Origin of the sequence: Larkinella sp. C7, assembly GCF_006149005.1 — a bacterium.
GTDB lineage: Bacteria > Bacteroidota > Bacteroidia > Cytophagales > Spirosomataceae > Larkinella.
Map to the genome: position 1 here is coordinate 575,561 of NZ_VBSL01000001.1, position 115,343 is coordinate 690,903.

The following is a 115,343-nucleotide window of genomic DNA, read 5'->3' on the forward strand; positions in this document are numbered from 1 at the left end:
AACAACGACGCCCAGAATCAACAGAATAACCGCCCCGACACTGAACACATAAATGGCCGTAATAACGGCCCTGTCGCTTTCTTTTTCACGGTTGGTCAGGAGTAATTCCTCCGCCTGAATCATCTCGTCCAGCGTTTTCCGAACCCGGTCCATCCGGGCTTTTTCGCCGTCGGTAACGCGCACAATATCGGCCCTGGTGTAGAGAGCCGCATCATCGCCCAATCCTTTCCAATAGTACAACAATTCCCGAATACGCCTTTCGGCTTCCACCGCCCGCCCCGTTTGTTCGGGACTGTCGATCACCAGCTTCCGAATGGCATCAGCCGATCCTTCGATTTTCCCGACGGCCTCATAATACGGTTTCAGAAACCGCTTTTCATTCGTACCCCGGAAGCCCCGCCGGCCGGTTTCCATGTCAACCAGCAACTGTTCCGTAATGGCTATACTTTTCAGAACCCGATAGCTGTGCCGAACCCACTGGGCTTCGTCAAACTGATTTCGAATGGTTCGAAACGCGATGATACCAAGCGCGACAAAGAGAAACAGAGCCAGGACAATCCCTAAATACAACCGATTGGTCGACGATAATTTCATACAGTTGAAGCGTCAAAACGGCGGGCAACAGAGGCAAAATAGGAGCGAAATAGTTTCACAAAATATGCGGCAAATACGGGATTTGGCAATCCCGGCTTATCCGTGACACGATCCAGTTGGCATACGACAAAACCCGATAATGAAGCCATTTAATAAATTACAAAAAGGCAAAAATCGTACCGCTATTGTTACTACATTTACAAAGCTGTAGATTTAATAGTATTTCCTAAAGCTAGTAAGGAATTCTATTTATCAGACAAAGAACCATAAAAAAATATCAGACTATTGTTCCTGAAAATAGTGTTGTGTATTTTGCCGGCATCCTGATTTTGAACATGAACCCTCCAAGTGTACTACAAACCAGAAAAACTGACTTGACCGTTCGGGTTCTGATCGTTGAAGACAATTTCATTAACCAGACATTTTTATCCACCCTCCTCCGCAAATACGGAATCCCCAGTGTGGTGGTCAATAATGGGCTGGAAGCCGTTAATTTCCTAAAAAAAGAAACCGTCGATCTGATTCTGATGGACATTCAGATGCCGGTGATGGACGGCCTGACGGCGACGCAACAGATTCGGGAAGAATTAGGCTTATCGATTCCGGTGGTGGCCGTTACATCCAATCCGGAGTTCGAGGTACGGCCCCGGTGTCAGGAAGCCGGCATGGATGATTTTCTGGCAAAACCAATTCAAAAAAAACAACTGGAGGCCATTCTGGAGCGGTTTTTACCCCGAAAAGACGAACAGACCCCGGTGGTCGATCAAACGTATTTACGGGAAATAACCGGTGGTGATCACGATTTAATCAACGACCTGATTGCCTTTTTTAAAGTAGAACTCCCGATCAACAAGCAGGCCCTGTTCGAGGCTCTGGACCAGAATAACCGCGATGAGTTCGACCACCTGGCCCACCGTTTCCGCTCGTCGCTCAACTCCGTCGCCATGCTCGACATTGCCGCCGGGCTAAAAAAGATTGAGAAAAATCCGGCCCTGACCGACCAGGAAGTTCGGGAAAACCTGACGGATTTATTCCGGCAAATTGCAGTTGGTCTCGAAACGCTGGAAGTGCTGATCAAGCGCTGACCCGGTTAAATCGATCCGCGAACGATCAGCTTACTCTCCAGAACCACCCGTTCGAAAGCAGTCCTTGAATTTTTTAACTCACTGAAAATCAACTCAACGGCCCGCACCCCCATTTCGAAAGCCGGTTGCGAAACCGAACTCAGGGGCGGATCGAGTAACTCGTTGGTCGGTTCATTGTAGAACCCGATAATCGCCAGTTCGTCCGGAATCCGGATGCCTTTCCGTTTTGCCATCACCAGCGCCCATTGGGCAATCTGATCGCTGTAGGCCAGAACCGCGTCGGGTCGTTCCGGCGAATCGAGCAGGTCGTTCAGCGATGCAATCATCGCTTCTTTGTCCAGACTCACCACCCGGATCAAACGTTCGTCGGGCGTCACCCCCGCATCGTTCAAAGCCTGCTGATAGCCTTCGAGTCGCTTCCGGCTAATCTGAAGATTCATTGGGCCGCCGAGGTAAGCAATCCGTTTCCGCCCCTGCTGAATCAAAACCGCAACGGCTTCACAGGCTGCTTTGTGGTTATCGATGGTCACTTTTGAACAATTGATTTCCTCACAATCGCGATTGAACAGCACCAGCGGGACGTTCTTGCTCTGAATCCTGCGTAGATGATCGAATTGCGTGGTGTTGGCCGAAACCGACAGAATAATGCCCGAAACCCGCGAACTCAACAAACTCTGCACCTGCCGCACTTCCTTCTCATAGCTGTCGTCAGTCTGACAGATCAGCAACTGATAGCCGTGCCGCTCCGATACGTCGACCATGCCCGGTATGGCCTGTGAATACAGCGAATACGTGATTTTTGGAACCACCACACCAATGGTGTTGCTCCGGCGGTTGAGGAGTTGAAAAGCCAGTTGGTTCGGCTCGTATTCCAGTTGCCCGGCCAGTTCAAAAACCGCCTGCTTGGTGCTGTCCTTGATATCCGGATGATTCCGGAGCGCCCGCGAAACCGTCGAAATCGAAATGCCGAGTTGGGTAGCAATGGTTTTCAGGGTGATCTCTTCCATGGTGTGGTTCTCCGAATAATCTAATCATTGCCGGTGCTGCTAAACTGCAAATTATCCCGGCAACATCAAATAAATTTCAAGCCTTCCGAAATCTAAAAAATATGCAAAGGTTTGCGGCAAGGATTGCAGAAATATTTTAGAAGTTTTTCTTGAAAAGACAGAATATTCACCAATGATTTGAGAAATAATACGAATATACTAGAATCCCAACCACTTAGTTCATCCCGATAAAATACAATACATTATGAACAGAAACAGCTACCCTCTGAGCCGGCTTTCGCTCTTCATTCTCCTTTTGGTTGTTATCAGCCGCGAGGGATATTCCCAGATCACGGCGTCGGCGGCCGGAACGAATCCCGGCAAAACAGGGATCACACAAACCGCTTTCGGCGTAAAAGGGCGTGTGACGTCCGAAAAAGGCGAAGCGCTGGTGGGCGTGAACGTCATCCTGAAAGGCACCAGCATCGGCATGACCACCGACGCCAACGGCGATTACGCCATCAACGTCCCCGACGGTTCTTCGACGCTGGTGTTCAGTTTTATCGGGTACAAAAAGCAGGAAATTCTGGTCGGTAACCAGAGTATTCTGAACGTCACCCTGGCTCCCGACGACCAGACGCTGAACGAGGTGGTGGTCACGGCGTATAGTTCGCAGCGCAAAAAAGACATTACCGGGGCCGTTTCGGTGGTAAACGTGAGCGACATGACAAAGCAGCCGACCGGTTTTCTGACCAACCAGTTGCAGGGACAGGCCGCCGGGGTGACAGTAATCTCGTCGGGGCAACCGGGCAGCGATCCGCAAATCCGGATTCGCGGCATCAACACGTTCGGGAACAATACTCCGCTGTACATCGTCGATGGGGTGCCGACCCAGAACATTACCAACCTGAATCCCAACGATGTCGGCTCCATCCAGGTCCTGAAAGATGCCGGAGCGGCTTCCATTTACGGGTCGCGGGCGTCTAACGGGGTGATTATCATTACGACCAAGAAAGGCCACGGCAAAGTCAATGTCCAGTACGATGGCTATTACGGCATTCAGCAACCCCGAAGCGGCAACGTCTGGAACCTGCTGAATCCGCAGGAAGAGGCCAATCTGCGCTGGGTAGCCAACAAAAATTCGGGCATTCCGATCAACGATCCGATGTATGGCAACGGCGCAACGCCGGTTTTACCGGATTACATTCTGCCATTGGGGAAAATGGAGGGTGATCCGGCGGTCGATCCGGCAAAATATTACGTCAATCCAAACTACACCAGCGCCGACGATTACAACTCGTTTTACCGCATCATCAAAGCCAACAAATCTGGTACCGACTGGTTTCACGAAGTGTTCAAACCGGCCACCAACGCCAGCCACAACATCACGGTCAATGGGGGAACCGAACGCGGAAGCTACTTATTTTCACTAAATTACCTCCACCAGGAAGGCACTTTGCTGAGTACGTACCTCAAACGGTATTCGCTCCGCTCCAACACCCAGTTCAACGTTTCCGACCACGTCCGCATCGGTGAAAACCTCACGTATACCATCAACCAGAACCCCAAAATCGACGAATTTGCCAATAATAATGTCATTTCGGTGACCTACGCGATGGCGCCCATCCTACCGGTTTACGACATCAAGGGCAATTACGCGGGGGCTTTCAACACGGGATATAACGGCAACAATCCAGTGGCCAACCTCCAGCGTCAGGCCCGCAGCAACCGCGACATGGGGCACCGGTTGTTCGGCAATATGTATGCCGAAGTCGATTTCCTGAAATACTTCACCCTGCGCACCAATTTCGGGGGCGAAACCTACTTCAACTCGGCCCGGTCATTCTGGTATCCGATGTACGAAAACCCGGAAAATTCCAACACCAATTCCTATTCCCAAAGCGCGAACAACGGGTATACCTGGACCTGGACCAACACGCTGACTTTTCAGAAACAATTTGGCACCGATCACGACCTGAAAACCGTCGTCGGGACGGAAGCGTACCAGAACATTTTCGAAAACCTCGGTGGAACCACCCTGAGTTATTTCACCTTCGACCCAAATTACACGACGCTTTCGACCGGTTCGGGCATCCAGACCAACTACAGCGGCCGCAGTCGGGAAACGCTGCGCTCCGAGTTCGGGCGGGTGGATTACAGTTTTCGGGATACGTATTTGCTGAGCGGAACCATCCGGCGCGACGGTTCTTCCAAATTCGTTCAATACCAATACGGCTGGTTCCCGGCGGTAAGCGCGGGTTGGCGGGTGTCGAAAGAGCGCTTCATGACGGGAATCAAATGGCTTTCCGACCTCAAACTCCGCGCAAGCTGGGGCATCATGGGTAATCAGTTGAACGTGAACGCCAACAACGGGTATTACACGTTTGTGATGGACAAAAGTGCTTCGTATTATGATCTGGGCCGCACGAACAACTCCAACATGGCCGGTTTTCAGGTGGGCCAGATTGGCAACCCGAACGCCAAATGGGAGAAAAACATCAACGCCAACCTCGGAATCGACGCGACCTTGCTGAACGGAGCCATCGACATTACGGCGGATTTTTTCCGGAAAGATATCAAGGATCTGCTCTACAATCCGGCCATTCCGGGAACGCAGGGCGTGGGGACGGTGCCATTTGTCAACATTGCGGGCGTAAAAAATATCGGACTTGACTTATCCATCAACGGGCATAAATCCTTCAGCAATGGCCTGAAAATGAACGTCGGACTGACCTTTACGACCTACAAAAATGAGGTGACGCAGGTGACCGACAACACCAATTTCTTCTACTCGACGGGTCGGCAGCACAATGGAATTGATTTTGTGCGCAACGAAGTCGGCCATCCGATCGGTTCGTTTTACGGCTACCAGATCGAAGGGTTCTGGAACTCGACGGAGGAGTTGAACAACGCCAACGCAAAGGCGCAACAGGCCACCGGCAACCCGACGGCGGTTTATCAGACCGATCAGGCCCTGGGTCGTTTCCGCTATGCCGACGCCAACGGCGATGGCCGGATTACACCCGAAGACCGGGTTTTTCTGGGCAATCCCAACCCGGATTTTAACTACGGTATCAACCTCGGCCTGACCTACAAACAATTCGACCTGAGCGCCTTTTTCTACGGTGTACAGGGCAACGACCTCTGGAACTACAACCTGTATTACACCGATTTCTACGCGTCGTTTTTACAGGCCAAGAGCAAAACCGCCTATTACGACGCCTGGACGCCCGAAAACCACAACGCGAAAGTAGCCATTCAGGAAACCAAAATGACCTTTAGCACCAACGGCGCCCCCAATTCGTATTACGTCGAAAACGGTTCCTATCTGAAACTTAAGAATCTTCAGATCGGGTATAATCTGCCGGCTTTTCTGTCTAAAAAAGTGGGGGTTGAGAAACTGCGGGTTTATGTGCAGACGGCCAACCTGTTCACACTTACCCAATACACCGGTCTTGATCCGGAAATCAGCGGTTCGGCGGTCAGTTTCGGCGTCGACCGGGGTGTTTATCCCAACGACCGCCAGTTTTTAATGGGACTTCAGCTTAGTTTTTAACGACAAAAAATCATCACGATGAAACCTATACGATTGATTCTGTTGCTGCTCACCGCTGTCGGTTTTTCCACGCAGTCGTGCAAAGAAGATTTTCTGGATTATACCCCACAGGGGGCGTTGAGTGAAGAGGTTCTGGCCACCAAAGCCGGGGTGACGTCTTTATTGATTGGTGCCTATGCCGCGCTGGATGGGCAAGGCGCCTACGGGGGAAACATCAGTGGCGGCACGGCCTGGGCTACGCCACCCGACAACTGGATTTACGGCAGCGAATACGGCGGTGAAGCCCACGCCAACGCGCTGGCCACCAGCATCGAAGCGACCAACGCGTTTTTCAACGAAAAATGGAAAGCCGATTACGCGGGGGTTAGCCGCTGCAATGCCGTGTTGCGGGTGGTGGTCAAAGCCAATGATATGACCGATGCGGAAAAGAACAACGTGATCGGGCAGGCCCGGTTCTTACGGGGCTACTTCTATTTTGACCTGAAGAAAATGTTTAACATGGTGCCGTGGATCGACGAAACGATGACGGAATACAAACAGCCCAACGACAAGGATATCTGGCCGAATGTCATGGCCGACTTCAAGTTCGGGATGGACAACATGCCCGAAATCCAGAAAGATGCGGCCAGTGCGAATAAATGGGCTGCGGCTGCGTTCCTGGCTAAATCCTATTTGTATCAGCATAAATACGCCGAAGCAAAAGCGTTGTTCGATCAGGTGATTACCAGCGGAAAAACCGCCAAAGGCCTTGCTTACGATTTGAATCCTGAATTTGAAGACAACTACCGCCCCGAGAAAGAATTGACCAGTCCCGAAGCGCTGTTCTCGGTGGAAATGTCGGCCAACGTCGGCAACGGAACCATCGCGACGGCCAATCAGGGCAGCATGCTCAACTTCCCGATCAACAGCCCCTTCCGGTGTTGCGGCAACTTCATGCCGTCGTTCGATCTGGTCAATTCATTCCGCACCAACCCGGCGACCGGTTTACCGTATCTGGATGAGTACAATGCGAACGCGATCAAAAGCGATCAGGGGATACTGTCTACACAACCGTTTACACCCGATGCCGGAACCGTCGATCCGCGTCTCGACTGGACAGCGGGCCGACGGGGGCTTCCGTTTAAAGACTGGGGCCTGATGCCGGGACAGGCCTGGATTCGGAACCAGTCGGCAACGGGTCCGTACGTCAACCTGAAGAACATTTACTGGAAAGCTACCAGCGACAAATATTACGATGGTATTTCGTGGGCACCCGGTTCGGCCATCAACTACATTGTCATCGGGTTTGCCGACGTGCTGTTGATGGCAGCCGAAACGGAAGTACAACTGGGTAATCTGGACAAAGCCCAAACCTACGTCAATCGGGTGCGCAACCGGGCGGCCAATCCGGCGGGATTCCTCTATAAATACCTGGATGACGCCAAGCCGGAAGCCGGTTTTTCGAAGACGCCAGCCGCCAACTACAAGGTTGCTCCCTATCCCACCGGAACGTTCGCGGCTGGCGGAAAAGACTTTGCGTTAAAGGCGGTTTATTTCGAGCGAAAACTGGAATTAGCCATGCAGGGCCACCGGTTTTTCGATCTGGTGCGCTGGGGCATTGCGGATAAAATGCTGAACAGTTATTATGCCTATGAATCGAAGCTGGTCACGGAAACCATCGGCATGAGTTTTATTCCGAATAAAAACGAATATTATCCGATTCCACAGGCCCAGATCGACATCAGTACCATCAACGGGAAGCCCACGTTGATCCAGAATCCGGGGTATAAATAAAATGCTTTAGCTCATTCCCGATTGTAAAATGATCCGGCGAAAGTACCCCGGAGGGGTGCAATGTCAATAGCCCATTACCCGGGCCACCCGTTTAGCTCCGGAGGAGCGTCCTGAATTAATGAGCTTTTTTAGGACGCTCCTCCGGAGCTTGGAAATAATGTTTATCAGACTTTTTCTATGAACATTGAGCCCCTCTGGAGTCGGTTTATCCAAAAGTAACACTTGATTAATGAAACAACCGTATCGGTATTTAATGCTCTTCTTATGGTTCGGGATACTGCATCCCTTCCAGATCCTGGCGCAGAAGGAACGCAATCTGTTAAGCCGATTTTCGACAGACGAAATCGCACGTTCGCTGCTGCCCCGGGAGCAATGGAAACCGTTTCCGAAAACCGGTGCTGAATGGCAAAAAATACTGCCCGATTCTGTCCGAAATTCCATCATTCTGGACGCTGAAAAATACCTTCAGGCTCCGTTCGAGTCCATTCCCGCGTCGCTGATGCTGGAATACCAGCGAACCGGCATTCGCATTCATTACGAAAACGTTTCGCTCAAAAAACGAGCGCAGGTATTTACGCTGCTGCTGGCCGAAGTGATGGACAATAAAGGCCGGTTCATGGATGCCATTACGGACGGAATCTGGTCAATTTGTGAAGAGAGTTTCTGGGGTGTTCCGGCGCATTTATACCAGCAGAAAGCCGGTCTGGGTTTGGTCGATATGGAAGACCCATCGGTCGATTTATTCGTCAGTGATACCGGAACCCTTTTAGCATTAGCCGATTACTTTTTAGGGCCGCAGTTGGACCGCATTTCACCACTCATTCGAAAACGGATTTACAACGAGGTGAACACCCGGATGTTTACGCCGTTCGAGAAAGACAGCGGGCGATATTGGTATCTGCAAAAAGGGCGGAAAGAAGCACCGGTTAACAACTGGAATCCGTGGGTAATCAGCAACTGGATGGCGAGTGTATTGCTGTTGGAAAAGGACGAAACGCGACGGGCAAAAGAGCTTCGTCATGCCTTAACCTTATTGGATCATTACCTCAACTGGCTGGGCGATGACGGTGCCATCGACGAAGGGCCGAGCTACTGGAACGGTGCCATCGGGCGGCTGTTCGACGCGCTGGTGGTGCTGGAAAGTGCCTCCGCCGGTCGCCTGACGATTTATCAGGAACCGCTCATCCAGAACGCCGGAACCTACCTTTACAAAATGCACATCGCCGGCAATTATTTCATCAATGTGGCCGACGCGTCGCCCGTAGTGAACACCGATGGGGTGCAGTTGTATCGGATCGGGAAAACCGTTCAGGATACGATCATGCGCGATTTTGGAACCTGGACGTTCCACAATAGCCTCGAGAAAAAAGCCCTTTCCAATGGGTCCACCCGCCTGTCTGTGCTCTGGAATTTGCTGGCTTTTCAGGAATGCGTGAGCCGGAAAGGGCGCCCACCGATGTTGTCGGATGTCTGGTTACCAGGCATTCAGCAGATGGCGGGCCGGACACCGGGCGGTTTATTCGTGGCTTCGCACGGCGGTCACAATGCCGAAAGTCACAACCACAACGACGTTGGCGATTTTATTGTTTACGCTAACGGACAACCGGTGATCATCGATGTCGGCTTCGGCACCTATACTGCCAAAACGTTTTCCAGAGAACGGTATTCGCTTTGGTACAACAGCTCGGCGTATCATAACCTGCCGGTAATCAACGGTTTTCAGCAGGCAGCGGGTGGGCAGTACGAAGCCCGAAATGTGACATACAACAAAACCACGGGCCGCTCTTCGCTACAGATGGACCTTGCGGCTGCGTACCCGGCCGAAGCGGGTGTTCAGAAATGGCAACGAACCGTGGCCCTGGAAAAAACCACGCAAACCGTCTCCATCACGGATGAGTATGTGCTTCAACAACCTGTCCGGGAATTAACCCAAACGTTCATGACGGTTTGCCCGGTGGATCTGAGCCAGCCCGGAAAAATTCGGTTTGACATACCGGGTTCCAAACCGGTTTCGCTAGACTACGATGCCTCCGCCTGGGCCGTTAACAAAGAGCCAATGCCGGGTGACGCGCCGGACGAAAAACGCCTGGTCGAAAACTGGGGCCGTCGCCCGATCTGGCGGATTTTACTGGTTGGAAAAACCGCTAAAAAAACGGGAAAATTTACGTATCGTATCAAGCAATAACCTGACTATTCCTAAACTCAATATGAATGTTTTTTTCAAAAAAAGAGCGGTCATAAGCCTTCTTTTGGCCGCTCTTTCCCTGCCTTTTTCGGCTTTCGCTCAGGATGATCGCGCGCAACAACCGTACAGCGATCTAACGCACGAAAGCCGGGTTTTCGGGCATTCAAAATACTACCGGCTGTATCTTCCAAAAAGCTATGAAAAATCGGCGAAACGCTATCCGGTCGTCTATTTTTTTCACGGTTGGGGTGGGCGACATTCCAGTGATGACAATGCCAAACTGGAGTATGCGAAACTGAAACAACTGGTGGATCAATACGACCTGATTCTGGTGATGTGGGATGGCAACATTGACGAAAAAGAACCGCGTCCCTACAACATTGGCAACCACGAAGACGTCAAGTTTTCGGTGCAGATGAAGGATTATTTCCCGGAACTGGTTTCGTACATCGACCAGACGTACCGTACGCTAACCGATCGGAACCACCGGGGCATCATCGGGTTTAGTATGGGCGGTTTCATGTCTTTATTTTTGTCCGGCAAATATTCCGATCAGGTGTGTGCGGGTGTCAGTATGATGGGCAGTCCCGAGTTCTTTGTCGGAACGCCCGAAAATCACACGCTTTACCCCGTTCGCTACACGTTTAAAAACCTGCAGGATGTAGATTTCCGGATTCATACCAGCGATACCGACATCTTATACAATCTGAATGAAGAAGTCAAACAAGGTGCGATCTGGGAAGGAAAACCGGTCGAATTTGAGCAGTTTCCCGGCGGGCATCGGGTCGACAACGCCGGTGAAACCGTCATCTTTGAAAAAGCCCTAAAATTCATTGCGGAATCGTTTAAAAAAGAACACAAAACCCCCGAACGCTGGTCGCATTATGACCTCTATCCGAGCTTCCGTTTGTGGGGCTATTCGGTGGAAAGTAATAAACAGCAAACCGGTTTTATTTTCCTGAAAAACGTGGATAAAAAAGGGTTTGGCGGGTATACGCACCAGTGGCTACCCGACGGCCCTCCCCTGGCCATCGGCCCATTGAAAGTAACGACGGCGCCGGTGTATACGCCCAATAAAACGTATCAGATGGCCCTCTATTCCGCTTCGTCCGGGAAAACCGTGTTGAGCGAAAAACAAAGTAATTCAAGTGGTCAGTTGACGGTCGAGGTGGATGCTCTGGGCGGTGAAGTGGGGATATTTGAAAAAACCGACGCGCCGGAATGGGTTTGCCTGGATTATAAAATAGACGGAAAAAGCCGGTTTTTGAACGTCAGTTCCACGAATAAACTGGCTCTTCGTTTGTTTAACCGGGGCGGTGAAAAAGGAATTTCACAACCGATTCGGGTGGTAGTCAGCACGATGGACGGCGAAGTCGTTGTCCAAGATTCCGTCATTCAGATCAAGCCTGTTGCCGAAAATCGAATCCTGCATTTGCCTCCTCTGCGCATTGCCTGCGCTAAAAAACCGCCCCTGCACGCGGAGCCGTCGGCGGTTAAATTCAAGGTAACGGTTTATGCAGGGAATCAGGTGTTTAACGACGAGATCAACGTGCCGGTCTGGTATGATGTGCCGGTTTTCAATGAAGTTAGTGTCGATGATGGGAAGACCATTCGCGGAAAAGCCCGGGGGAAAGGCAATGCCGACGGGATGGTCAACGCGGGCGAAAACGTGATGCTGTACGAAGGGAAAAACCGGCTCCGGCTCTACCCCGAAGATCCGTGGGTCCGGGAAGTATGGGCCGACGAAATGATTCCAGCCCGCTGGCCGGACGGTTTTACGCAAAATACCGTGCTGCAAATTGCCCCCGATTGCCCGGATGGTCACCAGATCGAGTGCCTGGCCAGTTACGAAACCAAGACGTTCAACCCCATCGAGCGGAAAGTGACCTGGGGAAAAGTAAAATTTATGGTTCGCCGGAAATAACCGTTCAAAAAAACAGGGCGTCATTCGAATGACGCCCTATCGTATTTTACAAACGAGCTTCGCCTACAGCAGAAATTTAAGCCGAATCACTTCCTTCTCGTTCAGATACCGCCAGGTTCCGCGCGGCAGTTCTTTTTTGTTCAAGCCAGCGTAAACCGTCCGGTCCAGTTTGGTAACGACGTAGTCGAAGTGCTCGAAAATCCGGCGGACAATGCGGTTGCGGCCACTGTGGATTTCGATGCCGATGACCTGGGCATCCGGCGTTACAATGCCCAGATCGTCGGGTTTGATGTAGCCGTCTTCCAGTTCAAAACCGTCCCGAATCGCTTCAAAATGCTCGTTGGTCAACGGTTTGTCGAGTTCAACCTGGTATACTTTCTTGATTTCGTTCGACGGATGGGTCAGTTTCTCAACCAGCTCGCCATCGTTGGTCAGCAGCAGCAAACCGGTGGTGTTGCGGTCCAGGCGGCCCACCGGATAAATCCGGTACGGCGTAGCACCCGCCACCAGATCCATCACCGTATTGCGGTCTTCCGGATCTTCCGTCGTCGTGATGTAATCTTTCGGTTTATTCAACAGCACGTAGGTCATTTTCTCCGGATTCAGCACCCGGGTTCCGTATTTGATCACATCCGTCGGCTGTACTTTGTAGCCCATTTCGGTCACCACTTTGCCGTTCACGCTGACATCGCCTTTGGCAATCAGTTCATCGGCATCCCGACGCGAGCAAATCCCGGCGTTGGCAACATACCGGTTCAGCCGAATCAAGCCCGAATCGGCATCGCGCGGTTTTTTATCACGGTCACCGCTGCCGGCCTGCTCACGAACTTTCTCGTGACCCACCCGCTTCGGGCGTTTGTCGCGCGAACTGCGACTTCCCAGCGCCTGCTCCTTCATCTTGTCGATGTCGTACTCCGGTGCCCGCGAACGGCCCACCTGACGACCCCGACTCTCCTCGATTTTGCGTTGTTTGGCATCATCGCTGTCATCCCGGCGCTCACGGTCATAACGCGAAGGTTGATCCTCCTGACGCGGACGGTCAAACTCCCGGCGTTCCCGATCGCCCGGACGACTGTCCCGGCCAAATCCTTTGTTTTCGTCACGCGGTCCACGCGGGCGGTCGAAATCACGGCGCTCGCGGTCGGCGGGGCGCTCATCGCGCGATCCGCGGTCATCCCGACGGGGCCGATCAAACTCCCGACGCTCACCGCTAAAGGGGCGGTCGTCCCGGCGGGGCCGATCAAACTCCCGGCGTTCACGCGGTTCAGCTCCGGGTTCGGTGTTGCGGTTCTCGCGCGGTTCTCCCTCGCGGCTCCGTTCAGGGCGCTCGCCATAGCTGCGTTCCGACCCAAACCGGCTTTCCCGGCGTTCGGGCCGGTCAGATTGGGGTCTTGCCTCATCATTCCGTGACCGGTCGCCGTGTGATTTTTCACTCCCAAAGCGGCTGTTGCGGGTTTCCGACTGACCACCATTGCGGCCATAGCGGGGTTTGTCATCCCGCGAACCCGAACCGCCAAACCGGCTGCTGCGGTTGTCAGAGCGGTCATCCCGGCGGAAATCTTTATTTTCATCCCGTGGTCCGCGCGGGCGGTCGAAATCCCGGCGGGGTCCACCGCCTTCAAACCGGCCACCACGCGGGCTATCACTGCGCGGCCGTTCATCCCGGTTCCGATCCGGGCGATCCGATGACGGACCGGACGACCGGCGATCATCATTCCGTTCAAAACGCGGACGATCCGGGCGCGAACCCGCGTAATTAGCGCCACCCGCCCGGGGCCGTTCCGACCGTTTATCGTCAAACCGGCGTTCACCGGATGCAGGACGTTCTCCCCGCGGTTTGTCGAAACCCGGTTTATCGAAACTGCGCTCTTTCCGCTCATCCTTACGGTCTCCGGAGTCCTTGCGTTTGACGACGTTGCTGTAGAATTTATTCGTCGTCTCCGTCTGACCGTAGCCTCCCGATCTGCCTTCCCGGCGGCTCTGGGGCTCTTCTCTTTTTTTGCTCATAAAAGTTGCAGTATCACTACTGTAGTTATTGTAGATTCTATTGATTATCAGCCAGTTCGAAAACGCATCCTGAAATGGGCTGCAAAGTTAGCGTATTTTAATGTAACTTCTGTCTTTGTTCTGAAACGGAACACCATTTCGTCCGGAAACAATTCCTAACCTCACAACAATTCTGATTCACCTTACCAATGGCTTCTGCAACGACTTCTATACAACCTGACTCCAAAGAACCCATCTGGAAACCCGACCGGCGGCTGATCGACCAATCGCAGATGAAAAAATACCTGGACTGGCTGTTTGTCAAGAAAGGGCTGTATTTCCGCGATTACCACGACCTGTGGGACTGGTCGACCACCGACCTCGAAGATTTCTGGCGCAGCATCTGGCAGTTTTTCAACGTCCAAAGCCACCGCGATTACCAGGACGTGATCGAAAAACCGGCTTCAGGCATGATCGGAACCCGCTGGTTTACCGGAGCCACCCTAAACTACGCCGAACATATTTTCCGCAACAAAACCAGCGAACGTCCGGCCATCCTTTTCCAGTCGGAACAACAGTCACTGACGTCGCTGAGCTGGTCGGAATTGGAACAGCAGGTGACGGCCATCGCCCATTTTCTGCGCGAAAACAACGTCCGGCCCGGCGACCGTGTCGTGTCGGTGCTGCCCAACACCCCGGAAGCCGTCGTGGCCTTTCTGGCCACCAACAGCGTAGGCGCCATCTGGTCAAGCTGTTCACCGGATTTTGGCACGCCCAGCATCATCGACCGCTTCCGGCAAATCGAGCCGAAAGTGCTCTTTGCCATCGATGGCTACCAATATAACGGAAAACCGATCGACAAAACCGACGCGCTGAGCGACTTGCAGACGGCCCTGCCCACGCTAAAGAAAGTGGTCTGGGTAGCCAATCTCGATCCTGATTTCGAACCGCCGACCGGCCCCCGCAGCAAGTCGGTTTTGTGGAACTCGGTCTTGCAAACCAACACGGCAATTCCCCTGGTTTTTGAACCGGTTCCGTTCGAACACCCAATCTGGATTCTGTTTTCGTCGGGAACAACCGGCAAACCAAAGGCCATCACCCACAGCGTCGGGGGCTGTTTGCTCGAACACCTGAAAGCGCTGGCCCTGCACCAGGACGTTCAGCCCGGCGACCGGTATTTCTGGTATTCCACAACGGGCTGGATGATGTGGAATTATTCGGTAGCATCGCTGCTGGTCGGGGCTACACTGGTCATTTACGACGGTTCGGCGGGATATCCGAACATGGACGTACTCTGGAATCTGGCCGAGCGCGCGCGGGTCAATCATTTCGGAGCGGGAGCCGCTTACCTGCTGGCCTGTATGCGGGCGGGGCTGTCCTACCTCGGAAGTTCAAAATTAGTTCACCTGAAAACCATCGGCTCCACGGGTTCGCCCCTGCCGCCCGAGGGTTTCCGCTGGGTGTATGAATCGGTCAAAAAAGACGTCTGGCTGGTGTCGCTCAGTGGTGGTACGGACATTTGCAGCGGTTTTGTCGGCGGCTGCCCGCTGCTACCGGTTTACGAAGGCGAAATTCAGTGCCGGATGCTGGGGTGTAAACTCGAATCGTTCGACGAAAACGCGAAACCGATCCGCAACGAGCTGGGCGAAATGGTGATTCTGGAACCCATGCCGTCGATGCCGATCTATTTCTGGAATGACAACCCCAATGATCCGGCGGGTAACCAGCGCTACAAATCCAGTTACTTTGACCAGTATGTGGGCATCTGGCGGCACGGCGACTGGATCAAAATTACCGACCGCAAAACCGTCGTCATCTACGGTCGCTCCGACGCCACGCTCAACCGCGACGGTGTTCGGATCGGCACGAGTGAGGTGTACAGCGCCGTCGAGAGCGTTCCCGATGTAGCCGACAGCCTTGTGGTTTGCCTCGAACTCCCCGGCGGACGGTATTTTATGCCGCTCTTTGTAGTGCTTAAAGGCCAGACCACCGATCCGGCGACCGAACTCAACGCGGAAATGGCGCAGCGAATCCGGTTGGCCCTCCGGACGCAATACAGCCCCCGGCACGTTCCCGATGCCATTTTTCAGGTACCGGAAATACCGTATACGATCAGCGGGAAAAAAGTGGAAGCCCCCGTTAAAAAGATTCTGATGGGCATCTCACCCGAACGGGTAACGAGCCGCGATACGCTCCGGAATCCGTCGGCGCTGGACACCTTCATTCTATTGGCGGACAGTATGAAATCCGATTTGTTGGTGAAATAGGAGAGTCGGAATAAATTCTATATCTTTCATTCAATTTCGGCAAACATTTTGCCCGTCTTTTATCGTTATGCAGTCAGTACTCACGGACTTCCGGGCGGTCCGGTTTTGTGCGTATAAGTCGAATAAATTAGTATCAACAACCTATAGAATGTTTTGCGGATGACAGTCCGTGGGTACGGCTATGAGAGAACCTGAACGCGAAAAAATTCAGAACGACAAGGCGACCGTCCGGTTGCCGATGCTCCTGGGCATCACACTGGCAGCCGGTGTATTGATCGGCGCTACGTTTTTTAGTGGTGGAAAAAGCCTCAACAACATCGGACGTGGGTATTCAAAATTCAAGGAAGTTCTTCAACTGATTGAGAATAACTATGTTGACTCGGTCAACACGGACGATCTGGTGGATTATTCCATCTCCAAAATGCTGGAGAAACTGGACCCGCACACCACCTACATGAACCCGACCGATGCCGTGGCCGCCCGCACCCAACTGGAAGGCGGTTTTGACGGGATCGGCGTCGAATTCAACATTTATAAAGACACGGTTTACGTCGTGACTCCCATGGCCGGTGGCCCGTCCGAAACCGCCGGCATTCTGAGTGGTGATAAAATCATCAAGGTCGACGAGACCGACATGACCGGCAGCAAACTGGACAATGCCTTGGTTTTCAAAAAACTGCGCGGCAAAAAGGGTTCATCCGTGAAGCTGTTCGTCCTGCGCAAAGGCGAGAAAAAACCGCTGACGTTCACGGTTCAGCGCGACCGGATTCCGACGTACTCGGTTGATGCGGCTTACATGATCGATGACAAAACCGGATATATCAAAGTAAACCGGTTCTCGGAAACGACCTACGACGAGTTCAAAAAAGCCCTGGGAACCCTGAAGCAAAAAGGCATGAGCCAGATGGTGCTCGACCTGCGCAACAACCCCGGCGGTTACATGGATCGGGCAACGAGCCTGGCCGACGAATTCATTTCCGGTGATAAACTGCTGGTGTATACGGATGGCAAGGATGATCGCTATGATCGCCAGACCAAAGCCCGCATTGCCGGTCAGTTTGAAGAAGGCCCGGTGATCGTGCTGATGGACGAAGGAAGCGCGTCGGCGTCGGAGATTGTGGCCGGTGCCTTGCAGGATCAGGACCGGGCGTTGATTGTCGGACGGCGGTCGTTTGGCAAAGGGCTGGTGCAAATGCCGGTGATGCTGTCCGACGGTTCCGAATTGCGGCTGACGATCTCCCGGTATTACACGCCAAGCGGCCGGAGCATTCAGAAACCGTATGTAGCCGGTCACGGTGAAGACTACGAGAAAGAGCTGGAAGCGCGGTCGAAGAGCGGGGAATATTACATCGCCGACAGCATCAAGAACAACGCGAAATATAAATTCAAAACATCGGGGGGCCGGACGGTTTTCGGAGCCGGTGGCATCACGCCCGATGTGTTCGTACCCCGCGATACGCTGTTCATGACCAAGTACCTGATTCAGTTGTTCAACAAAAACATTGTGCGGGAACAGGCGATGGAATACGCCAACGATCACCGCAAACAACTGGAAAAAGACGGTTTCAACAGCTACAAGAAGAATTTTGTAATCACGGACGCCATGCTGAAACGCCTGACCGATGACGCTACGGCGCAGGGCATCAAGTTTAACGAAGCCGAATACAAGCGGTCGAAGAAATACATCCAGACGCAGTTGAAAGCCTACATCGCGCAGTATGCGTGGCGGCAGGGCCACCGCGACGGTCTCAACAACGAGTTTTTCGAAATGCTGTCGGAAGGCGACGAAACGTACAAGAAGGCGCTCACGCTCTTTGCCCAGGCCCGAAGCCTGGAGCGAGGCAATTACACGTCGCAGAAATAAAAAAGTGGGCGGGATTCAAATCCCGCCCACTTTCATTTGTTCCCGGTGCCACCTGGTCCTGGTACCGCACCAGCCGAATTTCCCTAAAAGTCCGTTTTATCACATCAACACCTTCCTGAAAAAAGACGAATACCATAATATTACATTAAAGGTATACTTCTATGATGTGGTTGCTCAATCAAATTAATCAGTTTGCCCCCCTTAGTCTGGAAGGACAAGCGGCATTGGCCGGTATGTTAGTCCGAAAAGAAGTGCCGAAAGGGTATTTTCTGTTAGAACAGGGACAAATCTGCCGGTATCTGTATATACTGGAAAAAGGCTTTGCCAGAGGCTATTACAGGCAGGATGGCAAGGATATTAGCTTGTGGTTCGCTTTCGAAGGCGATATGCTAGCCTCGCTGTATTCCTTCGTGACCTTCAAGCCCAGTTATACGAATATTGAAATTCTGGAAGACAGCATTATCAGCGGAATCAGCTACGAGCAACTCAACGAACTCTATCAAAACTACCCGGAATTTAACCTCATCGGGCGGTTGATTACCCAGAAATACTTCATCGAACTGGAAGAACGTACGCTATCTTTCCAATTTCAGACAGCGTCGGAGCGATATCATCAGCTGATCGAAAAGCATCCTCAGCTCCTGCAAAAAGCATCACTAGGTCATATTGCTTCCTTCCTGGGCATTTCGCAGGAAACCCTAAGCCGAATTCGGGCAAAAAAATGAAGGAGACATGTCGATTTTGACTTTTGTCAAAAGAAGTCTGTGGATCAGCCTTGAACTTTGTCCCGCTATCGGCCCAGCTGATCGGACAATCCGCCCAACCTGATCAGCATACGTTGCAGGTATCCCGTTGCCTGTTGATAACCGGTAAATTCCAGCGGTTGGCCTACAATTCAGGCGAGCGGTTTTTAGCAGGTTGATCGATGGGTATACTGAATCTACGTTTGGGCTTTTCAGCGGCTGGTTCAAAAGGCAACCCTGTCTCGTAGTTATCAACATGAAATCGATCGACAATCACTTTATCTTAACCGGATCAACCGGCGTTTTAGGTTCACACCTTATGTATGAACTCATGTTACGCATTCACGAAAGTGGCTATACCGGGCAATTAATTTTATTGATACGCAGTAAGAGTACGAGATCGATTCAGGACCGGTTCGATGATTTGTTGATCCCTGATCTGATGCCCGACTATATGAAACAACTCGATATAGCGAGGCTAAAAAAAGACCATATTCAATTAATAAATTACGATATCACCAACGCTACGGATGTGACCCATTATCTGGAAAACAGACCGGAATCGTATCATCTGATTCATTGTGCAGCCTCGGTCAATTTAGGGACAACACCGGGTGCTTATGAAGAGATTAAACGGACGAATTATTATGGTACCATACAGTTAATCAAACAAGTAAGACCGTATATTTTTAAAGTAACCTACATCAGTACGGCCTTTGCCTTCAGGCCACCGTTTCTGAAAGAACAGGCCCGGGCTAATTATCGAAACCATTACGAAATATTTAAGGCTAAAATCGAGGAAGAAATCCCTGAATTAGCAGAACAATATGGATTGGAATGGCAAATCCTTCGACCCAGTATTATAGCTGGCCGATTGATTGATTCGCCCTATCATGTCATTTATCGATTTTTGGTTTTTTATCTGTTTGGCGCTTTTTTTTATCGTTCTAAGGACGCCTATGGGCACATGAAAATCCGGATTGCCCTGAATCCGAAAGCTGGCCTGAACATGGTTCCCGTCGATTATGCAGCGAAAGTAATTATGCGGGCTTTAAGCACGGATATCAACGATTTGAACATTGTCCACAGCCGCTATATGCCTAATGTGTTGGCGGTCCCTACGATGCTGAAAGCGGCTGACTGGACCAATTATGAGTTTGTTTCTGAAATACCGGACGATCAGAATGCCATTGAAAAACTCTATTATCGGACCGCAGGTGCCCAATTAAGCCAATACTTGCTGGCGGATGATTATTCATTCGACATGCAGGTGCTCAGAGAGCTAATGCACGATGTGGAAGAGCCCAATCTGGAAGAAAATTTCCCGGCGCTTTGCCGGTATGCAGCCGATCGAAAATTCAAGCACATGATGGATTAAGGATAAATTGCGCGGGTTCGTTACCTTTCCCGTCATAGCGTGGTTGGGGCACCGGCCTAAAAAAGCCTGACCGGCTGAAAACCGGTCAGGCTTTTTTAGGCAACCAGGAATGCATCCCGAAAACCCCATCCTGTTTTACGCAATGATAGGACCGTTTGCTTCGCCTGCTGGCTACGGCACCTACTTCATCATTTTACTGAGTTTGCCCGACGACTGCATCTGATTCATTTTCTTCATCATCTTCCGCATTTCGTCAAACTGTTTCAGCAGGTTGTTCACTTCCTGAATCGACGTACCGCTGCCGTTCGCAATGCGTTTTTTGCGGTTTCCGTCGATGATATCCGGCCGCTCGCGTTCGATCGGTGTCATGGAGCCAATGATCGCTTCAATGGGTTTGAACGAATCGTTATCGATGTCGACATCCTTCATCATCTTGCCCATGCCGGGAATCATGCCGATGAGGTCTTTGATGTTCCCCATCTTTTTGATTTGCTGCAACTGCCCCCGGAAATCGTTGAAATCGAACTTGTTCTGACGCATTTTTGAGCTAATGCGCTTGGCTTCGTCTTCATCGAATGCCTGTTGCGCCCGCTCAACGAGTGAAATCACGTCACCCATGCCCAGAATCCGGCTGGCCATCCGGTCGGGGTAGAAGATGTCAAGGGCTTCCATCTTCTCGCCCGTACTCATGAACTTGATCGGTTTCTGGACGACGCCCCGAATCGAGAGCGCGGCCCCACCGCGGGCGTCACCGTCGAGTTTGGTCAGCACCACGCCGTCGAAGTTCAGTCGGTCGTTGAAGGTCTTGGCCGTGTTGACCGCATCCTGCCCCGTCATCGAATCCACCACGAACAGCGTTTCCGACGGATTCAGGGCTTTTTTGAGGTTTTCCACCTCTTTCATCATCACCTCATCCACGGCCAGACGACCGGCGGTATCGACAATGACAACTTTCTTGCCGGTTTTGCGGGCGTGCGCCAGGGCATTCTGGGCAATCTCGACGGCATTTTTGTTTTCCGGTTCGGCATAGACCTCCACACCCACCTGTTCGCCCAGCACTTTCAACTGGTCGATGGCCGCCGGGCGGTAAATGTCGCAGGCCGTTAGCAGCACGTTGCGGCCCTGTTTTTTCAGGAAAGCTGCCAGTTTACCCGAGAACGTCGTTTTACCGGAACCCTGTAAACCCGCAATCAGAATGATGGCCGGATCGCCTTTGAGGTTGATGCCTTCGGCTTCGCCCCCCATCAGTTCGGTCAGTTCTTCCTGAACGATCTTGACGAACAGTTGCCCCGGCTCAACGGCGATCAGCACCTTGCGGTCGAGGGCTTTCTCCTTGACGCGGTCGGTAACCTCTTTGGCAACTTTGTAGTTTACGTCGGCGTCGGTCAAGGCCCGGCGCACTTCCTTAACGGTCGCGGCAACGTTGATTTCGGTAATCCGACCCTGTCCTTTTAAGGTCTTGAAAGCCTGATTAAGCTTATCCTGAAGATTTTCAAACATGATTCGATGCTTATTTACCTCTGATTCCCTCTGATCTTCTCCGATCAACTCTGTGTAAAAATTGAGCGAACTATTACACAGAGTTGATCGGAGAAGATCAGAGGGAATCAGAGAATTGCAAAGTTAATGAATTTTAGGAGAGGGAGGAAATGCAAAAATTTCACAACAACAACCCATGCCAGCCTTCCCGCAACTTATTTACCGCGCGGTGCAGCAGATTGCCGACGGACTGGTAGCTGAGTCCCATTACTTCGGCAATTTTATCGTTCGGCAAAGCCGCAAAAAACTTCAGGTGAACGGCTTCCTGCTGGCGGTCAGTCAGGGTTTTCAGGAGTGTTTCCAGGCGGCTGCGCTGGTAGGCCGATAATTCCGTTCGGATCAGTTCGTCTTCGAAGCTCTCGGCGTGGAGAAAACCGTCGGCCATCCCGTCTTCAAACGGTTCCGTCTGTCCCCTTCGGACGGAATCTTTATACAATTTCCGGCGTAACGATTTGAAAAGATATACGCGCACATACTCCGTCTGCGCAATGTTTCGGCGATACGTCCAGAGTTCTACAAACAGATCCTGAAGGCAATCTTTCAGCAAGTCAGCGTCGCGGGTGAACTTAAAACCGTAGTGATGCAGCGGGCGGTAGAAACGCCGGATCAGCTCTTCAAAAGCCATTTCGTCCCCCATTCGAACCTGATTCCACAGATCCGGGTCCGGTATCGTTTCTTTCATACGGACGGAAGATGAGCCATAAAAATCCAGCATTTCACGAAGATAAACCAAATGCCGTTCTTCTCAAAAAGTAGTAGTTTATCCGTAAAAATTTGCAGCGAGCTGCGAAATGTAGTCCGGATCGCCCCCAACAAAAATTTACCCGTCCGTGGGTATACAAATCCAAAACCGTTCTATCTACCTAGACAAGACCGGAGAACTCACCCCGTTACATGCAGGCGTATCATTCCTACAAAGCCGAAGACTTTCTGACCGACGATTCCTTCATCGCCTGGGTTTACAACCGCGACGCTGCGGCTTCGGCTTTCTGGTCCGGCTGGATGGCGCAACCGCAGCCCAACCGGGCGGAAGCGCTGCTCGCCAAAGACATTCTGGAAGCCCTGAACCTGCCGGAAACGGAGGTTACCGAAGCCACCCTCACGCACGAAACCGGGCAGATTTTACGGCGCGTAAGCCAGCACTCGGAAACGCGCAGCCTGCCGGGTATTCGACGATCCTGGTGGCTGGCGGCCGCAACCCTCATCCTGTTGCTGGGTGCGGGCTGGCTGGTGTGGCGGATTCCCCAAAAGTCGCATCTGCTGACAAGCCTGTTGCCGGATGCCCGGCCCAAGGACGGCGTGGTGGAGCAGGCCAATCGCACCAGCAAACCGGTTCGGGTGACATTGCCGGATGGCAGCACGGTTCGGCTCCAGCCCAACAGCCGGATTCAGCACGTCGCCGGTTTTGGGCAACAGGTCCGGGCCGTGGTGCTGACCGGGGAAGCGTTTTTCGACGTGGTTCCCAATCCGAAAGTGCCGTTTCTGGTCTACGCCCGCGATGTGGTGACGCGCGTAGTCGGAACCAGTTTCACGGTGAAAGCCTACGACGATCTGCCGCAGGTGACGGTGGCCGTGCGAACCGGACGCGTGACGGTGTATTCCCGAAAAGAACTGGAGCAACAGCGAAACGTCGAAAAACCGGAAGTCACCGGCGTGGTGCTAACGCCCAACCAACAGGTGGTTTTTAACGCGAAACAGGAGATCTTTCGCAAGGAACTGGTTGAAAATCCGGTTTTTATCGCCAAAAATGCCGCTTCGGTTTCCTTCGAATTTGACGACGTTCCACTCACCGAAGTGTTTCGGCGCATCGAGGAAACGTACGAAATCGACATCGTATACAACGAATCGCTCCTGCAAAAATGCAGCCTGACGGCGTCCCTGACCGGTTTGTCGCTGTATGAACAGCTTCGTTTGATCAGCAAATCGCTCCAGGGTTCCTACGAAGTAACCGATGGAAAAGTCCTCATTCTGGCAACCGGATGTGGCGAATGAACCTTAATCAGTACCAATGCGACACCTTTAGTTTATAAACCATGAAAAAACGACTACCAACCCGACCGCTCGTGTTTTACATCCGGCGAATGACGTACCTGCTCCTGCTGATCACGGTCAGCCACGCCGGTTTTTCGTTCAATCCGGATCAGGCCACGAAAGAATTGCTCAGCCAGCGCGTCAGTTTACAACTGAAAAACAAATCGCTGAAACAGGTTTTGGCCACGATTGAAAAGCAGGCCCAGGTCAAATTTGTTTACATCCCGCAAAACATCCGGGTCGACCGCGACCTTTCCGTGACGGCAACCAATGAACTGCTGTCCGGTGTGCTGGAACGCCTGTTTGCGCCCCTCGGCATCACGTATGAAGTAACCGAAAACCGCATCATTCTGACCAAAGGCAAGACCAGCGACCTGCAACCCATCGAACCCGCCACCACCCTATCGGCCGTCGATCAGGCGGTTTCGGGAACGGTTTCCGACGACAAAGGCGAGGGCTTACCCGGCGTCAGCATCACCGTTAAAGGCACCACGCAGGGAACGACCACCGACGCGCAGGGAGCCTTCAAACTCAACGTGGCCGATGGCAATGCGGTGCTGGTTTTCAGCTTCGTGGGCTATGCCAAACAGGAAATTACCGTAGGCACCCAGAGTGTGATTACGGTTCGACTGCTGCCCGGCGATCAGACGCTGAACGAAGTGGTCGTGACCGCCCTGGGGATCAAACGCGAGAAAAAAGCGCTGACTTATGCCGCCGGTGAAATCAAGGGAACCGATCTGGCGCAGGCAAATGTGACGAACCTGGGAACAGCTTTGTCCGGAAAAGTGTCGGGGGTTCAGGTCACTTCGTCGGCAGGCGGGATGGCCGGTTCGTCGCGGATCGTGATTCGGGGCAACTCGTCGCTGTCGGGCAACTCGCAGCCTTTATACGTGATCGACGGCGTTCCGATCGACAATTCCAACCGCCGGGCCATCAGCTCGTTTCAGTTGCAGGGCGGTCTGGACGGCGGTGACGGCATTTCCAATATCAACCCCAACGACATCGAATCCATGACCATCCTGAAAGGCCCCAACGGTGCGGCTTTATACGGACAGTTGGGCGCCAACGGGGTGGTGATCATCACAACCAAATCGGGTCGGCGCAACCGGCGGCCTTCCATTCAGTACAGCGGCAGTTATTCCGTCGGCAACGCGCTGGTCAAACCGGATTACCAGAACGAATACGGACAGGGCTACAACGGCCAGTTTACGTTTTACCGGCAGGCCAACGGCGTCGTTGTGCCTTTCAATGCAGCGCTGACGGGTGGTGTGCCCAAGCTCAGTGCGGGCCGGAACCCGACGACACGCGGAAGCTGGGGGCCTAAAATGCAGGGGCAAACCATCGAAGACATGTGGGGAGATACGGTGAGCTATTCGCCCATTACCGACCCCTACTCGGCTTTCTTCCGTCCGGAAAAACAGGCGATGAATACCGTGAGCGTTGATGGCGGGGGAGAGAAAGTGAACTACTATTTTTCGCTGACCAACCTGACCAACGACGGTTTTACGCCCACCAACAAGCTGAACCGCAACTCGGTGACGGTGAAACTCTCGGCGGATATTGCCAAAGGACTGAACCTGGACACAAAAGTCAATTACGTCAACCAGTTTGTCAACAACCGCCCGTATGTGGGCGACGACGGTCTGAACCCGGTTTACCGGTTTTTGTACGTTCCCCGCAGCCTGAACATGGACGGTTTGAAGCGGTATGCATATTCGGCCAAGGACATTCGCTATTCGCAGGACCTCGGCGGCAACGGTTATTTTGTCGGCGGTGAGAAAATCTTCGAAAGCAACTCCGTGACGTCCAACCCGTTCTGGACCATCAACAACACGCACAACGAAGACACCCGTGACCGCATTATTGCCTACGCCAAGCTCAATTACGAGTTGATGAAAGGCGTCAACGTGCAGGTGCGCTACGGAACCGATTTGTATTACGAACGCCAGTATGGCTGGAAAGCCGTCGGAACGCGGATCTCGCAAACCGGTGATGTGTTTGAGAATGTGGAATTTAGCAAAACCGAAAACGTGGACGCCTTGCTGATGATCAACAAAGAAGTCGGCGACTTTTCGATCAACGCCAACTTCGGAGCCAACCACCTGAGCAACAAATACCGGATTACGGGCAATACCGGCACGCAATTGAGCATTCCGGGCTTGTATGCCGTGGGCCGGACGGTGTTGAACACGCCCCGGCTGGGGGTTTCCGAATCCATCATCAACTCGGTGTATGGACAGGCCAGCGTCGGTTTCCGCAATTATCTGTTCCTCGACGTCTCGGCGCGAAACGACTGGTCATCGACGCTTCCCATTACCAACAGCTCGTTTTTCTACCCATCCGTGGGGTTGAGTTGGGCCGTTACCGACGCCATTCCGCTGAACATTCCGGCGCTGGATTACTTCAAACTCCGGGCTTCCTACGCGCAGGCCGGCCGTTCGGGCGATCCGTATTCGACCACCGGCTACTACGGTTTGAACGCCAACACATTCCTAAACCAGCCGCTGGCGACCTACACCAGCACGATTGTGGACCCGAACCTGAAAAACGAACTGAAAACCTCGTACGAAGCCGGGGCCGAGTTACGGTTTTTCAAAAACCGCCTGAACCTGGACTTTACGTATTATCATTCCGTAACGAGCAACCAGATTCTGCCAATTGTGATCTCGCAATCAACGGGTTACAGCAGCAAGCTGACCAACGCCGGACGGATCGAGAACAAGGGGATTGAATTCCTGATTGCAGGGACGCCCGTCAAACTGGCGAACGGGTTTACGTGGGATGCGGGTTTCAACTTCTCCGCCAACCGCAACAAAGTGCTCGAACTGATCGACGGCGTGAACGAAATCGTCGTTGGTTCCGACCGCAACATCCGGGTGGTCGCTGCGCCGGGACAACCCTACGGCCAGTTGAAAGCCGCCGATTATGCCTGGCTCAAAGACGCCAACGGCAACCGCCTGATCGACGACAAGGGCCTGCCCATCGTGCAAAGCATTGGAACCGTCGCCATCGGCAACGCTACGCCCAAATGGATCGGCGGTTTCACCAACACCTTCTCCTACAAAGGCTTATCGCTGAGCGGCTTGATCGACATCCGGCAGGGTGGCCAGATTTTCTCGCAGGGGCGCGTGCAGGAAGCGGCTTACGGTACGTCCAAACGGACGCTGGAAGGGCGCGAAGGTGGTTTGATCGCGTCCGGGGTGAAAGCGCGCCGGGAAGGCAACCAGTGGATCAGCACGGGCCAGGCCAACGACATTCCGGTGACGGCGCAGGCCTACTGGAACCGGGTGGCTTCGGACAAGGGTTTCGCCGTTGCCGAAGAATTTCTGTACGACGCCAGCTACATTGCCATCCGGGAATTGCGGCTTTCCTACCAGCTTCCGTCCGCTATTCTCAAAAACAACAAGGTGGTTCGGGGCGCTTCACTCGCTTTGTATGGCCGGAATCTGGGCTACATCGAGCGGCATACCGACGGTTTTTCACCGGAAAATTCATCCATCAACGTCAATTCCGGCACGATGGGCATGGAACAACATTCGCTCCCGCTGCTGCGAACCATTGGTGTAGACCTCAACCTGAACTTCTGATCGGAACCCAAACGGCATCACAATCATGAAACGATTCTCTAAAAAAATACGACTTTCAGTACTGGGTTTGCTCGTCACAGCATCGGCCTGTACCAACAACTTCGAGGAAATCAACATTTCCCCCACCCAGCCCCGCAGCGTTCCGGCCGAGTACCTGTATTCGCAGGCGCAACTCAGTGGTTTTCTGGCCGATGGCACCAACTGGTGGCAGGTCGGTTCGTGGGTGCAGCAGTGGGCCAGCGGCTCGTTGTCGGCCCCTTCGCAGTATCTCGAAGACCGCGATATTTACGAAACCAACAACTGGACCGCCCATTACGAACTGATCAAGAACCTGTCGCAGATTCGGAATCAACTCCTGAAAGGCGAGGAAGCCACGCCCACGGGACGGACCAAACTGGCCATTGCCAGGATCACGGAAATCTATTTCTGGCAACGCATGACCGATTTCTGGGGCGATATTCCGTACACCCAGGCCGGTTTGCCCGACAACAACCTGATTCTGCTGCCGAAATATGACAAGCAGGAAGACATTTACAAATCCCTCATCACGGAGCTGGATGCGGCTGTGGCCCAACTGACGGCCACGGATGTGTCGTATGGCAACGCGGATTTTGTGTACAAGGGCGATGTTACCAAATGGCGGAAGTTTGCCAACTCGCTGAAACTCCGGATGGGCATGCGGCTTCGTTTTGCCGATGCTGCTCTGGCCCGTAAAACCGTCGAAGAGGCCCTGAAAGCCCCGTTGATCGAAAGCAACGCCGACAATGGAGCCATGCCGACGGTGACGCAGGACGGCAATCCGTTTGGCTACCATCCGACCATCGGCGGTTACAACAGCAGTAAAGAGCTGAACCAGCTGGCCGCTCCGTTCATCGACGTTCTGCTCGCCAAAAATGACCCGCGTCTGCCCCGCATCGCCGAGCCGACAGAGAACTCCAAGAAAGCCGGAAAACCCATTTACCGGGGTCTGGGCGTTGCCTTGGGCGGCAGTGTCATCATCAACCGCGACGATTATTCGTACGGTACCATTGCGATTTACAACGACCGGAAAGCCACCTTTCCCTACGTTTTTCTGGCGTATTCCGACAACCTGTTTTTCAAGGCGGAAGCGGCTTTGCTGGGCTGGGGCGGTTTGACGCCGGCGCAGGCTGAAGGTTTTTATCAGGCCGGCATCCGGGCCACAATGCAGATTCAGCCGTATTCTATCGCCGAAACCGCCATTACGGAATACCTGAGCCGGGAAGGCAAACTGACGGGCACCGAGGAGCAGCAGTTGGAGCAGATCATGAACCAGAAGTGGATCAGCCTGTTCATGCGGCACTACGAAGCCTACGCCGAATGGCGACGCACGGGCTACCCCAAACTGAAACCCGGTCCGAACCCCGGCACGACCAACGGCCAGATTCCGCGCCGGGGGGTGTACTCCAGCACCGAGCGGCTCCGGAATGCCACGAACTACAACGAGGCTTCGTCGAGAATGGCCAACGGCGATACGTATTTGAGTAAGGTCTGGTGGGATAAGCGGTGATTTTTCTTTGAGACAAAAGAGAAGAGACAGGAGAGTAGAGACGTTTCGTGCAGTCTTTACTCTCCTGTTTCTTCTCTTTTGTCTCAAAAACCCTTTTTATCTTTGCGTTCAGGTTAACAGCTCCGGAATTTGAACGCGGTTTTTCACAGGAAACGATGGGTCTGGCTGGTGTATCTCCTCATCGCGTTGACCGTGGTGCTGGTGACGAACGATACGCCGTTCCGCGAACGCATCCGGCTGCCGAGTTTCTACACCGATGTGCTGTTCGCCCTGGGCTATACTTTTGCCATAGGCTGGTACCTGAACCGGGTTACGGAAAAACTGAATCAGAAATACCCCTGGACCAACGACCGCCAGAACCGCGTCCGGTGGCAGGTGCTTTGGGGCATTGCAATCCCCCTGCTCGTTCTGGTGGTTCTGGAGGTGGTTTACATCCGGTTTTTCCTGCAATTGCGCCCCAATTTTAGCTCCATTTTTCTGGCCGAACTGCCCCTCTCCGCCACGTTTTTGTTGCTGCTGAACATCCTGCATTCGCTGGTCTCGCTGCCCGCTCCCGCCCCGCCGATCCCGCTTCCGGTTTCTGACAAACCGCAGACAGCAGTGTCGTTTCTGGTCAGCACGGGACACACCCAAAAACCGGTGTTGATGGATGACATTGCCTACTTTATCATCCTCGACAAAGTGGTTTATCTGGTCAGCATCCGACAGGAAAAATTTGTGGTGTGGGAAACGCTGGACGAGGTCATGGAGAAGGTCGATCCCACCCGGTTTTTCAAGCTGAATCGCCAGGTCATCGCCCAGATCCGCAGCATCGAATCCGTCGAACAGACGCCCACCCGAAAACTCCTCGTGACGCTCTGCCCGCCCATTTCGGAAGCGGTATATGTCTCGAAAGACCGGGCCACGGTTTTTCTGAACTGGCTGGGGAAATAGCCGTCCGTTTCAGCGGCTATTTTGCCGGTTTGGGTTGCACTCCCCACCAAAACACCCGCTGTGCGCCGTCAGACCGGTATTTTTGCAGCGCACTTCAGACATCCCGTTCTGAACGGCCCGACTGTAAACAACACCCTCATTCGCACATGAAACAGTACCCGTCCTTCCTGAAGGCGCTTCTATGGGCTGGCTTTCTGGGAGCCGCCAGCCCGGTTTTGGCCCAGAAAACGAGCGGTTCGCTCCCCCTCCGCCTGACCCTTTTCTCCGAAAGCACGTCCATTCCGTTTGCCGACGGCCTGGTTACCCAACCGCTCCATCCGGGCGTATCGCTCGGGACCGAATGGGCGTTGAAACGACGGTCAACATCCCGTCTGGTTCAGGGTCTAACCGCCGGGTATTACCATCACAAAGAAGTAGCGCAGGGTATTTTTCTGGGCACGGATTTCCGCTACGAACGGCAATTGCCGCTTTCACTGTATGCCTCCATCGGGCTCGGCATCGGCTATCTGCATACGTTCCGAACGCAGGACGAATTCCGGCTGAAAGATGGGCGTTACGTCCTGAAAAAAGACCGGGGAACGCCCCACCTCCTGCTTTCCGTTCCGCTGGAAATCGGGTTGCGGTTTCGTCCTGACAGCCCCAAGTCTCCCCGGCTTTTTGTGCAGTATCAACCCTGGATCGAGTACCCGTTTTCCCCGGATTTCATCCCCCTCATGACGCACACCAATCTGGCCGTTGGGTATCAATTCTTCCCCTTTCGTTAGCCCCACTTCATTATTCAATATTCATTATTTAGTATTCGATATTTCAATTGACGCAATACATGAATAACGAATGGCGAATAATGAAATATACAACCATCACACCCCCATGAACACAACCACCCATTTACTCAGAACCTTCCCGCTTTTCCTGCTGGCCTTCCTGTTGAGTTGCACCCACTCGGAAGTCATTGCCCCGGCGACCTTCGCCTGTTCCGTCGATTTCAACGACCAGAGCGACACGCACCCCAAACGAAACCGTTTTCAGGCGCTGCTTGATCAGAAAGTCAGTCGGGGCGTACCGGGCATTATTTTGTCCGTTCAGGACCCGGTCAACGGCGAATGGCTGGGAGCCGCCGGGATGGCTGACCTCTACAACCAGATTCCCTTGCAGAAATGCAACATCACCCGCGTCGGCAGCACCGTGAAAACATTCACTGCCGTGACGGTTTTGATGCTTTATGACGAAGGACTTCTGTCACTGGATGATGCCGTCAGCAAATACCTGCCGAATTCAGTGCTCAGCAAGCTCGACAATGGTACGAAAGTGACCGTTCGCCAGCTCCTGAATCACTCAAGCGGACTGTATAATTACATCCAGAATCTGCAATTCCAGACAGCTTCGTTGAATGACTTGACGAAGGAATGGTCGCCCGACGAATTGCTGGCGTATGCAAACGGGAAGAAAGCCTATTTTGCACCGGGAACCGACATGCGGTATTCCAACACCAATTACATTTTGCTGGGAATGCTCATCGAGCAGATCACACAGAAGCCTTTTTATCAGGTTTTTGAAGAAAAAATCTTTCAACCGCTGCACCTGACCAGCACACAGTTTGCCGCCCGAAACCCGGTTCCAAAAACCATTATCCGGGGTTATGTCGATCTGTACAATGACCTGAATGTGGTCGAAAGCACGTATTACAGTGGTTGGGATTATTACACGGCCGACGGCGGGCTGATTTCCAATCCGCACGACATGGCGGTTTTTCTGCGCACCTTGTTCGACGGAAAGCTGCTCAAACCGGCCACGCTGTCCGAAGCCATGCAGTGGAAAGAACCGCTCAGACAGGAACCGGAAACCTACAGAACAGCCGCCGGTCTGGGATTTTTCAGGATTGAAACGCCCTACGGAATCGCGTATACCCACAGCGGAGATGCCATTGGCTATTACGCCAACATGCTCTATTTTCCCCAACAGAAAACGACGGTGGTCTACGGCGTCAACGGCAACTACGGGCAAATCGACGCGATGGTTTCGTCGCCGGAAGCCATCAACGGCATGCTGGAAACGGTGTTTCGGTAAGGTGTTCACGGGTTTTGGCGGAGGTTGTAAAAAAAGGAGTTGCCACGCCATCAATTCAGCAGGCAGTGGGAACATTACGGTTTAGGGTATCGTTAGAAAAAACCGTTAGTTTGTTCCGTGGAGCAGCCCGCAAACCGAAAAATCATCCACATCGACATGGATGCGTTTTACGCATCGGTGGAGCAGCGCGACAATCCGGCGTTGCGCCAGAAACCCGTGGCCGTCGGCGGATCGCGCCAGCGGGGCGTTGTGGCCGCAGCCAGTTATGAAGCCCGTCAATTTGGCGTTCGTTCCGCCATGGCGTCGTCGGTTGCCCTCCGCAAATGCCCCGACCTGATTTTTGTCAAACCCCGGTTCGATGTCTACAAGGCCGTTTCCAGCGAGATTCGCGCCATTTTTGCGGAATATACGCCCCTCATCGAACCCTTATCGCTGGACGAAGCCTATCTGGATGTAACGGATAACTTAAAAAACATGCCTTCTGCCACGCAGATTGCGGAGGAAATCCGGGCAAAAATCTTCCAAAAAACGCAACTGACGGCTTCCGCCGGGATTTCGTACAACAAGTTTCTGGCCAAACTGGCCTCCGATTATCGCAAACCCAATGGTCAGTATGTGATCAAACCGTCGCAGGGTCTGGCGTTTGTGGAAACCCTGACCGTTGGGCAATTCCACGGCATTGGCCGCGTAACGGCTGCCAGGCTCAACCAGCTTGGTATTTTTACCGGCTGGGACTTGCGGCAACAGTCCGAAGCCTTCCTGAAACAGCATTTTGGCAAAGCGGGCAGTTATTATTACACCATCGCCCGTGCCATCGACAACCGGCCCGTGACGCCCGACCGGCTTCGCAAATCGATTGGGTCGGAAACGACCTTCGACCGGGATTTAACCACCGAAGCCGACCTCCTGGCGGGTTTGCAACCCCTGCTCGATTCGGTCTGGCGGTTGTGCGAACGCATCCGGGTGGTGGGGCGCACGGTTACGCTGAAAGTAAAATTTGCCGATTTTGAGCAGATTACCCGCAGCCGGACCACGCTGGGGCCGGTTTCCCAGAAAGCTTTTCTGGATCGCATTGGCGTCGAATTGCTCACGTCACTTTTTCCCCTGCCCAAAGGCGTCCGGCTCCTGGGAATTTCACTCTCCAACCTCGATGCTTCCGACCAACCGTCCGGCCAGCAATTGGTGCTTCCTTTCTAGCGGTCGACGGGTCTGAAACCGGGCAAAAAGAGTCACCCCGCCGAATGACGGTACTTGTCCGCTTATTTTCGCCGTTCGATAAATAGATCGCTTCCGATACAGATTGTTTCGCCTAAATTATATTCGGTTTTGAACCGGCTGTAAAAGCGTACCTCATCTTCGATTTTTCCAAAAATCCGACCGGTCTTCCCGGCCCTTCTTCCTACCTCAACCATGAACACGACTCCTAAACCAAAACTCTACGCCCTGATCGTGGGCATCAACGACTACCGGGCTGATCTGATTTTGCAGGGGCAAATCCGGTTTCCGGCCCTCGGCGGCTGCGTCATGGATGCCCTCAAGGTGCAGCGCTACCTTAAAAACGATCCCGCTTTCGAACCACACGTTTTGCTATTGCAGGACAGGAAAGCCGACAAGGCCAGCGTGGTTCGTGCTTTTCGTGCGCATTTGGGACAGGCGAAAGAAGGCGATGTAGCCCTGTTCTATTTCTCCGGACACGGAACCCAGGAATGGGCCGATACGACCGTTTGGAAACACGAAACCGATGGCCGGCTGGAGTGTCTGGCCTGTCATTATGATGAGCAAACTGCTTCCGACTTTCTACTGGCAGACAAGGAATTACGCTATCTTATCCAGGAACTATCGGCCCAAAAACCGCACGTCGTTACCATTTTCGACTGCTGTCATTCGGGCGATAATACCCGCAACGGGGCGCTGGTGCAAACCGTGTTCAAAGACGAAGCCCCCCGCGAAAAACGCATTCCGTTTGCGTTCGCCCAACGCCCCTGGGAGCAGTTTATTTTCGGACAGACGATCGCTGCGAATACGATCCGGCAGCAGGGCGATGCGGTTGCCTTGCCCGAAGGAACGCACGTCCAATTGTCGGCCTGCGAATCCGACGAATCGGCGGTAGAGGTCAGTGGCGAAGGCGTTTTTACCAAAACACTGCTGACGGTTTTGCGAGCGTCGGCAGGCGACCTGAGCTACTACTCCCTGCGGAGTCGGGTCCGGCAATATCTGCGGAATGTGTACGAGCAAAAACCGCGCATTTACGTCGCCAACGGGGACGATTCGCTGCTGCACGGCACCTTTCTCAACCGGCCGGGCCAACGGGGGCAATCGGCCATTGGCGAGGTGACTTATAACCGGAAAACCGGCTGGCAGTTGAACCTGGGCGCGATTCACGGCATTACGACCGAAACCAAAACCATCACGGTTTTCAATCCCGACGACCCCGGCCAGAAATACACCGCCCAACCGGGCCTCATTCGGGTCGACTCGACCCAACTGCGGTTCGAGCCGTCGGTCAACCTGAACCAGAATGCGGTTTTTCAGGCCACCATCGACGGCCTGATGATGCTTCCGCTGCCCATCACCCTCAAAAACAGGGGCGGTTTGTTGGAAGACCAGCAGACGCTGCTCGACAAACTCTCCAGCGAAAGCGGAGGACTCATTGTGACCGAAGAGCGGGAAGAGCTGGCGAAGTATGTGGTTCACAGTCAGGACGGTCGCTATTACATCACCTACCCCAACGACCCCTACCGCCCGCTAACAAGCGTGATTGAAACCGCATCCGAAACGGCTATTCCGGAGTTGGTGGAACAGTTGAAACACCTGTCCCGCTGGGAATTCATGAACAGTCTGACCAATTCGGGCACCAACCAGCTACCGGGAAAACCGCTGACGGTAGAATTCGCCCGGATCGGAGCTGATGGGCAAACAACGGCGATTTTTCCGGCCAATGACCTCCTTCCGATCCACTATGAAAAAAAGGCCAATGGCCGTTGGCAAAGCAACCTTCAGGTCAAGATCACCAATCCGGTCGGCAACCAGCGTTCGCTGTACTGCTCGGCCCTGTATCTCTCGTCCACCTTCGAATCGTTTACCGGTTTTCTGAACCCCAAAGCGTATTTGCTGGAACCGGGCAATTCGGTTTATCTGGGTTTGAACAAACTGGACTACCTGCCCGCCACGTTGCAGGACACGATGCGGTTTTACAACTGGCCAACCCGTTTGGAACACATCAAACTGATTGTTAGCACCGATGAGTTCGATCCACAGGCACTGACGCTGGCCACCCTGCCCGACCCGCCCCTGCCCGGCGATGAAAACCGGGGCGGCAATCGGGGCAGTTTTGCAACCGATGATGTGTCGGACCGTTCGATTCAACTGACGGGCTGGACGACGCAGTCGTATACCCTGGAACTGGTCAATCCGGAGCCCAATGTGATTCTGGATACCGAACTCAACGCGATGCTCCACGATCCGGTTACAACGCCCTTTGCGTTGGGAATCTATTTCGATGCCCGGCCGGGGACGAACTGGGAAACCGATTACCAGCTTAAACCGGACATTAAAGTGCCGGATTCTGCGCACCTTGACGAACGCGGGCTGATCAGCGACTTGGGTCTGGCTGCGGCCAACGCGCTGGCCAACCGGTTGCGCAACCGGCAGTATGCGCAGGTAACCAAACGCTTCCCCAACCGCGTTCGGCTGGTTTCGGAGGGCGACTCGTGGTTTCAGCATCCGCTCGTGACCGACACCATCGACCACCTTTCCCGGGCGTTCGCCATCTATTGTGTGGCAGCCGCGGGCGATACGCTCCGGAATTACCAGAAAACCGGTGAATACCTCGACGCCATCGACGAACAAAACCCGGCCTTTTTTCTCATCAGCGGGGGCGGCAACGACATCCTCGGCGACCAGTTCCGCACGTTTCTGAAAGAAAATCCGGATATGAGCGAGCCGCCGGGCCAGAATCCGCGTCGGTTTCTGAATGACAAGGTATTCGCCGAACTGGATGCGCTGCGCGACCTGTACAAAGCGATGTTTGGTCACCTGAAAATCTATAAACCGAACCTCCAGATTCTGGTGCATGGCTACGACTACGTGATTCCGCTGCAAGTGACCAACAAAGGCTGGCTGGGACGCTATATGATCGAAAAAGGCATCAATCGGCAGGAGGACCGATTTGCCACGATCCAATTTATTCTGGACGAGTTCAACAGCCGGATCAGGACCGTGGCCGAAGCCTTCGAAAATGTTTCCTACCTCGACCTCCGCAAAACCGTCCGGCCCGACCAGTGGTACGATGAAATTCACCCGAACAGCGACGGTTATCAACAGGTGGCGATGAAGTTCATGGAGCGCATCAACGCCGTTCTCACCAAACAACCGGACCTTGCGCAGCCCCTAAACCAAAGCCGGGGCGAGGAGGTATTCCCCCTCCGCGGTCGGGGACAGGTAGTGGCACCAGAAAACCAAAAGCCCCAGTCACAACCTAGGACCGTAATGGGTTCGGCGGCACCGGAGAAAGTCCGCGGAGCAAACCGGATTACCATCAACCTGGAAAATGTCGAATATGAAACGGACCCTTCCAGGCCGTCGCACATTCCCCCACCCGCCTTCATGCCCGCGCCCGCTCCGCCGATCAACAGCCCGGCTGAAGCCCAACCAACGACTTCTCCGCTCCGCGAAGGCCAGCTTGACTACGACATTCCCGGTTCCATGAAAGTGGGTGAACAAACGACCTGTACGGTGCGGATTGCGGGCAAGGAAGTGGAATCTACCCTGTTGAAGATCAGCGATAGCAGTGTACATCAGGACATTACCATCGGCAACGAAATGAGTGTTCGGCTGGTCGATAGCTCGGGCGGGGAGTATTTCAAAATTACAACGATCAGCACCGAGCGGCAGGAAATCTGGACCGGCGACGACACCCAATGGAAGTTTTTTGTCCGTCCCCTCAAAGCCGGTCGGCATCCCTTATTACTTCAGATTACGGTTCACCTCGGAAACCGCTCCAGAGACCTGGATGTACTCGAAAAAGAAGTGCTGATCAGCAGTGACGATTCGGCCGATGCAACGCCAGCCACAAAAGCCTGGAAACGGATTTTGTTTCTGTCGGCCAACCCCCTCACCCACGAAACGCTGCGGCTGGGTGCCGAAGCCCGCGAGATTCAGGAAGAACTGCGGGGGAGCGACGGGATTCTGTTTTCCACCAGCCTGGCCGTCACCCCCCGCACGTTGACGCGCTCCATTTTGCAGGAAAAACCGACCATCGTGCATTTTTCCGGCCACGGCACCAGCGAAGGGCTGTGTCTGGAAACGGAAAGCGGGCAGTTGAAAACCGTCAGCGCTGAGGCTTTGGGACGGCTATTTGCGGTTTTCGATGACTCCGTGCAGTGCGTACTATTAAACGCCTGTTACTCCGAAACACAGGCCCGGGCCATCGGCGAACACATTCCGTACGTGATCGGGATGCAACGTTCGATTGGCGACGAAGCCGCCATTGCTTTTTCGGCGACGTTCTACCAGGCCCTGGGTTCGGGGCTGTCGATTGTGGATGCCTATGAACTGGCCGTTGCCGGGATGGGCCTGGATGACAACCGACAGGCCGCGATACCGGTTTTGCTAAAAAAGAACCCGGTCAGCGGTTAGCAGTGCTACCTTCCCGTCCATCGTCGTCACCAGCACCCGGCGGTTTTTCAACGGCCAGACGCGGTTGAGCATGGCGTTCGACAGTTTGTGCGACCAGAGCAGCTTGCGGTTCCGGCGGTCGATGACGTACAGCGCACCTTCGTCGGTCGGTACGTAAATCAGTCCGTCGCGTTCGGTCAGCGGCCCCGGACTGATTTCGTAGCCGTACCGGCAATTGACAAACCACGCCCCTTGCCCATTGGCCGAATTGCTGGGAATGGCCCAGACAGAATCCTGCATGCACTTGACGTAAATCAGCGAACGGTCTTCCGACACGCCCATCGACTCGAAGCCTTTGTGCTGGTTGGTTTTCCAGATTTCCTTGCCGGTTTCGGCGTCGATGGCCGTTACGGTGCGGTCGGGCGTCTGGATGAACAGGCGGTTTTTGACCAGAACCGGCACACAGGCTGCGGGCGAGAAATTGCGCATTTTCCCGTTGGTCCACCGCCAGACCGAATCGCCGGTTTTACGGTCCAGGGCATACAACGACGAGCCCCACGAACCAAAATAAACGCGCTTTTTGTCGACCACCGGAACCGATTCCACAAAGCCTTTGACGCCCGTGAACGTCCAGCGTACCGAGCCATCCGCCAGCGACAACGCCCGGAATTTACCTTCCGAACTGCCAATAAAAACCGTGTTCCGATCTATGACGGGCGACGCCACGATGGGTTGGCCGGTTTCCTGTTTCCAGAGCAGAGTGCCGCTGCGTTTGTCGAGGCAATACACGGTGCCGTCGGTCGAGGCCACCACAACCCGGTTTTTGCGAACCTCCGGGGTTGAATAGACTTTCCCGCCTGTGGCAAACCGCCAGCGCACCGCTCCGTTAGCCGTAGAGAGTGCCACGATCTGCCCGCCGGTGTTGGGATAGATGCAAAAACCGTCGCTTTCAACGATACCCGCACCGATGTCGCTGCTGTCCTGTTTGGCCCAGACCGGTTTCACCGTTGCGTATTGCTCGTTCATGCTATAGTCGGGACGCGGGTAGGCTTTGGCCGGTTGCTGGCTAAAATGATGATTTTCCAGTACGATGGTCCGCCAGGCGGCTTTTGTACCCACACCGGGATTTCGTTCAGCAAACGTCATGGTGTCGTTTTGCATCGTGACGATGTTGTATCCGCCCACTTGGTCCTTCGCCCGCAGGTTGGAACGGCCCATCGTTCCCGGAATGCCTTCAAAATTGAGTTCACGGTTGGCATGGCCGTGGCCGCAAAAAGCCGCCTGAATATTGGTTTTCTTGAGTTCGTCAATCAGCAAATACCAGTTTTCCAGCGACTCATCGAGCGGATAGTGGTTCATGAAAATAACCGGCTGGTCGGAACCCTTCAGTTTCCCGACCTCGGACCGGAGCCACAGCACGTCTTCGCGGGCCACCAGCCCCGGCGACATCCGCATGTTGGGGCCACTGCCACAGCCGATAAACCGGTACTTCCCGACGGTAAACGCAAACCGTTCTGCTCCGAATACCTTCCGGAAACTGTTGCAGCCGTTCTCCGACCATTTCGTGTCGTGATTGCCCGGAAAAATGTACCACTTCTTGTTCAGTCCGTCCAGAATCTGTTTGGCAATCCGAAACTCTTCATCCGAGCCAAAATCGGTGACATCGCCCGTAAAAACCGCAAAATCGAGGTCAGTTTGGGCATTGATGTCGTTGACGGTGCGCTGTAAATCTTCGGCAGCGGTGGCGGGTGCGCCGACGTGGGTGTCGGTTACAAACGCAAACCGGATGGGTTGGGCGGGTGCCGGTTTTAACCCGAACAGGGAAACCAGCAGGAGGGCGAGATACTTCATACCGCAAATTACAACCGACAAAACCAGAAACAAGCCGTGGATGAAACCGATCGGCGGGAAGATCAGTTATTGAAAATAACCGCCGATTGCCTATCTTTTGACTCCCAAACCACTTTTTCATGGATTGCCTGACTGAACTGAAAAACAATCCAAAATTTACGGGTGTGCCGGACGAACAGCTCCTTTGGCTGGTCGATCGCTCGGAATGCCGTGAGTATCCGGCTGATGCCACGATTTACAAGCCCGGCGACCCGACCGATCATTTTTTGATTGTCCTGAAAGGTCACATCCGGTTTTATCTCATCCAGCAAGGGCAGCAGCAGGAATTGCGGGTGTCGGAAAATGGCTCGCTGGAGGGCGTCCTGCCGTTTTCGCGCATGGTAGAATCGGTGGCCTTCTGGCAAACCATCGGCCCAACGGCGGTTTTGGCCCTGCACCGCGACCACTTTCGCGAAATGATCCAGACACAGTTTGAACTGACTGAAACGCTGGTGCATGTCATGACCACCCGGGTGCGGGAAACGACACGGCAGTTGCAGCAAAATGATAAAATGATGGCGTTGGGACGGATGTCGGCGGGGCTGGCCCACGAGCTGAACAACCCGGTTTCGGCCATCGTCCGGAGTTCCGACACGCTGAAATCGCATTTGCACAACACCCCGCAACGATTCAAGGACGTGATGGCGCTGCGGGTCACCGACGAGATGGTCGACCGGGTCAGCAACCTGCTGTTTCGCAAAACAAAAAGCCCGGCGGAGGGCAAGCGGTTATCGCTGATGGAGCGCAGCAGCCTGGAAGATGAACTGCTCGACTGGTTCGACGACAACGACGTGGCGGATGGCAGCGAGCTGACCGAATCGCTGGTTGATTTTGGCTTTACGACCGACGATCTGGACGCCCTGCTGGTAGACGTTGCACCGGATAACCGGGCCACGGTACTGAACTGGCTGGTCAACAATCTGGTGACGGAGCGGCTGGTCACCGACATTGAGGAGGCATCCAAACGCATTGCCATTCTGGTGGACGCCATCAAGTCGTATACGCACATGGATCGCGGAACCGGTCGGGAGTGCATTCACCTGCGCGAAGGCATCGACAGCACGCTTGTTTTGCTGAAACATAAACTGAAAGAAAAAAGTATTCAGGTTGCGGTTACGATCCCGGACGATTTGCCGCAGATCGAAGCCTATCCCAGTGAACTGAACCAGATCTGGACCAATCTGATCGACAATGCCATCGACGCCATGCCCAACGGTGGTCGGTTGCAGATTACCGGCGAAGTAGACCACGAATTTGAACTGATTCGCGTGATCGACGATGGCTCGGGGATTCCGGCCGAACACCTCGACCATATTTTCGATCCTTTTTATACCACCAAAGCCATTGGCAAAGGAACCGGGCTTGGCCTCGACATCGTCCAGGGCATCGTCCGTCACCACAATGGCCGGATTTACGTCAACTCCAAACCGGGAAGAACCGAATTCAAAGTCTGTCTGCCCATCACACCCTAACGCATGAAACTCCCCATCATCCTTGCCGTTGACGACGATCAGGCGGTTTTGCAGGCCATCCAACGGGATTTACGGCAGCAATACCGGAAAAATTACAAGATTCTGGCCACCACCTCCGCCAGCGAGGGGCTGGAGACGCTGGTTGAACTGAAGAAGAAAAACGAGGAAGTAGCCCTGTTTCTGTCCGATCAGCGGATGCCGGAAATGCTGGGCGTCGACTTTCTGCTTAAAGCCCGCAAGACGTTTCCCAACGCCAAAACCGTGTTGCTAACCGCCTATTCCGACATTGAAGCCGCCATTCGGGCTATCAACGACGTTCAACTGGATTACTACCTGAACAAACCCTGGGACCCGCCCACGGAAAAGCTGTATCCGATTCTGGACGAATTGCTGAGCGACTGGCAGTCGAACTACCGCCCGCCGTTTGAAGGGCTTAAGCTGATCGGGTATCAGTTTTCACCCCAGACGCACGAGTTAAAGGATTTTCTGGCGGGCAATCTGTTTCCGTATCAATGGCTTGATTTTGAGACGAATCCGGAAGCCAAACGGCTGGCCGAGTTACACGGTATTCAGCCGAACGATCTACCCGCAGTCTTGCTGGAAAACGGAGCGGTTTTGAAACAGCCGACGATGCCGGCCGTTGGTGAAAAGCTGGGGCTGAGCGCCAAAGCCACCCAATCGTTGTACGATCTGGCGATTATTGGTGCGGGGCCAGCCGGTTTGGCAGCCGCCGTTTACGCCGGATCGGAAGGGCTTCGGGCCATCCTGATCGACAAACGCGCGCCCGGCGGTCAGGCCGGAACCAGTTCACGGATCGAGAACTACCTCGGTTTTCCGTCGGGACTGAGCGGTTCCGAACTGGCGCGTCGGGCCATTACGCAGGCCACCCGTTTTGGCGTCGAGTTTCTGGCTCCGCACGAGGTGGTGGCCATCAAACCGAAAGGTCAGTACAAACACATCGAGCTGAGCGACGGAAGCGAGGTGGTAGCCCGGAGTATTGTGCTGAGCACGGGCGTTGCTTACCACAAACTGGACTGTCCGGGGCTGGATAAACTGACGGGCGCGGGGGTGTATTACGGTGCCGCCACCACGGAAGCCTATGCCTTCAAGGGTAAGCCGGTTTACGTCGTGGGCGGTGGCAATTCGGCCGGACAGGGTGCCATGTACCTCTCCCGGATGGCTTCCGACGTACACATCATCATCCGGCGTCCCGACCTGACGGCTACGATGTCGCAGTATCTGATCGACCAGATCGAAAAAACGCCGAATATTCACGTCCATCCCTGCACCGCAATTGCCGAAGGACTGGGAGAATCGCACCTGGAGTGTCTGATTCTTGAAGATATACAAACCAGTGAGCGAACGAAGGTTGCGGCCAGCGCCCTGTTCATTTTTATCGGGACCAAACCGTATACCGACTGGATTCAAATGAACATCATCAAGGATCCCAAAGGCTTTATTGAAACGGGCCGCGACCTGGCGCGGTATGACGACTATAAGGAATTCTGGAAATTAGACCGCGATCCGTTCCTGCTCGAAACGTGCAGCGTAGGCATTTTTGCTGCGGGCGACGTACGCGCCGGAGCCATGAACCGCGTGGCGTCGGCGGTGGGCGAAGGAGCGATGGCGGTCAGTTTTGTTCATAAATACTTAGCCGAAACCTAGTTCCGTTGTCGGAAGACTGATTTTTCTATACCATGAGACAAAAAGCCTGCTCCCATCTGAGTGCTGTTGAATCCGTTACGCTGCCGGACCGGCCGGCGGTTTGCGTGGAATGCGTTAAAACCGGTGATCGGTGGGTACATCTGCGCACCTGCCAGACCTGCGGGCAGACGCACTGCTGCGATTCGTCGCCCAACCAGCACGCGACCAAACACTTTTACGCCAGCAATCACCCGGTTATTGCCTCGGCCGAGCCCGGCGAGTCGTGGCTGTGGTGCTTTGCCGATGAGCAGATTATGCCGTATTCCTTACCCTCGGCCTAAGGGCTGCGGATACGGTTATTTCGGAACCGGCAGGGTCACGTCAAGCGCGAGTGGCTGGCCGAACTGCGGCATCCCGTCGGCTGTCCACGTGAATTTCTGCGCCCGGGGTGAGCGATTGGTGCCGCAACCCTGTCCCGGTTCTGGGTTGGCATGATACAGAATCCAGTCTTCCGTGCCGTCGGGTGATTTGAAGAAGGAGTTGTGCCCGGCGGCATTCGTTCCCGAAACGTTCACGGCTTTGAAAACCGGCTGATTTAGTTTGGTCCAGTTCCGGGTATCCATCAGATCTTTATCGCCGTCGATATACAGCATGCCCAGGGCGTAACTATCGGTCCAGCAGCCACTGGCCGAAAACACCACAAACAGGCGGTTGCCGTGCGCCAGGGGTTGCGGCCCTTCGTTGACGAGCACGACCGGCTTGTCGTCCGGCCCCGGTTTCGGAATCTTGCCGTCTACTTCCCAGGCGTAGGTCGGCGACGAAATGCGGACGCGCTGGCCCGTCGCCGTCCAGGGGTTTTCCATCTGGCAGAGGTAAATGTCCTGCTCTCCATTTTCATCCCCTTCCCAGCCCGACCAGGTCAGGTACAGCTTGCCTTTGTGCTCAAAAACCGACCCGTCGATCGCCCATTTGTCGTCGGGTGTTTTAATCTGGCCTTTCATCGTCCAGGTGCCCAGCAAGGGGTCGGCAGATTCGTTTTCCAGCACCCACAGGCGGTGGTTGCGGTTTTTGCCGTCATCGGCGGCAAAAATCAGGTACCATTTCCCCCGGATAAAATGCAGTTCGGGTGCCCAGATTTCTTTGGAATACATCCCCGTTGCAGGGGGTGTCCAGACGATTTTCTTCTCGGCGGTTTTTAAATCCGCCAGCGAACGCGTTTTCCAGAGTGTCAGGTTGCGCCCGGTGGTGTGCGTGTAGTAATAAAACCCGTCTTTGTGAATGCTCCACGGGTCGGCCCCCGATGGCAATAAGGGATTGGTCAGGGTTTGGCTAAAGCCAATTGACGCCCATAGAAGGAATACGAAAAGTAATGTTTTTTTCATCCATGCAAATGCCCAAAGGGGCAAAATGGTAGTAGTCCGTTAATTTTTTCAGGGCGGTGGAATGGTTGTAGTCACAAAACTACCCCGGAGGGGTAGCATATTAATAGTGACGCCAATAGGAAAGAAATTCAAGCTCCGGAGGAGCGTCCTAACGGGTCAGGACGCTCCTCCGGAGCTTGAAAAAACACGGAGCGCTGTTTCCTATTAACATTTTACCCCTCCGGGATCAATACCTACAATTGCTCTTCTTTCCAGAAATGCTTCAATACCCTTTCGACAACTCAACCTGGTTTTCCAGCGGTTTTCCGTTGGTAAACCGGTTCAGATTCTGAAAAAACAGGTCGACTTTCCCTTTGTCTTCCGTGGCCTGCCCTCCGCCCGTGTGCTGGGTCAGAATCACGTTGGGCATTTCCCACAGCGGATTGTCGAGCGGAAGCGGTTCCACTTCGGTGACATCCAGCACCGCACCCGCTAATTGTCCACTTTGCAGTGCGTCGATCAGCGCCTTTTCATCGGTCGTGCTGCCCCGGCCAATGTTGGCATAAACGCTCCCGGTTTTCATAGCCGCAATCAGCTCAGCCGAGAAAAACCCTTTGGCCGTTCCGGGTAAGCAGTTGATCACCAGATCGGTTTCGGGAAGAGCGGCTTTTAGTTCTTCGGGCGTGTGCAGTTCGGCTTCCGGATTGGTTCGGGCCAGGAATTTAACCTCGCACTGAAAACCGGTCAGCATTTGCCGGACGGCCTGCCCAATGGTTCCCGATCCCAGAATGACGACTTTCTTGTTTTTGAGTAAACACAGTTTAAACCGCAGCGGTACACCCACCCATTTCTTCTGCGTTTGCAGTACGGCCAGTCCGTGAATATCCCGGTAAAATGCAATGATCCCGGCCACAATCGTTTCGGCGCAGGGCCAGGCGAAATAATCGCCCATGTTGGTTACCAGCGCATTCAGTTGAATATGCTTGTAGCCGTCGAACCCGGCAGAGTCTAACTGCCACCATTTCAGATTGGTACCGCCCGAAAACCAGGCCGGGGGCGGGTTTCCCAGCACCAGGTCGGCGCGTTGAAAAGCCGCTGGCTGTTCGTTTTCGGGAAGGTCTTTTTTGAAGATTACTTCATAATTATCAGGCAGTTGCGCACGAAAATACGCTTTATCGGACTCGTTCAAGGGGGTGTTTACAAAAACAATCATGCCAGCGGTGTTAGGTGTATGATGGCAAAAGTAATCAATCCCCCTTTTTTACTTCGACAAAACTACCTTCTGGTGCTGAACGGGTTGCCCCTCGCGCATCAACCGGATCAAATAAACGCCAATCGGCAGGGTTCCCAAATCCAGCGTAGCCTCCGTATGCGCCTGCACCGCCTGCCGGGCTGTCACGGGTTGACCAAGCAGATTCAGCACCTGAACGATGCCGTTGTTGGGCGATTTGACCCGCAAAAACCGGTCGGTCGGACTTGGATACACCCACGGCAGCTTTGCTTCTTCGTCTTCGAGACCCGTAATGATCACTTTCTCCGACGTGTTGCGGAGATACCGAACCCCACCGGTACTGGTTCCTGCCAACACATCCGCCAGACCGTCGTCGTTCAGATCGGCAGCCGTCAGGGCCAGATTGGCACCGGGTGTAGCCTTGTCCGTGGTCTGGGTGATTTCGTTGATCACCAGCGTGGAGTCCAGCAATAACATTTTGTCGGTGGGTTTTTCCGGCAGTTGGTAGAGCCGCAGACTACCGTCGCGGGTGCCGGTCAGCAATTCGGGGCGCTGGTCGCCGTTAAGGTCGATGACGACAATAGAGGGGCTGGTGGCACCGGGCACCACGTTGATCTGTCCGTAATTCTGCTGCTGTAGTTCATACCTGGGAGCCGGTGCTGTCCCCGTATTGCGGTGATACTCAATCGTTCCGTTCTGTTTCCCGATCAGCAAGTCGGTTTTTCCGTCCCGATCCACGTCATACCAGGTCGGCAGATCGATCACGCCCAATCGGTCGGGCGTCGGGATTTGCTGCACTTTAGTCGGGTCAAGTTGAAAAGCCGCACCCCGTCCGGCCTGATTCAGAATATACCGGATTTCCGGTGCGCGATTGATCGAATTCCCGGTAAAAACCAGGTCGAAGCTGTTGTTGCCGTCGATGTCGGCCACGGCTACTTTCAGATCGGTTAACAAAAATTGCTCCGACAGTTTCAGGTAGTCCGTCGTTCGCAACTCAAAAACCGGTTTACTTCGGGTGCCGGTGTTCTCGAAATGGGCGATGCTGGCCCGGTAGCCATTCGCGGCCCGAACACCCGCGTTGCCCACCAGCAAATCCATGTCGCCATCGCCGTCGAGATCGGCAAGAACCGGAGTTGTCCCTTCGCCCAGATCAATCATGCCTTCCTGCAAAAAGCTCTTGCTGACATACTGAAAATTGGGTAGTTTATCCGTTCCGGCATTTTTATAAAACCAGTTGGAAGCCCGGTAATCGATCAGATTGCCTTCATTTCCGTACGTATTGGGCGACGCAACAAGGTCTTTAATCCCGTCAAAATCAAGATCTTCGGCGTAAAGGGCCGGAAAAATATCGAAAGAGATTGGAGTAACCGCCGGAAAGCGGCTGGTCGACGTGATGAAACGGGCCGAAGCGCCATTGCCGCCGACGTTGGTCAGCATCGAAACGTTGGGACAGGTAACGTGGGCCGTCAGCAAGTCTTTGTTGCCATCGCCGTCGAGATCAATGATGAGCATGGAATTTCCGTTGTGCTTCACCCGGGCACCCGAATTGTCGCCCCCGGTTTCGTTGCCGACGTAGACACAATCCAGTCCGAAAATGAATTCGTCGCAGTGATCGTCACTTTTAAAATTGCCCCAACAAAACCCGATTCGCTTGAAATCCAGACCATTGGGATCGTTTTTCCGCTCGACGCTCATGTTCTGGTACAGGTTCGCCGTCCCTCCGTTGATGTCGTAAGTCAGAATGTCGATGTCGCCGTCGTTGTCGACATCCAGAATCGCCGGTATGTCAACCGAGTTGATGTATAAATTCAGCGTACCGGAAAGGCCTTCGTGATAAACCGGGTCGGCAATGGTTTTCCACGACAATTGGCCGTTTGCCGACGTGTTTTGCAGAATCCGAAGCCCGCCGTTGGTGTGCGTAAAGAGGTCTTTTTTGCCGTCGTGGTCGTAGTCGGCCAACAGCATCCAGGTCCCGAACGTAATGGCCGGAAACTGTTCCTCGTACTGCGGACTATAACGCCAGACATAACTCACATCGGCCTGTTTTTCAGCCACAAAGGTCATAATTCGATTGGTTTGCCGGTCGTATACCACCAGGTCTTCAACGGAATCGGCGTTGAGGTGGAGGGTGGAATATTGCGCCCCGTTGATGCCACCCGCCCACGGATTAGCCAGGTTCCGGCCCACGATTTTGACGGTAGCCCCGGCGTCGTAGCGAAAGGAAAAAGAACCGCTGGTTTGAGCCCGCGCGATTTGAAGAATTAGAAAACAAAGTACGGTAAACAGCTTTTTCATGTAACTTTGGCTCATTAACCGCGTGAAAGCGGCCGACTAGGAGGTCGTGCGGTTAACTGATAACGAACAGACTCATAACGTTGGTTTACTTCTTTCCGGAAAATGGTTATATCCATTCCTGAATTGTACGATCGCTTCCGCGAATGCGCGGGCGTATCGACTGATACCCGTAAAATTACAGAAGGTTGTCTGTATGTCGCGCTCAAAGGCGAGAAGTTCGACGGAAATTTATTCGCGAATGACGCGCTGGAAAAGGGTGCGCGCTACGCCCTGGTCGACACGCCGGAACTGGCGACCGACAGCCGGTATTTGCTGGTCGACGATGGCCTGACGGCTTTGCAGGAACTGGCTCGCTACCACCGGAATACGCTGACCATTCCCGTTATCGGCCTGACCGGTTCGAACGGAAAAACGACCACCAAAGAACTGATCGCCAGCGTTGTGTCCCGCAAATACCGGACCTATGCGACGCAGGGAAATCTCAACAACCACATTGGTGTGCCGCTCACTTTGCTGGCCATCGATGCAGATTGTGAGCTGGCGGTTGTAGAAATGGGGGCCAATCACCAGGGCGAAATTCGACTTCTCTGCTCCATCGCCCGACCGACGCACGGGTTGATTACCAACGTCGGCAAAGCCCATCTGGAAGGATTCGGGGGCGTTGAGGGGGTACGAAAAGGCAAAGGCGAGCTGTTCGATTTTCTGGCCGAAACAGGAGGCACGGTTTTTATCAACGCCCACAGCCCGGTTTTGATGGAGATGGCGGCCGAACGGCTGTTCCGCGAAGCTGTTTTTTACCAGCTCACCGATCAGTACGAGATCCTCAGCGACAATCCGGTGGTTTTTAAAGACGAGGTCGGTCATGTCATCACCACGCATCTGCCGGGTCGTTACAACTTTGACAACATGGCGGCCGCGCTCTGCATCGGGAAGTTTTTTGGCGTTCCGGCGGAGGAAGCGAACGAAGCGGTGGCGAGCTATAATCCGACCAACAACCGCTCGCAGTTTATCCGGAAAGGCAGCAACACCATTTTGATGGATGCCTATAATGCCAATCCGAGTTCGATGGCTGCGGCCATTCAGCATTTCATGAAGCAGGATGCGGCTCATAAAGTCGTGATTCTGGGTGACATGTACGAACTTGGCCCCGAAAGCCCTGCCGAACACGCGGCTTTGGGTGAGTTGATTGCCCAAGGGAAGTTCGACACCGTGATTCTGGCCGGGCAGGACATGCGGTATGCGCTGGGGGCGTTGCCGAAAGCGTATTATTTCCCCGACAAATTTTCGTTACACAACTGGATTATGGACAATCCGTTTCAGGACACGGCCATCCTGATCAAAGGGTCGCGCGGCATGGGGTTGGAGTCGGTTGTGCAGTTTTTGTAAGGCACCAAAATTGACAAGGCATAAAAAAACGAATGCCATTTTTGATTTATTCCTAAACGATCCTTTATGAAAAAATACCCGCTCCTATTTCTGTTAACCGTTGTTATTCACTATGTTTCGTTCGCCCAGGAAGCCGTTCCCTTTGAAAACGAGATCAAGGCTTTTGAGGAACAGGACCGCAGCGCGTCGCCCCCCCAGGACGTGATTCTGTTTACCGGCAGTTCGTCCATCAAACTCTGGCAAACCCTTCAGGCCGATTTTCCGGATAAAAAAGTGCTCAACCGCGGTTTTGGCGGTTCCAAATTGACCGATGTCATTTACTTCGCCGACCGCGTGACGGTTCCCTACAAACCCAAACAGATTGTGATTTACGCCGGAGAAAACGACGTCGCCAGCGGCACCGTGACGGCACAGGAAGTGCGCGACCGGTTTGTTACGCTGTTTACGAAAATCCGGAAATCGTTGCCCCAAACACCCATCGTTTTCATTTCGATGAAGCCCAGTCCCTCGCGCCGGAAGTTTTTGCCGGTTACGATGGAAGCCAACGCCCTCATTAAGAACTACATTGCCAGACAAAAACAGGCGCAATACCTGGATATTTATACGCCCATGCTCGATGCCAACGGCCAGATTCGGGGCGAACTGTTCCGGGCCGACAGCCTGCACATGAGTCCGAAAGGCTACGAAATCTGGACGGCCAAACTGAAACCGCTCCTGAAGTAAGAAGGATTAAAACCAAACGCATTGACCAGTACCGCATTGATTAACACCGCATCCCTGGAAGAAATTTTTGAAGCGTTCAATTCGCTCCGCGTCCTGATCGTCGGCGACGTGATGCTCGACTCCTACGTCTGGGGTCGCGTGGATCGGATTTCGCCGGAAGCCCCCGTGCCGGTTGTGACCGTCCAACGGCGGGAATTGCGGTTGGGCGGGGCCGGAAATGTGATTCTGAACGTCCAGGCACTGGGGGCCGAACCCATCATTTGCTCGGTGATTGGAACCGACGAACCGGGCGACCGGCTGATCGGTCAACTCCAGGAAAGCGGCTTAAACTGCGACGGACTGATTCGGAGCGATTCCCGCATGACCACCATCAAGGAGCGGATCATGGCCGGTTCGCAGCAGGTGGTTCGGGTGGATACGGAAACCGATCAATACATCTCCGAATCGGAACGGAATCTTCTGATTGCGAAAGCAAAAGCGCTAATCCCGACGTGTCAGGTAGTTATTTTTCAGGATTACGACAAGGGCGTGCTGAGCCAGGAAGCCATTGCCGAGATTACAGATTTTGCCAACGAACAGGGCGTTCCGACCGTGGTGGACCCCAAGAAACGGAACTTTCTGGCCTACCACCACACCACGCTATTCAAGCCCAATCTGAAAGAGTTGAAGGAAGGTTTGAAAATCGACTTCGATGTAACGAAAACCGCTGAATTTCAAGCAGCTATCGACCAGTTGAAAGCCCGAATGAATTTGAAAGGCGCGTTGATTACCCTCTCGGAGCGGGGCGTTTTTATCGATTTTCAGGGGGAAATTCACCGGTTTCCGGCCCACATCCGCCAGATTTCGGATGTGTCGGGCGCGGGCGATACGGTCATCAGCGTAGCGGCCTGTTGCGTGGCCCTCGGATTGCCGCCCCGTTTCATCGCCGGTCTGTCGAACCTGGCCGGGGGGCTGGTCTGCGAATCGCTGGGCGTCGTACCCATCGACAAGCAACGGCTGAAAACGGAAGCCATCAAGGAAGCACTATTGTAAACCAATGGAAGTTCAGAAAGAAAACTACACCATTTCGACCGATCCGGCGCGGCTCCAATTTGAGGTCATTTACGATTTTCTGACCAACCGCTCCTATTGGGCCACCGGCATCAGCCGCGAAACGCTGCAAAAGCAACTAGACCACACGACCTTGCATTTTGGGCTCTATGATGGCGAAAACCAAATTGGTTATGCGCAGGTGCTGACTAATTTTACGTCCTTTGCCTACCTCGGCAACGTTTTCGTGCTGGAAGACTACCGTGGACAAGGGCTGTCGAAGTGGCTCATGGCGACCATTCTGGCCCATCCTGAGTTGCAAGTCATCCGGCGCTGGCTCCTGGCCACCCGCGACGCCCACGGTTTATACCGGCAATTCGGTTTCACGGAACTCACCAAACCGGAAACCATGATGGAGAAATTCGACGATTCGGCCATTCGGCGCTGAAACTGACGAATTTACTCCGCCTGCCTTCTGATTTCGTTGATGTAATCGTCGGTGTAGTCTTTGCCCCGGTTGTTGTGATAGCGCCAAACTACTTTGTAATTGGAAATCACGGCAACCGGCTGAATTTCTTTGTCTTTTACACCCTGTTCCAGGTACTGAATCGCTTCTTCTGTTGTTTCAAATTGCTGAATTTCCGCTTCGGAATGCCGGGTAAATACGGCATCGGCTTTCTTCTTCTCGCTCATGCGGTGAATTCTTTTACGGTTTCAATAAAATACTTGACCTTCTGCGGATCGGTATCGGGATAGACCCCGTGACCCAGATTGGCAATGTACCGCTGCGTTCCGAAGGTCTGCAGCATCTTCGTCACTTCCGTCTTGATCTGACCATAATCGGCATACAAAACACAGGGATCGAGATTGCCTTGCAGGGTTTTGTCCGGAATCAACTGCCGTGATTCGGCCGCGTCCATGTTCCAGTCCAGCCCCACCACCGAGCAATTCAACTGCCCGATTTCCTGCCGCGCGAAAAACGCGCCTTTCGCAAAAACCGTCACCGGAACGCTGGTGGTTTCGGTCAGGGCGTCGCAAATCTGTTTGATGTAAGGCAATGAAAACGTCCGGTATTGATCGGGCGACAAAATACCGGCCCAGGAATCGAAGATTTGCACCAGATCGGCACCCGCCCGGATTTGGGCTTTCAGGTAATCGATCGTGCTATCCGTAATTTTTTGCAGCAAGGTGTGCGAAAAGGCCGGATCGGTATACAGCAATTTCTTCGCTATCGAGAAGGTTTTGGAGCCTTTGCCTTCGGTCATGTAGCAAAATATCGTGAACGGCGCCCCCGCAAAACCGATCAGCGGAACGCGGCCATTCAGCTCTTTTTTAACGATTTTGATGGCATCCAGCACATAGGCCAGATCGCTTTCGGCATCCGCAACCTTGATGCGATCCAGCTCCTGCCGGTTGCGAACGGTCTGCGGAAAAACCGGGCCCCGTTGCTCGGCCATTTCGTATGGCAGCCCCATTGCTTCCGGGATTACAAGGATATCCGAGAAGATGATAGCAGCATCAACACCCAGAATATCAACGGGCTGAATGGTGACTTCGGCGGCTAACTCCGGCGTTGTTGCCAGTTTGATGAAGCTCCCGGCTTTCTCCCGAACCGCCCGGTATTCAGGCAGAATCCGGCCAGCTTGCCGCATCAGCCAGATGGGAACACGTTCTACGTTTTCGCCACGGGCGGCCCGTAGAAACAGGTCATTTTGTAAAATCATGTTGCAAAGATAGTCTGGTTAAAAGGTTATTTCGCAGAGTTTAGCGGAGTTTAAAGGAGTTTCGCAGAGAAAAACTTCGCTGAACTCTTCTGTACTCCGCTCGGCTCTGCAAAACAACAATTTCAAAACATCGCTATTTTTGTCAAACAAACGTTTGGTAAAAATATACCAATCCTTTACCTTTACACCATGCCAGTTCAGAAAGTCACGCGGGAGGAAATTTTGCAGAAAGCCATGCTGGTTTTCAAACGGCAGGGCTACCACCGAACCACGATGGAGGACCTGGCGCAAGCCTGCGGTTTGTTAAAAGGTAGTTTTTACCACTACTTTCGCAGCAAGGAAGTTCTGATGAAAGAAGTGCTGCTGTATTTCAATGCGGTTAACGAAAAGCAGCTTTTTTCAATTGCTTATGATGAGGATAAGCCTCCGAAAAAGCGGCTGGAACACCTGCTCGATGCCTTGTTCAACGGCATTGTGCGGTCGGAAGGGGGTTGCCTGATGGGTAATACGGCGCTGGAAACGTCTTTAGTCACCGAAGCGTTTACCGAACCGTTGCGCGTTCATTTTAACAATGCTCTGGCAGCACTCGCACACCTTTACCGGACGAACCATCCTCCGGAAAAAGCGCGTGAACTGGCCGAACAGGCTACTGCCGAAATCCAGGGCTCTCTGGTCTTGATGAAAGTGTTTGGGAATGAACAAGTGCTGACCGACTGCCGGAATCGCGCCGTCGAACGTCTGTAAAGTCACCTTATACCGTGACTGGCAGGCGGTTAAAAAAAACTATTATCTATTAAAAGACCGGATGAATGAATCCGGATGATCAAATGAAAAGAGTCGTCGTAACGGGATTAGGGGCTTTGACGCCCATTGGAAATACCGTAGAAGCATATTGGAACGGACTGGTTCAGGGGCGCAGTGGGGCGGCTTTGATCACCAAATTCGATACCACGTTGTTTAAAACCAAGTTTGCCTGCGAGGTGAAGGGCTTCGATCCCCTCCAGTTTCTGGATAAAAAAGAGGCCCGCAAAATGGACGAATACAGTCAGTATGCGCTGGTAGTAGCCGACGAAGCCGTCCGGGATGCACATCTGATTGAGGATAAAGTCGACCAAAACCGCGTGGGTGTTATCTGGGCGTCGGGCATTGGCGGGATGTACAGCTTTCAGGAGGAGGTCATTGCCTACGGCGCCAGTGGCCGGAATCCGCGCTTCAATCCGTTTTTTATCACCAAAATGATCGCCAACATGGCATCGGGCCTGATTTCGATCCGGTACGGTTTTCGGGGCGTCAACTTTGCACCGGTCTCGGCCTGTGCCTCTGCGACGCACGCCCTGATCGATGCCTTCAACTACATCCGGTTGGGCAAGGCCGAGGTGATCATCGCCGGTGGTTCGGAAGCGGTCGTTACGGAAGTCGCCGTCGGTGGGTTCAACGCCATGAAAGCCCTGTCGGAACGCAACGACGACCCAGCCACGGCGTCGCGCCCGTTTGATACCAACCGCGACGGTTTTGTGCTGGGCGAAGGAGCAGCCGCCATTGTTTTGGAAGAATATGAACACGCCAAAGCGCGGGGTGCCAAAATTTACGCCGAACTGGTGGGTACCGGTGCCACCGCCGATGCTTACCACATGACAGCCACCCACCCCGAAGGTCTGGGTGCCACGCTGGCGATGAATGAAGCCCTGCGGGAAGCTAATCTAAAACCGGAAGATGTTGACTATCTGAATGTTCATGCCACCTCAACGCCGGTCGGTGACCTCAGCGAAGCCCAGGCGATTCAGAAAGTGTTTGGGCAGAATCCGGCACGGCTGCACCTGAGCGCCACCAAATCGATGACGGGACACTTGCTCGGAGCCGCCGGAGCCATCGAAGCTGTTGCCGGTATTCTGGCGATCCGGCACAACACGATTCCGCCCACGATCAACTTGCAGGAGCGCGACGAACGCATCAGTTCGGACCTGAATCTGACGCCCAACGTGGCCGTTCAAACGCCGGTGAATGTGGTCATGAGCAACACCTTCGGCTTTGGCGGACACAACGCGATTGTGGCCTTTCAGCGGGTGTAAGATCACCATAACAACCAAACCACCACAACATAGGCAGAGTCTTTGAGACTTTGCAGGTTTTTATATCTCCTACTATTTCCTAATTTCACCCAAATTAGGAAATAGTAGGAGATGCCAGCCATCGAAAAAGACCTCAAAAAAGAAATTCTGAAACTGCCGCCGGGCGAGAAAGACAAGTTGTTGCTGCGGCTGATTGCCAAAGACAAGGACCTGGTCGAACGGCTGCATTTTGTGCTGATCGAGGGCGAAACCACAACCGAGGAACGGCGGCACAATCTGAAAGAGAAAATTGCCGAAACCGCCCACGGACACTACACCCACCCCGACGGCTGGATGTTGAAAGCCCTGCGGTCGCTCACGTCGGCGATTGCCCACCACGTCAAAATTACGAAGGACAAGTACGGCGAAGTTGAACTGAACATCTACATCCTGACGGCATTCTTCAACGTTCAGCCGAGCCTTTTTGCCCATCTGAACCACCACAACCAGAACTCCTGCGCCTTTGTGGCCAAAAAAGCGGAGACGATTTTGAAAAAACTCCAGAAGATCGATCCCGATTATTATATCGAATTTGAAACCGATGTCAACCAGGCACTCGATTTCATTTATACCCACGGGCCGGGGCTGTATGCCCGACAGCTTGGCCTGCCGAAACAGTGGAAACCCTAGCACCGAATACTAGCAGTTTACAGTCAAAACCGGTCGGTTTTGACGTCTGATAACCAACAAAATGATAACACCCACCAGAATGGCCGGGATACTCAGAATCTGACCCATGTTAAGCACCATAGAATTCTCAAAATCTTCCTGACTGGTTTTCAAAAATTCGACCAGAAACCGGAAGCCAAACAGGAGGATCAGAAAGATGCCGGTTATAAAACCGTTGGGAAGTCGATAGCGTTTCTGCTTCCACAAGGCGAAGGTCAACGCGAGCAAAAACAGGCAAAAAAGCGACTCGTAGAGTTGCGTGGGATGACGGGGCACCAGGGGCAGCAAGGCCGGGTCGGTTTCCCGAACAAACACAAAACCCCAGGGCAGTGTGGTCGGTTTTCCGTAAATCTCGGAGTTCAATAAATTCCCCAGCCGAATCAGCGCTCCACCCAGGCTGACGGCAATTACCAACCGATCGACGACCCAAAGAAAAGGTTGATCGCTTCGCTTTCGGCTGTAGAGATACAATGCCACAGGAATAACGATTGTCGCTCCGTGGCTCGCCAGTCCTTCAAACGGTAAGCTTAGCATGGATGTTAGCCATCGACCGGGCTGAGCAACGAGTAACTCCCACTCGTAGAACAGGTAATGGCCCAGTCGCGCACCAATCACCGTTGCCAGCACGACATACAGCATCAGAATTTCCAGGTCTGCAACCGGTTTCCGGTCCCGTTTATAGATATAACGCATCACCAGTTGACCACCTAAAAAACTGGCAGCAAACAACAACCCGTACCAGGCAATCGGCCATTCTCCCCCAAAAATAGCCAGGGTATAAATGCGGGGATCAAAGTCCCAAATGATAAACACCAATGATTGAGAAAGCATAGAAATCAGGAGATTAGCAGCCCGTGGTGATGCCCAATAAAAAAAGGCTGACACAAAAATTAAGGGCCGCGTGTTGATATGGTTTATACCACGGATAGACGACGGTTTTCAATTGAATCAGGCGCAGAAGTTCATCCTCACTCCACTGGGATTGTTTGCCCACCTGATCTTTGTAGGCATTCCAGATCGGTTTCAAGTCGTCAGTATTCATAGCAATTGTTTTTTTAATAGCTGACCCAACCGGGTTTTAATCCGATTGATTTTCGTACTAACATTTGTCCGGCTCATCGCCAGAATTGCCGCCATTTCTTCGTAACTGTGTTCGTCCAGGTAGAGCATAATTATGGCTTTATCGACGTCTGACAACTGGCTAATGGCCTGATACAATGCCTGCGTTAATTCATTGTCAGCTTCCGACATCGGAAGTTGAAAGTCCTGCTCCGAAAAAGGCACACGCTCGGGTTGCGCTTTATCCTTCCGGATTCGGGCAAAAACCGTGTTGAGTGCTACGCGGTAAATCCAGGTGGAGACTTTGGACTGGTGATTAAAGGAAGGATAGGACTTCCAGAGTTGCAGTACGATTTCCTGAAAAAGATCCTTTCGGTCTTCCGGCAACCGATAGTACAGGCTGCAAAGGCTGTGGATCAGCTTCTGGTGTTGTGCCATGAGCTGCACAAATTCCTGTTGTATGGATGCTTTGGCCACAGACGAAGTCAACGAATGGATTCAGGGGTATTGGTTGCCGAAAGTCTGAAAAAGTCACACACAGCTTGACTTTTTTTAATTGACGCCTTCCAAACCCGACAAGACCTTCGCAACAACATCTCCTTCTGCACTGATTTCCAGCCGTTTGTGAGGATTTGTAAAACCGGAAATTATTTCAACCGAAGATTTAGATATTCCGAACTGACGCGCCAGAAATTCGACCAGATACGCATTGGCCTTGCCGTCCTGCGCCGGAGCTTTGATTTTGGCGTTCAACTGCCCGGCCGCGTCGAAAAAAAGTTTGTCGATTTTGCTGCCGGGTTTCACTTTCAGATGCAGCACCATAGACGGTTACACGTTGATTTCATAATTGATCGCTGCTTCATCACCGGTTTTCCCCCGAAAGCCCCAGTTAGTTGCGGGACTTTCCAGAATGCAAATTTCGATGTCGGCCAGGGCCAAGCCAATTTGCTGGCTGATACGCTCAAAAAGCAGGTTGATCAGCTTCTTTTTCGTCTCCATCGTCCGGCCTTCAATCATCAGAATTTCGATGATGATGTACTTTTCCGAGCGACCTTCCGGCATGAAAAAATCCTCCGGTTCAAGATACAAAAACCGGTGGGCGCGTTTGTTTAGTGGAAATTGCAGCGCATCGACCACACAGGAATGAATCACATCCGACAAGGGATTTCGGATGGCCCGCAACGGTTCCTGAAGCCCGTAAATCTTGACCTGGCTCATGGTGAGGGACAAGAGAAGTTAGACAAGAGACAAAAGAAGTATTCTTCTAATAGACAAACGTTCCGACTTCGCTCTGCACCGTCACGCGTTTTCCTTCAAATGCGTCAACGCGACCAATGATCCGGCCTTCGATGCCGAACTGGGCGGCAATGTCGATCACGCGCTGGGCGTTCGCTTCGGATAGGTAGATTTCCAGCCGGTGACCCATGTTGAACACCTTGTACATTTCCTGCCAATCCGTGCCGCTTTCCTGCTGAATCAATGCAAACAAAGGCGGTATCGGAAAGAGATTATCCTTTATAACATGCAGGTTATCAACAAAATGCAGCACTTTGGTCTGGGCTCCCCCGCTGCAGTGCACCATGCCGTGTATCTGCGGACGCAGCTCATCCAGCAGGGCTTTCGCAACGGGCGCATACGTCCGCGTTGGCGACAGAATCAACTGCCCGACATTCAGACCGGTTTCATCAACCGGGTCGGTTAACTGCTTCGAACCGCTGTAGACCAGGCTCCGGTCCACGGCGGGATCGAAACTTTCGGCGTATTTGTCGGCCAGATAATGCCCCAGCACATCGTGCCGCGCGGAGGTCAGGCCGTTGCTGCCCATCCCGCCGTTGTAGGTGTTTTCGTAGGTCGCCTGCCCGAACGACGCCAGGCCGACCACTACATCCCCGGCCTGAATCCGGTCGTTACTAATCACTTCATCCCGACGCATCCGGGCAATTACCGTACTGTCGACAATGATCGTCCTGACCAGATCACCCACATCGGCGGTTTCGCCCCCGGTGCTGGAAATGTCGATGCCGTGTTGCCGCAACATCGCCAGCACCTCTTCAGTCCCGTCAATAATTTCGGCAATGACTTCGCCCGGAATGAGGTTTTTGTTCCGCCCAATGGTCGACGACAATAACATCGGGCCGGTGGAGCCCACGCAAATCAGGTCGTCGGTATTCATCACCACAGCGTCCTGCGCAATGCCCCGCCAGACCGACAGATCACCGGTTTCTTTCCAGTACAGATACGCCAGCGACGACTTGGTGCCAGCGCCATCGGCGTGCATGATGGTGCAATAGTCCGGGTCGCCCGCCAGCGCATCGGGAACAATTTTGCAGAACGCTTTGGGAAAGAGCCCTTTATCTAAGTTGGCAATGGCTTTGTGGACGTCTTCTTTGGAAGCCGAAACACCCCGTTGCGCGTAACGATCAGTTGGTTGATTCATTGGTTATTTTAAAACTTCGACGGTATTCAGTTCCGGACCACCGCCGTGGTTGGCCGATCCGGCCAGGATATAAATGTGATTTTTATAGACCACCGCCTGTGTACCGTGCCGTCCTTCGTTCAGTTTCGGCCCCGACGTCCAGCGGTTGGTTTTGGGGTCGAGAATCTCGGCTTCATTGTGCGACAGCAACTGTTCGCTTTCCCCCCCGATTACCCACACTTTGTTGTCTTTCGTCACCGCCGTGCTGCCCGCCCGCAGCGTCGGGAAATTGCTTTCGGCAGGCAGGGTTTCCCATTTGCCGGTTTTGAAATCATAAACATCCACTTCCGGCATGGTCGTATCGATCACATGCCCGGTTTTGGCCGACGAACGGCGTCCACCCGCCAGATACATTTTGGTTCCAACCACGGCGGCACTGATGTGATCACGCGAGCGGGGCGCGTCGGCCAATTGTTTCCAGGTGTTGGTTTTCGGATCGTATTCGTCCAGGCGGGAAACGTGGCCGTCAAAATGGCCGTCGATGATGCCGCAAACCATGTAAATCTTGTCGTTATACACCACCACGCCGGCCGATCCGCGCAGTTGGTCTTTCGGAATTTCCGGCCCTTTGCGCCAGACGCCGGTTTTAGGGCTGTAAATATAAATGTTCGGAATGGGCGTTTCGTGCGGGTATTTCCCCTCAAACGCGCCCATCACGTAGATTTCGCCTTTGTAGTTAATGGCCTGAAAGTGGTTCATTTCCACCGGTGGCGTCGGCAGTTTTTTCCACATCAGGGTCTTGAGGTTCAGCGCTTCCAGCGGTTTCATGCCGCGACCGCCGATGGCATACAGACTATCGCCAACGAGGGCGGCTGCGTTTTCGTGGCGCTTTTCGCACTCGTTTTTATACTTGACCTGCTCCCAGGTTTGAGCCACCACCCAGGAATGACTCAGGAGCATCAGGACGGAAAAGGCAAGGCGTTTTCGGTTCATAACAATAGGGGTTTTGGGGTTACAGTTTTCGGTTGGCTGACGCATTCTTCATTCTACGATAGCCAGCATGCGTCAGCCACTGAAAACTGTAAACCGTAAACTATTTATCTTCCTCATACACAATCCCCGCTTCGGCCCGTACGGCATCCAGCAAACCGATCAGGTTCAGGCTGTCGTCGAGCGACCACAACGGACTTTCGGTTTTTTTCTGGCGCAAACAGTCCGAAACGTGTTCAGCTTCGTAATCATAACCCCAGGTTGTCCGGGCAAAGGTAAACGTCTGCGGCTCCCCGTCTGCGGGTTGGAGAACGACGGAATCCCCTTCGTGGAAGCGACCGGGTAAATACAAATTTCCGGTTTCGCCGTACAGCACTGCGTCGGTTTCGGTTTTCGATACTACCGTACTATTCAAAACCGCCAGTTGGTTTTCTGCGTAAGTCAACACCATGCCGCATTGTTCATCGACCCCCGTTGAACCAAAAACCGCCGTAGCTTTAATCGTTTGGGGAACACCTAGAAATGCGTACGACAAAAATAGCGGATAAATCCCAATGTCCAGCAGTGAACCACCGCCCAACGCCTTGTTGTACATCCGTTTTTCGGGAACAACGGGCGCAATAAATCCAAAATCCGCCCGCAAACCTTTCACGCGCCCAATCGCCTGATTTTCGGCCAGTTCCCGGGCTTTCTGCACCGACGGCATAAACCGGCTCCAGAGGGCTTCCATCAGAAACACCTGCTTCGACCGCGCCGTTTCGACCATCTGCCGAACCTGACCGGCATTCATGGCAAACGGTTTTTCACACAAAACCGCAATGCCTGCATTCAGGCAAAGAAGCGTGTTTTCGAAGTGGTGATTGTGCGTCGTGGCGATGTAGACCACGTCCAGGCCCTCGCAGCTCAGCAGGTCTTCGTAGGAACCGTAGGCATGTCTGGCACCGTATTGGGCCGCAAACGCATCGGCCCGTTCCTGGCTGGTGGAAGCCACCGCGAGCAGTTCGACATCCGGGACGGTTTGGAGATCCTGAACAAATTTATGGGCAATCCGGCCCAGGCCGAGAACACCCCAACGAATCACGGCCATAAGCAGGGCAATTGAATCATTTTGGGAACAACTGTAGACCAAATGTACGGCATCAGGGGTTATAGACAAGAAGCCATCGTATTTTTGCCTATGACTTTCTTTAAAATCAGCCTTCTATTCGGCCTGTTTTTACCCCTAACGGGCCACGCTCAAGTTGTTACGCCAGACACCCTGAAACCGGCGGCAGCCGTTGACTCGGTCGCGTCGGATTCTACCGCCCGCCTGAAAAAAGAGGAAGCAGCCAAGGCGGCACCCGTCGCAGCCAGCGATCCCACGGGTTTTCACTACAAAATTACGGCCGACGGCACCGTGACTGCCGGGAACGTCAACCGGGCGTTGATTCAGGTCGGCGGAGCGTTCGACTGGGCGGTGAGTCAGCTTTTCCGGTTCGCCAGCAACCCATCTTTTGCCTACGGACGCCAGAACCAGCAGTTGAATGAACGGGAAATTCTGGCCGATTTTCGCACGACTTACCTCCACGAACGCAAGTTTTATTACCTCGGTTTTGGGGCCGTCGAAATCAGCAACCTCCGCAAAATCCACCAGCGGCTCACCGGCGGAGCAGGCGTTGGCTACAAACTGCTCAGTCGCAAGAACGCCTACCTGTCCGTTACCAATGTGCTGTTATACGAATACACGGATTTCATCACCAACTCGGCTGAGGTGCAGGATGTCAACGTGTTACGAAATTCTACGCGGATTTTTGGGGAATACCAGTGGGATCAGGGCCGGTATTCGATCAGCCACACGGTTTTTATGCAACCGGCCCTTAACCAGCCCAACCTCCGCTGGAACGGCAATCTGGCTTTTCAAATCCGGCTGACCTCGCTCATCGGCGTACGCACGGCGGTTCAGAATTCGTATGAAAGTGTGGTGGCCGCGGGGCGGAAAAACAACGATTTCCGGTGGACAACGGGCCTGGTACTGGAGGTAAAATGACCGGTATTGTTGGTAACCATCCACAAACCGCTTATCTTTTCCACTTTCGTGAACTCACCCACACTATACGTAACTGCCCCCACAGGCCCATTTTCATGAATTTGAACCAATCCTACACGGACTACCTACAGCACACGTCGGCTTCGGCGCGGCCTTTTCCGGCGGCCTGTCTGGAAGTGTTTTTGCTCGACCAGGCTCAGGATCGTCAGCACCGGCGCGAAGTGGACAGACTGAACGAATTCGCCGAGGTTTTTGACTGGAAACTTACCCGCGACTACGAAAAGGCGCTCAATGACGGCTACACGCTCATCGTTTCGAACGCAGCCCGGTCGATTCTGTGGGTCAGCCACCGGTTTCTGGCCATGACGGGCTACACCCCCACGGAAGTCATTGGCCGGACACCCCGGTTTTTGCAGGGACCCAATACCGACCCCGCCCGTATCCGTGAGCTATCGAACGATCTGGCGCTGGCCCAATGTACCAAACGTACCCAACCCATTTTTCAACGGCTTGTCAATTACCGAAAAGGCGGTTCGCCGTATCTCTGCGACATTGAAATTGACCCGATCTGGAACAGGCAGGGGGAGCTGACCCACTACATTGCTCTCGAAAAAGAGGTGTAAAAGACGGGACAAAACCGCTTATTTCACCTCAAAAACCGCCTTTCCAACACCCGGTCGGCCGTCGGTCGAAGCGCCTTCGGCCACCACCCGAACCGGGGTGCGGGCATCGGATGCAAAAAAGGTAAGCCGGGCTTTCCCATCATCTCCGGTTTGGATCATCGGCGCCCAGTGCAGGGTCGACCGGAAATCCGGCCGGACGTGCTCGGGTTTGGGTTCGTCGTAACGCGGGGCATAAAACGCCCGGACGGCCTGATACCCCGGCACCACCGCCACCAGCGTTCCGGGCGACTTGTCCTTGGTGTAGTCATAATCCGGTGAGCCGCGTTTGGTATACACGGCAATCGCTCCGCCACTCGCCCGGCTACCGAAGATCGTGGCCGAAGCGCCTTTCAGCACGTCGATGGACTCCACATCATACACCGACACCGTCAGGATACTTTCTTTGGAAACCGGCATGCCGTCGATGAGAAACAGCGGTTCGACCACCCCCGCAAAATTGGCGGCACCGCGAATCTGAACGGTTGGATTCATGGCACTGCCCGATACGTTGACGCCCGCAACCCGTCCCCGCAGCATGTCCAGCACCGTCATGGCTCCGCCCGTCATGGTTTGATCCACTTTGATGGTATTGCTGGCCTGCCCGTAAATTTTCCGGGAGTCCGTGGGAGCTTCCCGCTTTTTACGAACCGTTACTTCTTTCAGTAAAATCTCCCGGTTTCGCCGGATTTGCTTTTCAATTTCCTGGTATTCCTTCACGTGTTTCAAGTAATCGGCCAGTTCATCCCGCTGGAAAACCAGGGGGTTGTACGGTATTTTCGTCAGCTTCACCGTTGGTTTGACGAGGTTATCGAGTTGAATTTCCACATTTCGATTATTCTTGCCCATCACCGCCTGAATCATCACCCGCGTCGAATCCTGAAACGACAGGCCGTATACGCCGAAACGACCGTTTTCGTCCGCTTCGCCCGACAGGATGTCACGGCTGCTATCGGGCTGCATCACCAGCACCGTCAACGTGACTTTGCCGGGCGTTTTCTGGTTGGGCCGAACCACCCGGCCCGACAGCGTCAGCCCCTGTTCGATCAGATACTGCGGAGCCGGATAGGTTTCCTGCAATACCTCTTTCCAGACAAACCGACGCCAGCCCTGGGTCATCATCAGCACATCCAGATCCGGCAACCGCTCTTTGTTCGCGGGATCGAAATAATAACCGGGTTGCTCCACGCTGCCTTTCAGGTCGGAGTTGAGCAGCAGATGAGACACCAGATCGGCGGCATACGGTTCTTTGTCCGGCACCTGGCCGGCATCGGTGGCCGCCAGCGCAAGGTTGGCCCGGACCGGCTTTCCCGACTCATCCGTCACGGAAACGTCCAACTCCACTTTCTCGCGCGGACTGAACGTGGGTTTAGACGGTTTTACGTGAATGGTCAGGCGGTTATTTTTTTCGATAAAAATGAGTCGCTCACAAACCGGCTGGTTGGCTTCGTCAAACAAGGTCAACTGCGAAATGCCTTCGGGGAACAATTGCCGGGGAATCTGGACCACGACGGCCTTTTTCGTGACCTCCCCCTGCGCTGCCTGAACGGCTTTCCCCCGCGATTGTGCAATCACGGTAAACCGCCCCTGAGCGCTGGCCGGTTTGTTGTTCCGGACGTAGATGCGCACATTTTCGCGGTTGGTGATGTTATCGACCACCATCATATACCCTTCCGGCTGGGCGGCTGGCAACGGATATTGATGCGTACTGCCATCGCCGAGTTTAACAAAAGCCGTATAGGTCTGACCGGTTTCCGGTTTGATCGAAAAATAACCCATGCCCAGGTGTTTGGTCGAAAAACCGGTGACCGTATCGCCCGCCGAACTCAGCACAAAACCGGATGTTTCCAGCCCTTTTCCCGCCGGACTCACCATTTTGAAAGCCACCCGCCCCTCGATTCCGTTCACCAACTGGCCTCCTTCCGGAAAAAACTGCACATCCGGTTGCAGCGAACCCGGCGAAGTGGTCATGGCCTGAACAGGTCCAACATCGGTCCGTAACAGCGTCAGCGGTTTGCTGAAAAAATAGTCTTCCGGAAAGTTCCGCATCCAGCCCGTGTAGGCCCGCAGCAAATAGGCACCCGACGGCAACGAGTCGCCCAGGGCAATATCTCCGGTGGCATATCCGTTTTCTGCTTTTAAAATTCGGTGAACCACCACTTTCTGGCTCTCGATTTGCAGCAGGTCCACATACAGAACCTTGCTGACAGAATCGGCCAAATGCGACGGCCCATCGAACAAATAGCCTTTCAGCCAGATCGTTTCGCCAACGGTATAATACGGTTTGTCGGTCTGAACGTAGACTTTTTCTTTCGGGTAGGCCGTATTGAACGCCTGTAGCCGTTCGACCAGGTAGACCGGAAAGGTGTCATCGGCCAAACTGAAGGCCAGCAAAACCGATGCGGCTACAAACCATCCCATACGTCGAATCGAAGCACTTAGTAGATTCATTTAGTAGTTTTTCGAAATAATGTGGTAAAAAAACAAATACTCGCTCATAAATTAGCAATCTTAATGGCCACTAACCCTAAATAATGACAAAGCCCACTCTTAAAACCGCGCTTGTTGTTGGAGCGACTGGTCTTGTTGGAAATGTATTGACCCATCGCCTGCTGGATTCTTCGGCCTACGAAAAAGTAAAAGTGCTGGTCCGGCATTCGTTAGGGTGGCAACACCCCCGTTTACAGGAAATCCAGTATGATTTTGATCATCCGAACGGTTTGCTGGTGCAGGCCGACGACATTTTTTGCTGCCTCGGCACCACCATGAAAAAGGCGGGGTCCAAAGATGCTTTTCGAAAAATTGATTATAAATATCCATTAGACGTTGCGCAACGGGCTTTGGTCAACCGGGCGAAGCAATTTTTTTTAGTTTCTTCGATGGGAGCCAATCCGGATTCGTCGATTTTCTACAACCGCGTCAAGGGCGAACTGGAACGTGACCTGGCCGCCCTGAACTATCCGGCCCTGTTTATTTTCCGGCCTTCCCTCCTGCTCGGCGACCGCAATGAATTCCGGTTGGGCGAACGCATTGGGGAAGGGTTGATGAAGTTGCTCAATCCCCTGATTCCCGCCAAGTACAAAGGCATCCGGGTAGAAAGCGTGGCCAACGCCATGTTTCAGAAAGCCCAGGAAGGACTGACCGGGAAGCACATCATCGAATCGGATCAGTTGCAGAATTACTAACCTATGCACGCTCCTTCCCTGATTCTGTACGGCCAGCCCGAGCCGCTGCCGGAAGCCCGTATGCTCCGCGCCGGGCCGCTGACGATGCGGTATGAACACGGTTTTCTGCGGTACATCCGCCTGGGCAACCACGAAGTTCTCCGACTGATTTACCACGCCGTCCGCGACCCCAACTGGGCCACGGCCCCGATGGTGATTGAAGACGAAACCATTGACCAACGGGCCGATTCGTTTCATATTCGTTACACCAGCGTGTGCCGGAACGAAACCGTCCACCTGCGCTGGCAGTGCGAAATCATCGGCGAACCGGACGGAACGATCCAATTCAATATCGACGGCGAAGCCCTTGCCGACTTCCAGCGCAACCGCGCCGGTTTCTGCATCCTGCATCCCATTCCCGAATGTGCCGGCCAGCCCTGCACCCTCACGCACCCCGACGGCAGCCAGACGGTCGCTCCGTTTCCGGAAGGGATCAGCCCCCACCAGCCTTTTCTGAACATTCGGGAGATGCAGTGGCCGGTTTCCAACGACGGCTCGGCGGTTTTGTGGTTTGTAGGCGATGTTTTCGAAACCGAGGACCAGCGCAACTGGACCGATGCTTCGTATAAAACGTATTGTACGCCCCTTTCGCGTGCGTTTCCGGTGCTGCTCCAAACCGGTGATACCCTCCAGCAATCGGTTGAACTCCGGCTGGTCGGTTCGTTTTCCAGCCCGCTGGATATAGAATCCAATCCCTCCGAAACCGTTCTTACCTTTGATTCTGAAACGCTTCCACTGCCCGCCATCGGGCTGGGTGCCAACCCGGAAGCGCTGACGGATTCGACGGTGCGTCTGCTCAAAGAAGCCCGCTTCCATCACCTGCGCGTGGAAGTTAACTTTCAGCACCACGACTGGCACGGGACTTTCCGGAAAGCCGTCGACGATGCGATTCTGCTGGATTTAAAGCTCGAATTGGTTTTGATTTTCAACCAGTTGGCCAATTACGAGCTGTACAGTTTTTTGAAAGAACCGGTCGACCCGTCGCTGGTTTATTCCGTAACGGTTCTCAGTAATTTTGCCAAATCCACCCCGGCGACGTTGTTGCATGAAGTGACGTCGCCCATTCGTCAGGCTTTTCCCGATGCGCAGATCGGGGCGGGAACCAACGCTTTTTTTGTGGCCGTCAACCGGCAAACGCCACCACTCGAAACCGTCGATTTCCTCAGCTACGCCATCAGCCCACAAGCCCACGCGGTTGATCATCTGACGCTGATGGAAAATACCACGGCCCAACCCGACACCGTCCGGGATGCCCGGCACTGGACGCCGAACGTTCACGTTTCGCCCGTCACGCTGCGACCGCGTTTCAATCCCGACGCAACCGGCGACGATGCCGATTCGGCGAGTCATCAGATGCCTTTTTCGACAGATCCCCGGCAAATGTCGCTGTTCGGAGCCGCCTGGACGCTAGCCAGTCTGAAAGGGCTGATTCAGGCCAAAGCGCGTTCCGTTACCTATTACGAAACCGTAGGGGAAGAAGGTATTGTACAGGGCGATTATCCGTCGGCTTACCCCAATCAGTTCTTTGCCGAAGCCGGTATGGTTTTTCCGCTGTACTGGATTTTTCGATTCGCAAACGGTTTTCGGGAAGGCAGGGTGATGCCGACCACCAGCAGCCAGCCGTTTAAGATTGAAGCCCTGTGTCTGCAAAAAGACGACAAAGCGATCTTAATCCTGGCCAACCTGACCGAAGAACCGCAAACGGTTTCGGCTCCGATGACCCGGACCGTCAGGGTGCGGACGCTGGACGAATCCTCATTCAGGGAAGCCTGTTTTTCGCCGGAATCCTTTTGGAAAGCGTCGGGCGAAAGTCTCATTCCTGAGAATAATGAGCGGTTGCGGTTTAGCTTACCCCCATATGCAACGATTTTCGCGGAATGGGAGCGTTAGAACGCATTTACAATTTCCGCTAACGTCACTCCCAGCCATTGCCGCGCCATTTTGTCGAGTTGCGGCTCATCACCCTGGATGTGCAGCGTCGTGTGCGTATGCGTCAGGCGACCACCGGGCGCGAGCGCAGCAGCGGGCGATGAGCTTTCCAGTTCGTAGAATTTTCCCATCTGCGGCTGGCCCGGTTTCATCGGCCCGTCGTTGTAGGCATTGGCAACATCCCCCGCATACGGTTCTTTCTGAATTTCCCAGGCCGAATTGACGTAGTCGCGGTTGGACGGATCGAACGTAAATGTGACCAGCGTGAGGGTTTGGGAACCGGGATCGTAGCTGCCGAGCCGGTTTTTGACGCGGGCGGGCGGCACCCCGATTTTACCGCGCGCATCGGCATCTGCCTTAAAGAAAGCCACGCTGTCGTTCACCACCAGCCGCGACGCCGGTATTTTGCCAAAATAACTGTCGTTGATGGCCTGCCCCGGGCCGGGTTGAAACGGCACCACAATCGTGGCTTCCGGCGACGCGTTGAACATGCCCAGAATCCAGACCGACAAGAGCCCTTTTTCTTTCGTCCAGGGCTCTTTTCCGGTGTTGATCAGGGTATTGACGGATTCGACCCCCACGATCTTCAGCGAGTCGTTTAAAAACGCGCCCGTTGCGCCCAGGATCTGACTGATCTGCTCCGCGCGCAACAGCCGGACTTCACGCTCCACACCGACACTAAACTTTGTCCCGGTATAATTCGTCAGTTCAAAGGCTTTCGTAAACCGGGCCGAACGCGCATCTTTCGACGCCAGCACGAACGGTTCGGAGTCGATGGCTGCGGGCGTTTGCCAGTCGTCACCGGTAAATTTTGCACCTGGTTTGAAATAAATGGCAAATTGTCCACCTTCCGGCCCCAGCCAGAAGCGGTCTTCTCCGCCGAACGCATTCATGTGCGGCAGTAATTTCCCCGACTGAATCAGCTCGCGGTTAATCCAGCCGTAGCTCGTTTCACCATCGGCGGTGCTGGTCATGATCCGTCCCTGATACGCCGGACAGATGAGAACCTGGGATTTACCATCTTGAAGGATCACTAAATCGGGGTGGTATTGCTGGAGAAAAGCTGCGTCGGAAGCAAACATGCGGGTTTGGGTGGTATCGGTTGGGGATGTTTTTTCTTCGTTGGAAGAGGTCGATTGGCAGGACAGCGCGCCCGCCAGGAAGGGTAAAACTACCCAAAGACTCACTTTTTTCATTATTTGGCTTAGGATTTGTCAGAATTTTCCGAAATTAACCACTTCTTATTCACTTCCCGAAAACCTCATTTAATCTTTCTCCGAATATGACCTTCGAGGCAACCATTCGCCCGGCTGATTATCAGGATGTTGGAACGCTTTACCGTTTCATTTGCGAACTGGAAGAAACCCAACTCAATGCGGTGGCGTTTCGGGCGGTATTTCAACGGAACCTCACCGACAAACGGGTGCATTATTTAGTCGCGGAAGTCAACGAAGATATTGTTGGTTTCATTAGCTGCCACGTGCAATACCTGCTGCACCATACCGGCAAAGTGGGCGAAATTCAGGAGTTGTACGTGATGCCGGAATACCGCAACCAGCAGATTGGCCGCCAACTCGTTGCCGCGATGGAACAACTCGCCGAAGCCCACGGCTTTGTCAATCTCGAAGTGACGGCCAACCAGAAACGGACGCACACGCACCGGTTTTACCAGCAACTGACGTTCCGGCCCTCGCATTTCAAGTTTGTGAAGGAGTTTCAGTAGGACTTACTCCCGCTTCGAAAAGTAATCATTCACGTCTTTATAGCCTTCTTTCACCGTTTTGGTGCGGGTCGAAATGCGGTATTGGCTGAACAAATCGCCGTATTCGCGGGCGGCTTTTTGCCCGGCGGCATCGTTGTCGAAGTAAAAACAGACTTCGAACCGCCGGAAGAGTTTCATCCACTCCCGTTTAAACATCGTCGCGCTGCCCAGACTAACGGCGGGCATACCTTCCTGCATCAGCGTCATGCAGTCCAGCGCGCCTTCGGTGACGTAGAGCGTTTGCCCGGTTTTGATCAGGTCGGTTACATCCGCATTGAACAACTCGACCGGAACGCCACTCAAAAACTGATACCGGGATACGGTTTCGGATGGATTTCGGATCACCCGCCCCTGCAAATAAACGATGCGGCCCTTTCGGTAATACGGAATGATGATCGGATGCCGGTAAAAAATCAGGTTGCCTTTTTCGTTGAACAACCCGCATTCCTGTAAATCCGGCAACGTGTAGGTTCTTCGCAGTTGCGCCTGTGCCGCCTGGTAATCATTGACGGTGAACAGGCGAAACTTTCGCAAGGTGGTTTCTGAAAACCCGCGACCGACCAGATACTGCCAGGCATCCTCCCGCACCGCATTGGCGGGTTGCAACGCACAAATCCGCTGAAAATCCTCGTAAATCGTACTGTGCAGCGGTTGGTAGACGTAGGCATTCGTGTCAGACGGTAAGGCCATTCTCGTCGGTTTTGCAGAAACCGGCACCTGTATTTTGTTCAGATGGCCTTTCTTATACAGTTCTGGCTTGTAGTCGGGCAGGTAATTGAACGCCAGTTCGTGCATGGCTGCCGCATATTCCAGCTTGGCCACTCCGGCGTAGAAGTTGATGACATCCCCGTGTTTGCCACATCCAAAGCAGTGGTACGAGTTGGTCTGCGGATAAATGACCAGCGACGGTGTTTTTTCGGCATGAAACGGACACACGATCTTGCGGTTTTCGTACAGTTCATACCCCAGATCCGTTACTACGCGGACGATGTCGATGGTTCGGGTTTGCGTGAGCAGATCCATTTAGTATACCATTTGGCTCTGCATGTTAACAAAAAAACCGGACATCCAAGCAGGTGCTTTGATGTCCGGTTTTTTTGTAGAGTAAAGAAGTGAGACGTGAGATGAAAGACTTAACCTATCAGTTGGCATTTGTCTTTTTCTCTTGTCTATTCTCTTTTGTCTTAAAAAATCAATTCAGAAAACTCAACCGCAGTTCAGCCAATTGGTTGCGGATGGAGGCATCGATCTGGCGGTCGCCAATGCGGAGAATATACCCCCCGATCAGCTTTGGATCAATGGTTTCTTCGAGTTCGATTTGCTTTCCGGTTGCTTTGGCAACGACATCGATAAACTGCTTCCGAATTTCTTCAGTCAGCGGTATCGTCGTTGTCACCTGAATCTTCTGGATGCCTTTCAGTTCATTATACTGCCGGACGAATTCGGTAGCGATGCTATCCATAATTCCTTCCCGGTTTTTCTTCGAAATGATGTTGAAGATCGTAAACGATAGAGGATCGACACGGCTTTCAAAAATCGCCCGCAAAACGTTTAGTTTCTTCTCATGACGCAAAATCGGGCTTTTCAGGGCCAGCATCAGGTCGCGGTTTTTACGAACCACGTCGCTGAAAAACAACATATCTTTGTACACCTCTTCGACCTTCTGCTTCTCTTTCGCGAGGTCGATCAGCGATTTAGCGTATCGGAATGCTACTGTAGACTCTGCCATCTTAGGAGTTAAGAATTAAGAGTTAAGAATTAAGAGTTAAGGCAAAGCCCGGTCAAGTTAAGAGAAAGCGAGCGTCAGCCAACTCTTCACTCTTCACTCTTCACGCTTAACTTAATTTAATCGTGCTTCGGCAACCAGACTTTTAACCAGTTCTTCCTGTGATTTTTTATCGCTCAATTCCTTTTTCAGAATTTTTTCGGCGATGTCCAGCGACAACGTAATCACTTCACGCTTTACCTCGGCGACCATCGCCTGACGTTCGGTCTGCAATTCTTCGCGGGCTTTCAGAATGATGCGATTGCCTTCTTCCGTTGCCTTATCGCGTGATTCAGCAATGACGCGGTCGGCGGTTTCTTTGGCTCCCCGCAGAATGGCATCCCGTTCGGCGCGGGCTTCGGCCAGCAGCTTCTGGTTGTCGGCCTGCAGTTTTGCCATTTCGATCCGGGTTTTTTCGGCCATATCCAAGGCTTTCTGAATATCGTCTTCCCGTTCTTTCAGGCTTTCCGTAATCGGTGCCCAGGCAAATTTTGATAGAATGAAGTACAGCAGTCCAAAAACGACCACCATCCAGAATAACAACCCAATATCGGGAATGAGCAGATCCATTGACGTACGAAATTAGGATATATAATTACGTTGAATTTCTTTTTAGGTTGGAAATCAGCCCGTCGGCTGACTAATTCATACCGACGGGCTTTTTCCAGTTTTGTGAGTCGTATGCCAACGCCTAATGCAATCAGCGACCCGGATGCGGTTTCCTGGTTAGCCCAGTGAGATCAGCAGACAGATAACGGCTGCGAACAGAGCCACGGCCTCGATCAAGGCTGCGATGATCAACATCGCGGTCTGAATCCGACCAGCAGCTTCCGGTTGGCGGGCGATCCCTTCCATCGCCGAACCACCAATACGGCCAATACCCAGACCTGCACCGATAGCGGCCAGACCTGCGCCAATGGCGGCACCCATTACTGCGAAGCTACCCGTAGCTTCCAGAAGAATAGAGAGCAACATTGCAAACATGCTCGATAAATTGATTTATGGTTAAACAAAAAAATACAAACTAAAAACTCAATGTCCGTGATCGGCCTCGTGGCTGTCTTCAATCGCGCTACCGATATACATCGACGTGAGCAGGGTAAAAATGAACGCTTGCAGGAACGCAACCAGCAATTCGATCAGGTTCATGAAGAGCGAGAAAACGATAATCAGCGGGCTAACCCCCCAGCCCATCCCGGAACCGCCCAGGTCATTGGCAATAAAAATCAACCCTAACAAGCTCAGAATGATGATGTGACCCGCCGTGATGTTGGCAAACAACCGCACCATCAGGGAGAACGGTTTCATGAAAACACCCACGATCTCGACCGGAATCATGATTGGCAGCAGCGCCACCGGCACGCCGGTCGGCTTGAAAAGGTGAGCCCAGTAATGCTTGTTTCCGCTCAGGTTGACAATCAGGAAGGTAATCACCGCCAGCGTCATCGTGATGGCGATGTTGCCAGTCAGGTTGGCGCCACCCGGTAGCAGGCCGAGCAGGTTGTTGAACAGAATAAAGAAAAACAGCGTCAGCAGAAAGGGCAGGTATTTGGCGTATTTCGGACCGATGTTCGGTTTGGCAATCTCGTCGCGAACGAACAGAATAACCGGTTCCAGAAACGACTGCAAACCTTTGGGAGCCTTGCCCCGGTTTTTCTCATAGCCTTTCCGAACGGAGAAAAATACAAGTAAAAGCAGGGCCGCACTCAACAAAAGGGAAGCTACGTTTTTCGTGATGGAAAAATCGTAAACTTTAATCGTCTTGTCGGCCTCGCCGTTGGCACCGGCGCGGTAAATTTTATTGTGCTCTTTTACGTAGCCATTGTAATTGGCTTCATGCGCGAAATGAGACGACGAAAACACGTCCAGACCCTTGTCCTGCGTATACAGAATAACCGGCAAAGGCAGCGTCAACCCATGCGCAAATTCCCAACCGTGGTCGTCTTTAATGTGGTGCATGATCATGTCGCCCACATTAAATTTTTTCTTCTCCCCGGTTGCGCCGTGGTCGTGATGCTCGTCATGCTGTGCCGTAACGGCAGCCAACGTGCTCAAAAACAATACAATACTTAAAAATGCTTTACGAATCAGGAAACGAGACATATGAAGTAAATGGTATATATCACAAACCGCGTCGCAAGTTACGACTCAAAATGTAGATTTCAAAGGCTGTGTAAAATATATATAGTGCAAGAAAGTCCAGGATGAACAGTTTCACGCCATCGACACCCCGCCACAAAAAGAACCCGACAAAAACAAGGCATAGAATCATCCGGGCAACGATGGTCGCCATGTAAAACGGGATGAATTTTTCACGATTATTCTGAAAACCAACCTCCATCAACCGGTGAATCAGAAACGAAATGCTCAGAAAAAAAATCAGCATGAACTTCCAGTACGGATGTAACCAGCGTTCGGCTCCGTACTGTTCGGCTACAAAAAATACAATTGCAAGCAGGGCCGTAGCCCCAAGACTTGGGAGCATATCAGGGTTGTTTGGGTAAACTGCGGATAAAGAGGTACAGAGACGAACCAATGGCAACCAGCGACAGCACCAGCGTCCAGATGGGTTTCTGGTTGCCCTGCCACTCGTCCAGTTTGATGCCGCCCCAAACGCCCAGACCAATCGTGGCCAGCATTTGAAAACCGATCGCAGAGTACTGCACGAACGAGCTGGTCTTGCGGGTGACCTTCCGGAACGGCTTTTCCGGATCGTCGGAATGGGATTTATCGGGGTCCATGCGTCAGGTCTTCGGATTTGGTGTTAGTTATTTCGTATTTTTGTAGGCGTGGCACACTTTTCGATACGGATTTTGCGTCGACGTCGTTAGTCAATAGTGTTGGTTCTGCGAAGGTAGAAAGCCTTCCGTCGGTTACCAAGTATCTCACCATTTTCCATGCAAGGCGGGTTTTTCAACCGATATTCCATTTGCCCTTCTGTAGCTGACGGGTTCCGGCTTTCTCTGCTGTGGGTTGTCCTGGCGGTTTGGATCAGTGGCTGTTCGCAATACAGCCAGAAAAAGCTTCCGGTGGCCTATCACAACCTGAACGCCCGCTACAATGCGTACCTCATCGCGCGCGAGCGAATTCGGGAAGTCGACCGTTACAGACAGAAAACCTACCAGGAAAATTACAACCAGCCGCTCCCTATTCTGCTGCCGCTCGATTCCACCAAACTGGAACCCGTGAAAGCGCAACTGGACGACGCCATCAAGAAAGCATCGCTGGTGGCCGAACGTCACCAGAACAGCAAGTGGCTGGATAACAGTTATATCTTGTTGGGAACCGCCCGCCTGTATCGCCAGGATTACGGCAATGCGATGGAGGTGTTCAAATACGTGAATACGAAAGGCGAAAGCGAGGACGAAAAACACGAAGCGTTGATTCTACTGATGCGGACTTACGTCGAAATCGCGGATTATGCAAACGGGTTGAATGTGGCAGAATACCTTCGCGTTCAGCCGCTTAACAAAATCAACACGCGGGATTATTATCTAACGAAAGCCTATCTGCACCAGAAAAAACAGGAATATGCGGTGTCGGCGGCATTGCTGGATGCCACCTTCCCCTTCCTGAAAAAGGGCGAAACCACAGCCCGGTTGCACCTCATTGCGGGTCAGCTCTATGATTTAACCGGCAAATCAGACAAAGCCGTTGCGCACTATCGCTCGGTGTTACAAAACCGCCCTACTTACGAGCAGTCGTTTTATGCCACGATTTATTCGATTCAGGGTGGGCGGACCAGCAGCGAACGGTTCAGCCGGATGCTGAACGACCGGAAAAATATCGACCTGAAAGATAAGATTTATTACACGATGGGTTTGCTGGAAGCCCGGAACGAACGGTATCCGAAAGCCATCGAATACTGGAAAAAATCCATCAAGGAAACGACGACGAACACCCTCCAGATTCCGTATACCTACCAGGAAATGGGGAAACTGTACTTCGAAAAATTGCTGGATTTCCCCACCGCCAAGGCTTATTACGACAGTGCGCTGGCGCTGCTGCCCCAGCAATCGGCCGACTACAAACTGCTGGCCGGTCGAAAAGTGTTTCTCGACGAATTTGTTGCCCAGCAGCGAACCATTCTGACGGAAGATAGTCTGCAAAAGCTGGCGCAGATGAACCCGGCGGCTCTGGACCGTCATCTGGACGAAGCCATCGACCGCAAACTGAAACAGCAGCAGGCTTTACTCAAGCAGGCGCAGCAAATAGCCGCTCAGGCGTCGAATCGCCCTGCCACCTCGTCCGACATTCCGGCCGACCAGCGGTGGCTTCTGTACAATCCCATCATGATTACGCAGGGGAAAACCGAGTTCACACAGAAATGGGGAAACCGGCAACTGGAAGACAACTGGCGCCGGAGCCAGAAAGAATCGACGGCACAACTGGCCACGATTGACTCGGCACCCCAAACCGGTACGGCCCTGAATGCGACGGGGCCCGACGGGTCTGCTCCGGCTACCCTGACGGCCGAAGAACGGAAAGCGCAAAAAGATGCGCTGTATGCGACCATACCGTTCAGCCCGGAAGCTCTGGCCCAATCGAACCAGCGGCTCGAAAACGCGTATTACCGATTGGGGAAATTGTATAAATTTCAGTTCAATCAGCCGGACAAAGCCATTCCGACCTTCGAAACCCTATTGACCCGTTATCCGAACACTTCCGTGAAACCGGAAGTTTATTATCTGCTGATGGTTTCGAACGACCAGTTGAACCGGACTTCGGCCTGGAAAGACAAACTGCTGACCGAATTTCCGACGTCCTCGTATGCCCGTCAGGTCGGAAAAACCGGCGCAAATGGCGCCCCTACGGCGACCGGCGAAACCGAGGCCCAGCGCGTTTACACGGAAATCTACGGACTGTATAAGGCCAACAATCTGAGTGAAGCCCTCAGCCGGGCCGAAACCGCCATGGGGGTGTTGACCGGCAGTTTGATTGAAGATAAAATGGCCGTTTTGCGCGTCATTCTGATTGGCAAGGTGCGCGGTGTAGAGCCTTACCGCCAGGCGCTGATCGAGTTCATCCGCGATTATCCAACCAGTCCTTTACTTCCGAAAGTGCGAGAAATGCAGGTAGCCGCCGAGCAGCAGACGGCCAAGCGAAAGTGACGTTTTTGGTTAAAATGTGTACATTTGACAAAAGCGGAAGTGTATCCCAGTATCAAGTTTAATCCCTGATTCCCCTATGTTTGAGTTACAACCGGGTTTGTACCGACGCCTGATTGCAAGACTCTGGAAATTGACCCTGGCCGGCGTTGTCCTGCTTATTCTGTATATCGTTGCGGTTAGTTTCAATTTTCTGTGGTTGTTTGGCGGAATGCCCAGTCTGAAAGCACTCGAAAACCCGCAGAGTTACCTGGCTTCGGAAATTTATACCGAAGATGGGGTTCTGCTCAGTAAATATTACCTCGAAAACCGGACGCCCATTGAGATTTCCCAGGTTTCGCCCAACGTCATTTCGGCGCTTCTGGCGACGGAAGATGCGCGGTTTGTGAAACATTCCGGAATCGACGCCCGCAGTATTTTCCGGGCGGTCAATGGCGTTTTGACGGGCCGGAGCAGTTCGGGCGGGGGCAGTACGCTCACCCAGCAGGTGGCCAAAAACCTGTTTGAAACCCGGACTGAAAAATTCCGGGGCGTCTTCGGCAGCATTCCCTACGTGCGCGTCATCATCGACAAAACCAAGGAGTGGATTTTGGCCGTGCGGCTCGAACGCAACTATACCAAACAGGAAATCCTGATGATGTACCTGAACACAGTATCGTTCGGGAACAACACGTTTGGGATTAAAACAGCGGCCAAAACGTATTTTAACAAAGAACCCTGGCAACTGAACGTCGAGGAAGCAGCCATGCTGGTCGGAATGCTCCAGAATCCGTCGCGGTTCAACCCCCGGCTGTATGAAGACCGTTCGCTCTTACGGCGAAACGTCGTGCTGTTTCAGATGCGGAAATACGGTTTTCTGTCCGACGACCAGTTTGCACTCTACAAACAGAAACCGATCAAGCTCGATTTCAACATCGAAAACCAAAATACCGGGCGGGCGGCTTATTTCCGTTCCGTCATCAAAAGCGACATTCAGAAGTGGCTGGATGAATACAACGAAGCCCACCCGGACGACGAACTGGATTTGGAAACCAGCGGCCTGAAAATCCGGACCACCATCGACTCCCGCTTGCAGAAAGCCGCCGAAGAATCCGTTTACGAACACATGCGCGAACAGCAGCGGAAGTTCTACGAACACTGGCGGGGCCGAAATCCCTGGACCCAGAAAATCGGCGGCAAATACCGCGAAATTCCGGGTTTCATCGAGCAGGTTGCCAAACGAACGCCCCGGTATATTGCACTGAAACGCGAATACGGTGATGATGAAAAAGCGATCTGGGCCGAAATGCGGAAACCGGTGAAGATGAAAGTGTTCGTATATGGCGGTCGGCGGAACGAAAAAGACACCGTGATGAGTCCGCTGGATTCGATCAAATATTACAAGCGGTTTCTAAACGTCGGTTTCATGTCGATGGACCCGCGCAACGGCCACGTGAAAGCCTGGGTGGGCGGGATCAACTTCAAATATTTCAAATTCGACCACGTCAAGCAGGCCAAACGGCAGCCGGGTTCGACCTTCAAGCCATTTGTTTACCTGACGGCCATCGACAAAAACTTTCTGACGCCCTGCGACCGCGTAACCGATCAGCCCGTCCGGTTTGAACCGCAGGAGGACAACAACGGCCCTCGAGCGTGGGTACCACACAATTCAAACGGCAAGTGGAGTTATCAGCAACTGTCGTTGCGGCAGGCGCTGGGTCGTTCGGTGAACTCGGTCAGCGCCTACCTGATCAAGCAGGCAAAATCGGCGTCGGTGGTCGAGTATGCCCACAAACTCGGTATCGAAAGCAAACTGACCGAAAACCCAACCCTGTGCCTGGGAACGAGCGACGTGTCGGTTTATGAAATGGTGGCGGCCTATTGCACCTTCGCCAATGCCGGTTATCGGGTGAAACCACTGACGGTTCTGGAGATCCGCGATAAAAACGGCAATCTGCTGAAAAGCTTTTTTGCCGAGAATAAACTGGTCATCAATGCCAATACGGCCTACCAGATGCTTTATCTGATGCGCGGTGCGGTGGAAGACGCCGATGGAACCTCACAACGGCTTCGGACCCAGTATAAACTGCTGGAAGGCGGCAACGAAATTGCGGCCAAAACCGGTACAACTTCCAGCTACTCCGATGGCTGGTTCATGGGCATGACGCAGAATCTGGTGTCGGGCCTGTGGGTGGGTGGCGACGATCGCAGCATTCACTTTCGCGACATGGCGTTGGGACAGGGTGCGCGGGTAGCCATGCCGGCCTGGGGTATGTACATGCAGAAGGTCTACGCCGACCCCACGTTGCGACGTTCCTACCCCAAGGTGCCGTTCCGAAAACCGGATGGTTTCAACCTGTCGCTGGATTGTGGCGGTTATTCCATCGACTCCAGCCAGCGGTACATTGCGCCCAAAGTCGTTGAGTCGGAAGAGGAAGAAATTCTGAATTAATGCGTGAGACAAAAGAGGTGAGATGAAAGACAAGAGACTACGCTCAATCCTCTTTTATTTCAGTCTCTTGTCTCACCTCTAGCCTCTTTTGTCTAGTCATGAAAATCCTGCTGGCCCCTGATAAATTCAAAGGTTCACTGACGGCTCGGCAAGTATGTGATGCCATGACGGAAGGCATTCGGCTCGCTCATCCCGGTGCCGAAATCGTGGCGTTGCCGATGGCCGACGGCGGAGAAGGAACCGCCGAAGTGCTGACACAGGCCACCAACGGGCAATGGATTACGATCCCGGCTCTTGATCCGCTCGACCGACCCATTCAGGCTTCTTACGGTATTTCCTCCGACCAGCAGACGGCTTTCATTGAAATGTCGCAGGCTTCGGGCTTGCGGTTGCTCCATCGAAATGAACTCAATCCACTGAAAGCAAGCACGTTCGGCACCGGCCAGCTCATTCAGGATGCCATCAGCCGGGGTGTTACGCACCTGGTGCTGGGCATCGGCGGTAGTGCGACCAACGACGCCGGCATCGGTATGGCTGCCGCTCTGGGGTGGCAGTTTCTGGATGATCGGGGCGAACCCGTTGCGCCCTGCGGTGGGAATCTGGAGCACATTGCCCAGCTAATTCCGCCGGTTTCGCCCTTGAATCTTTCCGTTGAAGTCGCCTGTGACGTAACCAATCCCCTGTTTGGCCCCAATGGGGCGGCTTATGTCTACGGACCCCAAAAAGGCGCTTCGGCTGACGATGTGGAGAAACTCGATCAGGGATTGCGGCACCTGGCACGCCGGATTCAGAGCCAGTTTGGCGTCGATTTAGCCGACCTACCGGGGGCCGGGGCCGCGGGCGGACTGGGTGCCGGTGCATTGTTTTTTCTGCGTGCTACGCTGAAAGAGGGTGTAAAAGTGGTCATGGAACAAACCCGCTTCGCGGAAAATCTGCCGGGTACGGATCTGGTGCTGACGGGCGAAGGCAAGATTGACAACCAGACTTTGCAGGGTAAACTCATCAACGGCATTGCGCAGGAAGCCAAAAAGTTCGCCGTGCCGACCGTTGCCCTTTGCGGAACGCTGGAAGCCGAACCGCAGGATTTGGTGGCCCTCGGTTTAACAGCCGCCTTCTCCGTTTTGACTCATCCCCAGTCGCTCGACGAAGCATTATCCGGTGCCTACGACGCCGTCAGACAGACAACTTTTAATGTTCTTCGTTTGTTAAATAGGAACACGGATTAAACGGATCAGACAGATTAAAACTGATTCTATCCGTGAAAATCCGTTTAATCCGTTACATCCGCGTTCCCATCCCAAAAAATGGCTGAATTCGATTATAAACCAGAACTGGCGAAGGTTCCGCACGAACCGGGCGTATACCGGTATTTTGACGCATCAGGAGAAGTAATTTATGTCGGCAAAGCCAAGGATCTGAAAAACCGGGTCAGCAGCTATTTTGCCAAATCGAACCAACACGACCGGAAGACCCTCAGACTGGTCAGCCAGATTCGCAAGATTGAATTCACCATTGTCCATACGGAATTCGACGCGCTGTTGCTGGAAAACCAGTTGATCAAGCGGTTCCAGCCCCGCTACAACATTCTGCTGCGCGATGATAAAACGTATCCGTTCATCTGCGTGACCAACGAGCGTTTCCCGCGTGTGATCACCACGCGTCGCATCGACCGGAAGATGGGGACGTTTTACGGCCCTTATGCGCAACTCCGGCCCATGTATACCCTGCTGGAGATGTTCAGCCAGTTGTTTACGCTCCGCACGTGTAATCTCAATCTGACACCGGAAAACATTGAAGCCAAAAAATTCAAGGTGTGTCTGGAATACCACATCGGGAATTGCAAAGGCCCCTGCGAAGGGCTCGTCAGCGAGGCCGACTACCTCAAAGACATCGACCAAATCCATTCCATTTTGAAGGGGAATGTGGCACCGGCCCAACAGTATTTCAAAGAACGCATGTTGGAATCAGCCAATCAACTGGCGTTCGAGCAGGCCCAGCAGTACAAGGAAAAACTGAACGTTCTGCAAAATTTCCAGAGCAAATCGACGGTGGTCAACCCCAAGATTTCGGATGCGGATGTGTATACCATTGCCTCGGATGAGTCGGCAGCTTACATCAATTTCATGAAGGTGGTGAACGGGACCATCACGCAGACGAATACGGTGGAGGTCAAAAAGAAACTGGACGAATCCGATCTGGACCTGCTGACCATGTTGATTATTGAGTTTCGAACGCAATACGGCAGCGAGGCTAAGGAGATTATCACCAACATTCCGCTGGAGGCCGATCTGAAAGCCGAAATTACGGTGCCGCAGATTGGGGATAAGAAGAAGTTGCTCGACATGTCGATGAAAAACGTACTGTATTTCCGACGCGAACGGGCCGAGCGTGCAGCCGCCGAAGCCACCGGAAATGCCAGCAAAAAAGACCGGGTGCTGATTCGGCTGAAGCAGGATTTGCAGCTCAAAACTTTACCCAACCGCATTGAATGTTTCGATAACTCCAACATTCAGGGAACCAACCCGGTTTCGGCGATGGTTTGCTTTATCGACGGAAAACCGTCACCCAAGAACTACCGCCATTTTTCGATCAAAACCGTTGTTGGCCCCAACGACTTTGCGTCGATGCACGAGGTCGTTTCCCGGCGGTATATCCGTGTGCTGGACGAACAAAGCGGTCTGCCCGACCTGATTGTAATTGACGGTGGTAAAGGCCAGTTGAGTGCGGCCTGTGAAGCCCTGAAGGAGTTGAATCTGTATGGTCAGGTACCGATCATCGGCATTGCCAAGCGATTGGAAGAGATTTACTTTCCGGAAGATAGTCTCCCGCTGTATATCGATAAAAAATCCGAGTCGTTGAAGCTGATCCAGCGCATCCGCGACGAAGCACACCGGTTTGCCATCACCTACCACCGCGACAAACGCAGCCGAAACAGCCTGATCAGTGAACTGGAAAACATCGAAGGCATTGGCAAAAAAACGGCGGCTAAACTCCTGAAGTATTTCAAAGGCGTGAAAAAGATCCGGGAAGCGCCAATCGATGACATTGTTACTGTCGTCGGAGCCGATAAAGCACAGAAAGTCAAGCAATACTTCGAGACGATCGATCAGGTGTGATCAGAAGGCAGGAGAGATAAGACGAGAGATTAAAGACGGAAAACGGACTTTTATACGTAACAAAAAAGGGGAGCCGAAGCTCCCCTTTTTTGTTATAACTGGAATGGGATTAATATTCCCACAAACCGTGTTCCTGTTCCATCAACTGCTGTTCGAGTTGGTACGATTTCATCAGGCCTTCCCGTTCGCTACCGTACTGACCGATCAGGTCACGGTCTTTGGGGTTCGACACTTTGTAGATCCGTCCGTAGAACAACCGCAGGTCGAAGGCATCAGCCAGGTTCTTGTGCTGGGCCTGATTCTGTGAGTTATACCAGATAAATTTCTTCGGATCACTGCGGAACAGTTTGTCCAAATCTTTGTATTTAAAATAGGCCACCTGCGTTTCCAGACCCGATGGACTTTTATCGGCCGGAATCACAATACCGACGGTTTGAATGTCATAATACAAGCGGGAGCGTTTGCGATCGAAAACCCAGTCTTCCTTGATATCCAGAACACTATATTCGTCACTCAGCCGTTCAATGCCTGTAAACGGATTCGCCTTTGCCATCGCGCTTGAATCCACTTTTGGCACTTCCGGGACTACCGGTGCGGGTTTTACAGGCTTTTTGCCTTTGGTATTTTTAGCCGTTGTTTTTTTCTTGGGAGCGGGTGTTCCCCAGCCGTCATCTACCGGTTTTGCCTTCGCGGTTTGCGGTGCGGGTGTCCCCCAGCCATCATCTGCTGGCTTTTTAGCTGCCGCATTTTTATCCTTAGCGGCATCACCCCAGCCATCGTTCGTCTTGTCTTCATTGCCAAAACCGGCGGCTCTTTCTTCAGCCGTCAGGGTAGCACCCTGCTCGGGTGCGGCCAGTTTTTCGGCGAATTTTTCTACCGGCATCGGCGTATTGACGGAATCATTGGGATAGGCAACCAGAACACCGGCTTTCACGGCATCAATCAGGTACTTGGTAATCTGATTGTTCTTGGAAAACATGGCCTGATTCTGCTTCTCGTTCAGATCGACACGACGCCATAATGTTTTTTTCATCATGACATCATTCTCGTTGATCTCCCGAACCGACAATGGATTGGTTTTCGTATTGTCTCTTTCCTGCGCCTGTGCCACCCCTCCTGCCATTACTGCCAATACAGCAGCTACTGCTACGCTTCCCGCCTGTTTCATGACCTTGTGCTTTTTGCGTTTATTCTTCACAATAACGAACTGATTGTCAGCTATCGTACTGACTAATTCAAATTAATTTGATATACCTTCTGAATGACGGGGACATCACTGATTTCTCCCCGGAAGTTCCGGCGTTCGACACCTTCAACTTCGATGACATACCGCATCCCTGGTTGGGCATCAGCCGCCAAGGCTCCAACCGACCCCCCGTTTGGCCCTAACGAAACCGGAGCCCCAATGGGACGACCGCCCTGCGCCAAACGAACTGTGAAGCCTTTTACCCGGAAATTGGCATCGTCCGGCATAAAGTTTTTAAAGCTTTCATCCGGAATCGCCCGAACCTGAATACTCCGTACACTGGATACCGGCATCCCCCGGCGCTCGTCGATTTCGGCCCCACCGGCATATACCCGTAAGGTCGGGCGAGGCACCCGGTTCACCTTGAACTGATTGGTTCCCAACAGGCTACCGCCGTTGTTGACGTTCAGGCTCACCTGAGCTGAACTTGGAATAACCGTAATTTTACCCCGCTCACTGCTGGTTAAAACCGCTGCGCCGTTGGCCGTAAACGTTGGGTTCCACAAGGCACCCAACTGCGGGCTCTGAATGCTCAATTTGTTGGCGCAACCCAGATACAGCGGAGGCATGGATGCGGTTTCGATTTCGTAAGACGGTTTGGCGACAAAGTATTCCTGATTGAAGTTAACGGTTTTCATGCCGTCCGGTGCCTGGTAGCTGATAGACCCAATCAGGTTACGTTTGGCCAGCCCGCTTTTATCGTAAGTGCCGCCCTGCGCCGTAAATTCAATTTTACCAACACCATCTTCCACCCGAACCGCACCGCCATTCAGGCTCATACGGGGAGAAATTCCGCTTGACGAAGCCGCCAGGAACATTTCACCCTTGAACTTGGTACCGGCTACCACCACTTTTGATTCCATACTGACCCGGGCCAGAATCTTGTCAAATTTGATGTCCTGCGCTCCTACTTTGCTCGCCAGGTAATCCAGGATTTCGCCTTCCATCCGCCGGATGTCCGACTGACGCTGACTCAACACGGCCAAAGCTGCCGGAACCGGCGTTTGTTCAAAGTTCAGTTCGGCAAAATCCTTGTTGCGTTGTTCTTTGGAACGACTAGCGATTGGATCGTCTTTGGCATCAGCCGCCAGTGCCGTGAATTTAGCATTGGGGTTATACTTCTGAAGTTGCTGGGTGAACTGGTTCAGTTTTTCTTTCAGTTCATAGGCTTTCCCGTTTTTGCGGCCACCCACCATGATAATCCCAACCTTGTCTTCTTCGTTCGGGTTTTTCAGCCGACCTTCTTCATCGAGTCCGCCACCCGCTTCTGTGATCAACTGCTGTTTCACAGTTTCCAGTTCGTCCACAATTTTGGAGGTCATGGTCCGAACTTCTTCCGCCTGTTTAACGACAGCCACATCGGCGGCCCGGTTTCCTGATTTATCAACGGTGGCCTTGATATTGTCTAACGTGGATTGGTTGATGCGGTTTGCAGAACCCGTCGACGTTTCCAGACTGCTATTCAATAAGATAAATTTCTCCAGTAAAGCCGAACTGACTTGTAAGGCCAGCATCGCGGTCAATACCAGATACATCATCCCGATCATTTTCTGACGGGGTGTTTCTTTTGCGCCTGCCATTAGTTTATGGTAGAGTAACTTGTAATGTAGATAAAAAAGTGTCGCTTAAAGTCTATAGTTGGTATTTAACGACTTACAATCGTAGCGTTAAATACCAACTCCGTTACTTTCAACGATTATTTGGCACCATTTCCGCGCATGGCCGTCAACATACTGCCGTATACGTTGTTGAGTGACGACAGGTTGTTGGTCAATTTTGACATTTCGCTTTTGAACTGCTGCGTGTCACGGCTGGCTTCCGACATGTTTTCCATCGCGCTGGTCAGATTGCCATAAAACGCATTCATGGCTTTCAGGTGCTTGTTGGTATCCTGTAATTCCAGTTCATACACGGCGTTCAGAGCGCCCATGCTCTGGGTGATTTTCTGGAATTGCGTACGGTATTCTTTGGCATCCTGCGTTGCATCAGCCATCGCGTTCATCGAAGTGACCGCAACACCGTACGATTTGTTCATTTCATTGATAGAGCTAGCCGCCTGACGAACATTCTGGGTGTATTCGTTGGTGGCAATGGTGGCATCCGAAACATCACGCATTTTACCAACTGTATCGGTAAAGCTGCGCAAACCTGTGCCCAGTTTTTCGAAAATCTCCGGCGACACTTTCGCATCTGCCAGCATCTTATCCATATTGGCGGTCAAACCGTTGCTTTGCAAAGCCGGGCGACGTTGGGGCAATTCACCATCGTAATCGTCGGACAGTTCCGGATAGACCCGCTCCCAATCCGGCTCTTTCTGCGTTTTTTGAGCAAAGGTTTGAAAAGCAAACAAGACGAAAATTGCTACTTCGGTCAGCAGACCAATGGTCAAGATGGTGCCTCCACCTTCCCAGTGCTGAATTTTACCCAGTGCGCCGAGAATAACGACGGCAGCACCCAGACTATACATTGTCGGAAGGATTTTGTCAAAGAAAACACTCGAACCGTTACCGTTCTTTTTAGCCATGATTAAAGCAAAAATTAAATGGGTATTATGTGTTGTGTATAGTATTTAATAGGGGTTGAGTCTATTCCATTCCGAAAACGAACCGGATTAACGGCGGGCGCCCCGGGAAGCGGTCCGTCCCTGCAGGTTGTCCATCACACACCGGAAGCCAATGTACGACCGTTTGTTGTTTTCGAGTTCGTAATACCGTGTTCCTGTTTCCAGGTAATACGCGATATCTTTCCAGGAACCACCCCGCACCACTTTCCGGGGCTCGTCGGCGTTCTGGTTATCGGGGTTCATATCCCAAACGATGGCCGATGCATTTTCGGCGTAGGCATCGCGGGTCCACTCGGCTACGTTACCGGCCATGTTGTAGAGGCCGTAATCGTTCGGATTGTAGGCATTGGCCGGAGCGGTGTATGGATAACCGTCGGCGTCGAAATTCCCGCGTTGCGGTTTGAAGTTGGCCAGATAACACCCTTTTCCGTTGGCGACATACGGGCCACCCCAGGGATACTTAGCGGAGTTGTGACCACCGCGGGCCGCCCATTCCCATTCTGCTTCGGAAGGCAGACGATACCGGGGAGAAACAAACTGGCCTTCTTTCGTGCGGTAATCGTTGTACAGGTTCGTGCGCCAGGTGCAGAAATACTGGGCTGCCTGCCAGCTTACCCCAACCACCGGATAGGTGTCGAATGCCGGGTGTGAAAAATAATACTCCAGCATGGGGTCCCCGTTGTGATACGTAAAGTCGTTTTTCCAAACGGTCGTATCCGGGTAGAATTTCGTCATGATTTCTTCTTCACCCAGCACCGAAACCGAATCGGTCAGCAAGGCATTGACGAACTGACGGTATTCGTGGTTGGTAATTTCCGTGTCATCCATATAGAATGAACTGATCGTTACCCGCCGGTTCATGTTCGTCTGGGTTGCGGCTAAATCTTCATCGGCCTGTCCCATCATAAACGAACCCGACGGAACCAGCACCATACCATAAGGAGTGGTTTGTTTCCAGCCTTTTCGTCCATTGGCAGTGACTTCTCCATTGACAATGCCGACATCTTCGCCCTTGCCTTTTCCACCACCAAATTTGGATTTGATAAACCCGCAACCCTGCATCAGCAGAATCGTTGCCACCACCATCACCCCTCGGGCTGCGTTGCCGGTAAACCACTTGTTACTCATAGTTGTAGGGTACGTTAAAATCTGTTTCGCGTGCAAACCAGTCTTAGAACGAAAATAAAGCATTTTATTGTATACGTACATTTGAATTGATTAAATGCATCTATTATTCAAAAAAAGTACAAACTAACCTGCGATCAGTTCTATCACGTAGCCTACTAATTTTCTCAAAATTATCACTTTGGCCTTTAACAGCCTAACAATAATTACGCCAATCGTAGAAATGGCAATAGAGCAATGAAAAGAGGGCAGTTTGTGTAGTTGTTCTCTCAATAGCGGAATCGGGGCGTTCTGATGATCGGTTTACGGCCTGAGCGGGGTTCGGGAAGCGAATAAGACAGTAAGATTTCGTGCGATGTCGGGCTTTTCGCATTGCGGTTGCTCACCACAAAATCGAACGCATACCCGAAGCGCAGGGCATTATTCCGGAGTAAACTAAGCCCGGCGGTTGCGGTGAACGCATCGCCCTGGCGGTACCCCAAACCGACCCAGTGTCGCTTGTCGTACATGGCCAACGCACTGACTTCAATCGACGAATACGTTGCGTTGGTGTTGAATTTGTAGATGGCCGACGGCATGATGTCGATGAGTTCATTCCAGGCATACCGATACCCCGCCGTCAGGTACGCCGTTCGGTAAAGCGGATTGAGCCCCGTATCGTTGCCTAATTTAAAATCAGGCTGGGTCAGGTGTTTCATGCTGGCACCAATATAATAGGTGTCGGCATTGTAATAAACTCCCGCGCCCAGATCCGGCTGCGTCTGGTTGACGCGTCCGTTCTGAATCAGCGGATCGCCGGGATCGTTGGGCCGAAACCGATCATAATTGATCGACCGGTTGTGAATACCGCCCTCTGCCCCAAACGAAAGCATTCCTTTTTTCAGGGGCACCCGAAAAGCATACGCGACCTGGACCTTCTGAAATCCCTGCGGACCAAATGTTTCGTTCACCGCGTTTAAACCGATCCCTCCCCGGATTTTATTCAGGGGCATATTGAACGAAAACAACTGGGTGCTGGGGGCTCCTCCTTCGTCAAAAGTACCCTGATAACCCAGGTACTGCGTCCGGTGTACCAACTGAAACCGGGTTACCCCTTCCGAACCGACTGCGGCTGGATTGTAGTAGACCGGATTGAACATATACAAGCTAAACTGCGGATCCTGATCCTGAGCCTGAACGCCCAAAGCCATCATGAAACAGGCCAAACCAAGCAGGACAACGTAAAACTTACGATTCATATACTATCAGAACAATCACCAGACTAATTTCAGAAAGCGGCCGAACGGATCAACCGCCCGTTTAGCCGTCAGACCTGCTTAAGCGCATGTTACCTATTAAACGGAGATTTTCCAAAAATATTGGTATAAAAAAAGAGACTCCATTAAACTCCGATTGCGCGGCCTGAATGACCTGCCGGATTCAAAAAAATCACGGTCTTCGTTCATTCGGACAGCGCAATCGCTTTGCAGAATCGTTGCCATCTACTGGCTGTTGGCCTTCTTCATATACAGTTCCAGAGCACCCGCCATCGACGGGGCATTGGGCAGGGGAGCTTCAATGTCCAGAATAAAACCGGCCTCGGTAACGGCCCGCGCCGTGGTGGGGCCAAAAGCCGCCATCCGGATGCCATTTTGGGTAAAATCGGGGAAATTATGCAGCAGCGAATTGACGCCGGACGGGCTGAAAAACGCAATGATATCGAACGAATGAATGTCCAGATCCGAAAGGTCGGCCGGGACGGTTTCGTACATCACGGCTTCGGCCAGGTGCAAACCGCTGGTGTCCATAAAATCCGGAATATCGTTGCCCCGGATGTTGGAACACGGAAACAGAAACTTCTCATTCTTGTGTTTCCGGATCAGGTCAAACAGATCGGCCGCGGTTTTATTGCCGGTAAAAATCTTCCGTTTCCGAATCACGATGTACTTCTGCAGGTAATTGGCGGTTTGCTCCGTCACGCAGAAATACTTCATATCGGCCGGCATTTCCAGTTTCGCTTCCTGACAGATTCGGAAGAAGTGATCGACGGCGTTACGGCTCGTAAAAATGATGGCCGTATGGTCGAGGATATTGATTTTCTGCTTGCGAAAGTCTTTGTAGGAAACGCCCTGAATCTGAATAAACGGACGAAAATCAATCTGCAGGTTGTATTTCCCTGCAATTTCAAAATAGGGCGAATTAGCGTCGGCAGGTCGGGCTTGGGTAACTAAAATACTGGCTACTTTGGTCAGCCTTTCCTGGTCGTACTTAGCAGAAATTTCACTCATCGAATACCTCGCGTTTTGTGTTTAAAGCTTGCCCACTGGCTACAGTGCGAACCGTACCCCAATGGTTAGCGGGATCAATTCAACGATGCAAAGGTACGAAAATAAATACAGATTTTTGATAACTGCTTTGTTTGCAATGACAACATATAGCAGGGCCAGCCGGATGACGTAAAAGCCGACAAACGGAACAATCAGCCAGAGGCTGGGCCAGGTGCTGGTGGCTGCGGTGTTGGCAGCAATGGTAGCGACACAGATGGTACCGCCGGTGAAAAAAATCAGGGAAGATTGCATGACCTTGAAGAAGTGCAAATTCACTACCTCCTCCAGCCGGTATAACCCCCCAATGGTCACGATAAAAAGATATTTTGCCAGCAACAGAAAAAAAGCCAGAAAGCTCAACTCAAAAAACGTAAGGGTCAGATCCAACAGTCCCTGCCCCCGCAGCAGCAAGGCGCGCGACAGAAAGAGATCGATGTTTTTGCTCTGAATAATCAGGTATAAATACGCCGTGATGAACCCCAGATTCATCAAAAAAAGTAGATTCGTTCGGCTCAGCGGACGGTTGACCAGAAACAATTCATCCCGAACTGTTACCGACAGCAAATCAGCCAGATTGAAAAACCGGAGGAAAGCGCGGTGATGAAAGTTGAATAAATACGCATTGACTGCCACAATGAACAGCAGGCAAAGCGTAAAAAAATTGGTGTACATCGACAGCCGACGGGGCAGAATACTGAGCCGGGTGTCGGTTACCACCACGTCTTTCTGGGTGGCCGATTTCTGGTGGCCAATAAACACCAGCTTGTCCTCGACACCGGGGCTCCCGTGGAGCGTCAGAAACAGTTCCGGTTTGCGGTAGGCGCGGTATAAACTGTCCAGATTCAGCACCAGCCAGTCATTGGCCACCAGTTTGTGTTTGAGCGCTGCGTCGATGAAGAGATAGCCATCCTGGCGGGTCGAAATCAGCAGACTGTACCGGCGGTTGCTTTCAATATCCAGAAAAAAACTAACGGATGAAACCAGGGCGTGCTGTTCGTCGATGAAAGGCACATAGGATTTGTAAGACTGGTCATAGACCAACCAGTCGTTGCGGAAGTCATGGACGGGAAAAAACTGTTGATTCGGCCCGACTCCCTGTGCAATACTTCCCAACGCCCACAGAGCTAGGGCCAGGGTGGACAAAATAAAACGAATCCGCACAAAAAAAGAATGATGAATGATGAATGATGAACGATGACGGGGCCGCTGGCGCGGTTGGCTAATGCATTCATAATTCATCATTCATCATTCCCTTTTAGTTCTTCCCGATGGCTTTCAACATCGTTTCACCAATCAGGGCTGGTGATTCGACGACGTGAATACCGCATTCAGACATAATACGCATTTTGGCGGCTGCCGTGTCGTCCGCCCCACCGATGATGGCGCCTGCGTGGCCCATCCGGCGGCCTTTCGGGGCAGTTTGCCCGGCAATGAAGCCAACAACCGGTTTGCGGTTTCCGTCGGCTTTGATCCAGCGTGCGGCTTCAGCTTCCATGCCTCCGCCAATTTCGCCGATCATCACGATGCCTTCGGTTTCGGGGTCGTTCATCAGCAGTTCGACGGCTTCTTTGGTCGTTGTACCAATGATGGGATCACCACCGATTCCGATGGCCGTAGTCTGACCAAGCCCTACTTTTGAAAGCTGGTCAACGGCTTCGTAGGTCAGCGTACCGGATTTGGAAACAATGCCGATGGTGCCTTTTTTGAAGATAAAACCGGGCATGATGCCCACTTTACACTCCTCGGCGGTCATCACACCGGGACAGTTCGGCCCAATCAGCCGCACGTCTTTCCCGGTCAGATAGTCCTTGGCCACCATCATATCTTTCGTCGGAATTCCTTCCGTAATGCAGATAATCACCTTGATACCGGCGTCAGCGGCTTCCATGATGGCGTCAGCGGCAAAAGCCGGTGGTACAAAAATAATCGAGACATCGGCCCCGCCCTTTTCAACAGCTTCCTTCACGGTGTTGAATACAGGTCGGTCGAGATGGGTCTGTCCGCCTTTGCCCGGAGTGACTCCGCCGATGACGTTGGTACCATACTCGATCATCTGTTGAGCATGAAATGAACCTTCAGAGCCCGTAAAGCCCTGGACGATAACCTTGGAATCTTTGTTAACTAATACGCTCATGATGAATGAAAAGCTGTGCTATGCGTGTGAAGGTATAAGCCTTTGGAACCGGCGCAAAAGTAGAGGGAAATGGCTAAAGAAAAAAGTTATGAGTGAAGAGTTCTGAGTGAAGAGGTAAAACGCGTCAGCCAACTCTTCACTCATAATTCCTAACTCTTCACTCTCTTTGCCTTTTTCCCCGAAAAATTGTTATTTCCAGCATGAACCTTTCAAACATGGTGTCAGATGCCGTCCTGGCTTTCACGGGTATCTGGGTTTTTTGGCGGTATTTTATGGAATTAAGCTGGTATAACCGGATATTGTGGGGGCTCTTTCTGATTACCATTTCCGTGACGGCCCTGATCGGCGTTCTGGTGTTTGCGGGCATTCAGGGCGTGGTGCCGCTGCACCGCTCGCTGGAAACACTGGCGGCCAGCCTGGGGGTCGTGTGTGTCATCGTCGGGGTGTGGGGCCTGATTCTCAAGCAGAAAATTACGAGATCCGGTTTTTTCGTCACCGTCACGCTCGGCATCGTTTTATTTCTGCTTTTGCTGCTGAGTCCCACCATCCGAGCCTTCGAGCCGGTGATTCCGTCGATGGGCATGGTGATCGTGCTGCTGATCGCATTTCTGGGCGTCGTTCGTCGGGACCCGCGTGCCACCTGGGTGGTGCTGGCTGTGATGATTCTGGCCCTGGCAACCCGCGTGGGTCAATCAAAAAATTTGCCCATTCATCCCATCGATTTTTACCACTATACGCTTTCATTATCACTGCTTTGCTTCGGGAAATCGGTTCAAAAGACGGACGCGCGAAACCGGTCGGGAGGAAAGTAATTTTGGAGAGCGGAGTTCCAAATCCTACGGCGGACCATTTTTTTTGGCTAACTTGCCGACATGGATAACTTCGTTGTCTCGGCCCGGAAATACCGTCCGGCTACCTTCGATACCGTCGTCGGACAGGCGCATATTACGACTACACTCAAGAACGCGATTTTAACCAATCACCTGGCGCAGGCATTTCTGTTTTGCGGACCACGGGGGGTTGGAAAAACGACCTGCGCCCGGATTCTGGCCAAAACCATCAATTGCCAGAACCTCGGAAAAAGCGAAGCCGTCGAACCGTGTGACCACTGTGACTCGTGTGTGAGTTTCAATCAGAACGCTTCGTTCAACATCCATGAATTAGATGCCGCTTCCAACAACTCGGTGGAAGATATCCGGAACCTGATCGACCAGGTACGCTATCCACCCCAGTCGGGTCAGTATAAAATTTACATCATCGATGAGGTTCACATGCTGTCACAGGCCGCGTTCAACGCGTTCCTGAAAACACTGGAAGAGCCTCCCTCCTACGCCATTTTCATTCTGGCGACCACCGAAAAGCACAAAATCCTGCCCACGATTCTGTCGCGCTGCCAGCTCTTCGACTTCAACCGGATTCAGCCGCGCGACATCGCCGACCATCTGGCCAGCATCGCTCAGAAAGAAGGCATCCAGACCGAATACGAAGCCCTGGAACTCATCGCCCAAAAAGCCGACGGCGGTTTACGGGATGCGCTTTCGATGTTCGACCTGAACGTGACCTTCTCGGAAGACCGGATTCTGCGTTACAAAGAGGTGCTGGACAACCTCCACATCCTCGACTACGACTATTATTTCCGGCTAACGGACCTGCTGCTGGCGGGCAATTTGCCCCAAAGCATGTTGTTGTTCGACGAAATCCTGCGGAAAGGGTTCGATGGTCACCAGTTCATTGTCGGACTAAGCGAGCACTTCCGGAACCTGCTGGTTTGCAAGGATGTCGCAACCATTCAGTTGTTGCAGGTGACGGAAAGCATTCAGCAAAAGTACCTGCAACAGGCGGCCGAAGCGCCCCTGAGTTTTCTACTCTCGGCCCTGAGCGTCGGTGCGCAGTGCGACCTGAATTACAAGTCGGCCAAAAACCAGCGGCTGCACGTAGAAGTTTGCCTGATGAAGCTGGCGAACCTGCCGAATGTGCTGGACATCCATGCCGTACCGGTTTTAACCAACCATTCAGAACCCGGCGAAAACCGGAACCCGGAACGGGCTGAAAAAAAAAAGGACAGCTCAGCCGACAGTGACGCCTTAGCCACAAACCGGGAACCCGTCGCCCTGCCCTCCCACACCAGCGAGCCCACGAACGGCTATCATCCCCAGCCGAATGGCAACGGAACCGTCAAACCGCTCCCGGAACGGAGTCCGGTGATCGCCGGAATTCCAAAACCGGTGGGCAGTAAACTCCGGACCACCTCCAATCTGGTCTCCGTCGAACGGCCGGTGGCCACGATGGCGGATGCCGTCGCGACGGCTTTGGCCGAGGCTCCCGAAATGCCAAAGGTGGACAAACCGTTCACATTTGAGGAGTTAAAAACCGTCTGGCAAACGTACGCCCGGATGCGCGATCAGCAGGATGGTTCGCGAACGGAGCAGGTGATGCTGAACCGGGAGTTTCGCCTGGAAGGGACCATGATCCACATTGCGCTCGACAACTCCCTGCAAGCCAACCTTTTGAGCGACTTGCGTCAGGATTTGCTGACGTATCTCCGGCGGGAATTGCAAAACAGCCAGATTCAACTGACCGATACGATTGCGCTCCAGGAAACCCGAAAAATGATTTACACGCCCCAGGACAAATTCAATTACCTGGCCGAAAAAAACCCGGCCCTGCTGGAGTTGAAACGGACGCTGGGCCTGGACGTTGATTATTGAGTGAAGAATTAAGAGTTATGAATGAAGAGTTATGAATGAAGAGTGAAGACGGGGCCGCCCATGCGGTTGGCTGGCGCATTTGTCTCAGCTTGCGTCAGCCAACCGCATGGGCGGCCCCGTCTTCACTCTTCATTCATAACTCTTAATTCTTAACTCTTAATTCTTAATTCTTAATTCTTCACTGAAAAAGCTTCCTTCGGATTTTCCTCCAGAATTTGCTTCCAGTCTTTCTTCGTAAATCCTTTGCGGTTTAAGACCGGCATCAACTGGTTGAATAAAACCGTATAATCCCGGCCGATGGAGCCGCCGTCGGGTTGCGCGGGATCATACCAACCGGCGTCGTGGGAGAGCAGCGTCCGGTGCAAAAACCGGTTTTCTTTCATCAGGAGCAGGGTATCGACGTACTGACTCACATTTTTCCCGTCCAAACCGTCCAGACTCACCCAGGCGCCTTCCCGAACGGCGCGGGCGTAATGCACCATGTTTTGGCCCTGCGCATGTACCCACACGAACGCCGATGGATCGACTCCTTCCTGTTTCAATACGTCAAGCTGCTCAAAGGCTGGCACATACGGCCCGGTGTGGGAGCAAATGGTCAGACCGGTGCGTTTGTGCGTCCGGGCGGCTGCCGTAATGAGTTTGCGGTGCAGTTCCGACAAGGGGCCGGGATTGACGCCGATTTTTAGAAAAGCAGGCCGGATGCCGGTACCTTCGATTCCGTTCTCGAACTCCGCCACCCAGCGATCGGCCAGTTGGTCGGCGGTTTCGGTCCGGGCGTGGGCGGGCAGGTATTTGTCATTCGAAGCCCCGTAATAACCGGTGTTCGTCAGAATTCTGACCCCTGATTTCTCCGATAATTCTTTCAGCAACAGGGGGTCGCGACCCAGGTAGGCGGGCGTACAATCGATCAGCGTCTGAACGCCCAGCTTCCGTAAGGTCTGCAAATACGGCAGCATTTTTGCCACCACCTCGGTCCGTTTCCAGCGCTCATAACTGATCTGGTCGGCCCCAATAAAATCGACCAGCATGTGTTCGTGAATGAGCGTCAACCCCAGTTCCGACGCCCGAACCGCTCCGGTTACGGTGTTGATCGTCGGTTTCTTTTGAAGAACCGGCCAAAGCCCGGCGGCAAATGAGGTTTTCAGAAAGGTCCGACGTTTCATCAGAATCGAATGGGTCGTTAGGATTTTAAAAACTTCCGGGCTTCCTGAATGGTCGACTTGTATTCGGCCATGCTCAACACCTTTTTGTACATGGACTTCGCCCGGTTCCGGTCGCCTGACTGGGCCGAAATTCGGGCTAAACCGCTGTAGGCGTGGGCTGTAAATTCTTTCGCAAAAACCTCGTCCACCGGCATTTTTAAAGCGTTCTGGTAATTTTCGGCAGCCAGTTTGTGGTTGCCGTTCATTTTTTCTTCGGTAATGCCTTCCAATACTTTTACCGGCATGGCCAGAAATTTCTGGGGAAGATTCCGCAACCGTTCGATGTAGGCCTGGGCATCGCGGTACCGACCCGACTGCACCAGCGCTTCGGCGCATCCCAGCGTAAAGATCGGGTTTTGCGGGTACTTATCTGCCAGCGGTTTCAGAAACAGGGCCGCGCGGGCTGGTTGGCTTTCGTGTTTCAGGTAAATATGACCCAAATAGAGCGCGGTTTCGGTCCGGGTGAAAACACCCCGGCGAACAGCCGTTTCCATTTGCTTCATTCCCAGCGCCATATCGCCATTCTGAAAAAAAAGCAGCAGCGGTTTCGACACCGGATGATCCAGCGGATAGCGCTCAATGTAGTAATTATAAAGCCCGGTTGAAAAATAAAATTCCGGATTTTTATCCATCAGTTTAAATCCCTTCCGCAAATAGCTATACGCCTTCTGCGCTTCACCCACGGCTTTCATCGTCTCGTTGTCGTAGTGGTTTTTCATCGCCAGATAGCCGTGTGAAGCCAGCGAAAAAAAGACACCCTCCGGATCGTTTTCATTGCGATCGAGCATTTTTTTCGACAGCGCAATGCCCTGATTCAGGTAGTTGACATACTGTGCAGTGGCATTTTTGTTTTCTTTCAACGGCAGATATTGCCAGTAGAGTTGGATGGCTTTCATCACCGGTACCACCGGATGCTGGGGGTATTTGGCTTTTACCTGCCGAATGTAGTCATCCGCTTCATCGAATTCGTAGTTGTAAATTTTATCGGTAGCCTTCAAAATAATCTGCTGAATACCAGCGTCATCGAGTATCTGGGCGAGAGCCGGCAAAGGGCCCGATAAGAAAAGCAGGAGCCAGAATTTTTTCATGGGAAGGTGTGTTCACGAGTTACGGGAATGTTCTTTTTTGAAGAATACAATTAGACCGTTACTTTTGTTAGTTCTCAAAACGCCTAACGACACCCCCACCGAAAAAGTTTGCCATGATTCGATTCACGCATTTTGTGTTAGATAACGGTTTAAAAGTCTACGTTCACGAGGACCCGACCAGCCCGATGGCGACGGTCAATATTTTGTACAATGTCGGGTCGCGCGATGAAGATGCGGGAAAAACCGGTTTTGCACATTTGTTCGAACACCTGATGTTTGGCGGCTCCCGCAACATTCCGAGCTACGACGAACCGCTGCAAAAAGTGGGGGGCGAAAACAACGCCTTCACCTCACCCGACATCACGAATTACTACATCACGCTCCCATCGGCCAACCTGGAAACCGCCTTCTGGCTCGAATCCGACCGGATGCTGGGCCTGTCGTTCGACCCGACGGTTTTGGACGTGCAGCAGAAAGTGGTGATCGAAGAATTCAAGCAACGTTACCTCAACCAGCCCTACGGCGATGTCTGGCTGAAACTCCGCCCACTGGCCTACCAGGTGCATCCGTATCAGTGGGCCACGATCGGCAAAGACATCAGCCACATCGAAACGGCGACCCTGGACGATGTAAAGCACTTTTTTTATACGCACTACCTGCCGAACAACGCCACGATGGTGGTGGGCGGAAACGTCACGCTCGAACAGGTCAAGCAACTGTCGAAAAAATGGTTTGAGCCCATTCCGGCGGGCAAGGTTCACGTGCGCAATCTGCCGCAGGAACCGGTGCAGACCGAAGCCCGGTTTCTGGAAACGGTCGCTGAAGTTCCCCTCAATGCGCTCTACAAAGTATACCACATGCCGGGTCGTTTCGCGGACGACTACTACTGCGCCGACCTGCTGAGCGACGTGCTGGGGCGGGGAAAATCGTCGCGGCTTTACCAGAAGTTGTTGAAAGAACAGGCGCTGTTCACCGGTATTTCGGCGCACTCGACCGGATCGCTGGACCCCGGTTTGCTCGTCATCAGCGGTTCGCTGAATCAGGGCGTATCGCTGGAAGAAGCCGATGCCGCTATTGAAAGCGTTGTGAATGAAATCGTTAGCCAAACCGTACCGGAAAACGAACTGGCCAAAGTGAAGAATCAGGCGGAAGCGACCCTGGTGTTTTCGGAGGTAGAACTGCTGAACCGCGCCATGAATCTGGCGTATGCGGCCAATGCCGGCAATGCGGACTGGGTGAATCAGGAAACGGAACGGATTCAGGCCATTACGCCCGACGCCATTCAGTCGATTGCCCAAAAACTGCTTCGGAAAGAAAACCGCTCTACCCTGTATTACCGGGCCGCTTAGGTCGAACTGTTATGAAAATTCGCGTAGGGCAAGGATACGACGTGCATCAGTTAGCCGAAGGCCGGGAATTCTGGCTTGGCGGTATTTTAATTCCGCACACACACGGCGCGCAGGGACATTCCGACGCCGATGTAGTCTGCCACGTGCTCTGTGATGCCTTGCTGGGGGCCGCCAATCTGCGAAACATCGGCTACCATTTTTCAGACAAAGATCCGCGCTGGAAAGGCGTCGACAGCAAGCTGCTGCTGGCCGAGGTGATGCGGATGATTCGCGAAAAAGGGTACGAAGTTGCGAACGTCGATGTGACGGTGGTATTGCAGGAACCGAAGTTAAATCCGTACATTCCGGCGATGAAAACCTGCCTGTCGGGCGTTATGCAAATCCCGGAAGACGATATTTCCATCAAGGCCACCACGTCCGAACACATGGGCTTTGTGGGCCGAAAAGAAGGCATTGCGGCTTTTTGCGTCGCGTTGATTTATTCCTGAGTTGGTACTGAAACCGTTTCATTTACACTCATTGACCCGATAAACGATGCTTTTATCTCTGCGAAATCTGCGCCACCTCACCGCGCTTTCGGCGTTTTCTCTCCTCATCCTGTCGGTCCGCGCACAGCCGAAAGTAGCAACCGCCAACGGCCCGATCGATTTTGAAGAGTATGAACCGGTTTCGACCCTGAAGACCCCGGAACACAAAATCACCCGCGCCAAATACCCCTTTATCGACGTTCACAACCACCAGTATGACATGGACCGGACGGATTTACGGAAACTGGTGACGCAGATGGACAGCCTGAACATGGGCATCATGGTCAATCTGAGCGGACGCGGCTTTACGTCGAACGTAGCCGAAAGCAGCACTTTTCTCGGCAATGCGCTGGCCAATGTGCAGAAGTCGTATCCCAAGCGGCTGGCGATTTTTACCAACATCAACTTTGCCAACCTGGGCGAACCCGGCTGGACGGAAAAGGCCGTCAAACTGCTGGAAGACGACATCAAAAACGGCGCAAAAGGCCTGAAAATCTATAAAAGTCTGGGTTTTAATGTGAAGGATACGGAAGGCAAACGCGTTCGGGTAGACGATCCGCGCCTGGATGCGATCTGGGCCAAATGCGGTCAGTTGGGCGTTCCGGTTTTGATTCACACCGCCGACCCGAAACCGTTCTGGGACCCGATGGACCGCTTCAACGAACGCTGGCTGGAACTGAAAACCCACCCCGGCCGGAAACGGTCGGAAAGCAACCCGGTTTCCTGGGAACAACTGATTGCCGAACAGCACAATGTATTTCGCAAACACCCGAAAACGACGTTTATCAACGCCCACATGGGCTGGTATCCGAACGATCTGGTGAAGCTGGACAGTCTGATGAAGGTGTTTCCGAACATGCTGGTCGAAATTGGAGCGGTTATTGCCGAACTCGGTCGCCAGCCCCGGGCTTCGCGGAAATTCTTTGAAAAATACCAGGACCGGATTCTGTTCGGAAAAGACAGTTGGGTGCCGTCGGAGTATGCAACGTATTTCCGCGTACTGGAAACCGACGACGAATATTTTCCGTACCACAAAAAATACCACGCGTTCTGGCGCATGTACGGCATGGCGTTACCCGACGAGGTGCTGAAAAAAGTCTATTACAAAAATGCCCTGCGGATCATTCCGGGCCTGGATAAATCGCAGTTTCCAAACTAACTATAATGCTGAAAATCACCCACATCGACATTTTCAAGCTTAATATTCCCCTGAAGGCTCCCATCGCCATTTCGTTGGGAACGATTGAAAATGCCCGAAATCTGCTCGTCCGGATTCACGCCGACGGGTTGGTGGGATGGGGAGAAGGCTCGCCGTTCTGGATGATTGTCGGCGAAACGCAGGAAACCGGTTTTGCAGCCGCCCGTGATTTTGGCAAACTGCTCATTGGGCAGAATGCGCTGGATATTGAAGGTAATCTGAACCGGCTGGACACTTATTTGCCCAACAACCCAACGGTAAAAAGTGCGTTCGATATGGCGCTATTCGATCTGGCTGCCCAGGCGGCCCGAATGCCGTTGTACGCGTTTCTGGGAGGAGAACGGTTTACGCTGGTCACCGACGAAACGATCTACCTCAATTCGCCGGAACGCATGGCTGACGACGCCGTTCGGATCAGGGAAAAAGGCGGTCTGGCGATCAAAGTGAAGCTCGGCACCAACCAGCGCGACGACATCCGGCGTGTGGAGGTGATTCGGGAAGCGGTGGGCGACGGCATTCCGATTCGGACGGATGCCAACCAGGGCTGGAATTACGTCACGGCGGTCAATGTGCTCAGAACCATCCAGGACTGGAACATCGAATACTGCGAACAACCCGTCAAGCACTGGGCCATTGCCGACCTGAAGCGACTGCGAACCAAGACGACCGTTCCCATCATGGCCGACGAATCGCTGTTCAACCATCGGGATGCCCTGCGGCTGGCGCAGGAAGAAGCCGTCGATTACTTCAACATCAAGTTGTCGAAAAGCGGGGGAATTTTTAACGCCCAGAAAATCAACGCCATTGCCGAAGCGGCCGGCATCCCGTGCATGATCGGTTGCATGTCGGAATCCCGGCTCGCCATCACGGCCAAAGCCCATTTTGCCTCCGCCCGGCGGAACGTTTCGTTCTACGATCTGGATGCGCCTTTTGAACACGCCGAAGACCCGGTTTTGGGGGGCGTTACGTACAGAGGTTACGAAATTGAATTGCCAACCGGGCCGGGAATCGGTGCCACCATTGACGAAACGTTTCTGGACGGTTTGGAGAGAGTTGAGATTCGCTAGTTGAACCCTATGATTACAATTACGACCGCTCAATCGGATCAGGATTTGCGGGGCATTCTGGATTTGCAGCAAAAAAACCTCAAGAAAGCGCTGTCTGCCGAACGGATCGAAAGTCAGGGATTTTTAACCGTTGAGCACACCCTGCCGCTGCTTCGACGGATGAATGAAGCCGCCCCCAGTGTAATTGCCAAAAACGATGATGAGGTGGTTGGTTACTGTCTAACGATGATCCCCGCATTCCGTAACGAAATCCCGGTTCTGGTTTCCATGTTCGACCTGCTCAACCAGCTTCCCTACCAGGACCAGTTACTCAGCCAGTCGAATTATGTGGTCATGGGACAAATCTGCGTGGCGGATGGCTACCGGGGTCAGGGGATTTTTGATCGGATGTATGGGTTGTTTCGGGAAAAACTGAGCCCCTCTTATTCACGGGCCATCACCGAAGTAGCAGCAAGCAACCGTCGGTCGAAACGGGCGCACGAACGGGTCGGTTTTCGAATCATTCACTCGCATGACAACCCGGTTTCTGCCGAAAGCTGGAATGTGCTGGTTTGGGATTGGCGGTGAAATCACCTTTCACTCTGGTAGGCATTTATTTCCGTCTGAATCTCTTCGGTTGTCATCTCAACGTCAGGCATTTCAGCATCAAGTTTTTCAAAGAGGTCGTCAAGCAACCGCACCTGCTATTTCCGTGCGATGATACGTCGGTCCTTGGCAGAGAAGGGCTCAAATGTTTTAATAAATTCGGTCTGTGTCATATCAACACACTAAATTAACGTGAATTATGGATGGGTTTGCCCCGGAGGGGCTCTCTGTTTATGTATAAATTAGCATAAGCTCCGGAGGAGCGTCCTGAAATCGCAAGGACGCTCCTCCGGAGCTTATGTTTGACCTGATCGCTTGAATACTATTGACAGAAGGCTCCGCCGGAGCCTGAGTAACCGTATTTTCCTGCGCGTCCCCGGTTTCGATCCATGCTACATTGGGCTCCGCTGGAGCCTGATTAACCGTATTTCACGTTAAATTACCAGAAATTTTTACACTTCCTCCGCCTGCAACTGCTTCTCGTACAGTTCGCGGTAAACGCCGTTGGCCGCCAGCAGCTCCTCATGGGTGCCATGTTCGACTACGTTGCCTTCATCGAGCACCAGAATTTTATCCGCCAGTTTGGCCGACGAAACCCGGTGGGAAATCACCACGGAGGTGCGGTTTTCCATGATCCGGTGGAGGTTATTCAGAATGATGTTCTCCGTATTGGTATCCACTGCCGATAAACAATCGTCCAGAATCAGGATTTTAGGGTCGCGGGCGATGGCGCGGGCAATCGAGAGCCGCTGTTTCTGTCCCCCCGACAAGGTAACGCCCCGTTCGCCAATCCGCGTATCGAACTGCTCGGGAAAAGCGATGATATTCTGGTATAAATCCGCGTCTTTGATGGCCTGCTCCACTTTCTCCTGCGGCAGGTCGGGCATCCCGAATTTGACGTTGTTGCTGATGGTTTCGGAGAACAGAAACACTTCCTGCGGCACGTAGCCCATTTGCCGGCGAATGCTCATCAGGCTGTAATCCTTCAGCGGAATCCCGTCGATCAGAATTTCGCCCTCGGTGGGGTCATACATCCGCGTGAGCAGATTGGCCAGCGAGCTCTTGCCCGAACCGGTGGTTCCCAGAATGGCGACGGTTTCGCCCGCTTTGACGTTCAGGCTAAAATCCTTCAGCGCGACAATGCCCGAATCGGGGTATACAAACCGCACATTCCGGAATTCCACCTCGCCCACGATCTCCCGTTCCAGCGATTTTTCGGAAACCAGATCGGTTTTCACGGCCAGAAACTCGTTGATGCGTTGCTGGGAAGCAGCCGCCCGCTGCGTCTGGCTCGTTGTCCAGCCGAGGGCCATCACTGGCCAGGTCAGCATGTTGACGTACAGGATAAACTCCATGATGTTGCCCGGAGTCAGCCGCCCGGTCAGAATTTCCTGACCACCGACATACACCACCAGCACGTTACTGAACCCGACAAGCAGCATGATCAGCGGAAAAAACAGCGAATCGACGCGGGTCAGTTGCAGGGATTTCTGTTTATAAACGTCACTTTCGGTGGTGAAATTGGCCGCCGAGTTGTCTTCGCGAACGAACGCCTTGAGCACCCGAATGCCGGAAAACGCTTCCTGAACAAAAGTGGAAAGCCGCGAAAGGCTCCGCTGAATTTCTTCCGAGCGTTTGATGATGATGGTATTGACGACATAAATCGCAATGGAAAGAACCGGCAACGGCAACAGCACGTAGAGACTCAGCCGGACGTTGATCGAAACCATGTAGCTGATTACCAGGATAAACAGCGTGATCAGGTTCAGCCCATACATGATCGATGGTCCAACGTACATCCGCACTTTGCTCACGTCTTCAGAAATCCGGGCCATCAAATCACCGGTGTTGTGCTGACGGAAAAAACTGAGGGGCAGCGTCTGGTAATGCGCGTAAATTTCATTCTTCAGGTCGTACTCGATATGCCGCGACATGACGATCAGCGTTTGCCGCACCAGAAACAGAAAGAAGCCTTTCAGGAGCGCCATCGCCAGAATCAGCAACCCGTAGAACAGAATGCTGAAGGCGAACACATCGTAGAGATTGCTTTGCAGGCGACTGCCGTTGTAGAGAAAATAAATATCCAGCGTTTCTTTCACCAGATCGAGCGAATACCGCACCAACTGCGCCGGAATAATCCCGAACAGGTTGGAAATGATGGTGAAAGCGGTTCCCCAAATGAGGTACCACTTATATTTCAGCAGGTATTTATTGAGGTGGGAAAGTGCTTTCACAAATCAGCAGGCGTCTTTCAATGAAACAAATCAGGGATATGGGCTGGTAACAGAAATCGGGCCGGAATAGTTTATCGACACGATAGGTTGACCGGTATTCGTCCTGAACCGGTATTTCGCCGGTGAAGACAAGTATAGTTCAAGACATTTTCCGTACTTTTGTACCCAATTACCAATCTTCGAAATATCGAACCGAGTTCTTTGTTTCTTGCCGGACCAGAATGCTAAACAGACGTTTATTGCGGATTAAGGTCATGCAGGCATTTTATGCCCTGCGACAATCCGAATTATCCAATCGGCAGGCTGCTGTCGATACCATTACCGAAACTTTTCAGCGTGACCTGAATTCAATGGAGGTGCAGAACCTCCAGCAATTGGAAGGCTACCGCCGACTGGCTACGGTTTTGTTTGAAGAAGGATTAAAAGAAGGAAAACCGCCCGAAGAGGAGGAAATACCGCGTAAAGTGCTGGTAGCCGCCAACCAGGCCCTGGTGGATTACCGGAACAGCCTGACTAAAGAACGGACACGGGTATTGCAGGCGCTGGTCGATGACGTTCGGACGCTCGACAACTCCCTCATCCGACTGCTGAGCCTGCTCCTGGAGCTGGCCCACGTGGCGCAGATTGACCGGGAACGAACCTACAAAAACCTGGATACCCGCCAGATTGCCAAAGAATCGGGACTGGACAGCAACCGGATTATCAAGGCCCTGCGCGAACACAAACCGCTGGAGGTCGAGCAGATTCGGCGGAAAATCGAGTGGGGCGACGACCGTCAGATGGTTAGGACCATCTACAACGATGTGCTGAAAGAAGACGACGTTTACCGCACTTACTGCGAATCCGAACAGCACACCGCCGACGAAGACCAGCAACTGGCGCAGCACGTTTTACGGAATGTGTTGCTGAAGCAGGAACCGGCCCGGAGCTTTTTCGAGGAAATGGACCTGAGCTGGTCCGAAAACAGCGAAATTGTGCGGAGTATGGCCATCAAAACGCTGAAATCCGTGCAGGGACCGGAAGGATTGAAACTCGTGGCGCTGACCGAAGATTGGGAAGAAGACCGGGATTTTCTGGAAACGCTGTACAAAAAAGCCCTGGAAAACGACGCCGAATACGAGAGCCTACTGGCCGAGCAACTGACCAACTGGGATGTGGAACGGGTGGCACAACTGGACAAAATCATTCTGAAACTGGCACTCGCCGAGTTGCTGAATTTTCCGAATATTCCGGTAAAAGTGACCATCAACGAATACATCGAACTGGCAAAGCTGTACAGTACGCCCAAAAGTGGCAAATTTGTCAACGGTATTCTGGACAGTTTATCCGAAAAACTAAAAACCGCCGGCCAGCTTCGCAAAAGTGGCCGTGGTTTGATGGACAATAAATAAGTTTACCCGTTTCCGGTTGTTTCTCGTTTATAAAGACGAACAACTGATAACTAAGTACGATTATGAGCAGAACAAGTCAAACCCTGATTGCCTTTGTAACGGGATGCGTAACTGGTGCCGCACTGGGTCTACTCTATGCGCCCGAGAAAGGCGCCGTTACCCGTGACCGGTTAACCTATCGTTTGTCAAAATACCGCGAACAACTTCGCTACCTGCTGGATGATGTGTTAAGAACCGATAAACTCCCCGAAAGCCTGGCCAAAACCGAGGGCGAACGGGTCGTGAGCGATGCCCGCGAGAAAGCGGAAAAACTGCTGGAAGACGTCGATCGTCTGATGGCGCAGATCAAGCAGCAGGGTGCATAACAAGCCTATCTAATGGTCAGGAAGTGAGCCGGTTACGACTAAGAATCAAATCCCTTCCTGACCCTCCATTTCGTTAAAAAAGTAATGAAAAACTTCCTCCTTAGTCTGGTTCTTCTCGCCGGTGTTACGGCCTGCAACCAGACCCAGAAAGACTCAACGAAAGAGTTGTCGGGCAAAATGCCTAAAATGGTTTTCACCGACACGGGTGTTTACGACTTTGGCGACATTACCGAAGGCGACACGGTATCACGGAATTTCAAGTTCAAAAACGAAGGTGAATTTCCGCTGATCATCAACAACATTCAGGCTTCCTGCGGCTGTACGACGCCCGAATGGCCTAAAAAACCGATCGAGCCCGGCCAGGAATCGTCCATCAAAGTGCTGTTCAACAGCCAGGGGAAACGGGGCGTTCAGAACAAAACCGTCACCGTTTACGCCAACACGGACCCGGCCTACAGCGAACTCGCTTTCCGCGTGATGGTGAATCCCCGGGATTCTAGCAGCACCAAAACTGCCCAATGAGTTATCTGTTGTTTAGTATCGGTAACTGATCCACGCAGCCTCCATCAAACCCATTCATTTTAAACCACTATTCGTCACAATGAATTTCCCCTCTATCTTAGCACAAGTACCGGGCGGCTCGTCCAATTCCATGGTTTGGAACATCGTCCTGTGGGTCGGTATTTTTGTGGTGTTTTACTTTTTCATGATTCGTCCGCAACAGAAAAAGCAGAAGGATCAGAAGAATTTCATTGAGAACCTGAAAAAAGGCGACGGCGTGGTCACCATTGGCGGTTTGCACGGCAAAGTATACGCCGTAGAAGGTACAACGGTGGTGGTGGAAGTGGACAAAGGCGTGAAACTGACGTTTGAAAAAACCGCCATCTCCCGCGAAGCAACGGTTAAATTACCGGCGTAATGCAAACGAATGATGAATGTAAAATGATGAATGATGAATATAAAAGTCTCTTAGCAAGCGTTAAACACTTTTACATTCGTCATTCATCATTTTACATTTAACATTAAAAATTCCCTTTGTGCCGCTAACCAACACCCAACCCCGCCCGGTTCAACTGCCGACACTCGTTTTGTGTCTGCTGGCGGCTGCCGTCATCTGGTTGCTGAATGCGCTCAACAAGAACAACTATACGGTCAGCGTTCAGTATCCGATTGAGTTTGTTTACGATCAGAAATTGTACGTTCCAACGACGCCCCTTCCCAAAACCATTACCGTCAGCATCACCGGCAATGGCTGGAAGCTGTTTCGGAAGTCGTGGCTGCCGTTTCGGTCGCAACCCATCCGGTATCCTGTTCCCCGCCCGCTCGAAACCAAATACATCAATACCGCTTCGCTGGCGGCCTCTCTGACCGACCACGCCAACGATGTTCGGGTCAATTTTGTGGCTGGCGATACGCTGGCGTTGAATTTCGACCGGCTGGCGGCCCAAGAAGTGCCGATTGTAGTCGACAGCACGGGCATCGATCTGGCCGAAAGCATGGTGGTTTCCAGTCTGATCAACGTTACCCCGCGTCGAATCCGGTTTGAAGGCCCGGCCCGCTTGCTTCGGGCCATGCCGGATACCATTAAAGTAAAAATTCCGGCCCGTCGGCTGACCCAAAGCTATGATGAGGAGTTGCGACTGCCCATCCCGCGTCATCCGCTCATTCGGGCCAGTGCCGACCAGGTTTCGGTTAGTTTTGAAGTGGCCGAACTCCTGCAGCCGCTTCCTCCACCCCCTCCTCCCCAACCCGTAAAACCGGCCAAGTCGACCAAATCGGAAAAAACCGGGAAATCTGCCAAAGCCAAATCGGTCCGTAAAAAATGAGTCAATCAGTGAAAAGACCCTTGTTAATTGGGGTTACGGGCGGAATTGGTTCCGGAAAAACCACGGTTTGCCGCATCTTCGAAGCCCTCGGGATTCCCGTTTATTATGCCGATGAACGCGCCAAATGGCTGGTCGATCACGATGCCATTCTTAAATCGGACGTGACGCGCCTGCTGGGATCGGAAGCGTATGACGAAGCCGGGCATTACAACCGGAGTTGGGTGGCCGCTCAGGTGTTTGCCAAACCCGATTTGCTGCTGCAACTCAACGTCCTGATTCATCCAAGGGTGTATGCCGATACCGAGCTTTGGGCGCGTGGTTATGCCGACAAACCGTATCTGATCAAGGAAGCGGCTTTGCTGCGGGCTGCGGGTGAAGATGGCAATAACCTTGACAAATTGATTGTGGTACAGTCGCCGTTGGAGCTTCGTATTCACCGCATTCACCAGCGCGATCCGCACCGCTCCGCGCAGGAAATCAAGAACATCATCAGCCGACAGATCAGCGATGAAGAGCGGGTTGAAATGGCCGATTACGTGGTCTACAACAACGAGACCCAACTGCTGATTCCCCAGGTTTTGCGGCTCCACGAAACCTTCTGCCAGACCGGTTTATAATCCGCCTTTTTTTATAAGATTATTTCCTCGCCTACTAGTTGTTTAAGTGCCAGCGGCACATAATGTTACTAGCAAATCGGTATTTTAAGTACTCCAGGCGTGCCGATAGGTACGCAACTAAGCCATATCGCGTACCTCCGGCACGCCTGGCGTACTCAGATACCCCGTTGCTATCGACATTCGACCCCTCCGGGGTCAATGATCTTATCGTTCATGTTAAATTTAATAGCCGCATCAGCCCAGCGGTTATTTTGTTTACATCAATTAGTCCGTATTTCCTCGAAGCTATTTTGTAATTTGGCTGTACGAGATTACACTGGTGGATACATAACTATGAAAAAACGCTACTTTCTGGCCGCCTGCGCGTTCAGCTTTCTGGCGGGGGCTTTTGTTACCGACGACGATCCGGCCAAACCGCTCACGGCCGATCTAGTCGATGCCGCTTCCCGGGTGTTCGGCCTGACCTTCACGCAAACCGAGCGGGATTCGATGCTGGGAAACCTCAACAATTACCGCAGCAATTACGAAGCCCTCCGGAAAATTGACGTGAGTAACGACGTGGCTCCGGCGCTGTATTTCAATCCCTTACCCAACGGTTTTAAACTCCCGCAGGGAGCCGCATCGTTTAAAGCCAGCCCGGTTGGCAAAACCGCCTTACCCGCCAACCGCGACGATCTCGCGTACTATTCCGTCGCTCAACTGGGCGAATTGCTCAGAACCCGTCAGATCAGTTCCGAAGAACTAACCAAGTTTTTCCTCGACCGGCTGAAAACCCACAACGCCAAACTCTTCTGCGTCGTTACGTTTACCGACGAACTGGCGCTGAAACAGGCCCGACAGGCCGATGCGGAAATCAAGGCGGGAAAATACCGGGGACCGCTGCACGGCATTCCCTACGGAGCCAAAGATTTATTCGCAAAAAAAGGCTACAAAACGACCTGGGGTTCAGTCCCGTACCAGAATCAGACGCTGGATTATGACGCCACGATTATCCAGCGGTTGGAAAAAGCCGGAGCGGTTTTGTGTGCCAAGCTGACGATGGGCGAACTGGCGATGGGCGACGTCTGGTTTGGTGGAAAAACCCGGAATCCGTGGGACCCGACCACCGGCTCCAGCGGTTCTTCTGCTGGTTCAGGCTCCAGCGTTTCGGCGGGGTTGTTGCCCTTTGCGATTGGCACCGAAACACTGGGGTCCATTGTGTCCCCGTCGAATGTCAACGGCGTAACCGGCCTTCGTCCCACCTACGGGCGCGTCAGTCGCTACGGCGCGATGGCGTTAAGCTGGTCGATGGATAAAATCGGGCCGATGTGCCGCTCCGTCGAAGATTGTGCGCTGGTTTTTAATGCCATTTACGGTCCCGATGGACACGATCCGACGGTGATCGCGGCACCGTTCCGGTATGCTCCGCTGGCTTCGTTGAAAGGTCTCAAAATCGGGTATCTGAAAAAAGCTTTCGACGCCGATTATCCCACCAAAGCCAACGACCAGGCCACGCTGGAAACACTCCGGAAACTTGGTGCGGAACTGGTCGCGTTTGAATTACCGGACATTCCGGTGGGCAAAATGTCGCACATTCTGAGTGCCGAAGCGGCAGCTTCCTTTGATGAGCTGACCCGCTCGGGCAAGGATGATCAGTTGGTACGGCAGGTCAAAAATGCCTGGCCGAATTCTTTCCGTTCCGCCCGGTTTATTCCGGCGGTCGAATACATTCAGGCCAACCGCATTCGAACCAAACTCATCAACGAAATGGCGCAAACCATGAAGGGTTTCGACGTCTACATCACGCCCACCTACGGCAACGCCAACCTGACGCTGACCAACCTGACCGGCCATCCCTGCGTAGCCCTTCCCAACGGGTTCAATGCGAAGGGCTTACCCACGAGCATCACGTTCATGGGGCAGTTGTTTGAAGAAGGACGCTTGCTGGCGGTGGCCAAAGCCTATCAGGACGCCACGGTTTTTCACAAAAAACACCCGGTTCTTTGAACCCCTATCTACTCACCTTTGGCCTTGGTGAGTTCCGCGAACGGTATCACCCCGGCCCGTTGCGCCCAGGTGTCGTAGAGCGCGGCCATGGCTTTGACCCGCTGCGGTTCTTTCGCGCTCAAGTCCTGTAGCTCGGTCCGGTCGGTTTTCAGGTTGTAGAGTTCCCATCGATTGGACGGAAATTCCGACACCAGTTTCCAGTCGCCCTGCCGAACGGCCCGGTTGCCTTCGTGTTCGAAATAGAGCGCGTCGTGGCCTTTCCAGGTGGTTCCCCGAAATACCGGCACCAGACTCACGCCCTCCGCCGGGGTGATGGCGTTGCCTTTGTGCGTTTTCGGATACGTAGCTCCCGCCAGATCCAGGCAGGTCGTCATAACGTCGATGATGTGCGCAGGACGCTGGTCGATCTTGCCCGGTTTCACAATCGAGGGACCGTAGGCCACAAAGGGCGTGGCCGTTCCGCCTTCATACTCCCAATGTTTGTAGTGCCGAAAAGGCGTATTGCTCAGGTTCGCACCGCGTTTCCCGTAGGCCGTAAAGGACGTCGGGTCGCTCGACGGTTTTTTGCTGCTTTCATAAATCAATGGCAGAAAATTGCCGGTTCCGATGTTTTCGTGACTGGCGCCATTGTCCGACAAAAACAGAATCACCGTGTTCTGATCCTGCCCCATTTCTTTCAGTTTCTGCCGGATTCGGCCAATGTTCTGATCCATGCGGTCGATCATGGCCGCGTAAACCGCCATCTTGTCTTCCCAGTCTTTCTTTTCCGGTTCACTCAATGAATCCCAGGCCGGAATGGATGCATCACGGGGTGAGAGCGAACTATTCTTGGCCAGAATTCCCATTGCCTTCATGCGCTGAAACCGTTCTCCCCGCAGTTTGTCCCACCCTTTTTGGTAAGCACCCCGGTATTTCGCAATGTCCTCGGGCAGGGCGTGCAAGGGCCAGTGGGGAGCCGTAAAGGCCATGTACAGAAAGAACGGCTGGTCTTTGGGCGTCTGACCGATGAACTCAATGGCATGATCGGCGAAGGCATTAGTCGCGTAATAGCCTTTTTCCGGCGTGTATTCCTGATCGTCCAGCGCGATGGTGAGCTTCTGGTTGGGGCGGTAGGGGTCCTTGCCAAAATAACTACTCGCCCCATCTATCAAGCCAAAATATCGGTCGAAACCGCGTTTGACGGGCCAGCCTTCCGGTTTGGTACCAACGTGCCATTTCCCGGCCATGTAGGTTTTATAGCCTGCCGGTTTTAACGCTTCCGCAATCGTGACACAATGCTGGTTGAGATAGCCCTGGTAGGCAGGTTGCTGTCGGGTATTGACCATATCGCCCACACCAGCCTGGTGCTGGAACAGGCCCGTCAGCAGCGACGCCCGGGTTGGGCAGCAGCGCGACGCGTTGTAGAACTGCGGCATCCGAAGGCCGTTTTTCGCCATCTCGTTCAGATTGGGTGTCTGGATTTCAGACCCGTAGCAGCCAATGTCGGAATAGCCCATGTCGTCGGCCAGAATCAGGATAATGTTCGGTTTTTTCTCCGGCGGTTGCAGAGCAGGACAAAAAGCGAACGTCAAAGCCAGAAAAGCCACTAAGAGTTTGAGTACCATTTTTTAGGTTGTTAACATTTGTTTTCAAAGATTTTTACCGGTTTAAAGCCTGGTGGGCTTCATTTAAACACACCCGTATTGCCTTTTTCCCAAACCGGCATAATCTGTTTGATAATGTTTGGGTTCGCGTCGGCCACGTTGCGGTTTTCGTTCGGATCGTTGTTGTGATCATACAATTCCACGGTGGGCTCCTGCGCCCGGAAATACCGCGTAAGACGATAGCGATCCGTCCGAACGGTGATGCCCCGCTTGAAATAACTGTAGGCGACGTGCTCACCCCAGTCCGCCGATTTGCCTTTTTTCAGGAGACTGCTGAAGCTTTTTCCGTCGAGCGTGGCCGGTGCTTTTATCCCGCATAACGCCATCAGGGTGGGGTATATATCAATCGAACTCAGGATTTCGTTCCGAACCGTGCCGGTTTTCATGCCGGGCGTTTTGACGATCAGCACACTGCGAACGGCTTGCTCGAAAATGGTATGTTTTCCCCACACCCGGTAATCGCCCAGGTGCCAGCCGTGATCGCTCCAGACCACCACAATCGTATTTTTATCCATTCCCAACTGCTTCAGGGCTTCCAGCACCTTGCCCACCTGCGCATCCGTGTAACTCACGCTGGCGTAATAGGCATGACGCAATTTGCGGGCGTAGGCATCCGAAACCGGTTTTTCGAGCGAGGCCTGTTCGTCGCCCAGCGCATACTGATTGAACTCGGCACTCTCGTGCAAACTGGCCGGACTGACGTGCTCGGGAACCGTAGGCGACGGCGTCAGCGCAATGTTCGCTTCGTCATACAGATCCCAGTATTTTTGGGGCGCGTTGAACGGCAGATGCGGTTTAAAAAAACCGATGCCCAGAAAAAACGGTTGCTTTCTGCCCGCCAATTCCTTCAGTTTCGCCACCGCCAGATTAGCCGTCAATCCGTCGGGATAGTCTTCGTCAGCTACGTTAGCGGCTTCATACGGTTTGACTTTCGATTGCCGGCCCTGCCGGTTTGAACCGTCGGCGTAGCCAAAAAACGCATTCCAGCCCGTTTTCCATTTTCCTGGATCGAACAGCATTTCGTCCCAGCTATGCGGCAACTCCAACTGACTGCTTTTCGGGTCGTTGTAGCCATAGACATAGCCATCAGGCGAGTGACTGATCTTGCCCATGCCGATGGTGTAGTAGCCATTCCGGCGCAACTGGTCGATGAACGTCTCAGGCTCCTCCGTCCTGGGTTTGCCGGACACCTGTTTTTCAATCGCTTCATTCGTAATATCCACCGGATTACGCGGCAGCCGCCCGGTGAGCAAACTGTAGCGTGACGCCCCGCAAGTTGGCTGGGTGACGTACTGCCGCGTAAATAGCGCCGATTGCTGCGCCAGCCGATCCAGATTCGGGGAATGAACCACCGAATTGCCGTAGCATTTGAGATCAGGACGCAGGTCGTCGATGCAGATAAAAAGCACATTCGGACGCTGTGGCTGGCGTTCTCCGTTTCGGGTAAAAGCCAGCACGACCAACGCACCGAAGGCAAACGAGCAAAACAAAATCCATTTCATCCTGTATACGAATTACACCCGTTTTTTACAGCCCACGGTTTTAACCGTGGGGCATGAAGGCAAAACAATCGAATGCATTGGAACCGTTTTAACGGTTTATTCAGGCCCCAAAGCCGTTCAAACGGTTCCCACTAAATTAGGGGTCGATTTTTTGGACCCACGGTTAAAACCGTGGGCTGCCCAAGGTCATTTTTCTTTCTTTAATAACCCGGATTCTGGGTAAACTCCCCCGGGTTCGTCACCCGGTCGATCTGGGTTTGCGGAATGGGCCGAACCAGGTGCATTTCCTTGATATTGGGGGCCGCATCGAGGTTGTATTTTTTGACCCGCGCCAGAAGCTGGCCGGTGCGTTTCAGATCATACCAGCGGTGCATTTCACCCGCCAGCTCGCGTCCCCGTTCGTCCAGCACAAAATCCAGGCTGAGGTCACTCGTGGTGATCTGCATCTCTTTTTCTTTGCCAGCCAGCGCAGCCCGGGTTCTCACCACGTTGAAATAAGCAGCCGCTTCGGTCAGTTTGTTCTGACGCCAGGCCGCTTCTCCGGCAATCAGGTACATTTCGGCGAGTCGAATCACGATAAAATCCCGACGGCCGTCGGTGGCGTTGATGCTCGTCCGCAGCGGATCGATGTATTTTTTGATCACCGGAAACCGCCGGCGCTGCCCTCCGCCAATCTCGTTGTTGGTGATCGTCGACGCGCCCACCCACGTATCCTTGAAGTCGATGTACCAGTAAGGAGCCGTAGTCTGGGCGGCATCCGGCACCGAATACGGGACGATTTTAATGGCCGTATCGCCCGGCATCACGGTTTTTCCGTTAATTGTACCCCGGTTGTTGGCAAACCAGACGGTTTTGAACGAGCCTTCCCAACGGCTGTCTTTCGACGGATCAAACAGCTTGATCAGGTAATTGGTCGGCATAAATCGCTGGTACGCCCGGCCGTTGGGCAAATCCCGGATGATGGTCGGATTCTGGGTATAATCGAATAAAAAGAACAAATGGCTTTCATTACCAGCCCCGTTCGTCAAGGGATCGGCGGTGTATTGCACCGACCAAACGACCTCCGCATTGGCATCATTATTAATATCCCAGAGGCTTGCATACGGCTTAATCATCTGAAAGTCATACGCTTTCGTCACCTGACTCGCCAGCCGCTCGGCCTCGGCCCAATTCCCCAGCGTCAGTTGAACACGGGCCAGAAGCGCTTCCGAAGCCGGTTTGGTTATCCGTCCGTACGCAGCGGCTTTGGCGGGCAGGTGTTCAATCGCGTATTGCAGATCCGGTACGATGCCCTGCTCATAAATCGTCTTTGCGGGCGTTTTTTTCGCCGTGGTCTGCACACCAATGGTTTCTTCCAGTGAAAAATGGACATCGCCGAACTGCTGAACCAAATGGAAATAATACAAGGCCCGTAGAAAACGGGCCTCCCCGATGATGCGCGTCCGGTTGGCTTCCGTCACCCCCGCCACGCCCGGAGCGCGGTTGATGACGGCGTTGGCCTGATTGATCCCGACGTAAAAATTATCCCAAACCGCCCTAACAAACGCATTGGACCCCAGGAAGTTGGCGGAATAATTATTGATATCGGGATAATTGGTCACCCCACCAAAACCGTTGGTGAACATATCGGTGCCGGTGACGGTCAGAAAGAAGGCTTCTTCACGGCCGTAAAACCGACGCAGGGGCGTATAAACCGCTTTCAAGCCGTCTTCCAGCCCGCCGGGTGTTGCATAATAGCTATCGGCGGTGGCGAGCCCAACGGGCGTTTCTTCCAGAACGCTCTGGCAGGAAAAGAGACCGACCAACAGAAGGGTCAGGCTGAGGATAGAGTTGACGTTTTTCATATCTCGAACGGGTCGCTTAGAATTTAAGATTCATGCCGAATACATAAGTAGCCGAGGTCATCGGTGTGCTGCCGCCCACAATACCGGTCGCCGTCTCGGGATCGACCAGTTTATAGGGCGAAAAGATGAAGGCGTTGTCGGCAGTGGCATACAGCCGCAGGCTCGAAATGTGCGCTTTGGCCAGCAGGCTTTTCGGCAGCGAATACCCCAGCGTGATGTTGCGGATTTTGACAAACGAGCCATCGAAAAAGCGGACCGCATCGGCATACAAGGGAGCTGATGCCGCATACGGCATCGGAATTTTGTTGGTCGGATTGTCGGGCGTCCAGTAATCGAAGTTTAGGCTGTTGTATCGCCCCTGCCACTGATTACCGCCCAGATTGTGAAAATCACTCCGCAGCATTTGTCCCTGACGGGCATAGACGAGGAACGAAAAGTCGATCCCCTTGAAACTAAACCGGTTGGTAATCCCGCCACTCCATTTCGGCACGATGGATCCCAATATCGTCCGGTCGTCGGCATTGATGACGCCATCGGGCTGGTTGGTCAAATTTCCGGCGGCATCCCGGCCATTAACGTCGGCAATCTTGATGTCACCGGGGCGTTGTTTGGCTTCGGCGGCTGCCTGGGCGGCTTCACTGGTTTGCCAGATGCCGAGTTGCTTGAAATTGTAGAAAACCGAAATGGGCTGTCCGATAAACCACTGGTTTCCCACATCATCCCGACCGTTGAACAGGTCGACAATCTGCTCCTTGTTCGAGAACAGGTTCAGGCTGGCATCCCACTTGAAACCGGAAGGACTATTGACGACGTTCCCATTCAACGTCAACTCCCAGCCCCGGTTGCGGGTGGCACCGATGTTTTGCAAAACCGACGCATAACCGGACGAAATCGGAATGAGCCGACTGAGCAATAAATCACTGGTTTTGGTATCATAGCGTTCCAGCGAACCCGAAATCCGATCGCTCAGGAAACTGAAATCAACCCCCACATTGAGCGTCCTGGATATTTCCCATTTCAGATCGGGATTCGGAATGATGCTCAGGCCGTAGCCATAGCCCGGTTCCGAGCCAAAGGCATAAATCGAGCGACTCAGTCCACCAAGTGTCTGATAAGGCGCAATGGAAGTGTTGCCCACTTCGCCATAGCCCACGCGCAGTTTCAGGAAAGACAATACC

General features: G+C 53.0%; 93 protein-coding genes (2 of these 93 running past the window's edge). 50 read left to right on the forward strand and 43 right to left on the reverse strand.

The annotated features are described in order from the left end of the window. Positions 1–594: the 5' end (the start) of a response regulator gene (locus tag FH871_RS02285; RefSeq protein WP_138989707.1), read on the reverse strand. The gene continues 2,886 nt to the left of window position 1, outside the view; the window shows 594 of its 3,480 coding nt (coding positions 1–594); its start codon is at positions 592–594; its stop codon lies beyond the left edge, outside the window. A 374-nt stretch (positions 595–968) separates the two neighbouring features. On the opposite strand from FH871_RS02285, the gene FH871_RS02290 reads away from it, so the two are divergent. After that, entirely contained in the window at positions 969–1,679 is a 711-nt protein-coding gene (locus tag FH871_RS02290) for a response regulator (protein ID WP_171062732.1), read from the forward strand. A 5-nt stretch (positions 1,680–1,684) separates the two neighbouring features. Here the strand turns inward: FH871_RS02290 and FH871_RS02295 are convergent, their stop codons facing one another. Further along, positions 1,685–2,686 carry a LacI family DNA-binding transcriptional regulator gene (locus tag FH871_RS02295; protein WP_138989709.1) on the reverse strand — a complete coding sequence of 334 codons (1,002 nt, stop codon included), beginning with the start codon at positions 2,684–2,686 and terminating at the stop codon, positions 1,685–1,687. A 244-nt stretch (positions 2,687–2,930) separates the two neighbouring features. Here FH871_RS02295 and FH871_RS02300 point away from each other — a divergent pair, with 244 nt between their 5' ends. The 4 genes from FH871_RS02300 to FH871_RS02315 all read left to right on the forward strand — a co-directional run bounded on the left by FH871_RS02300 (position 2,931) and on the right by FH871_RS02315 (position 12,103). Then, the gene (locus tag FH871_RS02300) at positions 2,931–6,221 is read left to right on the forward strand and encodes a TonB-dependent receptor (protein WP_138989710.1); all 3,291 of its coding nucleotides are present in this window, start codon (positions 2,931–2,933) and stop codon (positions 6,219–6,221) included. An 18-nt stretch (positions 6,222–6,239) separates the two neighbouring features. Further along, positions 6,240–7,994, forward strand: a complete 1,755-nt coding sequence (locus FH871_RS02305; protein ID WP_138989711.1) for a RagB/SusD family nutrient uptake outer membrane protein — start codon at positions 6,240–6,242, stop codon at positions 7,992–7,994. Between the two features lie 253 nt (positions 7,995–8,247). Next, positions 8,248–10,179, forward strand: coding sequence for a heparinase II/III family protein (locus tag FH871_RS02310; RefSeq protein WP_171062733.1), 1,932 nt, complete (start codon positions 8,248–8,250; stop codon positions 10,177–10,179). 22 nt (positions 10,180–10,201) lie between these two features. Continuing rightward, positions 10,202–12,103, forward strand: coding sequence for an esterase family protein (locus FH871_RS02315; RefSeq protein WP_212768193.1), 1,902 nt, complete (start codon positions 10,202–10,204; stop codon positions 12,101–12,103). Between the two features lie 63 nt (positions 12,104–12,166). Here FH871_RS02315 and FH871_RS02320 read toward each other — a convergent pair whose 3' ends face one another. Beyond that, positions 12,167–14,110: a pseudouridine synthase gene (locus FH871_RS02320; RefSeq protein WP_138989714.1), complete on the reverse strand. Its 1,944-nt coding sequence runs from the start codon at positions 14,108–14,110 to the stop codon at positions 12,167–12,169. Between the two features lie 188 nt (positions 14,111–14,298). Here FH871_RS02320 and FH871_RS02325 point away from each other — a divergent pair, with 188 nt between their 5' ends. The 4 genes from FH871_RS02325 (at position 14,299) to FH871_RS02340 (ending at position 20,341) form a co-directional block, all read left to right on the forward strand. After that, a complete protein-coding gene (locus FH871_RS02325; RefSeq protein ID WP_138989715.1) occupies positions 14,299–16,356 on the forward strand; it encodes an acetoacetate--CoA ligase in 2,058 nt (685 codons plus the stop codon). Positions 16,357–16,537: 181 nt separating this feature from the next. Next, entirely contained in the window at positions 16,538–18,220 is a 1,683-nt protein-coding gene (locus FH871_RS02330; protein WP_138989716.1) for a S41 family peptidase, read from the forward strand. A gap of 161 nt (positions 18,221–18,381) precedes the next feature. Beyond that, positions 18,382–18,945 (forward strand): Crp/Fnr family transcriptional regulator, encoded by a 564-nt coding sequence (locus tag FH871_RS02335; protein ID WP_138989717.1) that lies wholly within the window; start codon positions 18,382–18,384, stop codon positions 18,943–18,945. 274 nt (positions 18,946–19,219) lie between these two features. Continuing rightward, a complete protein-coding gene (locus FH871_RS02340; protein ID WP_138989718.1) occupies positions 19,220–20,341 on the forward strand; it encodes an SDR family oxidoreductase in 1,122 nt (373 codons plus the stop codon). A 180-nt stretch (positions 20,342–20,521) separates the two neighbouring features. Here FH871_RS02340 and ffh read toward each other — a convergent pair whose 3' ends face one another. Beyond that, entirely contained in the window at positions 20,522–21,841 is a 1,320-nt protein-coding gene (ffh, locus tag FH871_RS02345) for a signal recognition particle protein (RefSeq protein ID WP_114404068.1), read from the reverse strand. Between the two features lie 160 nt (positions 21,842–22,001). Next, on the reverse strand, positions 22,002–22,562 hold the full coding sequence (locus tag FH871_RS02350) for an RNA polymerase sigma factor (protein WP_171062735.1): 561 nt from the start codon (positions 22,560–22,562) through the stop codon (positions 22,002–22,004). 212 nt (positions 22,563–22,774) lie between these two features. Here FH871_RS02350 and FH871_RS02355 point away from each other — a divergent pair, with 212 nt between their 5' ends. The 8 genes from FH871_RS02355 to FH871_RS02390 all read left to right on the forward strand — a co-directional run bounded on the left by FH871_RS02355 (position 22,775) and on the right by FH871_RS02390 (position 37,663). Beyond that, on the forward strand, positions 22,775–23,872 hold the full coding sequence (locus FH871_RS02355) for a FecR family protein (protein ID WP_138989720.1): 1,098 nt from the start codon (positions 22,775–22,777) through the stop codon (positions 23,870–23,872). 41 nt (positions 23,873–23,913) lie between these two features. Beyond that, on the forward strand, positions 23,914–27,498 hold the full coding sequence (locus tag FH871_RS02360) for a SusC/RagA family TonB-linked outer membrane protein (RefSeq protein WP_138989721.1): 3,585 nt from the start codon (positions 23,914–23,916) through the stop codon (positions 27,496–27,498). 25 nt (positions 27,499–27,523) lie between these two features. After that, the gene (locus FH871_RS02365) at positions 27,524–29,026 is read left to right on the forward strand and encodes a SusD/RagB family nutrient-binding outer membrane lipoprotein (protein ID WP_138989722.1); all 1,503 of its coding nucleotides are present in this window, start codon (positions 27,524–27,526) and stop codon (positions 29,024–29,026) included. A 168-nt stretch (positions 29,027–29,194) separates the two neighbouring features. Then, complete coding sequence (locus tag FH871_RS02370) at positions 29,195–29,959, forward strand: LytTR family DNA-binding domain-containing protein (RefSeq protein ID WP_212768194.1); 765 nt, start codon at positions 29,195–29,197, stop codon at positions 29,957–29,959. A gap of 146 nt (positions 29,960–30,105) precedes the next feature. Then, positions 30,106–30,723 carry a hypothetical protein gene (locus tag FH871_RS02375; RefSeq protein WP_138989724.1) on the forward strand — a complete coding sequence of 206 codons (618 nt, stop codon included), beginning with the start codon at positions 30,106–30,108 and terminating at the stop codon, positions 30,721–30,723. 106 nt (positions 30,724–30,829) lie between these two features. Beyond that, positions 30,830–32,026: a serine hydrolase gene (locus FH871_RS02380; RefSeq protein ID WP_171062736.1), complete on the forward strand. Its 1,197-nt coding sequence runs from the start codon at positions 30,830–30,832 to the stop codon at positions 32,024–32,026. A gap of 117 nt (positions 32,027–32,143) precedes the next feature. Then, entirely contained in the window at positions 32,144–33,223 is a 1,080-nt protein-coding gene (dinB, locus tag FH871_RS02385; protein WP_138989726.1) for a DNA polymerase IV, read from the forward strand. A gap of 213 nt (positions 33,224–33,436) precedes the next feature. Beyond that, a complete protein-coding gene (locus FH871_RS02390; protein WP_138989727.1) occupies positions 33,437–37,663 on the forward strand; it encodes a caspase family protein in 4,227 nt (1,408 codons plus the stop codon). On the opposite strand, the gene FH871_RS02395 is transcribed toward FH871_RS02390, so the two are convergent. Then, positions 37,637–39,493, reverse strand: a complete 1,857-nt coding sequence (locus FH871_RS02395) for a PQQ-binding-like beta-propeller repeat protein (protein ID WP_138989728.1) — start codon at positions 39,491–39,493, stop codon at positions 37,637–37,639. The genes FH871_RS02390 and FH871_RS02395 overlap by 27 nt on opposite strands. Before the next feature lie 119 nt (positions 39,494–39,612). On the opposite strand from FH871_RS02395, the gene FH871_RS02400 reads away from it, so the two are divergent. Genes FH871_RS02400 through FH871_RS02410 form a run of 3 tightly spaced genes read left to right on the forward strand, consistent with a single transcriptional unit; the run spans position 39,613 to position 42,989 of the window. Next, on the forward strand, positions 39,613–41,004 hold the full coding sequence (locus FH871_RS02400) for a sensor histidine kinase (protein ID WP_138989729.1): 1,392 nt from the start codon (positions 39,613–39,615) through the stop codon (positions 41,002–41,004). Between the two features lie 3 nt (positions 41,005–41,007). Next, positions 41,008–42,669: an FAD-dependent oxidoreductase gene (locus FH871_RS02405; protein WP_138989730.1), complete on the forward strand. Its 1,662-nt coding sequence runs from the start codon at positions 41,008–41,010 to the stop codon at positions 42,667–42,669. 32 nt (positions 42,670–42,701) lie between these two features. Beyond that, the gene (locus tag FH871_RS02410; RefSeq protein ID WP_138989731.1) at positions 42,702–42,989 is read left to right on the forward strand and encodes a UBP-type zinc finger domain-containing protein; all 288 of its coding nucleotides are present in this window, start codon (positions 42,702–42,704) and stop codon (positions 42,987–42,989) included. Positions 42,990–43,004: 15 nt separating this feature from the next. Here the strand turns inward: FH871_RS02410 and FH871_RS02415 are convergent, their stop codons facing one another. From FH871_RS02415 to FH871_RS02425, 3 genes are all read right to left on the reverse strand, one after another. Then, the gene (locus FH871_RS02415; protein WP_138989732.1) at positions 43,005–44,030 is read right to left on the reverse strand and encodes a family 43 glycosylhydrolase; all 1,026 of its coding nucleotides are present in this window, start codon (positions 44,028–44,030) and stop codon (positions 43,005–43,007) included. A gap of 262 nt (positions 44,031–44,292) precedes the next feature. Further along, a complete protein-coding gene (locus tag FH871_RS02420) occupies positions 44,293–45,222 on the reverse strand; it encodes a D-2-hydroxyacid dehydrogenase (RefSeq protein WP_138989733.1) in 930 nt (309 codons plus the stop codon). 48 nt (positions 45,223–45,270) lie between these two features. Further along, positions 45,271–47,535 carry an FG-GAP-like repeat-containing protein gene (locus FH871_RS02425; RefSeq protein ID WP_138989734.1) on the reverse strand — a complete coding sequence of 755 codons (2,265 nt, stop codon included), beginning with the start codon at positions 47,533–47,535 and terminating at the stop codon, positions 45,271–45,273. Positions 47,536–47,637: 102 nt separating this feature from the next. Here FH871_RS02425 and murF point away from each other — a divergent pair, with 102 nt between their 5' ends. The 4 genes from murF to FH871_RS02445 all read left to right on the forward strand — a co-directional run bounded on the left by murF (position 47,638) and on the right by FH871_RS02445 (position 51,121). After that, positions 47,638–48,921 carry a UDP-N-acetylmuramoyl-tripeptide--D-alanyl-D-alanine ligase gene (gene murF, locus FH871_RS02430; protein ID WP_138989735.1) on the forward strand — a complete coding sequence of 428 codons (1,284 nt, stop codon included), beginning with the start codon at positions 47,638–47,640 and terminating at the stop codon, positions 48,919–48,921. A 66-nt stretch (positions 48,922–48,987) separates the two neighbouring features. Then, on the forward strand, positions 48,988–49,644 hold the full coding sequence (locus FH871_RS02435; protein ID WP_138989736.1) for an SGNH/GDSL hydrolase family protein: 657 nt from the start codon (positions 48,988–48,990) through the stop codon (positions 49,642–49,644). A 36-nt stretch (positions 49,645–49,680) separates the two neighbouring features. Further along, on the forward strand, positions 49,681–50,676 hold the full coding sequence (locus tag FH871_RS02440) for a bifunctional heptose 7-phosphate kinase/heptose 1-phosphate adenyltransferase (protein ID WP_138989737.1): 996 nt from the start codon (positions 49,681–49,683) through the stop codon (positions 50,674–50,676). A gap of 4 nt (positions 50,677–50,680) precedes the next feature. Further along, positions 50,681–51,121, forward strand: a complete 441-nt coding sequence (locus FH871_RS02445) for a GNAT family N-acetyltransferase (protein WP_138989738.1) — start codon at positions 50,681–50,683, stop codon at positions 51,119–51,121. A gap of 11 nt (positions 51,122–51,132) precedes the next feature. On the opposite strand, the gene FH871_RS02450 is transcribed toward FH871_RS02445, so the two are convergent. Next, complete coding sequence (locus FH871_RS02450; RefSeq protein WP_138989739.1) at positions 51,133–51,366, reverse strand: hypothetical protein; 234 nt, start codon at positions 51,364–51,366, stop codon at positions 51,133–51,135. After that, positions 51,363–52,397 carry a uroporphyrinogen decarboxylase gene (hemE, locus tag FH871_RS02455; protein ID WP_138989740.1) on the reverse strand — a complete coding sequence of 345 codons (1,035 nt, stop codon included), beginning with the start codon at positions 52,395–52,397 and terminating at the stop codon, positions 51,363–51,365. The genes FH871_RS02450 and hemE overlap by 4 nt, the downstream gene beginning before the upstream one ends. Positions 52,398–52,586: 189 nt before the next feature. Here hemE and FH871_RS02460 point away from each other — a divergent pair, with 189 nt between their 5' ends. The 3 genes from FH871_RS02460 (at position 52,587) to FH871_RS02470 (ending at position 55,135) form a co-directional block, all read left to right on the forward strand. Further along, positions 52,587–53,141, forward strand: a complete 555-nt coding sequence (locus tag FH871_RS02460; RefSeq protein ID WP_138989741.1) for a TetR/AcrR family transcriptional regulator — start codon at positions 52,587–52,589, stop codon at positions 53,139–53,141. An 83-nt stretch (positions 53,142–53,224) separates the two neighbouring features. Then, positions 53,225–54,466 carry a beta-ketoacyl-ACP synthase II gene (fabF, locus tag FH871_RS02465; RefSeq protein WP_229316964.1) on the forward strand — a complete coding sequence of 414 codons (1,242 nt, stop codon included), beginning with the start codon at positions 53,225–53,227 and terminating at the stop codon, positions 54,464–54,466. A gap of 111 nt (positions 54,467–54,577) precedes the next feature. Continuing rightward, a complete protein-coding gene (locus FH871_RS02470; RefSeq protein ID WP_138989743.1) occupies positions 54,578–55,135 on the forward strand; it encodes a hypothetical protein in 558 nt (185 codons plus the stop codon). A 9-nt stretch (positions 55,136–55,144) separates the two neighbouring features. Here FH871_RS02470 and lgt read toward each other — a convergent pair whose 3' ends face one another. From lgt to FH871_RS02510, 8 genes are all read right to left on the reverse strand, one after another. After that, positions 55,145–56,005: a prolipoprotein diacylglyceryl transferase gene (gene lgt, locus FH871_RS02475; protein ID WP_138989744.1), complete on the reverse strand. Its 861-nt coding sequence runs from the start codon at positions 56,003–56,005 to the stop codon at positions 55,145–55,147. Between the two features lie 13 nt (positions 56,006–56,018). Further along, complete coding sequence (locus FH871_RS02480) at positions 56,019–56,216, reverse strand: hypothetical protein (protein WP_138989745.1); 198 nt, start codon at positions 56,214–56,216, stop codon at positions 56,019–56,021. Next, positions 56,213–56,710, reverse strand: a complete 498-nt coding sequence (locus FH871_RS02485; RefSeq protein ID WP_229316968.1) for an RNA polymerase sigma factor — start codon at positions 56,708–56,710, stop codon at positions 56,213–56,215. The genes FH871_RS02480 and FH871_RS02485 overlap by 4 nt, the downstream gene beginning before the upstream one ends. A gap of 75 nt (positions 56,711–56,785) precedes the next feature. Then, positions 56,786–57,055, reverse strand: a complete 270-nt coding sequence (locus tag FH871_RS02490) for a DUF167 domain-containing protein (RefSeq protein ID WP_138989746.1) — start codon at positions 57,053–57,055, stop codon at positions 56,786–56,788. A gap of 6 nt (positions 57,056–57,061) precedes the next feature. After that, positions 57,062–57,451 (reverse strand): tautomerase family protein, encoded by a 390-nt coding sequence (locus FH871_RS02495; protein ID WP_138989747.1) that lies wholly within the window; start codon positions 57,449–57,451, stop codon positions 57,062–57,064. Between the two features lie 46 nt (positions 57,452–57,497). Then, entirely contained in the window at positions 57,498–58,670 is a 1,173-nt protein-coding gene (locus tag FH871_RS02500) for an AIR synthase related protein (RefSeq protein ID WP_138989748.1), read from the reverse strand. Positions 58,671–58,673: 3 nt separating this feature from the next. Further along, positions 58,674–59,642, reverse strand: coding sequence for a kelch repeat-containing protein (locus FH871_RS02505; protein ID WP_138989749.1), 969 nt, complete (start codon positions 59,640–59,642; stop codon positions 58,674–58,676). A gap of 100 nt (positions 59,643–59,742) precedes the next feature. Further along, entirely contained in the window at positions 59,743–60,726 is a 984-nt protein-coding gene (locus tag FH871_RS02510) for a Gfo/Idh/MocA family protein (RefSeq protein ID WP_306439226.1), read from the reverse strand. Between the two features lie 90 nt (positions 60,727–60,816). Here FH871_RS02510 and FH871_RS02515 point away from each other — a divergent pair, with 90 nt between their 5' ends. Further along, entirely contained in the window at positions 60,817–61,665 is an 849-nt protein-coding gene (locus tag FH871_RS02515) for a DUF481 domain-containing protein (RefSeq protein WP_138989750.1), read from the forward strand. 95 nt (positions 61,666–61,760) lie between these two features. Then, the gene (locus tag FH871_RS02520) at positions 61,761–62,288 is read left to right on the forward strand and encodes a PAS domain-containing protein (protein ID WP_171062737.1); all 528 of its coding nucleotides are present in this window, start codon (positions 61,761–61,763) and stop codon (positions 62,286–62,288) included. Between the two features lie 18 nt (positions 62,289–62,306). Here FH871_RS02520 and FH871_RS02525 read toward each other — a convergent pair whose 3' ends face one another. Further along, positions 62,307–64,745 (reverse strand): TonB-dependent receptor plug domain-containing protein, encoded by a 2,439-nt coding sequence (locus FH871_RS02525; protein ID WP_229316972.1) that lies wholly within the window; start codon positions 64,743–64,745, stop codon positions 62,307–62,309. 113 nt (positions 64,746–64,858) lie between these two features. Here FH871_RS02525 and FH871_RS02530 point away from each other — a divergent pair, with 113 nt between their 5' ends. Together FH871_RS02530 and FH871_RS02535 are read left to right on the forward strand one after the other, a co-directional pair. Then, on the forward strand, positions 64,859–65,509 hold the full coding sequence (locus tag FH871_RS02530; protein WP_138989753.1) for an oxidoreductase: 651 nt from the start codon (positions 64,859–64,861) through the stop codon (positions 65,507–65,509). A gap of 3 nt (positions 65,510–65,512) precedes the next feature. Continuing rightward, entirely contained in the window at positions 65,513–67,438 is a 1,926-nt protein-coding gene (locus tag FH871_RS02535; protein WP_138989754.1) for a hypothetical protein, read from the forward strand. On the opposite strand, the gene FH871_RS02540 is transcribed toward FH871_RS02535, so the two are convergent. Then, positions 67,435–68,673, reverse strand: coding sequence for a DUF6786 family protein (locus FH871_RS02540; RefSeq protein WP_138989755.1), 1,239 nt, complete (start codon positions 68,671–68,673; stop codon positions 67,435–67,437). The two genes, FH871_RS02535 and FH871_RS02540, sit on opposite strands and share 4 nt — an antisense overlap. A gap of 86 nt (positions 68,674–68,759) precedes the next feature. Between FH871_RS02540 and FH871_RS02545 the strand changes: the two genes are divergently transcribed. Beyond that, positions 68,760–69,200, forward strand: a complete 441-nt coding sequence (locus FH871_RS02545) for a GNAT family N-acetyltransferase (RefSeq protein ID WP_138989756.1) — start codon at positions 68,760–68,762, stop codon at positions 69,198–69,200. Positions 69,201–69,203: 3 nt separating this feature from the next. On the opposite strand, the gene FH871_RS02550 is transcribed toward FH871_RS02545, so the two are convergent. The 7 genes from FH871_RS02550 to FH871_RS02580 form a co-directional block, all read right to left on the reverse strand. Next, entirely contained in the window at positions 69,204–70,262 is a 1,059-nt protein-coding gene (locus FH871_RS02550; RefSeq protein ID WP_138989757.1) for a CHC2 zinc finger domain-containing protein, read from the reverse strand. Positions 70,263–70,431: 169 nt separating this feature from the next. Then, entirely contained in the window at positions 70,432–70,968 is a 537-nt protein-coding gene (gene atpH, locus FH871_RS02555; protein ID WP_138989758.1) for an ATP synthase F1 subunit delta, read from the reverse strand. Between the two features lie 111 nt (positions 70,969–71,079). Then, positions 71,080–71,574 (reverse strand): F0F1 ATP synthase subunit B, encoded by a 495-nt coding sequence (gene atpF / locus FH871_RS02560; protein ID WP_138989759.1) that lies wholly within the window; start codon positions 71,572–71,574, stop codon positions 71,080–71,082. A 156-nt stretch (positions 71,575–71,730) separates the two neighbouring features. Further along, positions 71,731–71,988: an ATP synthase F0 subunit C gene (atpE, locus tag FH871_RS02565; RefSeq protein ID WP_114404108.1), complete on the reverse strand. Its 258-nt coding sequence runs from the start codon at positions 71,986–71,988 to the stop codon at positions 71,731–71,733. Positions 71,989–72,036: 48 nt separating this feature from the next. Then, on the reverse strand, positions 72,037–73,107 hold the full coding sequence (gene atpB / locus FH871_RS02570; protein WP_114404109.1) for a F0F1 ATP synthase subunit A: 1,071 nt from the start codon (positions 73,105–73,107) through the stop codon (positions 72,037–72,039). A 19-nt stretch (positions 73,108–73,126) separates the two neighbouring features. After that, positions 73,127–73,489: a hypothetical protein gene (locus FH871_RS02575; protein WP_138989760.1), complete on the reverse strand. Its 363-nt coding sequence runs from the start codon at positions 73,487–73,489 to the stop codon at positions 73,127–73,129. Between the two features lies 1 nt (position 73,490). Further along, positions 73,491–73,745, reverse strand: a complete 255-nt coding sequence (locus FH871_RS02580) for an AtpZ/AtpI family protein (RefSeq protein ID WP_138989761.1) — start codon at positions 73,743–73,745, stop codon at positions 73,491–73,493. A 156-nt stretch (positions 73,746–73,901) separates the two neighbouring features. On the opposite strand from FH871_RS02580, the gene FH871_RS02585 reads away from it, so the two are divergent. The 4 genes from FH871_RS02585 to uvrC all read left to right on the forward strand — a co-directional run bounded on the left by FH871_RS02585 (position 73,902) and on the right by uvrC (position 81,659). Then, entirely contained in the window at positions 73,902–76,115 is a 2,214-nt protein-coding gene (locus tag FH871_RS02585; RefSeq protein ID WP_138989762.1) for a tetratricopeptide repeat protein, read from the forward strand. Positions 76,116–76,191: 76 nt separating this feature from the next. Beyond that, positions 76,192–78,543: a penicillin-binding protein 1A gene (locus tag FH871_RS02590; RefSeq protein ID WP_138989763.1), complete on the forward strand. Its 2,352-nt coding sequence runs from the start codon at positions 76,192–76,194 to the stop codon at positions 78,541–78,543. Between the two features lie 98 nt (positions 78,544–78,641). Then, positions 78,642–79,769 carry a glycerate kinase gene (locus tag FH871_RS02595; protein WP_138989764.1) on the forward strand — a complete coding sequence of 376 codons (1,128 nt, stop codon included), beginning with the start codon at positions 78,642–78,644 and terminating at the stop codon, positions 79,767–79,769. 78 nt (positions 79,770–79,847) lie between these two features. Then, the gene (gene uvrC / locus FH871_RS02600; RefSeq protein WP_138989765.1) at positions 79,848–81,659 is read left to right on the forward strand and encodes an excinuclease ABC subunit UvrC; all 1,812 of its coding nucleotides are present in this window, start codon (positions 79,848–79,850) and stop codon (positions 81,657–81,659) included. A gap of 109 nt (positions 81,660–81,768) precedes the next feature. On the opposite strand, the gene gldN is transcribed toward uvrC, so the two are convergent. From gldN to sucD, 8 genes are all read right to left on the reverse strand, one after another. Then, complete coding sequence (gene gldN / locus FH871_RS02605) at positions 81,769–82,827, reverse strand: gliding motility protein GldN (RefSeq protein ID WP_138989766.1); 1,059 nt, start codon at positions 82,825–82,827, stop codon at positions 81,769–81,771. Between the two features lie 62 nt (positions 82,828–82,889). Beyond that, entirely contained in the window at positions 82,890–84,485 is a 1,596-nt protein-coding gene (gene gldM, locus FH871_RS02610) for a gliding motility protein GldM (protein ID WP_138989767.1), read from the reverse strand. A gap of 116 nt (positions 84,486–84,601) precedes the next feature. Next, positions 84,602–85,429: a gliding motility protein GldL gene (gene gldL, locus FH871_RS02615; protein ID WP_114404118.1), complete on the reverse strand. Its 828-nt coding sequence runs from the start codon at positions 85,427–85,429 to the stop codon at positions 84,602–84,604. An 87-nt stretch (positions 85,430–85,516) separates the two neighbouring features. Beyond that, positions 85,517–86,596: an SUMF1/EgtB/PvdO family nonheme iron enzyme gene (locus tag FH871_RS02620; RefSeq protein ID WP_138989768.1), complete on the reverse strand. Its 1,080-nt coding sequence runs from the start codon at positions 86,594–86,596 to the stop codon at positions 85,517–85,519. 266 nt (positions 86,597–86,862) lie between these two features. Then, complete coding sequence (locus tag FH871_RS02625; protein WP_138989769.1) at positions 86,863–87,831, reverse strand: type IX secretion system membrane protein PorP/SprF; 969 nt, start codon at positions 87,829–87,831, stop codon at positions 86,863–86,865. 243 nt (positions 87,832–88,074) lie between these two features. Then, positions 88,075–88,860, reverse strand: a complete 786-nt coding sequence (locus FH871_RS02630) for a uroporphyrinogen-III synthase (RefSeq protein WP_138989770.1) — start codon at positions 88,858–88,860, stop codon at positions 88,075–88,077. Positions 88,861–88,899: 39 nt separating this feature from the next. After that, positions 88,900–90,060, reverse strand: a complete 1,161-nt coding sequence (locus tag FH871_RS02635) for a DUF4271 domain-containing protein (RefSeq protein ID WP_229316978.1) — start codon at positions 90,058–90,060, stop codon at positions 88,900–88,902. Between the two features lie 94 nt (positions 90,061–90,154). Next, positions 90,155–91,033, reverse strand: coding sequence for a succinate--CoA ligase subunit alpha (gene sucD, locus FH871_RS02640; protein ID WP_138989771.1), 879 nt, complete (start codon positions 91,031–91,033; stop codon positions 90,155–90,157). A 200-nt stretch (positions 91,034–91,233) separates the two neighbouring features. On the opposite strand from sucD, the gene FH871_RS02645 reads away from it, so the two are divergent. Beyond that, positions 91,234–91,845 carry a hypothetical protein gene (locus FH871_RS02645; RefSeq protein WP_138989772.1) on the forward strand — a complete coding sequence of 204 codons (612 nt, stop codon included), beginning with the start codon at positions 91,234–91,236 and terminating at the stop codon, positions 91,843–91,845. Positions 91,846–91,905: 60 nt separating this feature from the next. Next, positions 91,906–93,741, forward strand: a complete 1,836-nt coding sequence (locus FH871_RS02650) for a DNA polymerase III subunit gamma/tau (RefSeq protein ID WP_138989773.1) — start codon at positions 91,906–91,908, stop codon at positions 93,739–93,741. Positions 93,742–93,911: 170 nt separating this feature from the next. Here FH871_RS02650 and FH871_RS02655 read toward each other — a convergent pair whose 3' ends face one another. Further along, a complete protein-coding gene (locus FH871_RS02655; protein WP_138989774.1) occupies positions 93,912–94,904 on the reverse strand; it encodes a phosphotriesterase in 993 nt (330 codons plus the stop codon). A gap of 17 nt (positions 94,905–94,921) precedes the next feature. Beyond that, positions 94,922–96,031 (reverse strand): lipopolysaccharide assembly protein LapB, encoded by a 1,110-nt coding sequence (locus tag FH871_RS02660; RefSeq protein WP_138989775.1) that lies wholly within the window; start codon positions 96,029–96,031, stop codon positions 94,922–94,924. Between the two features lie 113 nt (positions 96,032–96,144). Between FH871_RS02660 and FH871_RS02665 the strand changes: the two genes are divergently transcribed. From FH871_RS02665 to FH871_RS02685, 5 genes are read left to right on the forward strand one after another with little or no spacing between them, the layout of a single operon-like run. Further along, positions 96,145–97,380: a pitrilysin family protein gene (locus tag FH871_RS02665; protein ID WP_138989776.1), complete on the forward strand. Its 1,236-nt coding sequence runs from the start codon at positions 96,145–96,147 to the stop codon at positions 97,378–97,380. A gap of 11 nt (positions 97,381–97,391) precedes the next feature. Then, positions 97,392–97,868 carry a 2-C-methyl-D-erythritol 2,4-cyclodiphosphate synthase gene (ispF, locus tag FH871_RS02670; RefSeq protein ID WP_138989777.1) on the forward strand — a complete coding sequence of 159 codons (477 nt, stop codon included), beginning with the start codon at positions 97,392–97,394 and terminating at the stop codon, positions 97,866–97,868. A 46-nt stretch (positions 97,869–97,914) separates the two neighbouring features. Beyond that, on the forward strand, positions 97,915–99,066 hold the full coding sequence (locus FH871_RS02675) for an amidohydrolase family protein (protein ID WP_138989778.1): 1,152 nt from the start codon (positions 97,915–97,917) through the stop codon (positions 99,064–99,066). An 8-nt stretch (positions 99,067–99,074) separates the two neighbouring features. Continuing rightward, complete coding sequence (locus FH871_RS02680) at positions 99,075–100,172, forward strand: mandelate racemase/muconate lactonizing enzyme family protein (RefSeq protein WP_138990236.1); 1,098 nt, start codon at positions 99,075–99,077, stop codon at positions 100,170–100,172. Positions 100,173–100,181: 9 nt separating this feature from the next. Then, positions 100,182–100,739, forward strand: a complete 558-nt coding sequence (locus tag FH871_RS02685) for a GNAT family N-acetyltransferase (RefSeq protein WP_138989779.1) — start codon at positions 100,182–100,184, stop codon at positions 100,737–100,739. Positions 100,740–101,209: 470 nt separating this feature from the next. On the opposite strand, the gene FH871_RS02690 is transcribed toward FH871_RS02685, so the two are convergent. After that, a complete protein-coding gene (locus FH871_RS02690; RefSeq protein WP_138989780.1) occupies positions 101,210–102,991 on the reverse strand; it encodes an ABC transporter ATP-binding protein in 1,782 nt (593 codons plus the stop codon). Positions 102,992–103,212: 221 nt separating this feature from the next. Here FH871_RS02690 and nusB point away from each other — a divergent pair, with 221 nt between their 5' ends. The 7 genes from nusB (at position 103,213) to FH871_RS02725 (ending at position 109,176) form a co-directional block, all read left to right on the forward strand. Then, complete coding sequence (nusB, locus tag FH871_RS02695; protein ID WP_229316979.1) at positions 103,213–104,382, forward strand: transcription antitermination factor NusB; 1,170 nt, start codon at positions 103,213–103,215, stop codon at positions 104,380–104,382. A gap of 62 nt (positions 104,383–104,444) precedes the next feature. After that, on the forward strand, positions 104,445–104,747 hold the full coding sequence (locus FH871_RS02700; protein WP_114404132.1) for a YtxH domain-containing protein: 303 nt from the start codon (positions 104,445–104,447) through the stop codon (positions 104,745–104,747). A gap of 84 nt (positions 104,748–104,831) precedes the next feature. After that, positions 104,832–105,269: a DUF1573 domain-containing protein gene (locus tag FH871_RS02705; protein WP_138989781.1), complete on the forward strand. Its 438-nt coding sequence runs from the start codon at positions 104,832–104,834 to the stop codon at positions 105,267–105,269. 79 nt (positions 105,270–105,348) lie between these two features. Next, positions 105,349–105,666, forward strand: a complete 318-nt coding sequence (gene yajC, locus FH871_RS02710; protein ID WP_114404134.1) for a preprotein translocase subunit YajC — start codon at positions 105,349–105,351, stop codon at positions 105,664–105,666. Positions 105,667–105,784: 118 nt separating this feature from the next. Then, positions 105,785–106,573, forward strand: coding sequence for a hypothetical protein (locus tag FH871_RS02715; protein ID WP_138989782.1), 789 nt, complete (start codon positions 105,785–105,787; stop codon positions 106,571–106,573). Between the two features lie 8 nt (positions 106,574–106,581). Further along, the gene (gene coaE / locus FH871_RS02720; protein WP_138989783.1) at positions 106,582–107,190 is read left to right on the forward strand and encodes a dephospho-CoA kinase; all 609 of its coding nucleotides are present in this window, start codon (positions 106,582–106,584) and stop codon (positions 107,188–107,190) included. Positions 107,191–107,523: 333 nt separating this feature from the next. Continuing rightward, on the forward strand, positions 107,524–109,176 hold the full coding sequence (locus tag FH871_RS02725) for an amidase (protein ID WP_138989784.1): 1,653 nt from the start codon (positions 107,524–107,526) through the stop codon (positions 109,174–109,176). 8 nt (positions 109,177–109,184) lie between these two features. Here the strand turns inward: FH871_RS02725 and FH871_RS02730 are convergent, their stop codons facing one another. The 4 genes from FH871_RS02730 to FH871_RS02745 form a co-directional block, all read right to left on the reverse strand. Next, complete coding sequence (locus FH871_RS02730) at positions 109,185–110,780, reverse strand: arylsulfatase (RefSeq protein WP_138989785.1); 1,596 nt, start codon at positions 110,778–110,780, stop codon at positions 109,185–109,187. Positions 110,781–110,839: 59 nt separating this feature from the next. Next, positions 110,840–112,321, reverse strand: coding sequence for a sulfatase (locus FH871_RS02735; RefSeq protein WP_138989786.1), 1,482 nt, complete (start codon positions 112,319–112,321; stop codon positions 110,840–110,842). Between the two features lie 200 nt (positions 112,322–112,521). Then, positions 112,522–114,165, reverse strand: a complete 1,644-nt coding sequence (locus FH871_RS02740; protein ID WP_138989787.1) for a RagB/SusD family nutrient uptake outer membrane protein — start codon at positions 114,163–114,165, stop codon at positions 112,522–112,524. 16 nt (positions 114,166–114,181) lie between these two features. Beyond that, positions 114,182–115,343, reverse strand: the 3' portion of a protein-coding gene (locus FH871_RS02745) for a TonB-dependent receptor (protein WP_138989788.1). The gene runs 2,186 nt beyond the window's last position; 1,162 of the gene's 3,348 nt are visible here — the last part of the coding sequence; its start codon lies beyond the right edge, outside the window — the gene reads right to left on this strand; the stop codon is at positions 114,182–114,184.

Coding starts and splice junctions, on each gene's coding strand:
- FH871_RS02295 (WP_138989709.1), bottom strand. CDS start 2,686: ATGGAAGAGATCACCCTGAAAACCATTGCTACCCAACTCGGCATTTCG.
- FH871_RS02300 (WP_138989710.1), top strand. CDS start 2,931: ATGAACAGAAACAGCTACCCTCTGAGCCGGCTTTCGCTCTTCATTCTC.
- FH871_RS02305 (WP_138989711.1), top strand. CDS start 6,240: ATGAAACCTATACGATTGATTCTGTTGCTGCTCACCGCTGTCGGTTTT.
- FH871_RS02310 (WP_171062733.1), top strand. CDS start 8,248: ATGCTCTTCTTATGGTTCGGGATACTGCATCCCTTCCAGATCCTGGCG.
- FH871_RS02315 (WP_212768193.1), top strand. CDS start 10,202: ATGAATGTTTTTTTCAAAAAAAGAGCGGTCATAAGCCTTCTTTTGGCC.
- FH871_RS02320 (WP_138989714.1), bottom strand. CDS start 14,110: ATGAGCAAAAAAAGAGAAGAGCCCCAGAGCCGCCGGGAAGGCAGATCG.
- FH871_RS02325 (WP_138989715.1), top strand. CDS start 14,299: ATGGCTTCTGCAACGACTTCTATACAACCTGACTCCAAAGAACCCATC.
- FH871_RS02330 (WP_138989716.1), top strand. CDS start 16,538: ATGAGAGAACCTGAACGCGAAAAAATTCAGAACGACAAGGCGACCGTC.
- FH871_RS02335 (WP_138989717.1), top strand. CDS start 18,382: ATGATGTGGTTGCTCAATCAAATTAATCAGTTTGCCCCCCTTAGTCTG.
- FH871_RS02340 (WP_138989718.1), top strand. CDS start 19,220: ATGAAATCGATCGACAATCACTTTATCTTAACCGGATCAACCGGCGTT.
- ffh (WP_114404068.1), bottom strand. CDS start 21,841: ATGTTTGAAAATCTTCAGGATAAGCTTAATCAGGCTTTCAAGACCTTA.
- FH871_RS02350 (WP_171062735.1), bottom strand. CDS start 22,562: ATGAAAGAAACGATACCGGACCCGGATCTGTGGAATCAGGTTCGAATG.
- FH871_RS02355 (WP_138989720.1), top strand. CDS start 22,775: ATGCAGGCGTATCATTCCTACAAAGCCGAAGACTTTCTGACCGACGAT.
- FH871_RS02360 (WP_138989721.1), top strand. CDS start 23,914: ATGAAAAAACGACTACCAACCCGACCGCTCGTGTTTTACATCCGGCGA.
- FH871_RS02365 (WP_138989722.1), top strand. CDS start 27,524: ATGAAACGATTCTCTAAAAAAATACGACTTTCAGTACTGGGTTTGCTC.
- FH871_RS02375 (WP_138989724.1), top strand. CDS start 30,106: ATGAAACAGTACCCGTCCTTCCTGAAGGCGCTTCTATGGGCTGGCTTT.
- FH871_RS02380 (WP_171062736.1), top strand. CDS start 30,830: ATGAACACAACCACCCATTTACTCAGAACCTTCCCGCTTTTCCTGCTG.
- FH871_RS02390 (WP_138989727.1), top strand. CDS start 33,437: ATGAACACGACTCCTAAACCAAAACTCTACGCCCTGATCGTGGGCATC.
- FH871_RS02395 (WP_138989728.1), bottom strand. CDS start 39,493: ATGAAGTATCTCGCCCTCCTGCTGGTTTCCCTGTTCGGGTTAAAACCG.
- FH871_RS02400 (WP_138989729.1), top strand. CDS start 39,613: ATGGATTGCCTGACTGAACTGAAAAACAATCCAAAATTTACGGGTGTG.
- FH871_RS02405 (WP_138989730.1), top strand. CDS start 41,008: ATGAAACTCCCCATCATCCTTGCCGTTGACGACGATCAGGCGGTTTTG.
- FH871_RS02410 (WP_138989731.1), top strand. CDS start 42,702: ATGAGACAAAAAGCCTGCTCCCATCTGAGTGCTGTTGAATCCGTTACG.
- FH871_RS02415 (WP_138989732.1), bottom strand. CDS start 44,030: ATGAAAAAAACATTACTTTTCGTATTCCTTCTATGGGCGTCAATTGGC.
- FH871_RS02420 (WP_138989733.1), bottom strand. CDS start 45,222: ATGATTGTTTTTGTAAACACCCCCTTGAACGAGTCCGATAAAGCGTAT.
- FH871_RS02425 (WP_138989734.1), bottom strand. CDS start 47,535: ATGAAAAAGCTGTTTACCGTACTTTGTTTTCTAATTCTTCAAATCGCG.
- murF (WP_138989735.1), top strand. CDS start 47,638: ATGGTTATATCCATTCCTGAATTGTACGATCGCTTCCGCGAATGCGCG.
- FH871_RS02435 (WP_138989736.1), top strand. CDS start 48,988: ATGAAAAAATACCCGCTCCTATTTCTGTTAACCGTTGTTATTCACTAT.
- FH871_RS02445 (WP_138989738.1), top strand. CDS start 50,681: ATGGAAGTTCAGAAAGAAAACTACACCATTTCGACCGATCCGGCGCGG.
- FH871_RS02450 (WP_138989739.1), bottom strand. CDS start 51,366: ATGAGCGAGAAGAAGAAAGCCGATGCCGTATTTACCCGGCATTCCGAA.
- hemE (WP_138989740.1), bottom strand. CDS start 52,397: ATGATTTTACAAAATGACCTGTTTCTACGGGCCGCCCGTGGCGAAAAC.
- FH871_RS02460 (WP_138989741.1), top strand. CDS start 52,587: ATGCCAGTTCAGAAAGTCACGCGGGAGGAAATTTTGCAGAAAGCCATG.
- fabF (WP_229316964.1), top strand. CDS start 53,225: ATGAAAAGAGTCGTCGTAACGGGATTAGGGGCTTTGACGCCCATTGGA.
- FH871_RS02470 (WP_138989743.1), top strand. CDS start 54,578: ATGCCAGCCATCGAAAAAGACCTCAAAAAAGAAATTCTGAAACTGCCG.
- lgt (WP_138989744.1), bottom strand. CDS start 56,005: ATGCTTTCTCAATCATTGGTGTTTATCATTTGGGACTTTGATCCCCGC.
- FH871_RS02480 (WP_138989745.1), bottom strand. CDS start 56,216: ATGAATACTGACGACTTGAAACCGATCTGGAATGCCTACAAAGATCAG.
- FH871_RS02490 (WP_138989746.1), bottom strand. CDS start 57,055: ATGGTGCTGCATCTGAAAGTGAAACCCGGCAGCAAAATCGACAAACTT.
- FH871_RS02495 (WP_138989747.1), bottom strand. CDS start 57,451: ATGAGCCAGGTCAAGATTTACGGGCTTCAGGAACCGTTGCGGGCCATC.
- FH871_RS02500 (WP_138989748.1), bottom strand. CDS start 58,670: ATGAATCAACCAACTGATCGTTACGCGCAACGGGGTGTTTCGGCTTCC.
- FH871_RS02505 (WP_138989749.1), bottom strand. CDS start 59,642: ATGAACCGAAAACGCCTTGCCTTTTCCGTCCTGATGCTCCTGAGTCAT.
- FH871_RS02510 (WP_306439226.1), bottom strand. CDS start 60,726: ATGGCCGTGATTCGTTGGGGTGTTCTCGGCCTGGGCCGGATTGCCCAT.
- FH871_RS02515 (WP_138989750.1), top strand. CDS start 60,817: ATGACTTTCTTTAAAATCAGCCTTCTATTCGGCCTGTTTTTACCCCTA.
- FH871_RS02520 (WP_171062737.1), top strand. CDS start 61,761: ATGAATTTGAACCAATCCTACACGGACTACCTACAGCACACGTCGGCT.
- FH871_RS02525 (WP_229316972.1), bottom strand. CDS start 64,745: ATGGGATGGTTTGTAGCCGCATCGGTTTTGCTGGCCTTCAGTTTGGCC.
- FH871_RS02530 (WP_138989753.1), top strand. CDS start 64,859: ATGACAAAGCCCACTCTTAAAACCGCGCTTGTTGTTGGAGCGACTGGT.
- FH871_RS02535 (WP_138989754.1), top strand. CDS start 65,513: ATGCACGCTCCTTCCCTGATTCTGTACGGCCAGCCCGAGCCGCTGCCG.
- FH871_RS02540 (WP_138989755.1), bottom strand. CDS start 68,673: ATGAAAAAAGTGAGTCTTTGGGTAGTTTTACCCTTCCTGGCGGGCGCG.
- FH871_RS02545 (WP_138989756.1), top strand. CDS start 68,760: ATGACCTTCGAGGCAACCATTCGCCCGGCTGATTATCAGGATGTTGGA.
- FH871_RS02550 (WP_138989757.1), bottom strand. CDS start 70,262: ATGGATCTGCTCACGCAAACCCGAACCATCGACATCGTCCGCGTAGTA.
- atpH (WP_138989758.1), bottom strand. CDS start 70,968: ATGGCAGAGTCTACAGTAGCATTCCGATACGCTAAATCGCTGATCGAC.
- atpF (WP_138989759.1), bottom strand. CDS start 71,574: ATGGATCTGCTCATTCCCGATATTGGGTTGTTATTCTGGATGGTGGTC.
- atpE (WP_114404108.1), bottom strand. CDS start 71,988: ATGTTTGCAATGTTGCTCTCTATTCTTCTGGAAGCTACGGGTAGCTTC.
- atpB (WP_114404109.1), bottom strand. CDS start 73,107: ATGTCTCGTTTCCTGATTCGTAAAGCATTTTTAAGTATTGTATTGTTT.
- FH871_RS02575 (WP_138989760.1), bottom strand. CDS start 73,489: ATGCTCCCAAGTCTTGGGGCTACGGCCCTGCTTGCAATTGTATTTTTT.
- FH871_RS02580 (WP_138989761.1), bottom strand. CDS start 73,745: ATGGACCCCGATAAATCCCATTCCGACGATCCGGAAAAGCCGTTCCGG.
- FH871_RS02585 (WP_138989762.1), top strand. CDS start 73,902: ATGCAAGGCGGGTTTTTCAACCGATATTCCATTTGCCCTTCTGTAGCT.
- FH871_RS02590 (WP_138989763.1), top strand. CDS start 76,192: ATGTTTGAGTTACAACCGGGTTTGTACCGACGCCTGATTGCAAGACTC.
- FH871_RS02595 (WP_138989764.1), top strand. CDS start 78,642: ATGAAAATCCTGCTGGCCCCTGATAAATTCAAAGGTTCACTGACGGCT.
- uvrC (WP_138989765.1), top strand. CDS start 79,848: ATGGCTGAATTCGATTATAAACCAGAACTGGCGAAGGTTCCGCACGAA.
- gldN (WP_138989766.1), bottom strand. CDS start 82,827: ATGAAACAGGCGGGAAGCGTAGCAGTAGCTGCTGTATTGGCAGTAATG.
- gldM (WP_138989767.1), bottom strand. CDS start 84,485: ATGGCAGGCGCAAAAGAAACACCCCGTCAGAAAATGATCGGGATGATG.
- gldL (WP_114404118.1), bottom strand. CDS start 85,429: ATGGCTAAAAAGAACGGTAACGGTTCGAGTGTTTTCTTTGACAAAATC.
- FH871_RS02620 (WP_138989768.1), bottom strand. CDS start 86,596: ATGAGTAACAAGTGGTTTACCGGCAACGCAGCCCGAGGGGTGATGGTG.
- FH871_RS02625 (WP_138989769.1), bottom strand. CDS start 87,831: ATGAATCGTAAGTTTTACGTTGTCCTGCTTGGTTTGGCCTGTTTCATG.
- FH871_RS02630 (WP_138989770.1), bottom strand. CDS start 88,860: ATGAGTGAAATTTCTGCTAAGTACGACCAGGAAAGGCTGACCAAAGTA.
- sucD (WP_138989771.1), bottom strand. CDS start 91,033: ATGAGCGTATTAGTTAACAAAGATTCCAAGGTTATCGTCCAGGGCTTT.
- FH871_RS02645 (WP_138989772.1), top strand. CDS start 91,234: ATGAACCTTTCAAACATGGTGTCAGATGCCGTCCTGGCTTTCACGGGT.
- FH871_RS02650 (WP_138989773.1), top strand. CDS start 91,906: ATGGATAACTTCGTTGTCTCGGCCCGGAAATACCGTCCGGCTACCTTC.
- FH871_RS02655 (WP_138989774.1), bottom strand. CDS start 94,904: ATGAAACGTCGGACCTTTCTGAAAACCTCATTTGCCGCCGGGCTTTGG.
- FH871_RS02660 (WP_138989775.1), bottom strand. CDS start 96,031: ATGAAAAAATTCTGGCTCCTGCTTTTCTTATCGGGCCCTTTGCCGGCT.
- FH871_RS02665 (WP_138989776.1), top strand. CDS start 96,145: ATGATTCGATTCACGCATTTTGTGTTAGATAACGGTTTAAAAGTCTAC.
- ispF (WP_138989777.1), top strand. CDS start 97,392: ATGAAAATTCGCGTAGGGCAAGGATACGACGTGCATCAGTTAGCCGAA.
- FH871_RS02675 (WP_138989778.1), top strand. CDS start 97,915: ATGCTTTTATCTCTGCGAAATCTGCGCCACCTCACCGCGCTTTCGGCG.
- FH871_RS02685 (WP_138989779.1), top strand. CDS start 100,182: ATGATTACAATTACGACCGCTCAATCGGATCAGGATTTGCGGGGCATT.
- nusB (WP_229316979.1), top strand. CDS start 103,213: ATGCTAAACAGACGTTTATTGCGGATTAAGGTCATGCAGGCATTTTAT.
- FH871_RS02700 (WP_114404132.1), top strand. CDS start 104,445: ATGAGCAGAACAAGTCAAACCCTGATTGCCTTTGTAACGGGATGCGTA.
- FH871_RS02705 (WP_138989781.1), top strand. CDS start 104,832: ATGAAAAACTTCCTCCTTAGTCTGGTTCTTCTCGCCGGTGTTACGGCC.
- yajC (WP_114404134.1), top strand. CDS start 105,349: ATGAATTTCCCCTCTATCTTAGCACAAGTACCGGGCGGCTCGTCCAAT.
- FH871_RS02725 (WP_138989784.1), top strand. CDS start 107,524: ATGAAAAAACGCTACTTTCTGGCCGCCTGCGCGTTCAGCTTTCTGGCG.
- FH871_RS02730 (WP_138989785.1), bottom strand. CDS start 110,780: ATGGTACTCAAACTCTTAGTGGCTTTTCTGGCTTTGACGTTCGCTTTT.
- FH871_RS02735 (WP_138989786.1), bottom strand. CDS start 112,321: ATGAAATGGATTTTGTTTTGCTCGTTTGCCTTCGGTGCGTTGGTCGTG.
- FH871_RS02740 (WP_138989787.1), bottom strand. CDS start 114,165: ATGAAAAACGTCAACTCTATCCTCAGCCTGACCCTTCTGTTGGTCGGT.